Annotated in this window: 102 protein-coding genes, 2 tRNA genes and 1 pseudogene; 47 read left to right on the forward strand and 58 right to left on the reverse strand. The window is 67.3% G+C overall.

Features of this window, described 5'->3' with window-relative positions:
- Nucleotides 1-48: 48 nt before the first annotated feature.
- Nucleotides 49-714, reverse strand: coding sequence for a DUF6538 domain-containing protein (locus AVJ23_RS06055; protein WP_058861277.1), 666 nt, complete (start codon nt 712-714; stop codon nt 49-51).
- Between the two features lie 373 nt (nt 715-1,087).
- On the opposite strand from AVJ23_RS06055, the gene AVJ23_RS06060 reads away from it, so the two are divergent.
- Both AVJ23_RS06060 and AVJ23_RS06065 read left to right on the forward strand, forming a co-directional pair.
- Complete coding sequence (locus AVJ23_RS06060) at nt 1,088-3,451, forward strand: hypothetical protein (protein WP_157772625.1); 2,364 nt, start codon at nt 1,088-1,090, stop codon at nt 3,449-3,451.
- Between the two features lie 82 nt (nt 3,452-3,533).
- Entirely contained in the window at nt 3,534-3,749 is a 216-nt protein-coding gene (locus tag AVJ23_RS06065; RefSeq protein ID WP_058861279.1) for a hypothetical protein, read from the forward strand.
- 95 nt (nt 3,750-3,844) lie between these two features.
- Here AVJ23_RS06065 and AVJ23_RS06070 read toward each other — a convergent pair whose 3' ends face one another.
- From AVJ23_RS06070 to AVJ23_RS06095, 6 genes are all read right to left on the reverse strand, one after another.
- Entirely contained in the window at nt 3,845-4,273 is a 429-nt protein-coding gene (locus tag AVJ23_RS06070; RefSeq protein WP_058861280.1) for a hypothetical protein, read from the reverse strand.
- A 130-nt stretch (nt 4,274-4,403) separates the two neighbouring features.
- Nucleotides 4,404-4,844: a hypothetical protein gene (locus tag AVJ23_RS06075; protein ID WP_058861281.1), complete on the reverse strand. Its 441-nt coding sequence runs from the start codon at nt 4,842-4,844 to the stop codon at nt 4,404-4,406.
- A 61-nt stretch (nt 4,845-4,905) separates the two neighbouring features.
- The gene (locus tag AVJ23_RS06080; RefSeq protein WP_157772626.1) at nt 4,906-5,406 is read right to left on the reverse strand and encodes a hypothetical protein; all 501 of its coding nucleotides are present in this window, start codon (nt 5,404-5,406) and stop codon (nt 4,906-4,908) included.
- Between the two features lie 174 nt (nt 5,407-5,580).
- Nucleotides 5,581-7,275, reverse strand: coding sequence for a hypothetical protein (locus tag AVJ23_RS06085; protein ID WP_058861283.1), 1,695 nt, complete (start codon nt 7,273-7,275; stop codon nt 5,581-5,583).
- Nucleotides 7,276-9,123: a site-specific integrase gene (locus tag AVJ23_RS06090; protein WP_157772627.1), complete on the reverse strand. Its 1,848-nt coding sequence runs from the start codon at nt 9,121-9,123 to the stop codon at nt 7,276-7,278.
- Nucleotides 9,124-9,345: 222 nt separating this feature from the next.
- Nucleotides 9,346-9,810 carry a helix-turn-helix transcriptional regulator gene (locus tag AVJ23_RS06095; RefSeq protein WP_058861285.1) on the reverse strand — a complete coding sequence of 155 codons (465 nt, stop codon included), beginning with the start codon at nt 9,808-9,810 and terminating at the stop codon, nt 9,346-9,348.
- 269 nt (nt 9,811-10,079) lie between these two features.
- Here AVJ23_RS06095 and AVJ23_RS06100 point away from each other — a divergent pair, with 269 nt between their 5' ends.
- The 3 genes and pseudogenes from AVJ23_RS06100 (at nt 10,080) to AVJ23_RS06110 (ending at nt 14,237) form a co-directional block, all read left to right on the forward strand.
- A complete protein-coding gene (locus tag AVJ23_RS06100) occupies nt 10,080-10,967 on the forward strand; it encodes a tyrosine-type recombinase/integrase (protein WP_058861286.1) in 888 nt (295 codons plus the stop codon).
- 12 nt (nt 10,968-10,979) lie between these two features.
- A pseudogene (locus AVJ23_RS06105) lies at nt 10,980-12,172 on the forward strand (IS91 family transposase).
- Between the two features lie 772 nt (nt 12,173-12,944).
- Entirely contained in the window at nt 12,945-14,237 is a 1,293-nt protein-coding gene (locus tag AVJ23_RS06110) for a reverse transcriptase/maturase family protein (protein ID WP_058861287.1), read from the forward strand.
- A 293-nt stretch (nt 14,238-14,530) separates the two neighbouring features.
- Here the strand turns inward: AVJ23_RS06110 and AVJ23_RS06115 are convergent, their stop codons facing one another.
- The 13 genes from AVJ23_RS06115 to AVJ23_RS06175 form a co-directional block, all read right to left on the reverse strand.
- Nucleotides 14,531-15,250: a M48 family metallopeptidase gene (locus AVJ23_RS06115; RefSeq protein ID WP_058861288.1), complete on the reverse strand. Its 720-nt coding sequence runs from the start codon at nt 15,248-15,250 to the stop codon at nt 14,531-14,533.
- On the reverse strand, nt 15,240-18,311 hold the full coding sequence (locus AVJ23_RS06120; protein WP_058861289.1) for a type I restriction endonuclease subunit R: 3,072 nt from the start codon (nt 18,309-18,311) through the stop codon (nt 15,240-15,242). The genes AVJ23_RS06115 and AVJ23_RS06120 overlap by 11 nt, the downstream gene beginning before the upstream one ends.
- A 41-nt stretch (nt 18,312-18,352) precedes the next feature.
- Nucleotides 18,353-19,498, reverse strand: a complete 1,146-nt coding sequence (locus AVJ23_RS06125; protein WP_084794330.1) for a restriction endonuclease subunit S — start codon at nt 19,496-19,498, stop codon at nt 18,353-18,355.
- Nucleotides 19,495-21,930 (reverse strand): type I restriction-modification system subunit M, encoded by a 2,436-nt coding sequence (locus tag AVJ23_RS06130; RefSeq protein ID WP_058861291.1) that lies wholly within the window; start codon nt 21,928-21,930, stop codon nt 19,495-19,497. Before AVJ23_RS06130 ends, AVJ23_RS06125 begins: the two co-directional genes overlap by 4 nt.
- Before the next feature lie 276 nt (nt 21,931-22,206).
- Nucleotides 22,207-22,833: an AAA family ATPase gene (locus AVJ23_RS06135; RefSeq protein WP_058861292.1), complete on the reverse strand. Its 627-nt coding sequence runs from the start codon at nt 22,831-22,833 to the stop codon at nt 22,207-22,209.
- 262 nt (nt 22,834-23,095) lie between these two features.
- Complete coding sequence (locus AVJ23_RS06140; RefSeq protein WP_157772628.1) at nt 23,096-25,105, reverse strand: site-specific integrase; 2,010 nt, start codon at nt 25,103-25,105, stop codon at nt 23,096-23,098.
- A 167-nt stretch (nt 25,106-25,272) separates the two neighbouring features.
- A tRNA-Asn gene (locus tag AVJ23_RS06145) sits at nt 25,273-25,347 on the reverse strand.
- Between the two features lie 116 nt (nt 25,348-25,463).
- A complete protein-coding gene (locus tag AVJ23_RS06150; RefSeq protein ID WP_058861294.1) occupies nt 25,464-26,459 on the reverse strand; it encodes an ABC transporter ATP-binding protein in 996 nt (331 codons plus the stop codon).
- Nucleotides 26,456-27,490, reverse strand: a complete 1,035-nt coding sequence (locus AVJ23_RS06155) for a Gfo/Idh/MocA family protein (RefSeq protein WP_205626833.1) — start codon at nt 27,488-27,490, stop codon at nt 26,456-26,458. The genes AVJ23_RS06150 and AVJ23_RS06155 overlap by 4 nt, the downstream gene beginning before the upstream one ends.
- Before the next feature lie 124 nt (nt 27,491-27,614).
- Entirely contained in the window at nt 27,615-28,454 is an 840-nt protein-coding gene (locus tag AVJ23_RS06160) for a carbohydrate ABC transporter permease (RefSeq protein ID WP_058861295.1), read from the reverse strand.
- Between the two features lie 9 nt (nt 28,455-28,463).
- Nucleotides 28,464-29,381, reverse strand: a complete 918-nt coding sequence (locus AVJ23_RS06165; protein ID WP_058861296.1) for a carbohydrate ABC transporter permease — start codon at nt 29,379-29,381, stop codon at nt 28,464-28,466.
- 333 nt (nt 29,382-29,714) lie between these two features.
- Nucleotides 29,715-30,974 carry an ABC transporter substrate-binding protein gene (locus AVJ23_RS06170; protein ID WP_058861297.1) on the reverse strand — a complete coding sequence of 420 codons (1,260 nt, stop codon included), beginning with the start codon at nt 30,972-30,974 and terminating at the stop codon, nt 29,715-29,717.
- Nucleotides 30,975-31,019: 45 nt separating this feature from the next.
- Nucleotides 31,020-31,907 carry an N-acetylmuramic acid 6-phosphate etherase gene (locus tag AVJ23_RS06175; RefSeq protein ID WP_058861298.1) on the reverse strand — a complete coding sequence of 296 codons (888 nt, stop codon included), beginning with the start codon at nt 31,905-31,907 and terminating at the stop codon, nt 31,020-31,022.
- 168 nt (nt 31,908-32,075) lie between these two features.
- Here AVJ23_RS06175 and AVJ23_RS06180 point away from each other — a divergent pair, with 168 nt between their 5' ends.
- The 6 genes from AVJ23_RS06180 (at nt 32,076) to bchJ (ending at nt 38,176) form a co-directional block, all read left to right on the forward strand.
- Entirely contained in the window at nt 32,076-32,963 is an 888-nt protein-coding gene (locus AVJ23_RS06180; protein ID WP_058861299.1) for a glucosamine kinase nucleotide-binding domain-containing protein, read from the forward strand.
- The gene (locus tag AVJ23_RS06185; RefSeq protein ID WP_058861300.1) at nt 32,950-33,699 is read left to right on the forward strand and encodes a GntR family transcriptional regulator; all 750 of its coding nucleotides are present in this window, start codon (nt 32,950-32,952) and stop codon (nt 33,697-33,699) included. Before AVJ23_RS06180 ends, AVJ23_RS06185 begins: the two co-directional genes overlap by 14 nt.
- Before the next feature lie 21 nt (nt 33,700-33,720).
- Entirely contained in the window at nt 33,721-34,749 is a 1,029-nt protein-coding gene (locus AVJ23_RS06190; protein ID WP_058861301.1) for an SIS domain-containing protein, read from the forward strand.
- Entirely contained in the window at nt 34,746-35,858 is a 1,113-nt protein-coding gene (gene nagA, locus AVJ23_RS06195; RefSeq protein WP_058861302.1) for an N-acetylglucosamine-6-phosphate deacetylase, read from the forward strand. The genes AVJ23_RS06190 and nagA overlap by 4 nt, the downstream gene beginning before the upstream one ends.
- A gap of 76 nt (nt 35,859-35,934) precedes the next feature.
- Nucleotides 35,935-37,599, forward strand: coding sequence for a magnesium-protoporphyrin IX monomethyl ester anaerobic oxidative cyclase (gene bchE, locus AVJ23_RS06200; protein WP_058861619.1), 1,665 nt, complete (start codon nt 35,935-35,937; stop codon nt 37,597-37,599).
- 16 nt (nt 37,600-37,615) lie between these two features.
- Nucleotides 37,616-38,176, forward strand: coding sequence for a bacteriochlorophyll 4-vinyl reductase (gene bchJ, locus AVJ23_RS06205; RefSeq protein WP_058861303.1), 561 nt, complete (start codon nt 37,616-37,618; stop codon nt 38,174-38,176).
- Here the strand turns inward: bchJ and AVJ23_RS06210 are convergent.
- The 5 genes from AVJ23_RS06210 to gabT all read right to left on the reverse strand — a co-directional run bounded on the left by AVJ23_RS06210 (nt 38,173) and on the right by gabT (nt 46,376).
- Nucleotides 38,173-41,610: an ATP-binding protein gene (locus AVJ23_RS06210; RefSeq protein ID WP_058861304.1), complete on the reverse strand. Its 3,438-nt coding sequence runs from the start codon at nt 41,608-41,610 to the stop codon at nt 38,173-38,175. The two genes, bchJ and AVJ23_RS06210, sit on opposite strands and share 4 nt — an antisense overlap.
- On the reverse strand, nt 41,610-42,842 hold the full coding sequence (locus AVJ23_RS06215) for a metallophosphoesterase family protein (RefSeq protein WP_084794334.1): 1,233 nt from the start codon (nt 42,840-42,842) through the stop codon (nt 41,610-41,612). The genes AVJ23_RS06210 and AVJ23_RS06215 overlap by 1 nt, the downstream gene beginning before the upstream one ends.
- A gap of 54 nt (nt 42,843-42,896) precedes the next feature.
- Complete coding sequence (locus AVJ23_RS06220; protein ID WP_058861305.1) at nt 42,897-43,457, reverse strand: carboxymuconolactone decarboxylase family protein; 561 nt, start codon at nt 43,455-43,457, stop codon at nt 42,897-42,899.
- A 39-nt stretch (nt 43,458-43,496) separates the two neighbouring features.
- Nucleotides 43,497-44,816, reverse strand: coding sequence for an aspartate aminotransferase family protein (locus tag AVJ23_RS06225; RefSeq protein WP_058861621.1), 1,320 nt, complete (start codon nt 44,814-44,816; stop codon nt 43,497-43,499).
- Nucleotides 44,817-44,936: 120 nt separating this feature from the next.
- On the reverse strand, nt 44,937-46,376 hold the full coding sequence (gene gabT, locus AVJ23_RS06230; protein WP_084794340.1) for a 4-aminobutyrate--2-oxoglutarate transaminase: 1,440 nt from the start codon (nt 46,374-46,376) through the stop codon (nt 44,937-44,939).
- 217 nt (nt 46,377-46,593) lie between these two features.
- Between gabT and AVJ23_RS06235 the strand changes: the two genes are divergently transcribed.
- The 8 genes from AVJ23_RS06235 to AVJ23_RS06270 all read left to right on the forward strand — a co-directional run bounded on the left by AVJ23_RS06235 (nt 46,594) and on the right by AVJ23_RS06270 (nt 57,931).
- Nucleotides 46,594-47,145 (forward strand): cupin domain-containing protein, encoded by a 552-nt coding sequence (locus tag AVJ23_RS06235; RefSeq protein ID WP_276203209.1) that lies wholly within the window; start codon nt 46,594-46,596, stop codon nt 47,143-47,145.
- Between the two features lie 160 nt (nt 47,146-47,305).
- Nucleotides 47,306-48,277, forward strand: coding sequence for a TAXI family TRAP transporter solute-binding subunit (locus AVJ23_RS06240; protein ID WP_058861307.1), 972 nt, complete (start codon nt 47,306-47,308; stop codon nt 48,275-48,277).
- Between the two features lie 136 nt (nt 48,278-48,413).
- A complete protein-coding gene (locus tag AVJ23_RS06245) occupies nt 48,414-51,176 on the forward strand; it encodes a TRAP transporter permease (RefSeq protein WP_058861308.1) in 2,763 nt (920 codons plus the stop codon).
- 12 nt (nt 51,177-51,188) lie between these two features.
- The gene (locus tag AVJ23_RS06250) at nt 51,189-51,611 is read left to right on the forward strand and encodes a universal stress protein (protein ID WP_058861309.1); all 423 of its coding nucleotides are present in this window, start codon (nt 51,189-51,191) and stop codon (nt 51,609-51,611) included.
- Between the two features lie 91 nt (nt 51,612-51,702).
- Nucleotides 51,703-52,671, forward strand: coding sequence for a carbon-nitrogen hydrolase family protein (locus AVJ23_RS06255; RefSeq protein ID WP_058861310.1), 969 nt, complete (start codon nt 51,703-51,705; stop codon nt 52,669-52,671).
- A gap of 46 nt (nt 52,672-52,717) precedes the next feature.
- Complete coding sequence (locus AVJ23_RS06260) at nt 52,718-55,471, forward strand: aminotransferase class I/II-fold pyridoxal phosphate-dependent enzyme (RefSeq protein ID WP_058861311.1); 2,754 nt, start codon at nt 52,718-52,720, stop codon at nt 55,469-55,471.
- A 15-nt stretch (nt 55,472-55,486) separates the two neighbouring features.
- On the forward strand, nt 55,487-56,938 hold the full coding sequence (locus AVJ23_RS06265; protein ID WP_058861312.1) for a biotin carboxylase: 1,452 nt from the start codon (nt 55,487-55,489) through the stop codon (nt 56,936-56,938).
- Nucleotides 56,939-56,941: 3 nt separating this feature from the next.
- Nucleotides 56,942-57,931, forward strand: coding sequence for a C45 family autoproteolytic acyltransferase/hydrolase (locus AVJ23_RS06270; protein WP_205626834.1), 990 nt, complete (start codon nt 56,942-56,944; stop codon nt 57,929-57,931).
- A gap of 18 nt (nt 57,932-57,949) precedes the next feature.
- Here the strand turns inward: AVJ23_RS06270 and AVJ23_RS06275 are convergent, their stop codons facing one another.
- On the reverse strand, nt 57,950-58,789 hold the full coding sequence (locus AVJ23_RS06275) for an AAA family ATPase (protein ID WP_058861313.1): 840 nt from the start codon (nt 58,787-58,789) through the stop codon (nt 57,950-57,952).
- 291 nt (nt 58,790-59,080) lie between these two features.
- On the opposite strand from AVJ23_RS06275, the gene dksA reads away from it, so the two are divergent.
- From dksA to AVJ23_RS06320, 9 genes are all read left to right on the forward strand, one after another.
- Nucleotides 59,081-59,503: an RNA polymerase-binding protein DksA gene (dksA, locus tag AVJ23_RS06280; protein ID WP_058861314.1), complete on the forward strand. Its 423-nt coding sequence runs from the start codon at nt 59,081-59,083 to the stop codon at nt 59,501-59,503.
- A 68-nt stretch (nt 59,504-59,571) separates the two neighbouring features.
- Nucleotides 59,572-60,747, forward strand: a complete 1,176-nt coding sequence (locus AVJ23_RS06285; RefSeq protein ID WP_058861315.1) for an FAD-dependent monooxygenase — start codon at nt 59,572-59,574, stop codon at nt 60,745-60,747.
- A gap of 61 nt (nt 60,748-60,808) precedes the next feature.
- The gene (locus AVJ23_RS06290; protein ID WP_058861316.1) at nt 60,809-61,777 is read left to right on the forward strand and encodes an XdhC family protein; all 969 of its coding nucleotides are present in this window, start codon (nt 60,809-60,811) and stop codon (nt 61,775-61,777) included.
- A complete protein-coding gene (locus AVJ23_RS06295; protein ID WP_058861317.1) occupies nt 61,774-62,766 on the forward strand; it encodes a molybdopterin-binding protein in 993 nt (330 codons plus the stop codon). Before AVJ23_RS06290 ends, AVJ23_RS06295 begins: the two co-directional genes overlap by 4 nt.
- Before the next feature lie 109 nt (nt 62,767-62,875).
- Nucleotides 62,876-63,622 (forward strand): cytochrome c biogenesis CcdA family protein, encoded by a 747-nt coding sequence (locus tag AVJ23_RS06300; protein ID WP_058861318.1) that lies wholly within the window; start codon nt 62,876-62,878, stop codon nt 63,620-63,622.
- A 352-nt stretch (nt 63,623-63,974) separates the two neighbouring features.
- Nucleotides 63,975-65,237, forward strand: coding sequence for a hypothetical protein (locus AVJ23_RS06305; RefSeq protein WP_058861319.1), 1,263 nt, complete (start codon nt 63,975-63,977; stop codon nt 65,235-65,237).
- A complete protein-coding gene (locus AVJ23_RS06310) occupies nt 65,234-66,580 on the forward strand; it encodes a cytochrome P450 (RefSeq protein ID WP_058861320.1) in 1,347 nt (448 codons plus the stop codon). Before AVJ23_RS06305 ends, AVJ23_RS06310 begins: the two co-directional genes overlap by 4 nt.
- Nucleotides 66,581-66,766: 186 nt before the next feature.
- The gene (locus tag AVJ23_RS06315) at nt 66,767-67,660 is read left to right on the forward strand and encodes a fructose bisphosphate aldolase (RefSeq protein WP_058861321.1); all 894 of its coding nucleotides are present in this window, start codon (nt 66,767-66,769) and stop codon (nt 67,658-67,660) included.
- 255 nt (nt 67,661-67,915) lie between these two features.
- Complete coding sequence (locus AVJ23_RS06320) at nt 67,916-68,281, forward strand: hypothetical protein (protein ID WP_058861322.1); 366 nt, start codon at nt 67,916-67,918, stop codon at nt 68,279-68,281.
- Between the two features lie 70 nt (nt 68,282-68,351).
- On the opposite strand, the gene AVJ23_RS06325 is transcribed toward AVJ23_RS06320, so the two are convergent.
- Nucleotides 68,352-69,017 (reverse strand): helix-turn-helix transcriptional regulator, encoded by a 666-nt coding sequence (locus AVJ23_RS06325; protein ID WP_058861323.1) that lies wholly within the window; start codon nt 69,015-69,017, stop codon nt 68,352-68,354.
- Between the two features lie 232 nt (nt 69,018-69,249).
- Between AVJ23_RS06325 and AVJ23_RS06330 the strand changes: the two genes are divergently transcribed.
- The 4 genes from AVJ23_RS06330 to AVJ23_RS06345 are packed head-to-tail and all read left to right on the forward strand — an operon-like array spanning nt 69,250 to nt 71,788.
- Nucleotides 69,250-69,498: a twin-arginine translocase TatA/TatE family subunit gene (locus tag AVJ23_RS06330; protein ID WP_058861324.1), complete on the forward strand. Its 249-nt coding sequence runs from the start codon at nt 69,250-69,252 to the stop codon at nt 69,496-69,498.
- Between the two features lie 3 nt (nt 69,499-69,501).
- A complete protein-coding gene (gene tatB, locus AVJ23_RS06335) occupies nt 69,502-70,008 on the forward strand; it encodes a Sec-independent protein translocase protein TatB (protein WP_058861325.1) in 507 nt (168 codons plus the stop codon).
- Complete coding sequence (gene tatC / locus AVJ23_RS06340; protein WP_058861326.1) at nt 70,005-70,931, forward strand: twin-arginine translocase subunit TatC; 927 nt, start codon at nt 70,005-70,007, stop codon at nt 70,929-70,931. The genes tatB and tatC overlap by 4 nt, the downstream gene beginning before the upstream one ends.
- Nucleotides 70,931-71,788 carry an ATP-binding protein gene (locus AVJ23_RS06345; RefSeq protein WP_058861327.1) on the forward strand — a complete coding sequence of 286 codons (858 nt, stop codon included), beginning with the start codon at nt 70,931-70,933 and terminating at the stop codon, nt 71,786-71,788. The genes tatC and AVJ23_RS06345 overlap by 1 nt, the downstream gene beginning before the upstream one ends.
- 77 nt (nt 71,789-71,865) lie before the next feature.
- On the opposite strand, the gene AVJ23_RS06350 is transcribed toward AVJ23_RS06345, so the two are convergent.
- From AVJ23_RS06350 to AVJ23_RS22770, 7 genes are all read right to left on the reverse strand, one after another.
- Nucleotides 71,866-73,074, reverse strand: a complete 1,209-nt coding sequence (locus tag AVJ23_RS06350; protein WP_058861328.1) for a LysM peptidoglycan-binding domain-containing M23 family metallopeptidase — start codon at nt 73,072-73,074, stop codon at nt 71,866-71,868.
- Between the two features lie 58 nt (nt 73,075-73,132).
- Entirely contained in the window at nt 73,133-73,774 is a 642-nt protein-coding gene (locus AVJ23_RS06355) for a protein-L-isoaspartate(D-aspartate) O-methyltransferase (protein WP_058861329.1), read from the reverse strand.
- Complete coding sequence (gene surE / locus AVJ23_RS06360; protein ID WP_058861330.1) at nt 73,771-74,556, reverse strand: 5'/3'-nucleotidase SurE; 786 nt, start codon at nt 74,554-74,556, stop codon at nt 73,771-73,773. The genes AVJ23_RS06355 and surE overlap by 4 nt, the downstream gene beginning before the upstream one ends.
- A gap of 129 nt (nt 74,557-74,685) precedes the next feature.
- Nucleotides 74,686-75,327, reverse strand: a complete 642-nt coding sequence (locus AVJ23_RS06365) for an SDR family NAD(P)-dependent oxidoreductase (protein WP_058861331.1) — start codon at nt 75,325-75,327, stop codon at nt 74,686-74,688.
- A 54-nt stretch (nt 75,328-75,381) separates the two neighbouring features.
- Nucleotides 75,382-75,726 carry a hypothetical protein gene (locus tag AVJ23_RS06370; protein WP_058861332.1) on the reverse strand — a complete coding sequence of 115 codons (345 nt, stop codon included), beginning with the start codon at nt 75,724-75,726 and terminating at the stop codon, nt 75,382-75,384.
- A 223-nt stretch (nt 75,727-75,949) separates the two neighbouring features.
- Nucleotides 75,950-77,425 (reverse strand): amidophosphoribosyltransferase, encoded by a 1,476-nt coding sequence (purF, locus tag AVJ23_RS06375; RefSeq protein ID WP_058861624.1) that lies wholly within the window; start codon nt 77,423-77,425, stop codon nt 75,950-75,952.
- A gap of 195 nt (nt 77,426-77,620) precedes the next feature.
- Nucleotides 77,621-77,779 (reverse strand): hypothetical protein, encoded by a 159-nt coding sequence (locus AVJ23_RS22770; RefSeq protein WP_157772629.1) that lies wholly within the window; start codon nt 77,777-77,779, stop codon nt 77,621-77,623.
- A gap of 154 nt (nt 77,780-77,933) precedes the next feature.
- On the opposite strand from AVJ23_RS22770, the gene AVJ23_RS06380 reads away from it, so the two are divergent.
- Nucleotides 77,934-79,121, forward strand: a complete 1,188-nt coding sequence (locus AVJ23_RS06380; RefSeq protein WP_058861333.1) for an alpha/beta hydrolase — start codon at nt 77,934-77,936, stop codon at nt 79,119-79,121.
- A gap of 3 nt (nt 79,122-79,124) precedes the next feature.
- On the opposite strand, the gene AVJ23_RS06385 is transcribed toward AVJ23_RS06380, so the two are convergent.
- From AVJ23_RS06385 to alr, 7 genes are all read right to left on the reverse strand, one after another.
- Nucleotides 79,125-79,700, reverse strand: a complete 576-nt coding sequence (locus AVJ23_RS06385; protein ID WP_058861334.1) for a CvpA family protein — start codon at nt 79,698-79,700, stop codon at nt 79,125-79,127.
- Between the two features lie 31 nt (nt 79,701-79,731).
- Entirely contained in the window at nt 79,732-81,099 is a 1,368-nt protein-coding gene (gene radA, locus AVJ23_RS06390) for a DNA repair protein RadA (protein WP_058861335.1), read from the reverse strand.
- 91 nt (nt 81,100-81,190) lie between these two features.
- The gene (locus tag AVJ23_RS06395) at nt 81,191-81,631 is read right to left on the reverse strand and encodes a paraquat-inducible protein A (protein WP_058861336.1); all 441 of its coding nucleotides are present in this window, start codon (nt 81,629-81,631) and stop codon (nt 81,191-81,193) included.
- Between the two features lie 31 nt (nt 81,632-81,662).
- On the reverse strand, nt 81,663-82,049 hold the full coding sequence (locus AVJ23_RS06400) for a hypothetical protein (protein WP_058861337.1): 387 nt from the start codon (nt 82,047-82,049) through the stop codon (nt 81,663-81,665).
- Nucleotides 82,046-82,792 carry an ABC transporter ATP-binding protein gene (locus AVJ23_RS06405; protein ID WP_058861338.1) on the reverse strand — a complete coding sequence of 249 codons (747 nt, stop codon included), beginning with the start codon at nt 82,790-82,792 and terminating at the stop codon, nt 82,046-82,048. Before AVJ23_RS06405 ends, AVJ23_RS06400 begins: the two co-directional genes overlap by 4 nt.
- 31 nt (nt 82,793-82,823) lie before the next feature.
- Nucleotides 82,824-83,609, reverse strand: coding sequence for an MlaE family ABC transporter permease (locus AVJ23_RS06410; RefSeq protein ID WP_058861339.1), 786 nt, complete (start codon nt 83,607-83,609; stop codon nt 82,824-82,826).
- The gene (gene alr, locus AVJ23_RS06415) at nt 83,606-84,643 is read right to left on the reverse strand and encodes an alanine racemase (protein WP_058861340.1); all 1,038 of its coding nucleotides are present in this window, start codon (nt 84,641-84,643) and stop codon (nt 83,606-83,608) included. The genes AVJ23_RS06410 and alr overlap by 4 nt, the downstream gene beginning before the upstream one ends.
- A 142-nt stretch (nt 84,644-84,785) precedes the next feature.
- Here alr and AVJ23_RS06420 point away from each other — a divergent pair, with 142 nt between their 5' ends.
- Complete coding sequence (locus tag AVJ23_RS06420) at nt 84,786-85,553, forward strand: adenosylcobinamide-GDP ribazoletransferase (RefSeq protein WP_058861341.1); 768 nt, start codon at nt 84,786-84,788, stop codon at nt 85,551-85,553.
- Nucleotides 85,554-85,670: 117 nt separating this feature from the next.
- On the opposite strand, the gene AVJ23_RS06425 is transcribed toward AVJ23_RS06420, so the two are convergent.
- The 12 genes from AVJ23_RS06425 to AVJ23_RS06480 form a co-directional block, all read right to left on the reverse strand.
- Nucleotides 85,671-87,158: a replicative DNA helicase gene (locus AVJ23_RS06425; RefSeq protein WP_058861342.1), complete on the reverse strand. Its 1,488-nt coding sequence runs from the start codon at nt 87,156-87,158 to the stop codon at nt 85,671-85,673.
- Between the two features lie 286 nt (nt 87,159-87,444).
- The gene (locus AVJ23_RS06430) at nt 87,445-88,110 is read right to left on the reverse strand and encodes an orotate phosphoribosyltransferase (RefSeq protein WP_058861343.1); all 666 of its coding nucleotides are present in this window, start codon (nt 88,108-88,110) and stop codon (nt 87,445-87,447) included.
- Nucleotides 88,111-88,252: 142 nt separating this feature from the next.
- Nucleotides 88,253-89,290: a dihydroorotase gene (gene pyrC / locus AVJ23_RS06435; RefSeq protein ID WP_058861344.1), complete on the reverse strand. Its 1,038-nt coding sequence runs from the start codon at nt 89,288-89,290 to the stop codon at nt 88,253-88,255.
- A 138-nt stretch (nt 89,291-89,428) separates the two neighbouring features.
- Nucleotides 89,429-90,355, reverse strand: a complete 927-nt coding sequence (locus AVJ23_RS06440) for a nickel/cobalt transporter (protein ID WP_058861345.1) — start codon at nt 90,353-90,355, stop codon at nt 89,429-89,431.
- Nucleotides 90,346-91,002, reverse strand: coding sequence for a DUF1007 family protein (locus AVJ23_RS06445; RefSeq protein WP_058861346.1), 657 nt, complete (start codon nt 91,000-91,002; stop codon nt 90,346-90,348). The genes AVJ23_RS06440 and AVJ23_RS06445 overlap by 10 nt, the downstream gene beginning before the upstream one ends.
- 55 nt (nt 91,003-91,057) lie before the next feature.
- Nucleotides 91,058-91,348 carry a DUF6525 family protein gene (locus AVJ23_RS06450; RefSeq protein WP_058861347.1) on the reverse strand — a complete coding sequence of 97 codons (291 nt, stop codon included), beginning with the start codon at nt 91,346-91,348 and terminating at the stop codon, nt 91,058-91,060.
- Nucleotides 91,348-91,977: a DUF1826 domain-containing protein gene (locus AVJ23_RS06455; RefSeq protein WP_058861348.1), complete on the reverse strand. Its 630-nt coding sequence runs from the start codon at nt 91,975-91,977 to the stop codon at nt 91,348-91,350. The genes AVJ23_RS06450 and AVJ23_RS06455 overlap by 1 nt, the downstream gene beginning before the upstream one ends.
- A complete protein-coding gene (locus AVJ23_RS06460) occupies nt 91,974-93,188 on the reverse strand; it encodes a GTP-binding protein (RefSeq protein ID WP_058861349.1) in 1,215 nt (404 codons plus the stop codon). The genes AVJ23_RS06455 and AVJ23_RS06460 overlap by 4 nt, the downstream gene beginning before the upstream one ends.
- Entirely contained in the window at nt 93,185-94,282 is a 1,098-nt protein-coding gene (locus AVJ23_RS06465; RefSeq protein WP_058861350.1) for a CobW family GTP-binding protein, read from the reverse strand. Before AVJ23_RS06465 ends, AVJ23_RS06460 begins: the two co-directional genes overlap by 4 nt.
- A 149-nt stretch (nt 94,283-94,431) precedes the next feature.
- Entirely contained in the window at nt 94,432-95,229 is a 798-nt protein-coding gene (locus AVJ23_RS23160; protein WP_205626835.1) for a site-specific integrase, read from the reverse strand.
- A gap of 53 nt (nt 95,230-95,282) precedes the next feature.
- The gene (locus AVJ23_RS23165) at nt 95,283-95,651 is read right to left on the reverse strand and encodes a hypothetical protein (protein ID WP_058861352.1); all 369 of its coding nucleotides are present in this window, start codon (nt 95,649-95,651) and stop codon (nt 95,283-95,285) included.
- 281 nt (nt 95,652-95,932) lie between these two features.
- Nucleotides 95,933-96,022, reverse strand: a tRNA-Ser gene (locus AVJ23_RS06480).
- A 142-nt stretch (nt 96,023-96,164) separates the two neighbouring features.
- Between AVJ23_RS06480 and AVJ23_RS06485 the strand changes: the two genes are divergently transcribed.
- From AVJ23_RS06485 to AVJ23_RS06515, 7 genes are all read left to right on the forward strand, one after another.
- Complete coding sequence (locus AVJ23_RS06485; protein ID WP_058861353.1) at nt 96,165-96,974, forward strand: DUF2059 domain-containing protein; 810 nt, start codon at nt 96,165-96,167, stop codon at nt 96,972-96,974.
- A gap of 202 nt (nt 96,975-97,176) precedes the next feature.
- Nucleotides 97,177-97,914 (forward strand): 50S ribosomal protein L21, encoded by a 738-nt coding sequence (locus tag AVJ23_RS06490; RefSeq protein ID WP_058861354.1) that lies wholly within the window; start codon nt 97,177-97,179, stop codon nt 97,912-97,914.
- A 6-nt stretch (nt 97,915-97,920) separates the two neighbouring features.
- Nucleotides 97,921-98,190, forward strand: coding sequence for a 50S ribosomal protein L27 (gene rpmA / locus AVJ23_RS06495; RefSeq protein WP_058861355.1), 270 nt, complete (start codon nt 97,921-97,923; stop codon nt 98,188-98,190).
- 146 nt (nt 98,191-98,336) lie between these two features.
- Nucleotides 98,337-98,876 (forward strand): GNAT family N-acetyltransferase, encoded by a 540-nt coding sequence (locus AVJ23_RS06500; protein ID WP_058861356.1) that lies wholly within the window; start codon nt 98,337-98,339, stop codon nt 98,874-98,876.
- A gap of 179 nt (nt 98,877-99,055) precedes the next feature.
- Entirely contained in the window at nt 99,056-100,096 is a 1,041-nt protein-coding gene (gene obgE / locus AVJ23_RS06505) for a GTPase ObgE (protein ID WP_058861357.1), read from the forward strand.
- Entirely contained in the window at nt 100,084-101,190 is a 1,107-nt protein-coding gene (gene proB, locus AVJ23_RS06510) for a glutamate 5-kinase (protein WP_058861358.1), read from the forward strand. Before obgE ends, proB begins: the two co-directional genes overlap by 13 nt.
- 66 nt (nt 101,191-101,256) lie before the next feature.
- Nucleotides 101,257-102,522 (forward strand): glutamate-5-semialdehyde dehydrogenase, encoded by a 1,266-nt coding sequence (locus tag AVJ23_RS06515; protein ID WP_058861359.1) that lies wholly within the window; start codon nt 101,257-101,259, stop codon nt 102,520-102,522.
- An 8-nt stretch (nt 102,523-102,530) separates the two neighbouring features.
- Here AVJ23_RS06515 and AVJ23_RS06520 read toward each other — a convergent pair whose 3' ends face one another.
- Entirely contained in the window at nt 102,531-103,142 is a 612-nt protein-coding gene (locus AVJ23_RS06520) for a histidine phosphotransferase family protein (RefSeq protein WP_058861360.1), read from the reverse strand.
- Nucleotides 103,143-103,168: 26 nt separating this feature from the next.
- Between AVJ23_RS06520 and AVJ23_RS06525 the strand changes: the two genes are divergently transcribed.
- From AVJ23_RS06525 to olsA, 3 genes are all read left to right on the forward strand, one after another.
- A complete protein-coding gene (locus AVJ23_RS06525) occupies nt 103,169-103,351 on the forward strand; it encodes a DUF3553 domain-containing protein (RefSeq protein ID WP_058861361.1) in 183 nt (60 codons plus the stop codon).
- A gap of 113 nt (nt 103,352-103,464) precedes the next feature.
- Nucleotides 103,465-104,226 carry an L-ornithine N(alpha)-acyltransferase gene (gene olsB, locus AVJ23_RS06530; protein WP_058861362.1) on the forward strand — a complete coding sequence of 254 codons (762 nt, stop codon included), beginning with the start codon at nt 103,465-103,467 and terminating at the stop codon, nt 104,224-104,226.
- On the forward strand, nt 104,223-105,077 hold the full coding sequence (gene olsA / locus AVJ23_RS06535) for a lyso-ornithine lipid O-acyltransferase (RefSeq protein WP_058861363.1): 855 nt from the start codon (nt 104,223-104,225) through the stop codon (nt 105,075-105,077). Before olsB ends, olsA begins: the two co-directional genes overlap by 4 nt.
- Before the next feature lie 3 nt (nt 105,078-105,080).
- Here the strand turns inward: olsA and AVJ23_RS06540 are convergent, their stop codons facing one another.
- Together AVJ23_RS06540 and tpiA are read right to left on the reverse strand one after the other, a co-directional pair.
- A complete protein-coding gene (locus AVJ23_RS06540) occupies nt 105,081-105,698 on the reverse strand; it encodes a thiamine phosphate synthase (protein ID WP_058861364.1) in 618 nt (205 codons plus the stop codon).
- A 124-nt stretch (nt 105,699-105,822) separates the two neighbouring features.
- A complete protein-coding gene (gene tpiA, locus AVJ23_RS06545) occupies nt 105,823-106,569 on the reverse strand; it encodes a triose-phosphate isomerase (protein WP_058861365.1) in 747 nt (248 codons plus the stop codon).
- Between the two features lie 118 nt (nt 106,570-106,687).
- Between tpiA and AVJ23_RS06550 the strand changes: the two genes are divergently transcribed.
- The 3 genes from AVJ23_RS06550 (at nt 106,688) to AVJ23_RS06560 (ending at nt 109,566) form a co-directional block, all read left to right on the forward strand.
- Entirely contained in the window at nt 106,688-107,581 is an 894-nt protein-coding gene (locus AVJ23_RS06550; protein ID WP_058861366.1) for an isopenicillin N synthase family dioxygenase, read from the forward strand.
- 134 nt (nt 107,582-107,715) lie between these two features.
- Nucleotides 107,716-109,041 carry a trigger factor gene (tig, locus tag AVJ23_RS06555; RefSeq protein ID WP_058861367.1) on the forward strand — a complete coding sequence of 442 codons (1,326 nt, stop codon included), beginning with the start codon at nt 107,716-107,718 and terminating at the stop codon, nt 109,039-109,041.
- A 207-nt stretch (nt 109,042-109,248) separates the two neighbouring features.
- Complete coding sequence (locus AVJ23_RS06560) at nt 109,249-109,566, forward strand: DMT family transporter (RefSeq protein ID WP_058861368.1); 318 nt, start codon at nt 109,249-109,251, stop codon at nt 109,564-109,566.
- A 37-nt stretch (nt 109,567-109,603) separates the two neighbouring features.
- On the opposite strand, the gene AVJ23_RS06565 is transcribed toward AVJ23_RS06560, so the two are convergent.
- Together AVJ23_RS06565 and AVJ23_RS06570 are read right to left on the reverse strand one after the other, a co-directional pair.
- Nucleotides 109,604-110,869, reverse strand: a complete 1,266-nt coding sequence (locus tag AVJ23_RS06565) for a GAF domain-containing sensor histidine kinase (RefSeq protein WP_058861369.1) — start codon at nt 110,867-110,869, stop codon at nt 109,604-109,606.
- Nucleotides 110,870-111,140: 271 nt separating this feature from the next.
- Nucleotides 111,141-112,157, reverse strand: a complete 1,017-nt coding sequence (locus AVJ23_RS06570) for a methyltransferase (protein ID WP_058861370.1) — start codon at nt 112,155-112,157, stop codon at nt 111,141-111,143.
- Nucleotides 112,158-112,242 lie beyond the last annotated feature (85 nt).

The raw sequence follows: 112,242 nt of genomic DNA on the forward strand, positions 1-112,242 counted from the left end.
TGGCTCATCTTCGCTCCTTGGTGCCTGCGATGATCCAGAAATCCTCCGTTACGAAAACCTCAAATCTGTCCCACAGGTGCTGACGTCAGACAGCAGGGCGGTGGCCGGGGAGGACGAGCGGCTTGCCATGACAGACCGGAAGACCGGGGTCGCTTCCTCGTAGGTTCCGACCTCGCGCCGTTCCCGCTCGCGTGACACGTCGAGCATGACTCGCAGAGCCTCGAAGGCCAGCGCCCGCCAATCGGCGGTGCTCTCGTCGAGCGTCACGCCCATCCGGCGCGCCATCTCGCGCAGGGGTTCCGTGACCGGTCCCCGGTCGCCGAGCGCCAGGGCCCGGCGCAGCATGTCCTGGGTCGCGCGCTCGGTCTGCGCCGCGAAATTCGCCGCCGCCTCCGAACGCGGCTCCGCAGACGCCCGCAGGGCCTCGTGGGCGGCGATCTGGCAGCGCGCCAATTCGGTCAGCAATGTCACGTGTTCGGGGCTCAGGTGGTCCACCGGTCTCTCCGTCGTCAGCGCGACGGCCAGGTCCGTGAGCGCCGTGAGGGCGCGGACGCGGCATGTCGCTTCGGAGAGGACGTCGGTCCTAAGCGAGAGACAGATGGCCGAACTTTGTCCAGGGTTCGATATCTCGACCCAGGCCTTCGGCAGACGGCGCCGGAAGAAGAAGCCCGAGGGGCGTTTTTCGAGGTGGGGTGTGTGTGCGACTCCGGCCATGGCAGGTGCTCCGAAACGGTTCCAGGGCATCCGGGAGTCGCGATCCGTGCACCGGTTCGGGCATGCGTTTGTGCACCAATTTGTGCACGTGCACGCGTGGCTCCGACTCCGGTCGGGGCACATCCAATGAAATCAACCACTTAGGGAATTTTGGCTCCGGCGGTAGGGACCGGAGATTTGCCAAGAAAATCCAGCAATATCAACAGCGCGGCCTCTGCGAACGCACTGGGTCTATAAAAACGTGCACATTCGTAGGCTGCATGCAAGTGCGATCTGGATTGCCACGGAAAGACAGTTCGAATCTTAGACAATAACTGCTTTGAGTTAGGCTGAAACTCGTCTATGCGCGCCCGCGCGATCCGAAATTATGTGCATGACACATCATGCACACCCCACCCCCGCCTCAATCGCCGAAGCCGACACTGGTTCGGCTCCCACAATCCGCAACGCCCGGGGCCAGTTCGCCGGCACGGATGTTGTGCCTTGGCTGAATCCGACACCCGTCACGCGTTTCGCCAGCCTCGATGAGGTCGGGCGGACGATTGACGAAACGGTCCACACCATCCTCGCGGACGCTGCCGCCCACGATCTCGAAGACGACCAGCGGGCCCCAGCGCTCGCGCTCGCACCGAGCCCGGGCAGCGGCAAGACGACTCGAACGCAGGCGATCCTCGCCAGCCAGCCGCGCGACCTGATCGGCGGAGACGCACTCTTCCTTTCGCCAACCGCGGACCTGTCCGCTGAAGCCTGCGACAGGGCGCTGGCGATCCATGGGAACACAACCCCGGCAACCCAGATTCGCGGTCGATCGGCGATCGACCCCCTGAATCCGGGGGAGCGGATGTGCCAGAAATGGGAGCTCGCGGAGCAAGTGGCTCGCGCCGGTCTGAAAGTTGGCGACACGCTGTGCCAGTTGCGCGAGGGCGAGGGCGCAGATGAAACCGTGCGCCGTTGCCCGTTTTTCGACGACTGCGCCTATCAGCGCCAGAGCCGCGAATTGCCTGAGGAGAGCGCGGTCGACCGCTATGCCGCACACAACTTCGTATATCTCCCGACGCCCACCGGCCGCAACAAGGCACTCCGTGTGATCGACGAGAAGTTCTGGCCCAAGATGCTTCGCCAGACCGTCGCGCCGGTGCACGCCTTTACTCGACAAGAGCGTTTTCCCCGGCCGGCAGAGGAGCCGATCGAATGCCATTTCATTCACCGGGCCGCGCATGAAGTGGTCGATGCCCTGCGCGTTGGACGCGATGTGTCGGCGCTTCCGTATCACGCGGACCTCTATCGCAACTTTGCAAAGAACGAGCGGGAGAACATCGACCGGTTGCCGGTGATCAAACCGGACATGACTGAGGAAGAGCAGACTGAAACGCTCGCCCGGATCCAGGCTTGCAAGTCTGCCGCCCATCGCTATGCCGCGATCTGGGAAGCCCTCGCGGATGCCTGGGACCTCGGTCGCGCGACACCGGATCGCCTGACACTGCAAACCCGCACCTACACCTCTGCTGACGGCGGCACTGTCGAAGTCGAGGAGATCGTCTGTCACGGTTCCCGGAAGGTCCTCGGCAACATCCCGACCCTGATACTCGACGCGGATGCCAGCGAGACCATCCTCGGCACCTTCTTTCCCAAGATCGAGGTCTGCACCCAACGGCTGAAGCCCAACGCAGAGATCACCCAAGTCTCGAACCTTCGAATGAGCACGACGCGCTTGCTCGGCTCGGCCAGCCTGCGCAGGAAGTGCAGGATGCTGATCGAGACCGAGGTCGCGCGCGACCGGAACGACCATGCCGGCGGTGTCCTCGTTGGCTGCACGAAGAAGGTGGCTCGCAGGTTCTTCGAGGAGGCCGGCCTGGTATCTCCGACCACGCCCGACCGCGAGGCCGTGTCGATCATGCTCAACGAGAAGCTCTTCGGCGCGAGCTGGCTGTGGTTCGGGGATCGGGCGCTCGGCTCGAACCGCTACGAGGACTACGCCACCGTCATCGTTCTGGGCCGGAACGAGCTGCCGGTGGAAGCCCTTGAGGACCAGGGCCGCAGCCTCTTCGGTGACAAGGACGACCAGCCGCTGGAGTTTGTCGAGGCCGACAAGAATGGGCGCCGCCAGATGCCCGAGGTGCTTATCCCCTACGAGATGACCTCAGGGGCGAGTGTAGCGGCGCCGGTGCGCATGCATCCCGACGAGCGGATTCGTGAAATCCAGATGCAGCATCGCGAATGCTGCACCCGCCAGTTGGTGGAACGCCTGCGCCTCGCCCGGGCGCGCTATCGCAAGCGGGTGATCCTGGTCTGCAATATCCCTATTCCCGGGCTTCCGGTGGACAACCTGGTGCGTTTCGATGATCTCCTGCCGCGGACTGACCGTCTCGGTTCCGCGCTTCGGGAGGCCACGCGTGGACACCGATCTCTGATCCTCACCGCCAAGGAACTGCCAAAATGCGCCCCCGACACCTTCTCAAACGAGAAGGCAGCGGAACAATGGCTGGCCCGCATCCGAAAAAACCCTCGCCCCGCTATGAATGATATCAATAGCGGTGTGAGGGGTTTTGGCCTGCACGCCGCCCGGATCCGCCGGGACGTGCCGCGCGCGCGGCTCGAGATCTGTCTCGTCCTCGTCCAGCCCGGCGAGTGCCCGCGTGCGGTGATCGAAGCCGCGCATGGCCCGCTGCGCGACTACGCGCCCATCCCGACGCCGGATGCCACGAGCGTCTTCGGGAGCAAGGGGAGTAACCGGTGAGTGTCACAACAACCCGCTCGAATGAGCTGGACGATGTGCCATGGTCCCTGTCAGGACGGGCTGAGCAGTCTCAACAGGATGCGTGCCTCGTGGTCCTGACCGCCGAAGAACACGGCCAACCGCGGAGGATGCGATCACCGCCATCGCTGATGACGACAGGGACCTCGCACCGTTCTCGACCCTGCCGGCCAGCGTGGCGCTGATCGCGGATTTCGAGGAAACCGGTCCCGGCGGGCCGACCTGGCTCACGATTTCGACTGATCTGGGCGAGGTAGCCTGTCTCGAGGATGAGAGCTGAGGGGATAACGATGGCCATTCGTGCATGTCTGCCAAAGACGTTTCGACGGCGATGGAATGCACCCGCGCGTGGTCGATACACGGGTGCCTCCTCGCTCAGGTTCCTTGCGACTCGCTTTCCTGCGTGGCCGCATCCGCCATGGTGTGCAGCGCCGCATGGTAGCTCTCCTCGAACTCCCTGAGGCGGTCACCATCCGAGATTGCCTGCAACATGAGGCGGGTCAGGTGGCAAGGACGATCTTCGGTGTCGCCGACCAGCCAACCGCGGTCCAGGCACTCTGTCAGCGCGTGCTTCAGCAATTCGTGGATTTTTTCGATGTCAGGCGGGGTCTCCGACGTCGCGATCGAGAGATCTCGCGCGGTCGCCTCGAGGTCGTCTCCATCTCCATTGTCCGGGTCGATGAATGTCACCATCAGGCGCGCGGCGAGGTCGATCCCATCTTCGAGGGTTTCCAGTTTCTCCTCGATGTCGATCGTGTCGGAGATGCGGTCGAAGCCATTGGCCTGGCCGGGGTGTGGGGGCATTTTGCGTGTCCTTGTATGTGGTAGGCGTCCGCGATGCGGACGCATGTGTGGATGGGCGCGCCGGCATCGGTAGCAGCCGGAGGGTCGCCGGCGCGCCCTGGCGCGGGTGTTCCAGGCCCGCGCGTTCGGGTCAGGACGCCGCGCGCAGCTCCCGGAGGACCTGCTCGGCCCGCAGCAGGTCATGGACTGACGACAGCGTCGCGTAGAGCTCGATGAGCACGGCGAGCGCGTTCGACAGGCGATCCGCTTCTGGCGTCAGCCGTTCCTTGCCCCAGCACTTGTCACTCGAGACATTCTCCGGGCTGTGGTCGTAACGGGTCTCGATCCAGGTGCCTTCGGCGATCTCGGCGTCGAGCACGCCGACGATCTCGTGCAGCATCGCCAGGATGCCCTTGTCGAAGATCTTGCCGGCCCGCAGGAGCGCGGCCAGCTTCCTGGCCTCCTGCTTGGGTTTTGGCGCGACGAGGTCGAGCACGTCCTGGTCGATGCCCGTCGCGGCGGCGCGGGCGAGCGGGAAGCACGAGGCGGCCATGGCGGTGATCTCGGCGGGTGATTTGAATGGCATGTTCATGAGGTTGAGTCCTTTGGGTTGGTTGGTCGAAGTGGGGAAGCAGCGGCGAGAGCGCGGTTCCTTACCGGAAACCGCGGTCTTTGCGCGCCTGCTTCGCCCTGCGTCTCTCTTCGCGGTCGTGCGCGGCAATGTCGGCTTCGGCCTGGATGCGCGCCCGGACGGCGTTCATCCTGTTCAGGAGCGCTTCGTCCAGCCGACCGATGATGGTTGGGCCATCTGTCGGGCCGTTGAAGCCGCTGTTGCCGATGTGCACGGTGATCCTGCGGGCGCCCACGAAGCGTGTCGGTTTGTTAAGCCCCGCGACGGCGCGGGAGGCCGGCTGCTTGACCATGACTTCGTAGCCCCGGTTCGCCCTCGTGCTGACGGAGGTCCCATAGGCGAGCTCGACATAGCGCTCACCGCCACGTTCGAAGGTGTCGAGCACCAGGCAGGGCCGCCGTTTGGGCGCCCCGGGCTCGGCGTCTTCTTCGGTGACCGGGAAGCGGAACAGCACGACATCGCCGCGCACGGGGTGACCAGCATTGGTCATGTCAGGGAGAATTGGGTGGGATTGGTGATACATGGAAGGATCCTCTTGGCGTGTGAAACGACGCCAGCGAAACACCCTTCGAGACCAGGGATCTCCGTTCCGCCGCGCGTCACAGGCGACCGCGCGGCGGAACGGAGATCTCTTGTCTCCCATTTATTCAGTCTGCCTAACCGTCACCATCGGCTTGATCGCAGGGATCAGACTTCGTTACTCGAAACACTCCTCGAGCAGGGCGTCGACCATGTCCTGCCCCCTGCGGCGTCGGGCGGCAGTCACGGCGTTGCCGTGGTAGTGCGCGGCCGTGCGCGGGTCTCGCTGTGCATTTAGCGCCAATGCGGTTTCCACACCCTCCGGTCCAAGCTGGCCCAACTCGGTATGCGCGCGGCTGCGCGAGATATGCGCGCCGGTCCCGAAATGCGTCCGCCAGACGGTCGAGGGGTAGCTGGCCGCGAGTTGGCGGCCATTCACGGCACGGAAGAGCGGCAGTTCCTCTGCCATCGCCCTGTCCCGCATCTCATCGAGCCAAACAGGATCGAGCCCGCGCAGAACCAGCGCGTCGAGGAACGGGGTCAGCACGGCATGCAATGCCCCGCGCAGGGGCTCATCTTCCTTCGCCGTGATAATGTCGACCCGGTAACGCGTGCCGTCAAACCGGACATCCCGGCCCCAGAGGATCTGCCCGTCACGCAGGCGCAGCGGAAGCAGGGTCCAGAGCGCCACAACCGCCGCCTCGTTGATCAGACGCAGCCGGGTCTGGCGCCGTTGCGAATCGACGCTCTCGGCCAGCAGGTGCGCGGCCGTCCCCCAGGTGGCTTTGAGACTGGGTAGCTTGTCGAGCCTGGCGAACTTCAGCGGCACCACCGTGCCGATGTCCCGCCTGAGCAGGGCCTCATGTTTGCGCAGCGCGGCCAGGAGGAGCGGCTCGAGCCCGAGGGCAGCGCCGAACTGGCGCAGGCGCATCACGGCCGTGTGCCGCGTCGCTGGGCGGTTGCCGTGGTCGAGATACTTCGGGTCCTTGCGTGCCGCCGCATGCGCCGCACGCGACGTCTCCATTCGGCGCACGCCTTCGACGGTAATCTCGACGGGCGCACCAGACTCCCGCTGCACCTTCGCATATTCACGCAGCACGTCTTCCATGCTGTCGATCACGGACTCCGCCGGGGTGGCCATGTGCATCGGCAGCGCCCCGAGGCGCATCCTGGCGAGCAGCGTCCGCCATGCTTCTGGAAGTTCCGAGGCATCGACTCGTCGCGTCGCCACGGCCCGGGGGGTTACAGCGCCTTGGCTCGAACGCGCGGGGCTTTTCGTCTCTATCGCCGCTGCCAGCACGACATGGACCGCCGGATTGCCCGGCAGGAGGCGGTCAAGCGCGGACTTCAGGCTGCGCAAGCGCCGGCTCGACCCGGTATCGGTCGTGAACTCGAGGTAGTCCGCCACGGTCGGCACGGTGATGCCGCGCGCTTGGGCGAAGGCCAGAAACCGCGCGAGCACGCGCAGATCCTCGAGCGACACGTCGTCGAAGGCGGGCAGGTCCCGGTAGGGCGCCATGAGAGGGTCATCGCGCAGCATCTCGCGGCTCCGACGATCGCAGGACCGGCTTCGCGGACGCTTCGCCCGGATCGCCTCCCGGACGGTCTCCCGCACGGGCGTCCCGTCTGGCAGGAATCGGTCGAACGCTGTGCGCAGATCGTCGAGCCGCCGGGTCGAGCCGTCGTCCGCGACGAAGGCCAGGAAGTCGGTAACGGCGGGCACGGCAATGCCACGTTCGGCGGCGAATGCGAAGAACCGGTCGAGCGTGCGCAGTTCGCGCAGCCCGACCTCGCCCAGTCCTTCGGTCTCCCGGAAGGCGTCGAAATGGGGCGCTGCGAGGATCTCCTCGCGGGGTCTCGTGTCGTAAGTCATTCAGTCCTCCATGAGTCCGATCAGCAGATCCTGCCCGCGCTCGACGAGCTTCATCGAGTTCAGCCAGCCGTAGAATTGGCGCAGCGTGCCGGGCGTGTCGTCGATGCGCTTCGCGATCACCTCGATCTCGTTTGGGTGCCGGTCGAGCAGCAGCGAGGTCTGCCCGTGCCGCATCTGGTGCGGCGTCATGGGCAGGTTCACCACCGTGCGCATGAGGCCTGCGAACTCTGCCCCGAAGAAGTCGGGGTTGAGATGCGCGCCCGGTGTCTTAACGGCCGGAAAGAGGAACGGGCTCGTCGCGGCGTGCGGGAACATCGGCCGAATGACCCGCAGATACCACTGGATCGTGTCGTGGCATCCATGCCTGTTGGCGCGGATCGGGAACTCGATTTCGGCTCCGTTCTTGGTCAGTTCCGCTGGGATGAGCACCTTGATCGCCTTCTTGCCGGTCTTGGGAGCACGGATCTGCGCGTCCTCGCCGACACAGGTCAGGCTCATGGCGTTCTCCACACGGATCGGGGCGCCGCCGATCTCGATCGCCGCGAAACAGGCCGCGGTCCCGAGCATGCGCACGCGCGAGATCTCCGCCGGTGTGAGCGTGCGCTTCTCCGCGGCGATCTGCGCCAGGATGGTCTCGGCAGTCTCGCGCAGTTTCTTGAACGAGCCGAGAAACCGCCGGCGCGGCACGGGTTTTTCCACCAGGCTTTCACAGAACTTGCGGTTTGCCGGCGTCATGCATCGGTCGGCCTTCTTGCCCATCCGGGACACCGCGTTGTTGGCAAGAACCTGTTGCATGATGTGCGTGTCGATGCCGAGATGGGCGCGGACCTGGTTCAGCGCCTTGAGATATTTGCGGGATGTCCGGGGCTCGAGATGGCTATCCTTGCGGCTCCGTGTCCGCCGCGCAAACATCTCGCCGGCGATGGCGCAAAGGATCTCATCGTCGGCGAGGACGATCTTGAGATCGGCTGCATCCGGGCTGATCCCGCCGATCTCCACCCCGATCCGTAGGACGGTGCGGAACGCGGACCGCATGACATGCGCGTGTCCCGCGTGCTCGTCCGCGAACCCCTGCTCGACCGGGTCCCAGTTGGTCTTCGTGACCGCGTCGATCCAGGGCAGGAACTGGGCCTCCCAAGCGGGTTCGATCGCTGCCAGCCGTGGCACGCGCCGCTCGGCCGAAAACCCGATCGGACGGGGTGGCAGCAGGGGCAGGAGCTGCGGGAACTTCCGCAGATCGTCGAGCCGCCGGAGCGCGCGGGCGTTGGCATCGCGCTTGTTGCCTCGGAAATCGGCGTCTATGCGCTGCGCCTCGACAAGCCTTAGGTCCTGCGGCTGCCAGCCGTAGGATCGGGCGACAAGTGCGAAGGTCTTGAGCGCCGAAAGCTTCATGGGATGCCATTTTGCGGTCTTCCCGACCCGGCCTTCAGTGAGCGGCTTGATCGCGGCAAAAAGCCGGGTCCAGTCGTCCTGCTGTGCCCGCAGCGCCGCCTGCGCCGCATGCACGCCCAAAAACTCGCGCAACGGTGCCTGTAGGCGGCGCCGAAAGAGACGGTAGGCCTCGTTCGTCGACCAGTGTTCGGGATCGAACCCGTCCAGCGGAAACCGCTCCTCGACGAGCGACAGCTCGGCCGGGACCGCGGGGAGTGGCCGGTTCATGATGTCCCCCACCTGGTCGATCGCGCCCAGATACCGCGCCTTCACCGATGGCGTGATGTCGTTGCGGGTCGACACATGGGCGCGGAGATCGGCGAGAGTGAGGCGGGCTTCCTTCCTTGCCATGGGCGCGGAGCCGACGGCCGCGAGGGCGCGTTCGGAGGTCTGTGGGCGGCTGGTTAGATCAAGCATGGGTCATTCCGTTCATGTTGTTTGTATGGATCGTTCGATGAGGGCCGTGCGGGTCGCTTGCGTGCACGCTCGGTCGCTTGGATGCGCCCGGGACACACACGCCTGCGAGGTTGCCACCGGTGAAACCGAGCGGGTGTTTATGTCCCGGTCGCTTGCGTGCATGCCGGGTCGTCAGGGTGCAGATCGCCGTGTCCCGGGCGGTGGAAAGCATGGGGCTGGACCTCATTTCGTTGGGGTGAGCGCGCCGAAGGCCGGTGCCGCCTTGGCGTATCGGGGGAGCGGGCGGCCTTGATGCCAGGCCAGGACCTCGGCCTTGCGCCAGCGCTTCGCGCGGGCGTGCTTCCGCCCGTTCGAGAGGTCGATCGAGGGCGGAAACGGCGGCGTATCCGCCGGCAGCTTTCCTTTCTCCCAGCGATAGATGATCGAGGGGTCCTTGGCGCCGATTAGCGTGGCGACGTCGTTCGCGGTGAGCAGGGGCGCGGTCAGGTCAGCCCAGTGTCTGGGATCTTGGGTTTCGGACAGATCGAGTGCGCGCAAAATGAGCGACCAGCGCGCGGTGCCGCCCCTCAGCCGGATGCCGAGCGCGCGCAACACCTTGGCCAGCGCGCGCCGGTCAGCGGATCCCGTTTTCTTGCGGATACAGAAAAAGACTTCGAGATCGTCGCGGGTGAGGGCTTGGTCCAGCATGGCCCAAGGCAATTAGGTCCGGGTTTGTCGACCCCGAAAACTTGAGCAGCGCGGGAGACCGATTCTTTGTGCATCACGAAGAAAACTACCGAACTCGTGACGGCAGCGCGGGCCGCTGTTGCGTTTGCAAGCCGGCCCTTGGACGAAGCCGCTCGCGCGGCAGGGGCGCTGTTGGGAATCGACACGCACTGATCTGACCCGTGTGCATTTGGGGATGTGGGCACTTGCCTGACGATTGGGACCTCTCAATCGACAGACAGGAGGTTCCCATGACGGAGGAGAGAACGACCCCGCTGCGTGAGCGGATGATCGAGGACATGCGGATCCGGGGTATTGGCGACAAGGCCCAGAAGGCGCACATCCGGGCGATCAGGGACTTCGCCGCATTCCTTGGACGATCCCCGGACACGGCCACGCCGGAGGATCTGCGCGCCTGCCAGCTTCACATGACGAACACCGAGGTCACGCCCTCGACCCTCAACACGCGCATCGTCGCGCTGCGGTTCTTCTTCGGCATGACCTGCGGGCGCGAGGAGATGAAGCGCTACATGCAGTTCCGCACCCAGCCGCGGAAGCTTCCGGGCGTGTTCAGCGTCGAGGAGGTGTCCGACATCCTGATGGCGGCGCCGGGGCCGGGCCTGAAGTATCGTGCCGCGCTCAGCATTTCCTACGGTGCCGGGCTCCGGGCAGCGGAGGTCTGCAACCTCAAGATCGGCGACATCGACAGTGACCGGATGCTGATCCATGTCGAGCAGGGCAAGGGACGGAAGGATCGCAAGGTGATGCTGTCGCCGGGGCTGCTCGATCTGTTGCGCGACTGGTGGCTGGAGGCACGGCCGGAAGGCTGGCTGTTTCCCGGCAAGCCCAAGATCAACCCGATCTCGCCGCGCCAGCTGAACCGGGCCTTCACCTCGGCAAAGCACATGGCCGGTATCAGCAAGCCGGCGACGCTCCACACGCTCCGCCACAGCTTCGCCACGCATCTGCTCGAGGCCAACACCGACGTGCGGGTCATCCAGGTCCTGCTCGGCCATGCCAAGCTGACCACCACGGCGCAATACACGCACGTCGCCACCAAGACGATCCGAGACACCGTCAGCCCTTACGAGATGCTGGCGAAGTTGCAGGACCAGACGCTGAAGCGAAGTCTGGAGTGACCGGACGCCGGGGTGTCCCGGCCGAAGCTGGAGATCGCTGACATCTTCCGCGCCCATGGTCCCGCGTGGCGGCGGGCCCATGCCGGGCATGTCAGCCTCTGCCGGCTGAAGGTCATGTCGGCGATCGAAACCTGCCGGACCGAAGCGCTCGGTGGACATGTGGCGGCCTGCACGAAGTGCGCGCATCAGCACATCGCCTACAACAGCTGCAAGAACCGGCATTGCCCCAAGTGCCAGGGACCGGCGGCGCGCGACTGGATGGCCGAGCGCGCCGAGGATCTGCTGCCGGTGGGGTATTTCCACGTGGTCATCACCCTGCCGGCCGAGATCGCCCGGATCGCCTGCTGGAACAAGAAGGCGGTCTACGGCCTGCTGTTCAGGGCGTCGGCCGAAACGGTCATGACCATCGCGGCCGATCCGAAGCGCATGGGCGCGCGGGTGGGCATGACCAGCGTGTTGCACACCTGGGGGTCGGCGCTGGCCCATCACCCGCACATCCACATGATCGTCCCCGGCGGCGGGCTGTCACTGGATGCCACCCGGTGGGTCGCCTGCAAGCCGGGGTTCTTCCTGCATGTGCGGGTGCTGTCGCGACTGTTCCGGCGGCTGTTTCTGGACAGGCTGATGGTTCTGCATCGCGCCGGACGACTTGCCTTCTTCGGCGATCTCGAAGGGCTGGTGCAGGCGGATGCGTTCGCTGCCTGGCTCGCTCCCTTCCGCAATTCCGAATGGGTGGTCTACGCCAAGCAACCCTTCGGTGCCTGGAGGCCGTGCTCGCCTATCTGAGCCGCTACACCCACCGCGTGGCGATCTCGAACCATCGCCTGATCAGCGCCGACGCCGATACCGTGGCCTTTCGCTGGAAGGACTATCGTATCAAGCACGGAAACCGGCAAAAGGTGATGCGCCTCGCCACGGACGAGTTCATCCGCCGGTTCCTGGCCCACGTCCTCCCGGACGGCTTCCACCGCATCCGGCACTACGGCCTGCTCGCCGCCGCGCAGCGCAAGGCCAACATCGCCAGGATCCGGGATCTGCTCGGACAGGCGCGGCCGGAACCGGAGCCGCAACTCGGTGCAGAGATCGTTCCGCTCACCCTGCGCGAGCCGTGCCCCTCCTGCGGCGGCCAGATGCGCATCATCGAAATCTTCCGCCAGGGACAAAGGCCGACGTCCCGGGCACCGCCGAGGGAGCAGGCCGCATGACGAGATGCCTGTCTTTCCGAAACTGTCGTCCACGGATGTCCGCATGCACCCGCCGGCAATTCCCTGCGCCCGCCGCATCGGAGCACGAAATCACCACTCCCGAGCAATCGCCATCGTCGGAAGATATCGCAACTCCGTGCATCCCGGCGCACGCGGAGTGGGCCGGATATCACTCTGGCACGGCGCCGCTCGAACCCGCAGACACATCCGCCAGCGCGCTTTCCCCATAGACACCGCTCGGCCCCCGCGGCTTCCACCTTGGGAGGATTCCCAACGCGGGCCGACAACGCACCGAGCCCCGCCATCTCACCGCGGCCCGCATCGGAAATCCTTCACCTGAGCCGTCATTCGGCCTTCGCCCACGTCATGTCCGGAGAAGGCTCGTCTTACTCATGCTGTCCACGTTCAAAAAAAGGGCCTCCCGGCCTTGAATAGCAGAAATCCGCTCACTAACTCGTGAGGGCCCGTGGGAATTGGCTTACGGGTTTGGCCGTTGAACTTGTCAACCTCTTTATGGTGACCTGGCAGCACGATGCCGAACAGCATCGCCGCGACCAGAGCCAGACTGAATGAGACACTGAGCATAGCTCGGACCTCCACGGTTACATTATACCACCTCGCGTTTCGAGACCCGTGTCTGCGAGGCGTTCGGAGAAGACACGCTGGACGTATCCGCTGACAGAAGGTGGCGTGCGTTCGGGGGACGCCCGGCCTTAAAACCGGAGCCCAGGGTCAGGGCCAGTCCTCCGAACTCTGCGACAAAGGGGGATTCATGTCGCTCGATTGGTTTAAGACCAGAAGCTACCGTCATTTCGATCTTCCTGTCGGGGAGAAATTCGCCAGAAAGGTGATGAACCCGGACTTTGTGCTCAAGCACTCTTTCCTCCCTCTTCTCCACTACACGAAATCTGAAAAGCGCTATAAGAAATGTCCGAAGACCGGGACGCGGACCATCACCTCGAAGGACCGCCCTATCAAGTATGCATCGCACCGAGATGCCTGCATACTCTCGTTCTACGCCAGCAAGATGAATACGTTGCTCGATGCTCACTATAACGACAAGGGCCTGTCTGATAGCGTTCTGGCCTATCGTGCCCTCGGACGCGGCAACTACGATTTCTCTGCGGAGGTGCTTGCGTTTGCCAAGACCAATGCCCCCGTGGCGATACTGGCGTTCGACGTCAGCAGCTTCTTCGATAACCTTGACCACAGGCTCCTGAAGCGCCGTCTAAAATCCATTCTGGGTGTGACGTCGCTCCCCGATCATTGGATGCGCGTGTTTCGGGCAATTTCCGCTTTCCACTACGTCGACATGGAAGAGCTCAAGGCGAACTCCACGTTTTCTGCCCGGCTCAAGGAGAACAGCCGGGACCGGATCGCCAGCGTCGAAGAGTTGAAAGCCCATGGCATCAAGTTCCACCCGAACCCCGAACTGGCAAAGGGGCATCGGCGTGGCATACCTCAGGGCACTCCCATTAGTGCGGCCGCGTCGAACCTTTACATGGTTGATTTCGACGCGGCTGCACGTGCCTACTGCGACAGCGTCGGCGCAATGTATCGTCGGTATTCGGACGACATCCTGGTGCTTTGCGACCCCGCCCACGCTACAGCGGCCGAAGCTAAGATCATGGACCTCATAAAGGCAGAGAGGCTGGAAATATCGCCCCACAAAACCGAAAGGACCCAATTCACTGGCAAGGGCACTGTGGCGGGGAAAGCCGCACAATACCTCGGCTTCGCGTTACACGAGACGGGACCAGCGATTCGAGAAAGCTCACTCGCTCGCCAGTGGCGGAAGATGCGAAGGGCGATGGCCCGGACTCGAAAGATCGCGGAGCGAAACATCGCTTCCGGAAAGTCGACCAAGGCGCATACCAAGCGCCTGTATCGCCGCTTTACCCACCTGAAGGTGCGAGACGAAGAGGGTCTTCGTGTCGTCAGGAACTTTTCCTCCTATGGCCGGCGCAGCGCCGCCGCATTTGGAGGAGACGAAAAAATTTCTCAGCAAATCAAACGTTTTGAACGTGCTGCACTTCGCGAAATTGAGAAACTCAAGAAACTATAGTTAGTTGGCGACATACCCGACATTCTCAGACCCATACCAGTCATTCGTTTAGGCCGCAGAGAATGACAGCTCTCCGCCCGTTCTCCTAAAAATTCTACACCCAATGCGGAAATTGAGGTATAGTTGAGAATGACAAGAAACAAGAATAATGCGCAGGCAAAACCGACGAACCAGGTCCGGTCTGGAGGCATTTCAAAGTGATCCGAAACCGGATTCGCGGTTGCAGAATACTTCGCGAAAATCGAAAAGCGAACCAAATAGGTTGATTTGCGGTAAACGCTATCTCGACAAAATCAATCCACCCATTCCGACAACGGAAGGGCGTTGAGTTCTTGGCGGATCTGTCGCCATCGCGGGAACTCGCGGTCCAGAACTGCCATGAAGCGTTCGTCATGCTTGGGCGATAGGAGGTGCGCGAGCTCGTGAACGATGACGTAGTCGATCATCCGCTCCGGCTTCTTCGCAAGCTCGGAGTTCAGCCAGACGATGCCCTTATCAGGATTGCAGCTTCCCCACTTGGTCTTCATCGGCCGGATGCCCCACTTATTGGGCTCAACGCCCATGCGCGCTGACCAACATTCGATGCGCGGCGCGGCCAGTTTTCGGAGTTCTGCCTTCAACCACGAGTCCATCCATCGGGACAGCTGCTCTGGTTCGCTGTCCACGGGGGCATTCAAAACGAGCTTGTCGTTGGCCCTCCGGGCGATCTTGTGGATCTTCTTGTCCCAGTGCTGAACTTCAAGCCGCAGCGGTCTACCGAAAAGGAAATGCGTTTCTCCAGAGATGTAGCGACGCGTGGGCTGGCGCTCCTGATTGGCGAATTGCGCTTGTTTCCGCCGGATCCAAGGCATCCTTGTTAGAACGGCGAGCCGGATTGCTTCTTCGCTCACGTGATCCGGGGCGGCGACTCTGACCCGTCCCGCTGGCGGGTAGCAGCCGATGTGCAGATTCTTGATCTTTTTGCGCACGATCTCGACGTCGACACCGCCGATTTGCGAAATCTCAGTATTCACTCTGGTTTTTCAGGATCTCGAAGATCCGCTCCACTGTGTCCGGTTCATCCAGGATTTGCTGAAGACGGCGCCGGACCTTTCTTTCCTTCATCGCGTTGCCGCGCCATGCGAAGGGCGCTGTCTCCCGCACAGCGCCATCAACTTTCAAGGTCAAGGATTCGTCGTTGTCGAGGTTGTCGAACAGCGCCTTTTGGCCAGAGCTCTCGATCGAGGCCGGATACTTCTTGCCGTGTCCCGCTTTCGCATCCCTGACCAGCGCCGCAATCCGCTCAAGATATTCCGCGTATTCAATAGCTTCTTCCCGCCGTTGGCGAACAAGATCGGTGAGCAGTTCGGACATTTTCTCGTAAAAGCGCGGATTGACGGGGGTTTCTTCGATGATCAGCTTTCGAACGTTGTTCTCGATCGCCTCGGCCACGTTTTCCCGCTTCCGTTTCGATGCCGGCGGCAGGTCGTTCTCTGCATCGGCCCCCTTGCTTTCGACCAAGTCGATCAGGCTGATATCGTCAAGATGCGAGATGACTTCCGAGTCGTCGGCGCGGATGTAGTTGTCGATCAAGTGACGCATCGCCGGCTCATAGAGCTTCATGTCAACTGCGTCGCCGCTGTGCAGTCGAACGGCGTCCCTGACCCCGATGGCTTCTTCGACCTCTCGGCGGATTTCGCCGAGTTCGAGATCGTTGAATCCCGAGTCCACGGGCTCGGCAGCAATATTCGCGTAGGCGCGGGCGTAACGTCCGGCGATCTTGTAAAGCGCTTGGCGGCGCCGCGCTTTCTCCTCGGCATCAGGGTCGATGTCGATGCCCTGCGGGCTTGAAAAGTAGGCGAAGATCTCGTCATCGGACTTCGGCTGCTCCACGCCATCCATGAGGCCCAGCCAAGCGTCGCGTGCTGTCCGAAGATCCTGATCTGCCTGTTCAGCGCGATCGGTGATCAGCCCCTCCACATCCTCCTTGTCAAAGGCATCGAAGGCTTCGGATGTGTAATCATCCACCGCGCTCTCGATGTTCCGGAACAGGTCCTTGTAATCGACGATGTAGCCGAAGTCCTTGTCGTCCCCGTCCAGCCGGTTCACGCGGCAGATCGCTTGGAACAGCCCGTGGTCGCGCATCTGCTTGTCAATGTAGATGTAGGTCGCGGTTGGCGCATCGAAGCCGGTGAGGAGGCGGCTGACCACGATCAGCAGCTTCATTCGCCCCGGCTCTTTCTTGAACAGCCGAAGCGCCTCTTCCTCGTAATCCTCCTCCGAAGTCTCGCCCAGGAGGTCCGTGTAGACGCGGTGCACATACTGCTTTTCGGTCTCGCCCATGCCGGTCTCTTCCCCGGTGATCTCGGGCGCCGCGCGCTTGTAAGAGGTCACGATGGCGCATTTGTCGGCCAACACGGACCCGGATCTTCGGAAGATCTCGAAAAACTTGCAGGCCTCAGGAATCGAACCAGCCACCAGCATGGCGTTGCCCATGCCAGCATTCAGGCGGGGCTTCATCTCCATGTCCATGATGATGTCATTGGCGATCTGCTCCAGCCTGTCGCGGCTCGACAGCACGCGCTGCAAAGTGCCCCACCGCTGTTTCAGCGTCGCCTTGGCGATGGGCGTCAGCCCCTTGGTCTTCGCTTCGAACCAGGCGTCGATCTTGCCGGGGGCGCTGATCCGCTGGTCGATGTCACGGGCCTCGTAACGCAGGTCCAGCACCACGCCATCCTCGACCGCCTCGTCAAACCGGTAGGGTTTGCCGATATAGGGACCGAAGGTCTCCAATGATGTTTCCTTGTCGGACTTCAGGAGCGGCGTGCCGGTGAAACCGATGAACATGGCCTCGGGCAGCACCTGCCGCATGGCGCGCGCCAGCTTGCCCGACTGCGTGCGGTGCGCTTCGTCGATGAAGACGTAGAAATCACCGACAGGCGCACCGATTTTCGCGCTCTGGATGTCCGAGATCAGCTCGGCCATCTCTGTCTCCTCGCGCTTGCCGAACTTGTGGACCAGCGAGCAGACCACGCGGTCGGTCGGATCGGCGAGGGCGGCCATCAGGTCGGTGCCGCTCTTCGCACGGCGCACCTTGTCGCCGGTGCCGCCAAACACATCCTCGGAGATCTGCCGGTCCAGCTCTTTGCGGTCCGTCACCACGAGAATGCGCGCATCCGGCTGCGCTTCCCTGATCCAGCGCGCAAGCATCACCATGATCAGGCTTTTGCCCGAGCCTTGGGTCTGCCAGATGATCCCGCTCTCGTGCGCCACCACGCGTTCCTGCGCGGCCTTCACGGCGAAATACTGGTTCGGGCGGGCGATCTTCTTGATGCCGGCATCGAACAAGGTGAAGTCGTGGATCAACTCCAGGAACCGCTGCGGCGCCATCATCTGTGTCACGTCGCGGTCGAGGCGGGCGGTGATCCCGCTCTCTTCCTTCCAGGCCAGCCAGTAGGGCTGCGGCGTCTGGATCGGGGCGTAGCGCAGTCCTTCGCTGTCATTGCCGGCGAAGGCGATCTGCACCGTGGTGAAGAAGTGCCGGATGAACTCGGGCCGCTGGTTGTCGAGCGTCTGGCGAATGCCTTCGCCCACGCCCACAGTGGATTTCTTCAGCTCGACCGTGCCGAGGGCGATGCCGTTAACGTAGAGCACCAGATCGGGGCGCTTGTTCCAAGCCTTGATGTCCTTGCCCTTGATGGCGACCTCTTCGGCGACGCCCATGTCGTTGGCGGCGGGGTCGCCCCAGTCGATGAAGCGAACGGTGACGGGGGCCTCGCTTGGGCCGGGGGCGACAGCCACGCCGTAGCGGAGCATCTCGTAGAAGCTCTGGTTGGCCTCGTAGAGCTTCGCGCCCTCCATCCTGGCCTCGCGCTTCAGGAGGGTGATGGCCTGGGTGGCGATCTCGGGCGGATAGCCGCGGGAGAGGAGCCAGGGGCGCAGCAGGTCCTCCTCGATATTGGCGTTGCCCTCGCGTTTCTGCCAGTCGCCAAGGTAGCGCCAGCCGAGGCCGCCGGGCGCATCGGTCTGGTGGCCACTCAGCAAGTCGATAACCCGGTTCTGGGCCTTGCGTTCCGCCTCGCCGATCTTGCTCATGGGGCACTCCGTTCTGGAAAAGTCACTTTTGGGAAATGTCGTCAGACCAGCCTGATCCGTCCGGTCAAAAGGTTCTGCATCATGCCCTCCTTCACAGCCCGAGCCTTTTCGAGGCGGGTTTCGAGGGCTTGGATTTCGGCGTCCATGTCGGTCAATACCGAAGCGACGGCTTGCTGTTCATCTATCGTTTCTGGGACCGCAAATGTCATTTCCTTTAAGAACTTGAAGTGCCGGTTGTATCCAGTGTTGGGAATATCTTTGCTCTGCAACGAGAGCGACAAAAAACTTGTGTGATAGCCGTCCCTGGCTCCAATCGGTTGAGTTCCATCCGCTCCCAAAGCGAAATCAAAATCCACAAACTTCACAATTCTGGTATGATCGCCGAAGATGATCAAGCCGCCGCTCGGCGGCGAAAAACGTCGCGCCTCGACATTGGTGTATCCTGCGATAAGGCTCTTGCCTTGGTCGACAATTGGGATGTTACCGTCGGTTGCGTATTCGGATGCCTGCACCTGAAACTTCTTGGCATTGATCCGCTTGAACGCAGCTTCAAAGGGCACTTCCTCCCACTCCCCCGAGAACCCCGGAAGGCGGCGCTTGGCGGTCAGGAGGTCCTGCATCGCGCCCTGCTTGATGAGCCGCTTCTTGGCGATCAGCCGCTCCAGCCCCTCGATCAGCGCATCCGCATCCGAAAGCGCCTCGGCGATGGCTTCCTGTTCCTGAGGATCATCGGGTAGCGGGATCCTAAATCGCTTAAGAGTTGCATTGGTGATCTGATTGATGGTCGCGCCGAGGTTCTCTTCTATTTGCTCTTGGATGATCTGCGACTGAAAAAGCCAAATCAGATACGGATTCAAGTCAGAGCGGAATACACTCATGAAGGCGCCAAAGGCCATGCCATGTGCATTTTGATCGATCATTGCCGTCTTGCCGATCAATCGGCGACTACCGTTTCGCACGCAGATCAATAGGTCGCCTGAATGAACCGTAGCGCCTTCGCCGACCGGAATATCCACGAAAACATTATCTTGAAAAGCAAGCCGATCATTTTGAATGTTGGAAGAGCGCAGAACAAGCGTCCCGAACTCTGATACGTTTTCAGGCTTGTAGGTCAAGCCAACTTTCACCTGGCCCAGATCGCCGAGCGACTTGACGCTCCAACCAGTTGGCAAGTTTGTCTCGCTCATGCTCGGAAACCCATCGCTGCGAGATGAGCTTCGACAAGGACAGAGAGTTCGTTCATTTCCGATGTGATTTCCGGCAACGTATGCCCATACCGCTCCGTCAGCACCCGCACCCGGGCGGTCAGCTGCTCCGTCCGCGCCTCGATCTCGGCCTCGATCAGATCGGCGATGTCGGTCAGCCATTTGTCATCCACGACCAGCGTGCGGATCTCTTCCTCGGTCAGCTCGGGGTATTTCTTCAGCGTGGCCTCGGTCAGCGCTTCCTCGGCTTCCTTGACCGCCTTCTTCGCTGCCGTCTCGGCTGTCATCAGTTTGGACACTTTGTTCAGCAGCGGGGTTTCTTCAGTGTCGGCTTCCCCGGACTTGATCCGCGCTTTAACCGAGGCCGCGGTCAGCTTGCCCGCCTCGGTCAGAGCCTCTGCCAGCAGCCCGCCCTCGGCGCCATGTTCCTCGACCATCTCCTCGATCTCGCGGCCCAGTTCTTCGGCCTTCGTCTGCGCGTCATCGACGGCCTGCTGCATCTCAGGGAAGAAGCGCGCAACGATCAGCCGGGGCGGGATGACATCGGCCACAAGGCGCACCTTGTTCACGGTCAGGTCGGCCTCTTCCAGCCATTTGACCTTTTTGCCATCGACCTCCTTGCGTGCCTCGCGCAACTCCTTTGCCGCCTCCCAGCCGTCGTGGGTGATGATGAAGACATCGTCCTGCATCACCTCGGCCCAGTAGGACATGAGCCGCTGATAGGCCTCATACTGGTCGATCAGCGGCGCCTCGGCGAAGCGGGCCAGCATGTCCTCGGCGATGGTGTGGATCAGGTTCTTGGGCTTGTCGCCCACCTTCAAGCCATCCATAAAATCGGCGCTCGGACCGGCCCAACCGTCGAGGATGGCGTGGACGCGGTCACGGAAAGCGCCGAACTCGGGGTGGTTGCGGATCGTTGTGCGGACCTCCTCCGGCTCGACCAAGGGATCGGAATAGCCCGGGCGCGGGTTCGGCCCGAAGAGCGTGGCGCGGATGCCGGGCATGACGTCCCAGAACTCGGCCAGCAGGTCGATGTCGCGGTTGGGCACGCCGCCCTTGAGGTGCGCCTCTATGTCCTGAAGATCCTCGGGATCCGAGCCGTCGATGTAGCGCGGGATGTTTAGGTTGAAGTCGTTGCGCGTGATCTCGGCGTAGGGGACCAGGCGGGAGTAGCCCTTGATCTCGGCCTGCCGGGTGTAGGCGTCGGTGATCTTGTGGATGTCGCGCTCGCGCAGGCGGTTCTTGTTGCCATCCTTGGTGAAGCCGCGAGAGGCGTCGATCATGAAGACCGGTCGATCGGCACAAGCGCCGGACTTGTCGAGCACGATGATCGAGGCGGGGATGCCGGTGCCGTAGAAGAGGTTCGCCGGCAGGCCGATGATCGCCTTGATGTAGCCGCGCTTGAGGATCTTTTCGCGCAGCTCGGCCTCCTTGTTGCCGCGGAAGAGCACGCCATGGGGCAGGATCACCGCGCCGGAGCCGGTGGCCTTCATGGAGCCCAGAATGTGCAGCAGAAAGGCGAAATCGCCGTTCTTGTCGGGCGGCATGCCAAGGTCGAAGCGCCCGAACTTGGTATCACTGGTCAGGCCCGATCCCCAGGCCTTGGCCGAAAAGGGCGGGTTGGCGACCACGAAATCGAAGGTCTGAAGTTCCGTTTCCGACGCCTTGAACTGCGGCTCGCCGATCACGTCGCCCTGCACGATCTCGGCATCCTCGCGCCCGTGCATGATCATGTTCATCTTGGCCAGGCCGCGGGTGGTGATGTCCATTTCCTGACCGTAGACGGTGAGGGTGACCTTCGCGGCGTCGGCGGCCTTCAGAAGCAGGGAGCCAGACCCGCAGGTGGGATCGTAGACGGTCTGCTTCACGCTCGTGGCGCGGTCCACGCCGGCCACAGCGGCCACGACGCGCGAGACCTCGGCGGGCGTATAGAACTGCCCCTTGCTCTTGCCGGATTCGGTGGCGAAGTTCCGCATCAAGTATTCGTAAGCGTCGCCGAGGATGTCATCGCCATCCGCCCGGTTGCGGCTGAAGTTCAATTCCTCCCGGCTGAAGATGTTGATCAGCGCGGTGAGCGTTGTGACCATCTTGGCGCCGCGCCCGAACTTCTCGGTGTCGTTGAAATAGGCCCGGTCGATGATGTTCTTGAGGTCGTTCGCCTCGGCAATCCCGGCGATCGCCATGTCGATGCCTTCGCCGATGTCCTTGGTGCCGCGCAGTTTCCGGATATCCTCGAAGGAGCAGCCTCCAGGCACCTCGATCAGCGCGTCCGGCTGACCGGCCCGGTCCGAGACGTATTTCAGGAAGAGAAGGGTGAGGATGTAGTCCTTGTAGAGCGAGGCATCCATCCCTCCCCGCAGCTGGTCGCAGCTGTCCCACAGGGATCTGTAGATGTCGGATTTCTTGATTGCCATGCTGCGCCTCGTGTCTGCAGGGGCTGAACGCCGTTTACAGCCCCTCGTAACTTTCGCCGCAATATGAACGGAATAGCGGGATGTCTTCAAGGCAACGTTGATGGGTGCCCGATGCCGATTTCGGCGGACCAAGGGGGCCGCTCAATGCGCGCTTCGCGGATCTGACCTGTCATGTCCTGTCAAGAATCGGAATCCTCATGGTCGGCAACCGGGAGGATTGAACAACGCCGATTCGACGACATGTGATTCTGTGGCGACAATCGCTGCAATCAGTGATCACGCACGAACAGGTGGCGATTTCTCGTCAGAGGTCGCGTGGTATCGCAGCGTTTCCTTCATTACCTCGATCATCCTGGCTCGAAAGTCCTCGTCCCGTTCGAGCTCGGACAATCGTGCTTTCAGGGTTGCAACCTCGGTATCTCTTGCATCCAGTCTCTGCTTGAGATCGTGGTTCTTTCCTTCAAGGTCCGCAATCTCGGCGTCCTTGCTGTCGATCCTGTTGAGAAGCTCACGGATCTGCTCGCGCTGGTTGCCGAGGTCGGTTTTCAGCTCGGCGACCATTTTGCCCGAAAGCACCGTCAGCGAGCCGTATTGCTCGCCCAGATGGCCGAGGACCGCGGCCTCGACAAGTGCGCCGATCTCCTTCACGGCATCCCGCGCATCCGCAGGCAAAGCCCCGATCAGGTTTTCGCGGCGCTGCTGTTCACGCTGTTCGAGGAGCCGTTGGACCTCCTTGTCGAGGCTTTGTGCGTTGATGCCGCCAGCCACGTCAAGTTGCGTGCACATGGCCCTCTTGACGGTATCCCCGGTCGGCGTCTCGCCGTTGCGCTCGACGATCTCGATTCCCGCGAGCACCTGCGCTTCGGTGTATTTCGGCGGGCGGCCAGCCCTCTTCTCGGTCATGGTATCTCCTTCGTGGATTTCGCAAAAGGTTTGCGAAATCGAGTTTGTCAAAGTTGCGGCCAGTGCCGCCGAGGAGGAGGTGGGTCCGGAACACGCGCACCAAAAACGATTTCCCGCGCGACCGGGCTAAGTCGGTGGAAAAGTTCCGCTACGAGGCGATCAAGATCTAAAACGCTTGGCCCGCATTCGCCAAGAGGAGGTGGTCGAGGAACGCGCGCGGCCGAGGCCGCGGGCATTTTATAGCAGACCCCTTGCATGCCGTTCATCGAATGGCGGAAAGCCGATGAACATTCGCCTCATCCGGAGACCCGAAGGGCCGCAGGATCCGTGAACAATCCACGTCGATCCGGTTGACGAAGTCCAGCATCATTTCGATGGTATCGCCTTCGGGGTAGTAGTGCTTGTGGGTCACGTCGGAAAGCTCATGGCCTATCAGCAACTTTCGCGAGTGATAGGGCACGCCCGCCCGTGTCAGCTTGGTTTGGAAATCTTTCCTGAGCGAGTGGAAGTCACGCACCGGATCGTAGATTCCACATCGCTTCCGGTAGTTTGTGAACCGCTTCGAGAAGACCTCCGTGAAGTTTTTCTTGGTCTGCCCACGCTCGAGATGTGGGAACAGGCGTGTCTGGTTGGACGCTTGTCGCAGCTCGACCAACTGAAGGATTCCGAGATCAAGCAGCGTCCGGTGAATCGGAACGTCGCGTTTCGCTGCCTTGGATTTTCTGCCCTGGATGCGGCCGACGATCTGGACCTTGACGACGGGCACACCTTCGATCGTGTCGAAATCATCCGTTCGGAGCTGCAGCGCTTCTTCCATGCGGAAGCCTGCGAAAAGACCCAGGAGGGGCGCCCAGAAGACGGGATCCCCGGGTTCCTCGAGCGGCGCACGATAGATTGGAGAGCTGAGAAGGCCAGGCAGACGATCGCCCCATGGCAGGCGATCTCTGTCCTCTTCGTGGGCAAGACGACGCTTTATTTCCTTTGAGGTCCACTTGACCGGTTTGACCGGATTGTCGGTCCGCAATCCTTCGAACTGCGCGAACGCCATGATCTGATCCATGGCATCCATGTGGCGCTTGCAGGTGTTTGTCCGAAGCCGGTCGACATGCAATGTGTCGAGGATCTCCTCGATCTCTGCCGCGCTCAGGCGGTCTCGCTCCATCTCGGCCTTGCGACGCGCGATCGTGTTCCGCTCTTCCCGATCCGTTTCCTCGATCACCTGGCGAATGGGACGCCGATCCTTCGACGATTTGCCATGGTTGGCTGGTATTCGGTCGAGCAGTGAGAAGAAATCGACGAGCAAGTCTTCGTCGATGTTCTCAACAAAGATATCACCATGGGCTTCGAGAAACAGGCGCACCGTGCCTTCGAAGTTGCCGCGGCTGGTCTTGGTAAAGCGCCCTCCCGACCCGGCGTCGGGCGTCTCGTGACGGCGCTTGAGGTCATATCCCTCCGAACGGAGATCGAGGAACCGCCGGGCGTGCTCGGAGAAGCGGCGCCCATCCTTGCTTTTCCGGCGACGGGACGCATTGTTTGCGTCGACAATATCGCCGCGCGACCGTTCCGGTTCCTCTGGCCTTGCCTCGATTGGAGCACTTGCCTGAATGTCTGTGGTGACCGATGAGAGCGTCTTTCCGAGCCCCGCCAGTGAGGGCAGGGCGGCCGCAGGGTCGAGGTTTTTGCGCACGCAATAACGCAGGTATTCCTCCTGGAGGGCAAAGAGGCCGACAAGCATCATGTCGAACTGCGCGACGATCTCGTCCGGATCCTCGTGCCACCAGCCTTCGCGGTCGGCCATCTCGAGAAGCGCGTTCTCGAACTCCGGGTCGTCGATCCGGCTTTTGGCCCGGATGCCCGTCTTGGCGACCGGCGCTGGGGCTGGTGTCGCCACCATGTCGGGAGCAGCGACCGGGTTCTGCGGCTGCGCCACCGTGGGCGCGGATGTGGGAGATGCCATCTGGCGGGCCATCATCTCCGCCTGCGCGCGCAATGTCGCTGCCATGTCCGCCATTGCGCGGTCAATATAGCTCTGGTCACTCATCCTGTCGCCCCTCGACATGACGGCTTCGATACTGCGCCGTTTCTCCTCGAACAGGAGGTTCATCCTTGCCGCGCGTCGGCCGGCTTCCTTTGGGCAGGTGGTGCGTAGGCTGACGGCGAAATGCCCGGGTGCCCCGGAACTGGTGCCTTCGGTGTCCGCGCAAGTCTTCTCTGTGTCATGGAAAGGTTGCGGAATAATGAAAACGGGTTTGCGACGGCGCCACCAGAACATGTGGCCGCGTTTTGCGAGGTAAGGGATCTTCGGCATATCCGAGGTCTCCGGGCACAGGCCCGGGTCACAGCCGCGGGCACAGGTATGGGCACAGAGGACGGATAAAGTTGTCTGGAGTCGCAGCGACTCCGGGCAAGTCTATGAGATCGCTGGATTTTCTTAGATTATGGCTCCGGCGGTAGGGATCGAACCTACGACCAATTGATTAACAGTCAACTGCTCTACCGCTGAGCTACGCCGGAACTGTGCCGCGTATAACAATGGGTGAAACGGGCGTCCAGAGGCTTTCTCAAAAAATGTCTCACTTTTCGGCAGTCGGAGTGAGGGTTTGTCTGCCTTCCATCTCGGCGCCCCTTTTCTAGCCCAGCCGCGCGCCGGTCTCGTCGAAATGGTAGGCGCGGGCGGGGTCGTAGCCGAGGCGGAGGCGGGTGCCCTCGGTGATGGCGTGCTGGCCGAAGAGGCGGGCGGTGATCTGGTGGTCCTGCATCTGCGCGATCACGTTGGTGTCCCCGCCCAGCTGTTCGACATGGCTCACCTGCACCTCGAGCGGGCCGTCTGGATCGACATGCAGCGCCTCGGGACGCAGGCCGGTGATGCGGCGGTCGCCCGGGCTCAGCAGGCCGGCGGGGAAGAAGTTCATCGCCGGCGCGCCGAGGAAGCCCGCGACAAACCGGTTCACCGGTTCGTTGTAGAGGTCCATCGGGCTGCCGATCTGCTCGACCCGGCCGTCGCGCAGCACCACGATCTTGTCGGCCAGCGTCATTGCCTCGGTCTGGTCATGGGTGACATAGACCATCGAGCCGCCGAGCGCGCGATGCAGGTTGGCGATCTCGAGCCGGGTGTTCATGCGCAACGCCGCGTCGAGATTGGAGAGCGGCTCATCGAAGAGGAACAGCTTGGGCTCGCGTACGATGGCCCGGGCGATGGCCACGCGCTGGCGCTGCCCGCCCGACAGTTCGGACGGGTAGCGGTCGAGATAGTCCTCGAGGTTCAGCATCGCCGCCGCCTTTGCCACGCGCGCGGCGATCACGTCGCGGGGCTGGCGCTCCTGCTTCAGCGCGAGGGTCATGTTGCCACGCACGTTCAGATGCGGGTAGAGCGCGTAGCTCTGGAAGACCATGGCGATGCCGCGCTTCGCGGGCGGGGTGGTGTTGACCACCTCTCCGGCGATGCGGATCTCGCCCGAGGAGGCCTCTTCCAGCCCGGCGATCACGCGCAGCAGGGTGGACTTGCCGCAGCCCGAGGGGCCGACGAAGACGACAAATTCGCCCTCCTCGACGGAGAGCTCGATATCCTTCAGCACATGGACATCGCCGAAGGACTTGTTGACGGAACTCAGCGACAGCGCAGTCATGATAGGGTCTCCTGCAGCGAAACGGGCTGGCCGGTGCGGATGCTCTCGTCGGCGGCAAGGCAGATGGCCAGCGAGCGCACCGCGTCGTCCATGTGGCGGGAGAGGTCGATATCCTCGGCGATGGCGTGCAGCATGTAGGCCTGCTCGGCCGCGCAGAGCGCGTGGTGGCCGGGCTCGTCGGGCAGGGCGATGTGGCGATCGTCCCCGGGGCGATGCACCAGAAGCCCGCCCACCTTCGTGTGCCCGTCGATATCGGCCGAGGCGCCGGTATTGCCGTCGGTGATCGAGACCGCGCCGCCCGGGCTGACGATATCCTTCACGAAAAAGGCGGTCTCGGACATCATGGGGCCCCAGCCGGCCTCGTACCAGCCGACCGAGCCGTCTTCGAAGATCACCTGGAACTGGCCGTAATTGTACATGTCGGACGCGATCTCGTCGCTCAGTCGCAAACCCATGCCATGCACCCGCAGCGGTCGGGCATCGGTGACCTGGCACATCACGTCCACGTAGTGCACGCCACAATCGACCAGCGGCGAGGTGGTCTGCATCAGCGCCTTGTGGGTCTCCCATTCGGCGCCGGAGGATTGCTGGTTGAGGTTCAGGCGGAAGACGTAAGGTCCACCCAGGGCGCGCGCCTCGGCGATCAGGCGCTGCCACGAGGGGTGATGGCGCAGGATGTAGCCGACCACCAGCTTGCGGCCCAGCCGGGTGGCGGTGTCAACCACCGCCTGCGCCTCGGGCGCGGTCAGGGCCAGCGGCTTTTCCACGAAGACATGCGCGCCGGCCTGCATCGCGGCGATCGCATAGGCGGCGTGAGTGTCGGTATAGGTGGCGATCACGACGAGATCGGGCGTGGTCTGGGCGAGGGCGGCCTGGAAATCGGTGAAGATCGGGTAGTCCAACAGCGCATCATGCGTCACTTGGCCCGACCGGTTCACCAGCCCGACGATCCGGGCGCCCGGATGGTGGTGATGGGCCAGCGCGTGGGACAGCCCCATGTTGCCAAGCCCGGCGATCAGCACGCGGATCATGATGTCGCTCCTTTCCTGTCTGCGGCGAAGGGCTTTCGAAAGTCCTTCGAAAAGCCGCTTGCAAGCGGCTTGCAAGCGGGTTGCAACCCGCTTGAAGCAAGGCCCTTCGAAGGGCCTTGCCGCCTCACTTGACCGCCCCGCTGGTGATGCCGCGGATCAACTGGCGCGAGAAGATGACATAGAGCACCAGCACCGGCAGGATCGCCATCGACAGCGCCGAAAGCACCGCGTTCCAGTCGGTCACGAATTGCCCGATGAAGACCTGGCTGCCCAGCGTCAGGGTCTTGGTCTCTTCCGCGGGCGCCAGGATCAACGGGAACCACAGGTCGTTCCAGATCGGGATCATGTTGAACACCGCCACCGTCGCCATGGCCGGGCGCACCAGTGGCAGCACGAGGCGGAAGAAGATCGTGTATTCGCTCAGCCCGTCGATCCGCCCGGCATTCTTGAGATCGTCCGACACCTGCCGCATGAATTCCGACAGGATGAACACCGCCAGCGGCAGGCCCTGCGCGGTATAGACGAGGATCAGCGCCCAGAGCGTGTTCACCAGCCCCGTGGCCACCATCATCTCGAGGATGGCCACCGTGCCGATGCGGATCGGGATCATGATCCCGAGCGCGAGGTAGAGCGCCATCAACGTGTTGCCGCGAAAGCGGTACTCGCTCAGCGCATAGGCCGCCATGGCCCCGAACAGAAGGATGAAGAAGAGCGACCCCACCGTGACGATCATAGAGTTCTGGAAATACAGGAGGAAATCGCCTTGTTTCAGCACCGTCTGGTAGCCGATCAGCGAAAAGCTCTCGGCATCGGGCAGGGCCATCGGCTCGCGGAAGATCGCGCGGCGCGACTTGAAGCTGTTGATCAGGATGATGAAGACCGGGAACAGCGCGATCAGCGTGTAGAGGATCAGCGCGCCATGCATGGCCAGCGCGTTGACCGGTTTGGAGCGGGCCTTGTTCATCACGTTCCCTCAGAGCTGGTAGCGCCGCATCCGGGTCTGGATGCCGAAGAGATAGAGACACACCCCCACCAGGATGATCGCGAACATCGCCCCGGCGATGGCCGAGCCCATATGCGGATCGCCCAGCTGCAACTGGAAGCCGAAGAAGGTGCGGTACATGAAGGTGCCCAGGATGTCGGTCGCGAAATCCGGTCCAGCCAACGCGCCCTGCGCCGCGTAGATCAGGTCGAAGGCGTTGAAATTGCCCACGAAGGTCAGGATCGAGATGATCCCGATCGAGGGCAGGATCAGCGGCAGCTTGATCTTCCAGAACGCCGCCGTGCCGGTGATTCCGTCAACCTCGCCCGCCTCGAGGATCTCCTCCGGGATCGACAGCAAGGCAGCATAGATCAGCATCATCGGGATGCCCACAAATTGCCAGACCGAGACCAGCGCCAGCGTGGTCAGCGCGCTCCCCTCGCGCCCCAGCCACGGGGCAAACAGCGATTTCAGACCCACCGCGTCCAGCATCGAGGGCGCGATGCCCCAGATCGGCGACAGGATCAGCTTCCACGCGAAGCCCACGATGACGAAGGACAGGATGGTGGGGATGAAGATGGCCGAGCGGTAGAGCGCGGCAAAGCGCAGCCGCTTGTGGCTGAGCAGCGCGGCCAGCGCGATCCCGATGGGGTTCTGCACGGCCATGTGGATCAGGAAGAACCAGAAATTGTTGCCCAGCGCATTCCAGAACTGCTCGGCCCAGACCGGGTCGAAGAACAGCGTGCGGAAGTTCTCGAGCCCGACAAAGACCCGTTCACGTTCGACCTCTGTGTAAAGAGCCAGCCGCAAGGTATTGAAAAGCGGAAAGATCATCACCGCGCTGTAGACCAGCACCGCGGGTGCGAGGAACACGAGGATGTGCCAGCGGATGCGCGGGCGGTCAGCCATGGTCCGAACTCTCCGGCGCAGCCGCCGTTTCCGGGTTCCGCACCGGAGAGCCATCTTTGGTCACGGTCATCGGCGTCCCCGCCTGTACCGTGCCCCAAGTCTTGCCGCAGAATGGTTTACAAATCATGAGCGCTGCTCCGGCTGAGAGGGTGCGCCGCCTCCGGCGGGGATATTTGACGACCAAAGATGCAAGCCGTGCCCACCCATGGCCAACCTCGGTCGAGGCCGGTAACGCCGCTGTCATCTTTGGTCCCGAAAATATCCCCGCCGGAGGCATCCGACATCGGCAAGGGGCGGCGCGGGTCGATCCTTTGCGCGCCGCCGCCAAGGGGCTTATTGCTGCGGCTCGTACCAGCTGGCCAACCCGTCCTGCAGCTCTTCGCCCAGCTCCTCGGGCGTCTTGGTGCCCTTGATCGCCGCGACCGAGGCGCCCCAGGTCTCGTTCTCGAGGTTGGGCGTGCCGCGTGACAGGATCTGGTAGGTTGAGCGGATCGTGCTTTCGCACTCGCCCCGCCAGCTGGCGAATTCCTGCGCCAGCGGGTCTTCCAGCTCGACCGGGGTCGAGGAAAGCGGGAAGAAGCCGGGCAGGGCATTGCCGAAGATCTCGGCAAACTCCGGGCTGGCCACCCAGGCGAGGAAGGTGCGCGCGGCCTCGGGATGTTCGGTGTCGGCATTCATGCCGATGCCGATATCGGTGTGGTCGGAGATGTAGCAGGTGTCGCCCGCGTTGCGCACCGGCGGCTTGAAGGCGCCCATCTCGAAGAAGGCCTGCTGGTTGAAGCCCGCGATCTCCCAGGAGCCGGCCGGGTAGATCGCCGCGCGGCCCAGCGTGAAGAGGTTCTGGCTGTCGGGATAGGTCTGTGCCTCGTAGCCGTCGCCGAGATAGGGCGCCCAGCGGTTCAGCGTGGCATAGGGCGCGGTCCATTGCGGATCGGTGAGCTTCTGCTCGCCCGCGATCAGCGCCAGCCGGCCATCCTCGCCCTTCCAGTAGTTGGGGCCGATATTGTTGTAGCCCATGGTGGCGGCTTCCCACTGATCATTGGTGCCCATGGCCATGGGGATGTAGCTGCCATCCTCCTTGATCGCGTCCAGCACGGCGAAGAACTCGGCCTCGGTCTCGGGCACCGCGAGATCCAGCTCCTCGAAGGCCTCCTTGTTGTAGATGAAGCCGTGGATCACCGAGGCCATGGGCACGCAGAACGTCGCCGAGCCGTCATCGGTTTGCCAGGCCGACTTGGCCACGTCCGAGAAATTGTCCATCGCGTCGAGATCGCTGAGATCGGTCAGGTGCCCGTCCTCGTAAAGCGCGAGCGAGGCGTCGAAGGGGCGGCAGGTGATCAGGTCGCCGGCCGAGCCCGCGTCCAGCTTGGAATTTAGCACCGCGTTGTACTCGGCCGGGGCCGAGGGGGTAAAGCGGATCGAGATGTCCGGGTGCTCGGCCTCGAAGGCCGGGATGATCTTGTCCTGCCAGAGCGTCAGGTCGTCATTGCGCCAGCTCTCGATCGTCAGGGTGACGTCCTGCGCCGCGGCACCGGTGGCGACCAGCGCCGTCGTGGCCAGCGCCATCCCCAGGGTGGTTGTCTTGCGTGTCATCTGTGACCTCCCGTTTTGGTCTTTTTGTGATCGTTATGTCCTGGCTCAGCCCAGCTGTGCGAGGGCGGGCCGCAGCCGGCCGCCATGGCGGTCCAGCAGCGTCTCGGCCGTTTCGCGGTCGGGCGCGCCCGAGGCGATCAGTACGGCCGGCTTGACGCGCGCGCCGGCCGCCTCCAGGGCACCGGCGGCGCGCGCCTCGTCGACCCCGGCGATGCGCTCGACGATGCCGCGGGCGCGGGCGCGCAGCTTGGCATTGTCGGCGGTCAGGTTGACCATCATCCCGTCATGCACATGGCCCAGCTCGACCGCCATCAGCGTCGAGAGCATGTTCAGCGCGATCTTCTGCGCCGTGCCCGCGCCCATCCGGGTCGAGCCGGAGAGGATCTCGGGCGGGGTGTCCAGGCAGATCGCGTGATCGGCGCCCTCGAACAGCTTCGCGTCCGGGTTGTTGGCGATGGCGATGATCGTGGCGCCGCTTCGGCGCGCGATGCTGCAGGCGGCCAGCGTGTAGGGCGTGCTGCCGCTGGCCGAGACGGCGATCAGCGTGTCGGCGGAGGTGAGCCCGGCAAGCGCCGCGTCGAGCCCCGCCGTATCATCCTCGGTCGCGCCCGGCATCTCGACCCCGGAGGGCAGGCCGCCGGCCATGTGGATGCGCAGCTGCCCGGCGGGGATCGAGAAGGTGCCGCCCAACTCCTGCGCATCGGCGGCCGCCATCAGCCCCGAGGATCCGGCCGCGGCATAGTGCAGGCAGGCGCCGGTGCGGATCGTGCGCGCCATGTCCGCGGCGGCCGCCGCGATGGCGGGGCAGGCGGCGCGCAGCGCGGTCGCGGCGGTGATCTGCGCCTCGGCCAGAAGCCTGGCCACCTCGGCCAGCGGGCGTGCGTCCAGCCCGGACGCCGCGTCGTGCAGCGCCTCCGTCCGTCTCGGGTCCATGCGAATCCTCCCAGTTCCCGATCAAGATACCTATTGCATACCTATAGTCTACCATTTTCTGTCGCCGGGCAGCTATTGCCGATTTGGCACGCTCTGACAGTGGGGACACGCGCCATTCCGGACGATTGTGACTTCCCGGCATGGCAGAGGTATTATAAAGGTATCTATATGAGTGATTCAGGAAACCCTCCGGTCCTGGCCGTGGATGGTGGCGGCACGCGCTGCCGGGTGGCCTTCGATGACGGGCGCCAGCGGCATGTGGTCGAGACCGGACCGGCCAATGTCTCGACCGATTTCGAGGCCGCGGTGGCGCAGGTCATGGCGGGGCTGGCGGAGCTGTCAAAGCGGCTGGGCCAGCCTGTCGGGGACCTCGTGCGGCACCCGGCCTATCTGGGGCTGGCCGGGATCACCGGGCCCGAGATCGCCGATCGCCTGCGCGCCGCACTGCCCTTTGCGCGGCTTCGGATCGAGGATGACCGCCCCGCGGCAGTCCGCGGTGCGCTGAGCGTCGCCGACGGCGTGATCGCGCATTGCGGCACGGGGTCCTTCTATGCCGGACAGCACGGCGGGGCGATCCAACTGGCCGGTGGCTGGGGCTCTGTCCTGGGGGACGAGGCCTCGGCCCAATGGATCGCGCGCAAGGCGCTGGGGCTGACGCTGGAGGCGGTGGACGGGCGGCGCGCCCTCTCGGCCCTCGCGCAAGCCTTCCTTGACGAGATGGGCGGCGCGGCCGGCATCGTGCGCTTTGCCGGGCAGGCCCGCCCGGACGCGTTCGGCGCGCTGGCCCCACAGGTTACGCGGGCGGCGGAGGCGGGCGATGCGTTGGCCGTTTGCGTCATGCAGCAGGGGGCTGACGAGATCGCGCGCGCTCTGCCGCATGTGGGGTGGCGTCCGGGTCTGCGGCTCTGCCTGACCGGCGGGATCGGGCCGCATTTTGCGCCCTTTCTGCCGGAGACGATGAGCGCAGGGCTGGCCGCGCCCGAGGCCGAGCCGATGGCCGGCGCGCTGTCGCTGGCGCGGCAACTGGCCGGGGAGTTCGCCGATGAGCGCGGTTGAGTTCCTGCGCCCCGATGGTTGGCTGGGGCAGGGCGGCGGGCCGCGCTACGTGCAGCTGCGCCGGCGGCTGGAGGAGGGGATCGAAACCGGGATCCTGCCGCCCGACAGCTCGCTGCCGCCCGAGCGCGAGATTGCCGAGATCACCGACCTGTCGCGGGTCACCGTGCGCAAGGCGATCCAGGAGCTGGTGCGCGAGGGGCTGATCGAGCAGCGGCAGGGCTCGGGCTCCTTCATCCGCGCGCCGGTCACCCGGATGGAGCAGTCGCTGTCCCACCTGACCTCGTTCACCGAGGACATGGCTCGGCGCGGGATGGACACGACCTCGCGCTGGCTGGAGCGCGGCCTGTTCCAGGCCACGCGCGACGAGGTGGCGGCGCTGGACCTGGCCGATGGCGCGCAGGTGGCGCGCATCTACCGGCTGCGCGAGGCCGGTGGCCGGCCCATGGCGCTGGAGCGTGCGGCGCTGCCGCTGGACGTGCTGCCCAACCCGACCGAGGTGACCAGTTCGCTCTACGAGGTGCTGGACCGGTCAGGCCATCGCCCGGTGCGCGCGGTGCAGAAGATCTCGGCGATCAACATCGCCGCGCGCGAGGCCGAACTTCTGGGCGTGGCCGAGGGCGCCGCCGGGCTCAGCATCGAGCGCTCCTCCTATCTTCCGACCGGGCGGGTGGCCGAGCTCACCCGCTCGCTCTATCGCGGCGACGCCTATGATTTCGTGGCCGAACTGCGCCTCTGACCCTTCAGGAAAGGTTCCCCCATGCCCCCGAGCCAGACGCGGATGCGCGAGGAAATCACCGAGATCCCCCAGGCGGTCGACCGGCTGCTGACACAGGGCGGCGCGGCGGTGCGCGAGGCGGCCGACCGCGCCCGGGCGCTTGATCCACGCTATTTCATCTCGGTGGCGCGGGGGTCCTCGGACCATGCCTGCACCTACCTGAAATATGCCGCCGAGCTGATCCTCGGCCGGCCCATGGCCTCGGTCGGGCCCTCGGTGACCTCGATCTACGGGGCGCCGCTGCAGGCGGAGGGCGCGGTCTGCCTGTCGGTCTCGCAATCGGGCCAGAGCCCCGATATCGTCGCGATGACCGAGGCGCTGCGCGCCGGCGGCGCGCTGACCGTGGCGCTGACCAATGATGCGGGCGCGCGGCTGGCGGGCGTGGCCGATGCCACCCTGCCGATCCATGCCGGCCCCGAGCTGAGCGTGGCGGCCACCAAGACCTTCGTCAGCTCGCTGGTGGCCGGGCTCTGGTTCCTGGCCGAGCTCAAGGGCGACGCGGCACTGGTCGAGGCGATCCACGCGCTGCCGAAACATCTGGACCGCGCGACGGAATGTGACTGGTCGCAGGCGGCGGCCGCGATGGACGGGCGCTCGCTCTACTGTCTCGGGCGCGGGCCGTCCTGGGCGATCTCGAACGAGGCGGCGCTGAAGTTCAAGGAGACCTGCCTGATCCACGCCGAGAGCTATTCCTCGGCCGAGGTGTTGCATGGCCCGGTCTCGATCGTGGGCGAGGATTTCCCAGTGATCGCCTTCGCCGCCGGCGACGCGGCCGAGGACAGCGTGGCCGAAACGGCCGACGCGCTGGTGGGCAAGGGGGCGCGGGTCTTTGCCATGACCGACCGGGTCCAGCGGGCCGTGCGGCTGCCGCATGTGCGCACCGATCACTGGCTGACCGACCCGGTGGCGGCGATCGTGTCCTTTTACGGCATGGTGGAATCGGTGGCCGTGCGCCGTGGCATCGACCCTGACACGCCGCGCCACCTCAAGAAGGTGACGGAAACGGTATGACGGGCGTGATCTATCGCAACGGGCGGATCTTCGACGGCACCACGCTCTGGACCGGTCACGCGCTGCGCTGCGGGACGGGCGGGGGCATGGAGCTGATCCCGGACGAAGGCGGGGCGGGCGTGGATCTTGGCGGCGACATCCTCTCGCCCGGCTACGTGGACCTGCAGGTGAATGGCGGCGGCGGCGTGATGTTCAACGACGCGCCCGAGGTCGAGACCCTGCGGCGCATGGCGCAGGCGCATCGCGCGCTGGGGGTCGCGGCGCTGCTGCCCACGCTGATCACCGACACGCCCGAGGTGACGCGCGCCGCCATCGCCGCCGCGACCGAGGCCGTGCGGCAGGGCGTGCCGGGCATCGCCGGGCTGCATCTTGAGGGGCCGCACCTGTCGGTGGCGCGCAAGGGCGCGCATGACGGCGCCCTGATCCGGCCGATGAGCGAGGCGGATCTGAACGCGCTTCTGCAGGCGGCCGCCGCGCTGCCCGTGCTCAAGATCACACTGGCCCCGGAAAACGCGACCGAGGCACAGGTCTCGGCATTGGCGCGGGCGGGCGTGCTGGTCTCGCTGGGCCACAGCGATGCCGATTATGACACCTGCCTGCGCTACATCGCGGCCGGCGCGCGCTGCGTCACGCATCTGTTCAACGCGATGAGCCAGCTGGGCAACCGTGCCCCGGGGCTGGTGGGGGCGGCGCTGGACAGCGGCGCGGTCCATGCCGGGCTGATCGCCGACGCGGTGCATGTGCATCCCGCCACGATGCGCGCCGCCCGTGCCGCCAAGACCGGGCCGGGGCGGCTCTTCCTCGTCAGCGATGCCATGGCCGTGGCGGGCACGGACCGCACCGCCTTCACGTTGAACGACCGGACCATCCGCCGCGACCGCGGGATCCTGACGCTGGAGGATGGCACGCTGGCGGGAGCGGATCTGGACCTGACCACCGCGATCCGCGTGATGGTCGACCAGGTGGGCGCCCCGCTGGAGGAGGCCTTGCGCGCGGCGATCACGATCCCCGCGGGACTGATCGGGCGCCGGACCGGCTTGCCCGACCGCTCCGGGCTGATCCGCATCGCGGCCGATCTTACCTCGGTGCGCTGGCTCGATCCCGAGTGACCGGGCGCGTTTGATCCATGTCAATCCAGATTGACAGCTTGTGTGTCACCTTTGGCGGACGCTGCTGGAGGTCGACATGCGCATTCTCTTCGTTCACCCCAATTACCGTTCCGGCGGGGCCGAGATCGCCGGCACCTGGCCGCCCGCCTGGGTCGCCTACCTGACCGGCCACCTGCGGCGCGACGGGTTCGACGACATCCATTTCATCGACGCCATGACCGACAACCTGTCGGATGCCGAGCTGGCCCGCAGGATGGAGGCGCTGCAACCCGACGTGGTGGGGGTGACGGCGATCACGCCTTCGATCTACCGCGCCGAGGATGTGCTGAAACTGGCGCAACAGGTGGTGCCCGAGGCGGTGCGCGTACTGGGCGGCGTGCATGCCACCTTCATGTTCCGGCAGGTGCTGAGCGAGGCGCCCTGGGTCGACGTGATCGTGCGCGGCGAGGGCGAGGAGATCTGCTCCGAGCTGATGTGCACCATCGCCGACGGGCGCTGGCCCGAGGACCGGCACCGCATCAAGGGGCTGGCCTATCTCGACGGCGGCGAGATCCGCACCACGCCGGCCGCCTCGACCGTCAAGGACCTCTCGGCGATCAAGCCCGACTGGACGGTGCTGGACTGGGAGAAATACATCTACATCCCGCTCGGCACCCGCGTGGCGATCCCCAACCTCGCGCGCGGCTGCCCGTTCACCTGTTCCTTCTGCAGCCAGTGGAAGTTCTGGCGCGACTACCGCGTGCGCGACCCGCGCGACGTGGTCGACGAGATCGAGGACCTGGTGGACAATCACGGGGTGGGCTTCTTCATCCTCGCCGACGAGGAACCCACCATCAACAAGAAGAAATTCGTGGCCTTCTGCCAGGAGCTGATCGACCGCGGCCTGCCGAAACGGGTCAAGTGGGGCATCAATACGCGCGTCACCGACATCTACCGCGACCGCGACCTGCTGAAATTCTACCGCAAGGCAGGGCTGGTGCATGTCAGCCTGGGCACCGAGGCGGCAGCGCAGATGAAGCTGGACCAGTTCAACAAGGAAACCCGCGTCGACGAGAACAAGACCGCCATCCGGCTCCTGCGCGAGGCCGACATCCTGGTCGAGGCGCAGTTCATCGTCGGGCTGGACAACGAGACGCCCGAGACGCTGGAAGAGACCTATCGCATGGCCTGGGACTGGCAGCCGGACCTGGCCAACTGGTCGATGTACACGCCCTGGCCCTTCACGCCGCTCTTCCAGGAACTCAAGGACCAGGTCGAGATCCACGATTTCTCGAAATACAACTTCGTGACGCCGATCATGAAGCCCGCCGCGATGGAGCGGGGCGAACTCTTGGACGGTGTGATGAACAACTATCGCCGCTTCTACTCGAAAAAGGCGCTGTTCCACTACCCGTGGCGCGGCACGGGCTTCCGCCGGCGCTACCTGCTGGGCTGTCTCTACGCCTTCCTCAAGGCAGGGTTTCAGCGCACCTTCTACGATCTGGGTAAGGCGGGCTACTGGGGGCCACAGACCAAGACGACGGTGGATTTCCATTTCGACGAGACCCGCCAGCTGGCCGAGGCGCAGCTGGAGGACTGGGAGGCCGCCGCCGACCGGGCCGCCCGCGCGGCCGAACGGCGCGAGGCGGTGCGCGCCCAGATGAAGGACCGCGCGACAGACCGGGCGCAGGGGTTCCGGATGCCCGACGGCGCGCAGGTGCGGGCCTGCGGCGGGGGCGACCAGCAGATGGAGGACGCCTGAGGATGTCGCGTCCGGCCTGATCGGGCCCAATGCCGTCCTGCAATTGCTGCCGCAGATCGAGCGGGTCGCCGGGGCGGGGCAGGTGGACGCCTTGCTGGCGCAGGCCGGGATCGGGCAGGTGCCGGATGGCAGCGCCATGATCCCCGAGGCCGAGGCACGGCGCCTGCACGCCATGGTGCGCATGACCCTGCCGGGGGCCGAGGATGTTCTGCGCGCCGCCGGGGCGGCCACCGGCGCCTATATCCTCGCCCATCGCATTCCGAAACCGGCGCAGGCCGTGCTGCGCGCGCTGCCGGCCCCCCTGGCCGCGCGGGCGCTGTCGCGGGCCATCACGCGCCATGCATGGACCTTCGCAGGCTCGGGCCGCTTCGCGGCGCTCACACCGTGGCGTTTCGAGATCGCCGACAACCCGGTGATCCGCGGCGCCGTTTCGCCCGTGCCGCTCTGCGCCTGGCACGCGGCGGTGTTCCAGCATCTCTATGCCGCGCTGGTCCACCCGGACTGTCGCTGCCGTGAGTGCCGGTGCGGGGCGCAGCCCGGCCAGCTCGCTTGTGTCTTCGAGATCTCGATGGCCTAGGCCCGGCCCAGCTGGTGCACGCGCGGCGGCGTCTCGCAGACCTCCTGCGCGATCTCGACCACGTGGCGGTGATGGGTCAGGTAGATCGCCTGCCCGCTGCGCCCGATCTGCTCCATCAGGCGGCAGGCGGCGCGGGTGCGCTCTTCGTCGAAGGTCTCGAAGATGTCATCGCAGAAGAAGGGCAGGCGGATCCCCTCGGCCACCAGCTGCTGGTAGGCCGCGGCCCGCAAGGCGAGATACAGCTGGAAGCGCGTGCCCTTGGACAGGTCCTGCACGCCCTTCGCGACCCCCGCCGCATCCACCGCCACCAGCCGTTCGCTCGCGCCGTCGGGCTCGCTTCGCAGCGTGGCATAGGCGCCCTGCGTCAGCTCGGCAAAGGCGCGCTCGGTTGCCTGCATCATGCCGCTGCGATGCGCGTCGCGGTAGCGCCGGATCGCGTCCTCGGCCAGGCTCAGCCCGATGGCGCGGTCGAGGTAGTCCAGCGCGACCTGCTCCATCTGCAATTCCAGCGTGGCGCGCTGTTCGACCAGAAGCGCGATCTCGGCATCGCCCGAGATGGCGTCAAGGTCGCGCGCGGCGGTGGCGCGGGTCGCGGTGGCCTCGGAGAGACGCGTCTCGGCCGCCTCGAGGTCGCTGGTCAGTGTCGCGGCCTCGGCCTCCAGCGCGGCGGTGCTGCTCTCGGACAGCCGGTCGCGCGCTGTGTCCAGATCAGGCGCGTCCAGCTCGGCCAGCAGGCGCAACTCCAGCCGGCGCAGCTCGGCGCGGCGGGCCAGCGTGTCGCTGGCCTGCATCACGGCCTGCCGGATCTCGTCCAGCGTCTCGTTGCCGGTCATGTCGGGCAGGGTGGCGGCCAGTGCACGGGCCTGCCGGGCGATCTCGTCCTGCCGGTGCCGCGCGGCGTCGCGCGCCTCCTGCATGGTCGCGATGCGCCGGCCCAGGGTGTCATGCTCGGAAGCGGCTGTCTGCGCGGCCTGCGCCAGATGCTGCAACTGATCGCAGCAGGCCATCGGATCGTCGCAGGGCAGCCCGAGCGGGTCGGCCAGCGCGGCGATCTCGCGCGCGAACTGGGCCTGGTCGGCCTGCATGGCCTCGACGCGGCGCGCGGCCTCGGCCCGGGCCGTGTTCTTCTCGCGCAGGTCCCGCAGCAGCGACAGGGCAGGGCCCAGCCGGTCAGGCGTCACCGCCTGCCCGAGGGCATCGGCAACACGGTTCTCCCAACCCTGCTGCGCATGGCACCGCGCGGTCGTCAGCGTGTCCAGCCGGGCCTGCCGCGTGGCCAGCTCGCGCCGCCGCTCGATCACCGCGCGGGTCGCGTCGCGCAGCGCGTCTTCGCGCGCCTGCTCCTGGCGCGCCAGGGCCCGTGCCGCGCCAAGCGCCGAGGCAAAGCCCGGATCCTCGCGGTCGAGATGCGGGCGCAGCGCCGCCAGCAGCGCCTCGGCCCGCGCCAGAACCGGGGCCTGCGCCGCGCGCGTCCGGTCCAGACGGCGTCGGGCCTCGGCGGCCTCGGCATGGCGGTCGAGCCAGCGCGCGAAATCGCCGGGCGTGAGCGAGGCAAGGCCCAACGGCTCGACGGCCTCGGCGATGCGCGCCTCGATCGCCGTGATCTCCTCGGTCAGCGCGGTGACGCGCGCCGCGGCGCGGTCGGCCAGCGCGCCTTCCTCGGCCGCGTCCTGCGCGCGCTGGCGCAGCTGAGCCAGGTCCTGCGCCCGTCCCAGGCGCAGCTCGCCGGTTTCGTCCAGACGGGTCTGCGCCTCCCAGTAGGTCTCGGCGCTGTCGCCGGTCAGCGCGGCCCGATGCGCCGACCAGAGGGCATCCCGACGGTCCCGGGCCGCCTCGGCCTCGGCATCGCTGGCCTGGCCCAGCGCGTGTTCCAGCGCCGCGATCCGGGCGGTTTGCGCGTCGCGGCGCTCCAGATGCGTGTCGCGCTGCTGCGCGGCCTCGCGCCGCGCCTCGGACAGCGCTGCATGTGTCTCGGCCAGTTGATGGGCGGTGTCGGCCTCCATGGCCGGATCGGGCAGGGTGTCGAAGACGCGGGCGCCGCGGGCCAGCGCGTCCAGTGCCTCGACCAGCCGTTCCTTTGCGGCGGCGATGGCCTGCTGCGCGGCGGCCTCCTCGGGGCCCAGCGTGTCGGCGTCGAAGCGCGTCAGGATCTGCGCGATGCCGGTGGTAGCGGGGGCCTCCTCGGTCCGGGCCTCGAGCGCAGCGGTATCGCGCGCGATGCGTTCGGTCAGCGCGGCGATCTCGCGGGCCTCGGCAGCCTGCGCCTCCTCGGCCCGGCGCAGGTCCTCGCGCGCGGCCTCCAGCGCGGCAATGTCGGATGGCGGCAGGACCAGCGCCGTGGGATCGACGTCCGGCGCCACGTGCAGCTGCGCGGCCAGGGTCGCCATGTCGGCCTGCGCCTCGGCCAGTTCGCGGCGCCGCTTGGGCAGGTCGAGCGCGGCGGTGCGCATGCGGCTGCGCAAATCGTCCAGCGCGGCCAAAGGCTCGGCCAGCGCGGCATGGGCGGGGTCGAGCGCCAGCGCCTCGCGCGCCTCGGTTGCCGCCGTGATCTCGCGATCCAGCCGGTCGAGATCGGCGGCGGCGGTGGCGGCGGCGCTTTGCAGCTGCACGAGATCCTCGGGCGAGACGTCCAGCTGCTCGGGGCAGGCGGGGCGCTCGGCCAGTTCCAATGCGCGCGCGTCGTGTTCCTGCAGCAGGGGCAGGGCGCGGGGCAGGGCGGCCAGCGCGGCCTCGCGCAGGCGCAGCCTGTCCCGCTCGGACCGGGCGGCGGCCTCGTCGGTCTCGGCCTGGTCGAGCGCCTCTTTCAGGCGACGCCATGCCGGCACCGAGGTGTCATGGTCGCGGATCGCGGCCTCGACCTCCTTCAGCTGCGCCTTGAGCTGGGCCATCTCGGTCTTGCTGGCGCGCTTGCGATAGAGCGCCTCGGCCTCGGCGCGCGTCTGTTCCAGCACCGCGGTCAGGTCGCCGATCCCGGCGGCGGCGGAGAACAGCAGCCGCCCGATATCGCCCTCGGCATTGGCAATGGCCTCGCCGCCGCGCTCGATCGTCTCGTCGTCGAGGCAGAGCAGGCTGCGGTAGTCGTCGAGCGACAGCCCGCCCAGGCAGGCTGCGATGGCCTGTTCGGGCAGGGCGCGGCCGGCCTCGTCCAGCAGGTTGCCGCTGCGCTGCGGCAGCCGGGTGAAGCTGCGCGGCCCGCCGTCGAGCTCCAGCACGCCCGAGACCCGCAGGTTCTTGCGCTGGTGACGGAAATCATAGGGTTCACGATGCGGGAAGCCGTAGAGAAGGCGCAGGAACCCCTCCATCGTGGTGGTCTTGCCCGCCTCGTTCGAGCCATGCACGATATGGAAATCGGGCGCATCCCCGGGTTTGCCGAAATCGAAGCCCTGGCCGCTGAAATGGCCGAAATACTCCAGAGACAGCGCACGGACCCGCATCAGCTGCCCGTGCCTTTCATGCGGGCGACCATCGCCTCGGCGCCGCGCGTGGCGATCTCCTGCGCGAGCCGGTCGAGCGCGTCGCTGTCTGGCATCAGCGCGGCGCGGCGCGCCTGCGGCAGCTCGGCCAGCACCGTCTCGACCTCGGCACGGGCAGTGGCGTGAAAGCCCGGCTCGGCGCGGATTTCCTGCATCAGCCGGGCCAGCGCGTCGGTGGCGCCGGCCCCCTCGGGCGCGTTCTCGGCAAGGTCGAGTTCCAGCCGGTCGAGCCAGAGCCGCCCGGTGTCGCGGGCCATGTCGGCCACCTGTTCGGCCAGCACGTCGCGGTCGCGCAGGATCTGCCAGCGCCGCGCGGGGGCGCCGGTCAGGCGCAGGCGCAGCACCCCGGTGTCGGAGACGAGACCCGTGGCCAGATCGTGCAGCGCGGCGCGCAGGGTCTGGCGCAGCGCGGCGTCATCCTCGGCCGCCTCGCCGCCGATATCGATCGCGTGGGTCAGGAACTCCACCGCCGAGGTCGGGATCTCCGAGACCGCGATCCCGTCACCGATCTCGATCAGGGTGGCGGTCTTGGGGCCGGCCTCGCCGATGTCGCGGCCCTGCGGCATGCCGGGCATGACGATCCACGGATCGGTGCGGTGGACCTGGCGCGCATGCACATGCCCCAGCGCCCAGTAATCGAACCCCATCGCCGTCAGCTCGCCCACGGTGCAGGGGGCATAGACGTCATGCCCGGCCGCCCCGGCCAGCGAGCTGTGCAGCAGGGCCACGTTGACCGCGCCGGGCACGGGGGCGGGGAACTTGGGCAGCAGGCTGTCGGGGGCGTGGCGCTGTGCAAAGCTGACCCCGTGGATCCAGATCCCCTCTGCCAGCGCCACCTTGCCGCCGCGCCCGTCGAAGACATGCACGTTGCCGGGCAGGGCAATCTCGCCGGTGATCGGGTTCTCGGCGTCGTGGTTGCCCTTGATGTAGAAGACCCGGATCCCGGCGCGGTCCAGCCGGTCCAGCGCCTGCGTCAGGAAGGCGGCGGTGCGCGCGCTGCGCTCGGTCCCGTCGAAGAGATCGCCCGCGATCAGCACCGCGGCCACGTCATGGTCCAGCGCCGCGTCGACGATGCGGGTCAGCGCGGTGCGGGTGGCCGATTGCAGCCGCTCGCGCAACTCGGGGTCGCGCAGCGCCAGCGATTTCAGCGGCGAATCCAGATGGATATCGGCAGTGTGCAGCAGTTTGACCAAGGCGATGCTCCTGATGGGATACGCATCGCGCGAATCCCGCGCGCCCGCAAGGGGTCAGTCCGGGGGGTCCAGCGGGGCGGCCTCCAGCTCGGATGCGACGGCCGCGTCCAAGGGCGTGTCGAAGGAGTTCACCATGTAGCCCAGCACCGAGTAGAAGCCGACCGTGGCGATCACGTCGAAAAGGCCCGGCGGGCCCACCAGCGCCAGCAGCGCGGCCTGCGTGTCCTCCGACAGGCGCTTGTCGGCAAAGAGCTCGTCCACCGCGCGGCAGAGCGTGGCATCCTCGGGGCACATGCCGGAGAGCGGGCCGCGCATGGCGGCGATGCGGGCATCGTCCATGCCAAGCGCGCGGGCGCGGCTGACATGGTGGCCCCATTCATAGGCCGAGCCGAGATTCCTCCCGGTGCGCAGGATCACCACCTCGGAGCGTTCGGGCCCCAGCGAAGGGCGCGCCACCACGTGCTCGCGCAGCGGCGCCCAGGCGCGCAGCAGGTCGGGGTGATGCGCCATCGTGCGATAGACATCGAGCCTCCCGGCAAAGCCGTCGCGCAGGTCGTCCAGCGCGGCGGGCCAGTCCTGCGGCGGCAGGGGCGGGAAACGGGGCGGGCCGCTCATGGCCCGGCCCCGCGCAGGTCGTTCCGGCAGGACAAGGGCTCAGACCGCCGCCGCGATGGCGGTGTCCAGCTTGTCGACCAGCTCGTCGATCTGGGCATCCTCGATGATGAAGGGCGGTGCCAGCAGCACGTGGTCGCCGGTCTTGCCGTCGATCGTGCCCGACATCGGGTAGCAGATCAGCCCGGCTTCGAAGGCGGCCTTCTTGATCTTGCCGGCCACGCCGCGCGCCGGGTCGAAGGGCGCCTTGGTGTCGCGGTCGGCCACCAGCTCGATGCCGCGGAACAGCCCGCGCCCGCGCAGGTCGCCCACATGCGGGTGCTGGCCGAAGCGCTCGGTCAGCCGCGCGGCCAGTTTGTCGCCCTGTTCGCGGACCCGCGGCACCAGCCCGCGTTCGAGGATAGCCGAGACCACCGCATGGCCGGCCGCCGCCGCGGTGGGGTGGCCGATATAGGTGTGGCCGTGCTGGAAGAAGCCCGAGCCCGCCTCGATCGCGGCATAGATCTCGGCGGTGCAGAGCATGGCGCCGATCGGCTGGTAGCCGGCGCCCAGCCCCTTGGCGATGCAGGCGATGTCGGGCGCGATGCCGTCCTGCTCGCAGGCAAAGAGCGAGCCGGTGCGGCCCATGCCGCACATCACCTCGTCGAGGATCAGCAGCACGTCGTACTTGTCGCAGATCTCGCGGATGCGCTTGAAATAGCCCGGCGCGGGCGTCAGCGCGCCGGCGGTGGCGCCGACCACCGGCTCGGCCATGAAGGCCATGACCGTGTCGGGGCCGAGGCGCAGGATCTCGTCCTCGAGCGCCTGCGCGGCGCGCAGCCCGTACTCCTCGGCCGTCTCGGTCTCGGCGCGCTCGCGGTATTCGTAGCAGGGCGCGATATGGCTGACATCCAGCAAAAGCGGGCCGAACTGGGCGCGGCGCCATTCATTGCCGCCGGCCGACAGCGCGCCGATCGTGTTGCCGTGATAGCTCTGCTTGCGGGCGATCAGGCGGCCCTTCTCGGGGCGGCCCTTCTCGACCCAGTACTGCCGGGCCAGCTTGATCGCGGCCTCGGTCGCCTCGGAGCCGCCGGAAACGAGATAGACCCGGTCCAGCCCGTCGGGCGCATTGGCGACCAGCAGGTCGGCCAGCTTCTCGGCGGGCTCGGAGGTGAAAAAACCGGTATGCGCGAAGGCGAGGCTGTCGACCTGCGTCTTGATCGCCTCGATGATCGCGGAATCGCTATGGCCAAGGCAGGACACCGCCGCGCCGCCCGAGCCGTCCAGGTAGCGCTTGCCGCTGGCATCGATCAGGTAGCAGCCATCGCCGGCGACGGCCACGGGGGGCGCCTGGCGGGTGTGGCGCGGAAAGACATGTGACATCGAGATCTCCCAGATGCCGCGCCCGAAGAGGGGCGCGGGTCCCTGCAAGATGCCGCGCCGCCGGGCGGAAAGGCAAGCCGGGGCGGCAATCCGCCCCGGCAGCTTGTTGCCGGTCGCCGGTCAGAGGACCGGGGCGGCCTCGCGCTCGGCCACGGCCGCGGCCAGCGCCTCTTCGAAGATCGCCATGCCCTCGTCGATGATCGCGTCCGAGGCGGTCAGCGGCACCATGATGCGCAGCGCGTTGCCGTGCATGCCGCAGGGCAGCAGGATCAGGCCGCGCTCCAGCGCATGGGCGACGACCGCCTTGGTCAGCGCCGCATCGGGGGTGGCAGTGTCGAAATCGGTGACGAACTCGACCGCCAGCATGGCGCCCAGGCCCCGGATGTCCCACATCCGGTAGGGGGCGACGCGGGCGCCCATGTCGGCGAAGCGCGCGCGCATGGCCTCGCCCATCGCGGTGGAGCGCGCCAGCAGCCCCTCGGACTGGATCGCCTCGATGGCGGCCAGCGCGGCGGCGCAGGCCACCGGGTTGCCGCCATAGGTGCCGCCCAGCCCGCCGGGGCCCATGGCATCCATCACCTCGGCGCGGCCCACCACGCCGGCGATCGGGTAGCCACCCGCCATGCTCTTGGCCACGGTGATCAGGTCGGGGGCGACGCCGGAATGCTCGACGGCGAACCACGTGCCGGTGCGGCCGAACCCGGCCTGGATCTCGTCGGAGATCAGCAGGATGCCCTCGCGGTCGCAGATCTCGCGCAGTGCCTGCCACAGCTCGGTCGGCACCGGGTGATAGCCGCCTTCGCCCAGCACCGGCTCCAGGATGATCGCCGCGACCCGGTCGGGCTGGGCATCGGTCAGGAACAGGGTCTCCAGCGCGCGGATCGAATCGGCCACGCTGATGCCATCACGCACGCTGGGGAAGGGCACGCGGAACAGGTCGGTGGGGAAGGGGCCCACATCCTTCTTGTAGGGCGCGATCTTGCCGGTCATGCCCAGCGTCAGCAGGGTGCGGCCGTGATAGCCGGCGGTGAAGGCGATCACGCCGGGACGGCCGGTGGCCACGCGGGCGATCTTGACGGCGTTCTCGACCGCCTCGGCGCCGGTGGTGACCAGCAGCGACTTCTTGGCGAAATCGCCCGGGGCCAGCGCGTTCAGCTTCTCGGCCAGCGCCACGTAGGGCTCGTAGGGCACGACCTGGAAGGAGGTGTGGGTAAAGCGGTCTTCCTGCGCCTTGGCGGCCTCGACCACCTTGGGGTGGCGGTGGCCGGTGTTCAGCACGGCGATGCCGCCGGCGAAGTCGATGAAGCGGCGCCCCTCGACATCCCAGAGCTCGGCATTCTCGGCGCGGTCGGCAAAGACCGGCGCGGCCGAGGCGACGCCGCGCGCCACGGCGGCCTCGCGCCGGGCGATCAGCGCGGCGTTGCTGGTGCCGATCGGCGCGGCCGAGGTCTCGGCGGCCAGCGTCGCGCTTTCGGCCTTGGGGGCGGGCTTGCTGGTCCGGCGGCGCGTGGTGGTCGCGGTCTTGCTGCGGGACCGGGTGGTCTTGGTCGCGGTGGTCATGCGGTCTCTCCCGACGCTCGTTGCGTTCAGTATATTTGACGACCGGCCACTTTATTTGTCAATCGAATTGCAGGCTGCCGCGAATTTCAGCCGACTTCGCCCTGCAACCGCATGTAATCATTGAGCGCCGTTTTCCTGTTGACCCTCCGGAGATCTCTGCGCTTAATAAAATTGACATGCATCATGGGAGGCGCAGCACTTGGATATCGGCGGCAGATTGCGGGCGGTGCGCGAGTCCCGCGGCATGTCGCAGCGCGACCTGGCCGGCCGCGCGGGCCTGACCAGCAGCGCCATTTCCCTGATCGAGCAGAACAAGTCCAGCCCCTCCGTGGCGTCGCTCAAGCGGTTGCTCGACGCGATCCCGATGAACCTGTCGGAATTCTTCTCGGTCGTCGAGCAGGACGTGGTGCCCAAGTATTTCTACGCCCCCGATGAGTATATCGAGCTGTCGCCGCAGGACGCAGGCATGGGGGACGGCGCGGCACGGGTGTCGTTGCGTCAGCTTGGCGATGCCTCGCGCCACGCGCTGCAGGTGCTGCACGAGTCCTATCCGCCGGGCGCCGATACCGGGCCCGAGCTGCTCAGCCATGACGGCGAAGAGGCGGGCATCGTCGTCTCGGGCGTGATCGAGGTGACGGTGGCGGATCAGGTTCGCGTTCTAAACCCCGGGGATGGCTATCTTTTCAACAGCCAGCTGCCCCACAGGTTCCGCAATATCGGCGATGTGCCCTGCGTGGTGATCAGCGCATGCACACCGCCCACGTTTTGATCGGCATGACGCGCATTGCCGGTCTCACGAAGTCGTTTTCGACACATGAAGTGTCGTTTTCGGCTTTGGGTTGGTCAGGATGGCAAACGCTGCTAGCCTGATTCATTGTGTAGGCCGCACAGGACGTTATCGTGCGGTTTCAACAAACAGGGAGTACGACATGAAATTCACTGGTATTGCAGGTCTGACGGCAGCGTTCGCCGTCTGCGGCTCGTTTGCCGCCGCGCAGGAGCGCTTCATCACCATCGGCACCGGTGGCCAGACGGGCGTCTACTACGTGGTGGGCCAGTCGGTCTGCCGTCTCGTGAACCGTGGCTCGGCCGATCACGGCCTGAAATGCACCGCGCCGTCGACCGGTGGCTCGATCGCCAACATCAACGCGATCAAGGCCGGCGACATGGACATGGGCGTGGCCCAGTCCGACTGGCAGTTCCATGCCTATAACGGCTCCTCGCAGTTCGAAGGCGATGCCTTCGGCGACCTGCGCGCGGTCTTCTCGGTGCATGGCGAGCCGTTCAACGTGGTCGCCCGTGCCGACAGCGGCATCGAGACCTTCACCGACCTTCTGGGCAAGCGCATCAACGTCGGCAACCCGGGCTCCGGCCAGCGCGCCACCATGGACGTGGTGATGGACGCGATGGGCTGGACCGAGGATGATTTCGCGCTCACCTCCGAGCTGAAATCGGCCGAGCAGTCCGCTGCCCTCGGCGACAACAATGTCGACGCCATCATCTTCACCGTGGGTCACCCCGCCGGCTCCATCCAGGAAGCCACGACCACGGTCGACGCCAAGGTGATCCCGGTCGAGACGCCCGAGATCGAGCAGCTGGTCGACGAGAACCCGTATTACGCCTGGGCCACCGTGCCGGGTGGCATGTACAAGGGCAATGACGAAGACGTCCGCACCTTCGGTGTGAAGGCCACCTTCGTGACCTCGGCCAGCGTCGAGGAAGACGTGGTCTACGAGGTCGTCAAGGCGGTGTTCGAGAACTTCGATCGCTTCAAGGGCCTGCACCCGGCCTTCGAGAACCTGACCGAAGAGGACATGATCTCGACCGGCCTGTCCGCGCCGCTGCATGCCGGCGCCAAGAAGTACTATGTCGAGCGCGGCTGGATGGAAGCCGACTCCTGATCGCGCCTGCGCGCTCGCGGGGGGCCTGACGGCCCTCCGCCCTTGCCGGACCCGTGCCCGGGTTCCGGTCATGACGGCACAAAGACGCGCATGAACACGAAATGCGCCGGACCGGACGGGACGAAAGGGACATGGCATGAGCGACGACAAGCAGTTTCAATCCGCCGCGGTTGAACAGGAGGCGTCCGGGAAGGGCGGCCTGTCGCAGGAAGAACTGGACGAACTGGTTGCCTCCACGGATACCGGCGGGCGCAGCCCTTCCGGCCCGATCGGCACCTTCCTGCTGCTGACCGCCCTCGCATGGTCGTTGTTCCAGCTCTGGGTCGCCTCGCCGCTGCCCTTCATGCTGAATTTCGGGGTGTTCAACCAGGCCGACACGCGCGCCGTGCACCTGGCCTTTGCCCTGTTCCTCGCCTTTCTCGCCTATCCCTCGCAGCGCACGCCCGCGCAGATGGGACTGGCGCTAGTCGTGCCGGCGCTGCTGACGGTGTTCTTCATGGTGGGCGCCAAGGAGGGCACGCCGATCTGGTGGATCCCGGTGATCGGCATCGGCGTCATCGCCGCGATCCTGCTGGGCTCGCCCAAGGACAGGATCCCGGCCTGGGAATGGGCGCTGGCCATCCTGGGCGCCGTCGCCTCGCTCTACACGCTGTTCTTCTCGGACCAGATCGCCACGCGAGTCGGGGCGCCGATCCTGCAGGATTTCGTGATCGCGGTGATCGGCCTGCTGCTGCTGCTCGAGGCGACGCGCCGCTCGCTCGGGCCGGCGCTGATGATCGTGGCGACCGTGTTCCTCGCCTATACCTTCCTCGGCCCGTACATGCCGGGGATCATCGCGCACAAGGGCAACTCGCTGTCGGAAGTGGTGAACCACCAATGGATCACCACCGAGGGCGTGTTCGGCATCGCGCTGGGGGTCTCGGCCTCCTTCGTGTTCCTCTTCGTGCTGTTCGGCTCGCTGCTGGATAAGGCCGGCGCGGGCAACTATTTCATCCAGGTGGCCTTCTCGCTGATGGGTCACATGCGTGGCGGCCCGGCCAAGGCGGCGGTCGTCTCCTCGGCGATGACCGGCCTGATCTCGGGCTCCTCCATCGCTAACGTGGTGACCACGGGCACCTTCACCATCCCGCTGATGAAGCGCGTGGGCTTTTCCTCCGAGAAGGCCGGCGCGGTCGAGGTGGCCAGCTCGGTCAACGGCCAGATCATGCCGCCGGTCATGGGGGCCGCGGCCTTCCTGATGGTCGAATACGTGGGCATTCCCTATTTCGACGTGGTCAAGCACGCCTTCGTGCCGGCCGTGATCAGCTATATCGCGCTGGTCTACATCGTGCACCTCGAGGCCATGAAGGCCAACATGCAGGGCCTGCCGCGCGCGGTCGAGCCCAAGCCTCTGGTGGCCTGGCTGATCTCGACCTCGTTCATCATCGCCTCGATCTGCGCGCTGTCCTTCGCGGTCTACTACCTGATGGGCTGGATCCGTCCCGCCTTCCCCGAGACCGCGGGCTACATCGTCTTCGTGCTGCTGGTCGTGGTCTATATCGGCCTGCTCTACATCGCCTCCAAGCAGCCGCCGCTGAAGATGGAAGACCCCAACAAGCCGGTCGAGAAGCTGCCGCTGCCGGGGCCCACGGTGAAATCCGGCCTGCACTTCATCCTGCCCGTCGTGGTGCTGGTCTGGGCGCTGATGGTCGACCGCCTGTCGCCGGGCCTCTCGGCCTTCTGGGCGGCCTCCTTCATGATCTTCATCCTGATCACGCAGCGCCCGATCCTGGCGGTGATGCGCAATGCCGGTGACATTGCGGGCGCCACGCGGGCCGGTTTCATCGACCTGCTCGAAGGCCTCGTCGCGGGCGCGCGCAACATGATCGGCATCGGCATCGCCACCGCGACCGCCGGCATCATCGTGGGCGCGGTCAGCCAGACCGGGGTCGGCTCGGCGCTGGCCGACGTGGTCGAGGTGCTGTCGGGCGGCAACATCATGGCGATCCTCGCGCTGACGGCGATCCTGTCGCTGATCCTCGGCATGGGCCTGCCCACCACGGCCAACTACATCGTGGTCTCGGCCCTGCTGGCGCCCGTCATCGTGACGCTGGGCCAGCAGAACGGGCTGATCGTGCCGCTGATCGCGGTGCACCTCTTCGTGTTCTACTTCGGCATCATGGCGGACGTGACGCCGCCGGTGGGGCTCGCCTCCTTCGCGGCCGCGGCCGTGTCGGGGGGCGACCCGATCAAGACCGGGGTGGTCGCCTTCTTCTACAGCCTGCGCACCGCGGCGCTGCCCTTCCTGTTCATCTTCAACACCGACCTGTTGCTGATCGACGTGGGCTGGGTGCAGGGCATCTTCGTCTTCGTGATGTCGACGATCGCCATGCTGCTCTTCGCGGCGGCGACACAGGGCTGGTTCCTGACGCGCAACCAGATCCACGAGACGGTGCTGCTGCTGCTGATCGCCTTCACCTTCTTCCGTCCGGGCTTCTGGATGGACATGGTGGTGTCGCCCTTCGAATCCGTGCCGCCGGCACAGATCGAGCAGGCCTTCGGCGACACGCCACCGGGGCAGGACCTGCGCCTGACGGTGGACGGGCTGAACGCGGTGGGCGACCCGGTGACCTTCACCGCGCTGCTGACCGTGCCCGAGGGCGAGACCGGCGCCGACCGCATCGCTGCGGCGGGGATCGAGTACCTGAACAATGACGGCACGATCATGATCGACAATGTCAGCTTCGGCAGCCCGGCACAGGATGCCGGTCTCGACTGGGACCAGGAGATCGTCGAGGTGCTGGCGCCCGCGCCGCAACCGACGAAATACCTGATGTACCTGCCGGCGCTGGCCCTGCTGGCCCTGGTCGTGTTCATGCAGCGCGGCCGTGCGCAGCGCAGATCCGCCGTTGCGGCCTGAGGAGGGTGACAGATGTTCCACAACGTGCTCTTGCCGATCGACCCGAACCACCCCGCAAGCTGGGAGAAGGCGCTGCCCATGGCGGTCAAGCTCTGCGGCGGGACGGGAACGCTGCACCTGCTGGGGATCGTGCATGATCTCGGCTCGGTGCTGGTGGCCAGTTACCTGCCCAGCGGCTTCGAGAAGAAGGCGCTGGAGGCGATGAAGACACAGCTGGGCGAATTCGCCGCCGAGAAGCTTGCCGGCGTCAGCGTCGAGACCCATGTGGGTCACGGGCATGTGCCCGAGGAGATTCTGCGCGCCGCCAAGGCCTCGTCGGCCGACATGATCGTGATGGCCTCGCACCCGCCGTCGGAACTCAGGACCTTCCTCGTCGGTTCGAATGCCGACAAGGTCGTGCACCACGCCGACAGACCGGTGCTCGTGGTCCGGTGATCGTGCCGGGCCGTGCCCCATACTTTTTCACAGACCGGGTGCGCCGCGGGACCGATGGCGGCGCATCCACCTTACCGGAGACGTCCCCCCAATGACCCCTTTCGCCATTGCCGGCGTGCAGATGCACGTTGCGGCCCTGCATTCCAATGTCGAAGCCATGCGCCACAGGATCGATGTCCTGATGGCCCGCTTCCCCTGGACGCAGATGGTTCTGTTTTCCGAGCTGGCGCCCTTCGGGCCGCTCGACCGGTTCGCCCAGAGCTTTCCCAACGACGCGTTGCAGCAGTTCCAGGTCGATGCGCGCCGCTACGGGATCTGGCTGATCCCCGGCTCGATGTTCGAGCGCACCGAGGACGGCCGCATCCTGAACACCTCCGTCGTGATCAACCCCGACGGCGAGATCGTCAAGAAATACTCCAAGATGTTCCCGTTCCGGCCCTACGAGCAGGGCATTTCGGCGGGGACCGAGTTCTGCGTCTTCGACGTGCCCGAGGTGGGCCGGTTCGGCCTGTCGATCTGCTATGACATCTGGTTCCCCGAGACCACGCGCCAGCTGACCAGCCAGGGGGTCGAGGTGCTGCTGCACCCGGTGCTGACCGGCACCACCGACCGCGACGCCGAGCTGGCCATCGCCCGCGCCACCGCCGCGCAGTTCCAGTGCTACGTCTTCGACGTGAACGGGCTGGCCGCGGGCGGGGTGGGCCGGTCGCTGGTGGTCGATCCCGCAGCCACGGTGCTGCACCAGTCCGCCGGGCAGGAGGACATGTTCCCCATCGAGGTCGATCTCGACCAGGTCCGCCGCCAGCGCGAGACCGGGCTGAAGGGGCTGGGGCAGGTGCTCAAGAGCTTCCGCGACCGCGAGGCGGATTTCACCGTCTACGATCGCGCCAGCGGGGCCGATGCCTATCTGAACACGCTGGGCCCGCTCGAGACGCCGAAGCAGGGCTCGACCCGCGGGCTGCGGACCTCGGACCCGCGCACGGCGCTCGGCTACACGGAAGAGGCGGACATCCCGGTGCACAACCTGTCGGTGTTCCACGGCAAGACCGGCTCGAGCTGAGCCAGGCGACAGGCGGGCAGCCGTCGAACGAAGGAGGAGCTTTGCGATGAACTCTCATCACGGTGACGCACCGATGCCGTCGATCCGGGACTATTACAGCGCAACGCAGCTTCGCTCCGATCGCTGGAGCGCGCTGCGCGAGGCGGCCGAAGGGCTGATGCGCTACGGCTCGGAAGGGCGCAAAGGGCAGCAGCTGCTGAAGACCGCGCAGAACCTCTTCGACGTGCTGGCCCCGATCGAGGCCTACTGGGCCTTTCCCGGGGGCAGCAGCTTTGCCCATCTGCGCCGCTTCCTCGATCACGCCAATTACGAGGATCTGCTGATCTCGGTGCGGCGGGTCGCGCGGGCGCTGTCCTCCGGCGCCTATCGCCGCCGCACCATCCCGCTGTCCTCGGACGAGGCCGATAACGAGGATTACGAGGACGAGGCCTCGCTCGCCCCCGAGGCGCGCGCGCTGGGGCGGCCCTATTTCGAGGTGCTGATCGTCGACGAGGTCAACGAGCACCAGGAACGCTTCCTGCGCAACAGCTTGCTGCGCATGCGCCGGTCCGAGGATCCGTTCATCTACGAGCCGGTGATCGTGCCCTCGCTCGAGGACGCGCTGATCGGCATCCTGTTCAATCACAACGTGCAGGCGGTGGTGGTGCGGCCGGGGCTGACGCTCAAGTCGCACAACGCGCTGCCGATCCTCAACCAGTACCTGCGCTGGTTCGGCGATGACGACATCTTCGAGTCCATCCAGCCCTATGAGTACGGGCCCGAGACCTGCCGCCTGATCGCGCAGATCCGCCCCGAGCTGGACGCCTACCTGATCACCGACCGCTCGGCCGAGGATATCGCCGCGCTGGACCTGGGCCGCTGCCGCCGGGTCTTCTACAACCAGGAGGACTTCCAGGAACTGCACCTGAACATCCTGCGCGGGGTGGGGCGGCGCTACAAGACGCCCTTCTTCACCGCGCTCAAGGAATATTCGCGCCAGCCCACGGGCGTCTTCCACGCCATGCCGATCAGCCGCGGCAAGTCGATCTCGCGCTCGCACTGGATCCAGGACATGGGGGCCTTCTACGGGCCGAACATCTTCCTGGCCGAAACCTCGGCCACCTCGGGCGGGCTGGACAGCCTGCTGGAGCCGCGCGGGCCCATCAAGGAAGCGCAGGACATGGCGGCGCGGGCCTTCGGCTCGAAACACACCTATTTCGCCACCAACGGCACCTCGACCTGCAACAAGATCGTGGTGCAGGCGGTCGTGCAGCCGGGCGATATCGTGCTGGTCGACCGCGACTGCCACAAGTCGCACCATTACGGCATGGTGCTGGCGGGCGCGAACGTGGTCTACATGGACAGCTACCCGCTGCACAAATACTCCATGTACGGCGCGGTGCCGGTCAACGAGATCAAGCATCACCTGCTCAAGCTGAAGGCGGCGGGCAAGCTCGACCGGGTGCGCATGGTGCTGCTGACCAACTGCACCTTCGACGGCGTGGTCTACAACGTCGAACGGGTGATGGAGGAATGCCTCGCCATCAAGCCCGACCTCGTCTTTCTCTGGGACGAGGCATGGTTCGCCTTCGCGCGGTTCGAGCCGATGTATTCCAAGCGCACCGCCATGACCACGGCGAACATGCTGCGCGACAAGCTCAAGCAGCCCGAGACCGCGGCGGCCTGGGAAGCGCAGCAGGCCAAGCTGGCCGACGCCACCGAGGAGGAATGGCTGAACACGCGGCTGGTGCCGCCGCCGCATGCCCGCGTGCGGGTCTATGCCACGCAATCCACGCACAAGACCCTGACATCGCTGCGGCAGGGCTCGATGATCCATGTCAACGACCAGGACTTCAAGGGCGAGGTGGAGCAGGCCTTCCACGAGGCCTTCATGACCCATACCTCGACCTCGCCCAACTACCAGATCATCGCCTCGCTGGACGTGGGCCGCCGTCAGGTGGAGCTGGAAGGGTTCGAGTTCGTCCAGCGGCAGGTGGAAAGCGCCATGGCGATCCGCCGGGCCGTGTCCTCGCATCCGCTTCTGCAGAAATACTTCAAGGTGCTGACGGTCGCCGACCTCATCCCGCAGGAATACCGGGCCGAGGAATCCACCCATTACTACGATGCCAAGCAGGGCTGGACCGACAAGTGGGCGATGTGGGCCGAGGACGAGTTCGTGCTGGACCCCACGCGCATCACGCTGGCCGTGGGCGGCACGGGCTGGGACGGCGACACGTTCAAGACCAAGATCCTGATGGACAAGTACGGGATCCAGATCAACAAGACCTCGCGCAACACCGTGCTGTTCATGACCAATATCGGCACGACGCGGTCCTCGGTCGCCTACCTGATCGAGGTGCTGGTCGAGATCGCCAACGAGTTGGAGGACCTGCTCGACGACGCCTCCAAGATGGAGCGCCGCTCCTTCGACAACCGCGTCTCGGCGCTGATCGAACATGTCCCGCCACTGCCCGATTTCAGTCGTTTCCACGAGGCGTTCCGCGCCGATGGCGAGACCTCGGAAGGCGATATCCGCACGGCTTATTTCCTCGCCTACAACGAGGACAATTGCGACTATCTGCCGTTCGACGACACGCTTCTGAAGCGGCTCGAACAGGGCGAGGAGCTGGTCTCGACCAGTTTCATCATCCCCTATCCGCCGGGGTTCCCGATCCTCGTGCCGGGGCAGGTGATCAGCCGCGAAATCCTGCAATTCATGCGCGCCCTCGACGTGAGCGAGATCCACGGCTACCGGGCCGACCTTGGATTGCGCGTGTTCACCAAGGACTCGCTGGAAGCCCTGACGAGCAAGAAATCCTGAGGGAGGGACAAGACTATGCCCAAGAAGACGCTCAAGAACATCTCGGAGATCCGCCGGTACTTCCATACCAACAAGGACCCGATCTATTTCGTCTCGGCGACCAATTTCAACCTGCTCGGGCTCGACGAGTGGGTGAAGAACTTCAAGTATATCTGCTACATGGACTGTTTCGACGGCCGGCACCCCAACGTGCTGTGCCCCTCCGAGCTGCCCCATGACGAGTTCCAGTCCATCGAGGACATCAACAACTACCTGCTGCAGCACAAGGAGGTGGTCGATTTCGTCAAGGCGCGTGGCGGCAAGCCGAAATTCGTTTTCCTGATGTTCGACGAGAAGACCGAGGCGCTGGTCAAGGAGCTGGGCGGCGAGGTCTGGTTCCCCAAGGCCAAGCTGCGCCAGTCCATGGACAACAAGATCGAGACGGTGCGCGTTGGCAACAAGGCCAATGTCCCCTCGGTGCCCAACACGCTGTCCGAGGTCAAGGATTACGCCCATCTGCAGCAGCTCTGCGAGAAGGCCGGGCTGGGCAATGACCTGGTGCTGCAATCGGCCTTCGGCGACAGCGGGCACACCACCTTCTTCATCAAGTCCGAGGCCGATTTCCGCAAGCATGAGCACGAGATCGTCGGCGAGGGCGAGATCAAGATCATGAAGCGGATCAACTGCCGCGGCTCGGCGATCGAGGCCTGCGCCACCAACCAGGGCACGATCGTGGGCCCGCTGATGACCGAACTGGTCGGCTTCAACGAGCTGACGCCCTATCGCGGCGGCTGGTGCGGCAACGAGATCTTCTCGACCGCCTTCTCGCCCCGGCAGCGCCAGAAGGCGCGCGAGCTGACCTTCCAGTTCGGCGAGCAGCTGCGCAAGGAAGGCTATCGCGGCTATTTCGAGCTGGATTTCCTGATCGACAAGAAGAGCGACGACATCTGGCTGGGCGAGCTGAACCCGCGCATCACCGGCGCCTCGTCCATGACCAACCATGCCGCCTTTGCCCATGCCGACGCGCCGCTCTTCCTGTTCCACCTGCTGGAATTCTCGAAGAAGCCGTTCAACCTCGACGTGGACGAGCTGAACGCCCGCTGGGCCGATCCCGACATGATCGACTCGTGGAGCCAGATGGTCATCAAGCATACCGAGGATTCGGTCGACGTGATCACCGAGGCGCCGCAATCGGGCATCTACCGCATGCAGGAGGACGGGTCGGTGGTCTTCGACCGCTTCGACTATCACCGCCGCGCGGTCGAGACCGAGAACGAGGCCTTCTTCCTGCGCATCTCGAACACCGGCGATTACCGCTACGAGGGCGCCGATCTGGGCATCCTGGTGACCCGCGGCCGGTCGATGACCCCGGGCTTCCGGCTGACCGACAAGTCCAAGGCCTGGATCGACGGCATCAAGGCGGCCTACAAGGCCCGGCCGCTCTCGGCGCCCAAGACCTTCGAAGATCCCGCCTTCAAGATCATGTAAGGCATGGGTCTGGTCTTCCGCGCCGTCGAGGAGGAGGAGCCCGGCCCGAAATGGGCGGGGCTCTTCGCCGAATACCGTGCGTCCTACCTTGGCTGGTGGGCGCGCGAAGGCGTGGCCGTGCGACCGACCTACCTGGAATGCCTGCGCGCCTTGCGCACGCACATGCCCGAGATCCTGCCGCTCTGGGAAGAGCTGGTGGAGCTGGCCGGCGGCGGCGACCGCGAGGCGCGCTTTCTCAGCTTCTACTGCCCGCCGCGCTACCTGTCGGGCTGCAGCCAGGCGATCTGGCCGGGCGACGCGCCGCTGATGGTGCGCAACTACGACTACAACCCGCGCGCCTTCGACGCGGTGCTGCTCAAGACCGGCTGGCAGGGGCGGCAGGTGATCGGCATGTCCGACGGGCTGTTCGGGCTGGTGGACGGCATGAACGAGGACGGGCTGGCGGTGTCACTGACTTTCGGCGGCCGGCGCGAGGTCGGGACCGGCTTCGGCGTGCCGCTGATCCTGCGCTACATCCTGCAGACCTGCCAGACCGCCGAGGAGGCCGCGGCGGTCATGACCCGCGTGCCCTGCCACATGAGCTACAACGTCACCGTGCTGGATGCGCAGCGCAACTTCGTGACCGCCTACCTCGCGCCCGACCGGCCGACCCAGATCACCCATGTGCCGGTGGCCACCAATCACCAGGAACGGGTCGAGTGGACCAGCCATGCCCGGCTGACCGCCACCGTGGAGCGCGAGCGCTACCTGCTGCAGCGCCTGACCCTGCATGCCGAGCCGGAGGACAAGTTCATCCGGACCTTCCTCCGCCCGCCGCTCTACTCGCTGGCCTTCGACCGGGGGTTCGGCACGCTCTACACCGCCAGCTACCGCCCGCGCGCCGGGCGGGTCGAGATCTACTGGCCGGGCTATCACTGGGCCAAGAGCTTCTCGGCCTTCGGCGAGGACCGCCTGCCCATCGTCTATCCCGAGGCCAGCCCCAGCGCGGTCTGAGCGCCGGGGCCAGTGGCCCTAGCGCTGGCGTCGCGCCATGAAGGCCAGCCGCTCGAACAGGTGCACGTCCTGCTCGTTCTTCAGCAGCGCGCCATGCAGGCGGGGCAGGGCGTCGGCGCCGTCGCGGCGCAGGTCCTCGGCCTCCAGATCCTCGGCCAGAAGCAGCTTGAGCCAGTCCAGCACTTCCGAGGTCGAGGGCTTCTTCTTCAGCCCCGGCTGCTCGCGCAGCTCGTAGAACTGGGTCAGCGCGGTGGTCAGCAGCGCGTCCTTGATGCCGGGGTGATGCACCTCGACGATGCGGCGCAGCGTGTCGGGATCGGGGAACTTGATGTAATGGAAGAAGCAGCGGCGCAGGAAAGCGTCGGGCAGTTCCTTCTCGTTGTTCGAGGTGATGATGACGATCGGCCGGTTGGCGGCCTGCACGGTCTGCCCGGTCTCGTAGACGTGGAATTCCATCCGGTCGAGCTCTTGCAGCAGGTCGTTGGGGAACTCGATATCGGCCTTGTCGATCTCGTCGATCAGCAGCACCACCTTGCCCGGCGCCTCGAAGGCCTGCCACAGCTTGCCCTTGCGGATGTAGTTGGCCACGTCATGCACGCGTTCGTCGCCCAGCTGGCTGTCGCGCAGCCGCGAGACGGCATCGTACTCGTACAGGCCCTGCTGCGCCTTGGTGGTCGACTTGACGCTCCACTCGATCATCGGCAGGCCCAGCGACTTGGCCACCTGGCGGGCCAGCTCGGTCTTGCCGGTGCCCGGCTCGCCCTTGACCAGAAGCGGCCGTTCCAGCGTTACCGCGGCATTGACCGCCATGGTCAGGTCATCGGTGGAAATGTACTCGTCGGTGCCGTCAAAGCGCATGCGCTCCCCCCGGGATCATATGGTTGCAAGACGGGTATCGCCGCGGGCAGGCCATTGCAAGCGCGGGGCCGGGACTGGGGACGGGGCGCCGGGGAGCCGCCCGCGAAACGGGCGCGGGCGCGCGGCACGGCATGGGGGTGCGGGCACCCGCCGGAGGGGTTGTGACACGCCGCGCATTTACCGATTGTTTAGTGACAATGCGGCCCCTTTCGTTTAACTGCTCGCCGCAGGGGTGCCAGATATCTAGGGAAATTCTGTATGGCGGATATTGGCGTTGACGAGGGAGCGGATATGAAACCTGAAACATTTCTTCCCGAGGACTATCGCCCGGCGGAGGACGAACCTTTCATGAACGAGCGGCAGCTGGAATACTTCCGGCGCAAGCTTCTGGCGTGGAAGGCGGACCTGCTGGCCGACAGCCGCGACACGATCGAGGCGCTGCAGGAGGGCACGCGGAACATCCCCGACGTGACCGACCGCGCCAGCGAGGAGACCGACCGCGCGATCGAGCTGCGCACGCGCGACCGGCAGCGCAAGCTGGTCTCGAAGATCGAGCAGGCGCTGCGCCGCATCGAGGAGGGCGAGTACGGCTATTGCGAGGTGACCGGCGAGCCGATCTCGCTCAAGCGGCTGGACGCGCGACCCATCGCGACGATGAGCCTCGAGGCGCAGGAGCGCCACGAGCGCCGCGAGAAGGTCCACCGCGACGACTGAGCCCCGCGCGGGAGGAGACCAACCAGACGCCGGGGCCCGCGCCCCGGCGTTTTTCTTGGCAGGGAGGCATGGGCATGGCGGTCGAGAAGGCGGTGATCCTTGGTGGCGGGATCGGCGGGCTGGCCGTGGCGCTGGCGCTCCGGACACGCGGCCTGTCGGTGCGGGTGCTGGAACAGGCCGAGGCGATCCGCGAAGTGGGCGCCGGCATCCAGGTCAGCCCGAACGGGCTGCGGGTGATCGAGGCGCTGGGGCTGGGTGCTGCGTTCCGCGCGCGCTCGGTCGAAGGGCAGGCGGTGTCGCTGCGCGACCATCGCCGCGGCCGCGAGGTGCTGCGGCTGGACCTGTCCCGCCTGCCCGAGGGGCAGAGCTATCGCTTCGTGCATCGCGCCGACCTGATCGACCTTCTGGCCGAGGCCGCCCGCGTCGCGGGCGTCGAGATCCGGCTGCTGCAGCGCGCTCGGACCGTGCATCCCGGCACGCCCCCCGTGGTCGAGCTGTGCAATGGCGACCGGGTCGAGGGCGACCTGGTGATCGGCGCGGACGGGCTGAACTCGGTCCTGCGCCCGGTGCTGAACGGCGCGGCCGAGCCCTTCTTCACCGGGCAGGTGGCCTGGCGCGCCACGGTGCCCAACGTGACCGGCCACCCCGCCGAGGCGCGGGTGCACATGGGCCCGGGCCGCCACCTCGTGACCTATCCGCTGCGCGGCGGCGAACGGGTCAACATGGTCGCTGTCGAGGAACGGCGCGACTGGGTGGCCGAGGGTTGGTCGCATCGCGACGATGCCGCGCATCTGCGCGCGGCCTTCGCCGGGTTCGGCGGTGATGTGCCCGAGCTGATGGCGCAGGTCTGCGATCCCGGGCTCTGGGGCCTCTTCCGTCACCCGGTGGCGCGGGCCTGGCACGGGCCGGGCGTGGCGCTTCTGGGCGATGCCGCGCATCCCACGCTGCCCTTCCTCGCGCAGGGCGCCAACATGGCGCTGGAGGATGCCTGGGTGCTGGCCGATGCGCTGGCCGGGGCTGGGAGCCTCGACGCGGGGCTTGCCCGCTACCAGGCCCGGCGGCGCGACCGCGTGATGCGCGTGATCGCCGCGGCCAATGGCAATGCGTGGAAATACCACTTGCGCAACCCGCTGGTCCGCGGCGTGGCGCATCTGGGCATGGGCGCGCTTGGCCGGCTCTCGCCCGGCGGCATGCTGCGCCAGTTCGACTGGCTCTATGCCCATGACGTGACCGCGCCCCTTTAACCTTGGCCCGCGCGCTGCCACTTTGAGACTCAGGCACGCATCGACGAGGACGGGGGGCAAGATGGACAGGTTCGACGGCATACCGGAACAGGCGCTGGACTGGCACAGGGGCGGCAAGGGCGCCGTTCTGGCCACCGTGACGCAGACCTGGGGCTCGGCCCCGCGCCGCGTGGGCAGCCAGCTTGCCGTCTCCGGCGAGGGCGAGATCGAGGGCTCGGTCTCGGGCGGCTGCGTCGAGGGCGCGGTGATCGTCGAGGCGCTCGAGGCGCTGGAGGATGGCAAGCGGCGCGAGCTGGAATTCGGCGTCTCGGACGAGGACGCCTTTGCCGTGGGTCTCGCCTGCGGCGGCACGATCCGCATCCTGGTGGAGCCGGTGGGCGCAGCTCTGCCCGAGGACGTGCTGGCCGCGCTGGTCACCGCCCGCGCCGACCGGCAGGCGGTGGCCTATGTGGTGGATCTCGACAGCGGCGCCTGCCGGCTGGAGCGCGACGGGTACGAGACGCGCTTCCGCATGGACCGCTCGGGCTTCGAGGAGGACGGGCGCACCTTCGTCGCGATCCACAACCCGCCGCTGCGCCTTGTCGTCGTGGGGGCGGTGCATATCGCGCAGGCCCTGCTGCCCATGGCGCGGATCGCGGGCTATGACCCGGTGCTGATCGACCCGCGCGAGGCTTTCGGCTCCGAGGCGCGCTTCCCCGGCGAGCGGATCCTGCATGACTGGCCCGATGAGGCGGTGGAGGCGCTGGGGCTCGACGGGCGCACCGCGCTGGTGCTGCTGACCCACGACCCCAAGCTGGACGATCCCGCGCTGGAGCGTAGCCTGCGCGCCGGGGTCTTCTATATCGGTGCGCTCGGCTCCACCCGCACCCATGCCAAGCGGGTCGACCGCCTGACGCAGGCGGGTTTCACCGAGGCCGAGATCGCGCGCATCCACGGACCCATCGGGCTGGATATCGGCGCCGCCGGCCCGGCCGAGATCGCCGTGTCGATCCTGGCCGAGATGACGCGCGTGCTGAGGCAGGGGGCATGAGGTTCGGCCCGGTCCCGCTGGAACAGGCGACCGGCGCGGTGCTGGCCCATTCCATCGCGCTGCCCGATGGCCGGCTGAAGAAGGGCCACGTGGTCACAGCCGACGATCTCGGCCCGCTCGAGGCCGCCGGCCTGTCCGAGGTGCTCGTCGCGCGGCTCGATCCCGGGGACCTGGGCGAGGATGCCGCTGCCGCCCGGCTGGCCGCCGCGCTGGTGCCCGATCCCGACCGCGCGGGCCTGCGCATCGGCACGGCCGCGACCGGCCGCGTGAACATCTTCGCCACCGCCCCCGGTGTGGCCGAGGTGCTGGCCGAGCGCATCCACGCGCTGAACGCGCTGCACCCGATGATCACCGTGGCCACCGTGCCGCCCTTCGCCCGGATGGCGGCGCGGGGCATGGTGGCGACGGTCAAGATCATCTCCTACGCCGTGCCCGAAGCCGCGCTCGAGGCCGCCTGCCTGGCCGGGCAGGGCGCGCTGCGCCTGCGGCCGGTGACCTGCGCCAGTGCCGACCTGATCCAGACCGCGGTGGAGGCGGGCGAGACCGGCGAGAAGGGCGACCGCGTCACCCGTGCCCGGCTCGACCGGCTGGGTGTGGAGCTGGGCCCGATCCAAGTCGTCCCCCACGCGCAGGACCCGCTCGAGGCCGCGCTGCGCGCCAGCACGGCGCAGGCGATCCTGATCCTGACCGGCTCGGCCACCTCCGATCTGCATGACGTGGCCCCCGAGGCGCTGCGCGCCGCCGGCGGCACGGTCACCCATTTCGGCATGCCGGTGGACCCCGGCAACCTGCTCTTCTTTGGCGCGCTGGACGGCCGGCCGGTGATCGGCCTGCCGGGCTGCGCCCGCTCGCCCGCGCTGAACGGCGCCGACTGGGTGATGGAGCGGTTGCTCTGCGGGGTCGAGGTCACGCCCTCCGACATCGCCGCCATGGGCGTGGGCGGGCTGCTCAAGGAGATCCCGGTGCGCGGCCGCCTGCGCGAGGCCTGAGCCCCCCCGCCGCGCGCAGCCGGCCTCACGCGCGATGTTTCAGCCGCGCCACGGGGATGTGACAGCACGTGCCGGTGACGCGGCCCCGGTTTGCGCGTATCTCCTCCCCATGTTCGGAATCGAAATCATCGACGCATCGCTCCTGCCGGCCATGTTCGTGGCGCTGCTGGCGGGGATCATCTCGTTTCTCAGCCCCTGCGTGCTCCCCGTGGTGCCGCCCTATCTCGCCTACATGAGCGGGGTGTCGATGCAGGACCTGAACGAGAAGGGGCAGGGCCGCGCGGTGACCTCGGCGCTGTTCTTCGTGCTGGGCCTGTCGACGGTCTTCGTTTTCCTCGGCTTCACCGCCTCGATGATCGGGCAGATCTTCCTGCAATACCAGGGCTGGTTCAACACGGCCGCCGGGCTGATCGTGATGGTTTTCGGGGCGCATTTCGTCGGCGTCTACCGGATCGGCTTCCTCGACCGCGAGGCCCGGCTCGACGCGGGTGATCGCGGCGGATCAGCCTTCGGCGCCTACGTGCTGGGGCTGGCCTTCGCCTTCGGCTGGACCCCCTGCATCGGCCCGCAGCTGGGCGCGATCCTGTCGCTCGCCGCCTCCGAGGCCAACGTGGCCAAGGGCACGACCCTGCTGGCGGTCTACGCGCTGGGGCTGGGCGTGCCCTTCCTGCTGGTGGCGCTCTACCTGCCGCGGCTGGGCGGCGTGATGGGCTGGATGAAACGCCACATGGAACGGATCGAGCGCGCCATGGGCCTGCTGCTCTGGACCATCGGCCTGCTGATGCTGACGGGCGGTTTCTCGGCCATGGCCTTCTGGCTGCTCGAGACCTTCCCGGTGCTCGGCCGCCTCGGCTGACCCGCCAACGTTCTTGCAGAAAAGGTGCCGCAGGCTGCTCCAACGCGGCCTCGGCCACGTTCGGCGCGTTCACACCTCCGGCATCCAAGCCACCGCGCGACCGATCCTAAGTCAAGCCCCACCTTTCATCTTTCCCAAAATACTCGATCCCCCAGCGCCACGCGCGGCCCCGCAGGGCAGGTGCCCCCCCGTCGCAGCCGCATAGTCCAACCCAAACCTTTCATCTTTCCAAAAATACTCATTCCGCCCGAACCAACCGCGCCCCGGCCGGGCCATCCCGCACCACGCCCCCAAACCCGCCATAGTCTTGCCGGAAAGACCGTGTAGGCTGGGGCAAAACGAGGTGTTGCGCATGGCCCCCGAGAAACCCGCCGACCAGATCCAGGACCCGACCGCGCAGCGCGATGTCCGCACGCGGCGGGTCTTCTACATCCCGGGTTACGACCCGATCCATCCGCGCCGCTACCGCGAGCTCTACCGCAAGGAGGGCGCGGCCCAGGCGGACATCTCGGGCTATGAGATCGGGCTGAAACCCAAGCGAACCGGCGGGCTTTATGGCTGGCAGGTCGAAAGCCGCATCGACGGGGCCGAGACGCGTGCCGATATCGAGGTGCTGGTCTGGTCCGACATCGTGCGCGACAGCATGTCCGGCTCGATCCCCGCCACCTATGGCCAGCTCATACGGACCGCCTGGGAATACATCGCCACGGGCGCGCTCTGGCGGCTGATGAAACTGCGCAAGGGGCCGGTCATCGCGGCGCTCTACCCGATCGGGATGCTGCTGGTGCAGCTTGCCATCGCGCTGGCGCTTGGCGGGGCGGTCTTCGCTCTGGCGGGGTTGGCGCAGCCCTGGCTGGGCTGGGGCGCGGCGGCCCTGGGCGTGCTGGCCTGGGGGTGCGTCACGCTGGCCGTGCTGCGCTGGTTCCAGAAGAAGGATGGCAAGCTTTTTGCCTATTACCTGATGCATGACTATGCCTATTCGGCGCGCTATCGCGGCGCCAACCCGCCCGAGCTCGAGGCGCGCATGGCCGCGTTCGGAGAGGTCATCGCGGCCGCGCTGACCAGCGATGCCGACGAGGTTCTGGTGGTGGGTCATTCCTCGGGCGCGCATCTGGCGGTCTCGATCCTGGCCGATCTCGTGCGCGCCGGGCGCGTGCCGGCCAACGGGCCGAAACTGGCCTTCCTGAGCCTTGGCCAGGTGGTGCCCATGGTCTCGTTCCTGCGCGATGCGCACCGGCTGCGGGCCGATCTGGGCTATCTCAGCGCGCGTGACGAGCTGACCTGGGTCGATGTCACCGCGCCGGGCGATGGCTGTGCCTTCGCGCTTTGCGACCCGGTCAGTGTCTCGGGCGTTGCGCCACCGGACAAGCGCTGGCCGCTGGTCTTCTCGGCCGCCTTCACCCGGTCGCTGAGCCCCGAGCGCTGGAAGGCGCTGCGCTGGCGCTTCTTCCGGCTGCATTTCCAGTATCTCTGCGCCTTCGACCGGCCGCGCGACTACGACTACTTCCAGATCACCGCCGGGCCGGTCAGCCTGTCGGCGCGCTATGCCGGGCGCCCGCCCTCGGCCAGCCGCATCGACCGCGCGGTGTCGAAATACACGAGCATCGCGGCATGACCCCACCCAAGCCCGCGGCGCGCCCCGACCGCGTGTCGCTCTGGCGCTATCTGAGGCTCTTCCGGCAGGACATTCTCTCGGCCCAGCCGGCGCGGCTCTACCGCGCCTGGATGGCCGAGTTCCGCACGCCCTTCTTCCGCTCCTACCTGGTAAACCAGCCGGCGCTGGTGACCGAGGTGCTCAAGGCGCGGCCCATGGATTTTCCGAAATCCGACCGGATCGGCGAGGGGCTGCGCCCGCTGCTGGGCGACTCCGTCTTCCTGACCAATGGCGCGCAGTGGCAGCGCCAGCGCCGCATCATCGACCCCGCCTTCGAGGGCGGGCGCCTGCGCGAGACCTATCCCGCCATGTGGGAAGCCGCCTGCGCCGCGCGCGACCGGCTGGCGGCCCATGCCGGCGGCACGGTCGAGATCGAGGCGCAAACCAGCCACGCCGCGGCCGACGTGATCTTCCGCACGCTCTTCTCGATCCCCATCGAGGACGAGATCGCGCAGGACGTGTTCCACGAGTTCCGCGCCTATCAGCGCACCCAGCCGATCCTGAACCTGGCCGCCTTCGTGCCGGTGCCGCGCTGGATGCCGCGCTTCTTCCGCCGCGACACGCGCGCTGCGGCGGCCCGCATCCGCGCGCTGATCACGCGGCTGACCGAGGCGCGGCGCGATGCCATCGCGCGCGGGGACGCCCCGGATGACCTGGCCACCAAGATCATGACCACCCGTGACCCCGAGACGGGCGAGACCTTCGATGCGGCCGAGATGGTCGACCAGGTGGCGATCTTCTTCCTTGCCGGCCACGAGACCAGTGCCTCGGCCCTGGCCTGGGCGCTCTACCTGCTGGCGTGCCATCCTGAATGGCAGGACCGGGTCGCAGAAGAGGCGCAGGGGCTGACCGGTGAGTTCTCCGAGATCTCGCGGCTGAAGGTCACGCGTGACGTTTTCCGCGAGGCGTTGCGCCTCTACCCGCCGGTGCCCATGATGGTGCGCGAGGCCACGCAGGACGAGCGCTTCCGCGACCGGACCCTGCGCAAGGGGTCGCAGATCGTGCTCAGCCCGTGGCACCTGCACCGCCATGAACGGCTGTGGGAGTGGCCCGACGCCTTCGACCCGGCGCGCTGGCAGACCGAGAACGGCCGCAGTTGCGCGCGCGAGGCCTACATGCCGTTCTCGGCCGGGGCGCGGGTCTGCACCGGGGCGGGCTTTGCCATGGTCGAGGGCGTGCTGCTCCTGGCCCTGCTGCTGCGCGACTTGCGCGTGACGCCGGTCGACGGGCGCACGCCCGTGCCCGAGGCACACCTGACCGTGCGCGCCCGCGACGGGATCTGGCTGCAGGTCACGCCCCGCTGACCGCGCGCGATTCGCCCGCCGGAAGGACCGGGAGCTCCGCCGCCGCGGGCTGCGCCGACCCATCTCGCCTCTGCCACATCGGGCCGCGTGAAGGTTTAGCGATAACAGTCGCATGCCCCACTATATCGGCCCGACGTTCCGCTGTAAGACGACCTCAAACATCGCGTGGAAAGACGAGGGCACGACATGGCGACCGATTTCGAGAAGATGGCCGAGCAGATGGCCAGCGGGCAGGGCTTCATTGCCGCGCTGGACCAGTCCGGCGGCTCCACCCCCAAGGCGCTGCGCCTCTACGGGGTGACCGAGGACATGTATGATGGCGAAGAGGCCATGTTCGACGAGATCCACGCCATGCGGTCGCGGATCATCACCGCGCCCGATTTCACCAGCGACAAGGTGATCGGCGCGATCCTGTTCGAGCGCACCATGCGCGGCACGATCGACGGCACGCCGGTGGCGCAGGTGCTGTGGCAGGACCGCGGCATCGTGCCCTTCCTGAAGATCGACAAGGGGCTGATGGACAAGGAAAACGGCGTGCAGCTGATGAAGCCGATCCCGGGCCTGTCCGAGACGCTGGCCGATGCCAAGGGCTTCGGCATCTTCGGCACCAAGGAACGTTCGGTCATCCATTCGGCCGACGAGACCGGCATCAAGGCGATCGTCGCGCAGCAGTTCGAGCTGGGCCGCGAAGTGCTGGAGGCCGGTCTGGTGCCGATCCTGGAACCCGAGGTGGACATCAACGCGCCCGACAAAGCCGAGGCCGAGGCCATCCTCAAGCGCGAGATCCTGACCCATCTGGACACGCTGGAGGCCGGGCAGGAGATCATGCTCAAGCTGACCATCCCGACCGAGGACAACCTTTATGACGCGCTGGCCGACCATCCGCGCGTGATCCGCGTCGTGGCGCTGTCGGGCGGCTATTCCACCGACGAGGCCTGCGAGCGACTGGCGCGGCAGGGCAAGATGATCGCCTCGTTCAGCCGCGCGCTGGCCGAAGGGCTGACCAAGCAGCTCTCGGATTCCGAGTTCAACGCGGCGCTCGGCTCCAATATCGACAAGATCTACCGCGCCTCGGCCTGACACGCCCGGGCCCGCCGCGATCCGAGCCCCCGGTCCCGCAAGGGCCGGGGGTTTTTTTATGCGCGCGGGGTGCCGATCTTGGAAAAAGAATCCCTTTTCGACAGCGGGTTAAGTGGAGCAGAGCGATTTTTTCGCGCGCCCCGCCAAGGACACCGGATCCGGCCACGTCCCAGTTTCGAAGCCCGGGACAGGGACGCCCAGAACGGCCCTCCATCCTGGGCTTGCATGGAAACGTTTGACCCAAAGGACACAGAGATGACCCGTTTTGCCAAGACCGCCCTCACCGCCCTTGCCCTGATCGCCGGCGCCTCGGCCGCCATGGCCACGCAGGGCGACAAGATCACTGCGCTCGGCTATGGCCACACCCAGCAGCACGCCAAGCTGGTCACCGTCGACACGTGGCAGAAGGCGGCGCAGGACTCTTACGGCTATGCCGACTGGAACACGGCCTATATCGGCCACATGGAATGTTTCGAGAAATCCTACCAGGCGCCGTCGCAGCAGTTCTCGACCCTCTCGCGCGAGATCATCCGCACTGGCGGCGACAGCAACGCGCCGTGGTCCTGCATCGTCAGCGGCTACCAGGAGGTCCGGCAGGGCAATACGAGCTACAAGTACTGAGCCCAGCCTGTCCGGCGCGCGCGAGGGCCCGTCCCGCCCCCGCGCGCGTCCATGCAACGGCCTGCGCCGGTCATCCCCGACTGCTGCGGGCCCGGTAATCGGCCAGGGTCTTGCCCGGCTCGTCGACGAACAGGCCGGGCAGAGGAGAGAGATGGGTGATCCGGTCGATCCGGAAGCTCAGGAAATCGCCCTCTGTCTCGCTCCAGGCCACGCAGGACCAGATACGCCCCCAGTAATCCAGATGCAGCGGGCGGATCTCGTGGCTGCGCTCCCCAAGACCCACCCGCAGCTTCTGATGCGAGCGGATGGCCGCGCGGATGGCCGGCATGTGCACGAAGCCGCGCGCCGCCTCCGAGAAGGCATCGGTGGCAAAGCCGAACCGGGCGGGGACCGCGCCGGCATCCTCGGGCAGCACCGCGTCGATCTTGGCCGAGAGGCTCTGCGCTGCCTCGGCCACCTCGCCCATGGCGCTCGCCCCCAGTGCGGCAAGGGCGAGGTGCAGCGCCTCCAGCTCGGCCTGCGTCAGGTTCAGCGGTGGCAGCGTGACGGCGGCCTGCGCGGTATAGCCATAGCCGCGTGCGCCCTCGACCGGCACACCCGAGGCAGCCAGCGTTTCCATGTCGCGATAGATCGTGCGCACCGAGACGCCGAGGTCCTGCGCCATGGCCTCGGCCGTGTGCAGCCTGCCGTCGCGCAGCCGCTGCATCAGCGCGTAGAGCCGGTCCTTTCTCTGCATCTCCGCCCCCGTGCCGTCCAAATTTCGTGAACGAAATTTGCAAAAGTTTTCGGAAAACTTTTGCGCCCAGCGGGACCCATACTGCCATAATCCTGACAACTGACAAGCTCATGACACACGCGCTCCGGACGGCGGGCGCTTTGCCGCTTTCCACACCGTCGCGATGGCTTTACACGGGCGCTGTGGCATGTATCGCCGGCGGCGCCGCGCCCCGGCCTGAGAGGAGAACGTCATGGGACTTGGGAATATCGGCCTTCCGGGCCTTCTGCTGATCGCCGTCGTCGTGCTGGTCCTGTTCGGCCGCGGCAAGATCTCGAGCCTGATGGGCGAGGTCGGCAAGGGCATCACGGCCTTCAAGAAAGGTGTCAGCGAGGGCGGGCAGGAGCTCGAGGACCAGAAGGCCGACGAGGCCCGCGACATCACGCCCGACAGCGACACCGCGCGCAGCGAGGCGGAGCGCGACGGGAAGGACAAGGCGTAATCCATGTTCGACCTGGGCTGGAGCGAGCTTCTGATCATCGGGATCGTGGCGCTGATAGTGGTTGGCCCCAAGGATCTGCCGGTGCTGTTCCGCAATGTCGGCCGTTTCATGGGCAAGGCCCGCGGCATGGCGCGCGAGTTCAGCCGCGCCATGAACGATGCCGCCGATGAAAGCGGCGTGCGGGACGTGGCCAAGACCTTCAAGTCCGCGACCAACCCGGTGGGCAGCGCGATGGACGGCGTCAAGGATGCCGCGAAATCCATGACCAGCCTGGATCCGGACAGCGAGACCGGCAAGCTGTCCAAGGAGCGCGCCGAGGCCAAGCGCAAGATCGAGGCCAATGCCGCGCGCGCCGCGGCCGAGCGAAAGAAGCGCGAAGCCGAGGAGGCCGCGCGCCGCGCCGAGAAGCTGGAGGCGGAGCTGGCCCGCGAGGCCGAGGCCGAGCCTGCGGCGACTGAAACGGGCGCGGCCGAAACCACCGCGACCAAGGGCAAAGAGGGCGATGCATGAGCGCGACCGATGACGAGATCGAGGACAGCTCGGCCCCGCTGATCGAGCACCTGGCCGAATTGCGCACGCGGCTGATCCGCTCGGTGATCGCGCTGATGGTGGGGGTGATCCTCGCCTTTGTCGTGGCCGAGCCGATCCTGCAATTCCTGCTGACCCCGATCGAGGCGACGCTGCGGGATCTGGGGGACCCGTCGCCCACGCTGCAATATACCAGCCCGCAGGAATACCTGTTCACGCTGTTCCGCATCTCGATGGTGTTCGGCTTCGCGCTGGCCTTTCCGGTGATCGGCCACCAGATGTGGCGCTTCGTGGCGCCGGGGCTCTACCGGAACGAGAAATCCGCCTTCCTGCCCTTCCTGATCGCCTCGCCGGTGATGTTCCTGCTGGGGGCGAGCTTTGCGCATTTCGTGGTCACGCCGCTGGCCATGAGCTTCTTCCTGGGCTTTGCCGATGTCAGCTCGATCTTCGCCAACCTGCTGGCGAGCGCGGTCGAGGGCGTGCCGGCCGAGCCGGGGCTCGTCGTTCCCGAGACCGACGAGGGCGTCAAGATCACCTTCTTCGGCAAGGTCAACGAGAGCCTGCACATCACGCTGGTCTTCATCATGGCGTTCGGCCTGTGTTTCCAGCTGCCGGTTCTGCTGACGCTGATGGGCAAGGCGGGGCTCGTGTCGGCCGCGGGGCTGGGCGCGGTACGCAAATATGCCGTGGTCGCCATCCTCGTGCTGGCCGCGCTGGTCACGCCCCCCGACATCATCACGCAGGTCATCCTGTTCACCGTCGTCTACGGGCTCTACGAGATCTCGATCTTCCTTGTCGGACGCGTCGAGAAGAAGCGCGAGAAGGAGCTGCGCGAACAGGGCCTGTGGTTCGAGGAGGATGACGACCCGATGATGGCCGAGTTCGACGAGGACGAGGACAAGTGATGCCCAAGGATCAGGCAGAGACCGCCGCGCTCGACCGGATCGCGGCGGCCTTGGAAAGACTGGCCCCGGCGCCGCTGGAGGCGCCGGATTTCGCCGCGGCCGAGGCCTTTGTCTGGCACGTGGCGCCCGACCGGCTGGTGCCGGTGCCGCAGGTCAACCGCGTCGCGCTGGACCTGCTTCTGGGGATCGAGCGGTCGCGTGACACGCTGCTGGCCAACACTCTGCAATTCGCCCGCGGCCTGCCGGCCAACAACGCGCTGCTCTGGGGCGCGCGGGGCATGGGCAAGTCGAGCGTGGTCAAGGCGGTGCATGCCGCCGTGCGCGACGAGGGCCATGATCTGAAACTGGTCGAGCTCCAGCGCGAGGACCTGCCCTCGGTCGGGCGTCTGCTGGGGCTTCTGCGCGACGCGCCATACCGTTTCGTGCTGTTCTGCGATGACCTGTCCTTTTCCCATGACGACCAGCACTACAAGAGCCTCAAGGCCGTGCTGGATGGCGGGGTCGAGGGGCGGCCGGACAACGTGGTCTTCTACGCCACCTCGAACCGGCGCCACCTGATGCCGCGCGACATGATCGAGAATGAGCGGTCGACCGCGATCAACCCGTCCGAGTCGGTCGAGGAGAAGGTCTCGCTGTCGGATCGCTTCGGGCTCTGGCTGGGTTTCCACCCCTGTTCGCAGGACGAGTACCTGGAAATGATCCGCGGCTATTGCGCGGCCTACGGGGTCGAGATCGCCGAGGAGGAACTGCGCGCCGAGGCGGTGGAATGGCAGGCCACGCGCGGCGCCCGCTCGGGGCGTGTGGCGTGGCAGTTCTTCACCGACCTCGCCGGGCGCAAGGGTGTGGCCCTCGGCTGAGCGCCGCTTTGGCGAAACGAAACCGCCCCGGACCGTGATGGCCGGGGCGGTTTCGTTTCGGACGATGCCCGCGCGGGTCAGCGCAGGTAGGCCATGGGATCGGTGCTCTCGAAGCCCTGGCGCACCTCGAAATGCAGGAAGCTGGGATCGCCCGGGCGCACCTTGCCCAGGGTCTGGCCGCGGCTGACCGCGTCGCCCTTCTCGACGGTGATGTTGTCGAGATGGGTGTAGACGGTGATCAGGTCGCCCGGATGGCGGATCAGCAGGAACTTGACCCCCTCGGCCGTGGTGCTGACCGAGGCGACGCTGCCCGAGGCCGCGGCCTTGACCGGCGTGCCCGCGGGGGCCGAGATGTCGATCCCCTCGTTCCGGCCCTTGGCATAGTCGCGGATGATCGCGCCCTCGACGGGCTTGATCATGGCCGCGTCGCGGGCGGGCTCGGCCGCCTCTTGCCCGATATCGGCAACGGGCTCCTCTGGGTCCGGCTCGGGCGCGGTGGCCTGGTCCTGCGCGCTCGGGGCGGGCGTGTTGGCGGCGGGCGGCGTCTCCTGCGGCAGCGGGCGCGAGGCCGAGGGCGGCGGCGGCGTGGGCGAGCCGTCGCCGGGATCGGTCACCGCCTCGGTCGCGCTCTCGCCGCTGTCCTGCACCACGGGGATCAGCAGGAACTGCCCCTCGCGCAGGGTATAGTCGCTGTCCAGCCCGTTCCACTGCGCCAGCGAGCGCGGCGTCACGCCGTAGAGCCGCGCGATGGTGAAGGCGGTCTCGCCCCGGGTCACCTGGTGGCGCACCGGTTCCTCGCCCGTCTGCGGCTGCGGCTGCGACGCGCTGCGGCGCTGCGAGGTGTCGGGCGCGTTGTCCAGCGCATTGCCGGCCAGCGTGGCCACGTCGACCTCGGCCGCAGGGCGGATCGGGCCGGTGGTGGGGGCGCCGGTCGCGGGCGAGGGCTCGGCCACGCGGCGGGGCAGGGCGATGATCTCGCCGCGCCGCAGCGGGTCGTCCACCTGCACGCCGTTGTAGCGGGCCAGCTCGCCCGGGCTGAGCCCGATCCGGTTGGCCAGCGAGGTCACGGTATCGCCGCGCCGTGCCACCGCCACCTGGTAGTTCGGATATGAGATGATGCCGCGGTCATCGGGGTCGGGCCGGTCGGCCACCGCCTGCCGGGCGGCATCGGACGTGTCGAACCGGCTGCCGATCTTGCCGCGCAGGTCGAGGTCCAGACCGTCGGCACAGGCGCCGAGCGTCAGGACAAGGGCAAGGGCCGTAGCCGTACGGGGGGCTGCTGTCATCGCATCGTCCTCAATTCGCGCCCCTTGTTGGCCGGGACGTCCTTGGTTGCGGGCCGGGTCAATCCTTGCCCAGACCCTCGACCAGCGGCACGAAGCGCACCGGCCTGAGCTCGTCATACTCGAACCCGCTTTCCGTCCGGGTGACGCGGATCAACCGCTGCACCGCGTCGGACTGGCCCACGGGCACCACCATGATACCGCCGATCTTCAACTGGGCCAAGAGCGGGCCGGGCGGATCCTCGGCTGCGGCGGTCACGAGTATGCGGTCGAAGGGCGCCTGGTCGGGCAGCCCGAAGGAGCCGTCGGCGGTGAACACGGTGATGTTCGCCAGCCCCAGCCGGTCGAACACCTCGCGCGCGGCGATCACCAGCCGGCGGTGCCGGTCCACCGTGTAGACCCGCCGTGCCAGAAGGCTGAGGATCGCGGCCTGGTAGCCCGAGCCCGTGCCGACCTCGAGCACCTTGTCGCGCGGCCCCACGCGCAGCGCCTGCGTCATCAGCGCCACCACCGAGGGCTGCGAGATGGTCTGCCCGCAGGCGATGGGCAGAGGCATGTCCTCGTAGGCGCGATCGCGGAAATAGCCCTGGATGAAGGCGCCGCGGTCGATCTTCTCCATCGTCGACAGGATCGCCTTGTCGGTCACGCCCTTCGAGCGCAGGGCGAAGAGGAACTGCATCTTGGCTTCGGCGTCGAAGCTCATGAAAAGGCGTCTCCCAGCGCGGCCAGCGCGTCATGGGCGGTCAGGTCGGCGCGCATCGGGGTGACGCTGACATAGCCTTGCAGGTTCACATCCGCGTCCGAACCGGCGCTGGCGGCCGCGCGCTGGTCGCCGCCCCGCACCCAGAGAAAGCGCCGCCCCGAAGGCGACAGGTGCGGCTCGACGGCAAAGCGCGTGCCCTGCCGGATGCCCTGCGGCACGACGCGCGTGCCGGCCACGTGGCTCGCGGGGACGGGGGGGAAGTTGACGTTGTAGAACAGCCGGTAGCCGTCGCCCGCGCCGGGATCGGCGGCGATGATGCGGCGCAGCACCTCGGCGCCATGCGCCTCGGCCGCCTCGAACGGGTTTTCAAGGTCCCGCGTGTCGGGGCCCAGGTATTGCGACAGGGCGATGGACAGCAGCCCCTGCAGCGCGCCCTCCAGCGCACCGCCCAGCGTGCCGGAATAGAGCGCGTTCTCGGCCGAGTTGTTGCCCCGGTTCACCCCCGACAGGACCAAGTCCGGCGGGCTGTCGCGCAGCACGTCGTGCAGGCCCGCCAGCACGCAATCCGCCGGGCTGCCCTCGGCGGCAAAGCGGCGCTCGCCCATCTGCGCGATCATCGTGGGATGGGTGTAGGAGATGCAATGCGCCACGCCCGATTGCTCGAAGGCGGGGGCCACGGTCCAGACCTCGCCCTCGGGCCCGGCCAGCTCATGGGCGATCCGCTCCAGCGCGGCCAGTCCCGGCGCGTTGATGCCGTCGTCATTGGTGATGAGAATGCGCATGTCAGAGTGCCTGTCTTGCTCTGAACCGTCCTTAGAGGACAGGGGTGCGCAGGGCAAGCGGCCGAGGGCGGGGCGCATGGCCCCGGTGCCGTCATCGGCGCACCGTACCGCCGCGAGGCGGTTGTCCGGTCAGTCGCGGATCTCGGCCAGCAGGCGCGCGGCCTCCTCGGCCGGGCGGGCCAGCGGGGCGCGGTCCTCGCCGGGATGGAAGCGCGCGCGGGTATGCGTCTCCATCGGGCGCGGGGTCAGGATGCGGATGGCGGGGCCGAACCTCTCGTGCTCGGCCGCCCAGCTGCGCGCCAGCGCGATCTGCGCCGACTTGGTGGTGCCGTAATGGCCATAGAACTTCTCGCCGCCATGCGGGTCGTCGAAGAACAGCGCCGTGCCCATGTCTCCCAGCAGCGGCGCCACGAAGGGGACCAAGTGGCCCATCGCGTCGATATTGGTGCTGACCGATTTCTTCCAGTCCTTGGCATCCAGATGCGCCGCCGGGGTCAGCGGCGCGGCATGGATCGCCGTATGGGCCCAGAGCGTGATGCCGCCCCAGCGGTCATGGATCGAGCGGCACATATGCGCCATCGCGTCGCGGTCGCAGATGTCAAGCGGCGCCAGCGTGGCCGACCCGCCCTTGGCCTTGATCCGGTCGTCCAGCTCTTCCAGCCCGCCGACGGTGCGGGCCACGGCGATGACGTGATAATCCGGCGCGAGCGCTTCGCCCAGGGCAAAGCCAAGCCCGCGCGAGGCACCGGTGATGAGGGCGATCTGGGTCATCTGCGCTGTCTCACCCGAGCGGCGGCAAAGGTCAAGCGGCCAGTCACGCGCCGCTCAGGCCGCGGGCATGGCCAGGGTCTGCGACCGACCGCGTGCCTGCAGGATGACCCGTGCGTCCGAGATGCCCAGCACGCGATGCCCGCCGACCTTGTCGCCGCGAGCCACCTTGTGCATCTGCCCGTCGGGCAGGCGGATCAGCGCGCTCATCGAGGCCTCGGTGCCGAACGTGCCCAGCAGCATCATCCCGTCGCGCGCCAGCGGCGCCTCGGTCGTGGCCAGTTCCCGGGCCTTGGTCATCTGGCCGTCCTCGGCCGCTTCGGTCCGGGCCGCCTGGGCGCGGGCAACAGTTTTCTCGAACCCGGCCGGCCGAGGCCGGGGGCGCAGGGAGCTTTCCAGCATGGATAGACACACCTTCTTGTCTGGCGTTGCGCACCGGGAGTGATCCGGTGCGATCCGCCATCTAGGCCCGATGCTGCAGCTGCGAAAGAGGGGGTGCCGGCCATGCGCCGGAAGGCGCCGTTTGCGCTATCCGCGATCGGCGGAAGCTTGCAGGGCGGTCATCATGCCGCGCCGCACAGTGGGCGCGGCGGCTTTTGGGGCAGGGGCAGAGGCGGCGTTCCGCCTATTCCGCCGCCTTCATCTGGAAGCCCTTCTCGATCATGTCGGCGGGCTCCACCGGGTATTCGCCCGAGAAACAGGCATCGCAATATTGCGGCTGGTCCGGATCGCGGCCGCCGGCCTCGCCCACCGCGCGGTAGAGACCGTCAAGCGAGATGAAGCGCAGGGAATCGACCCCCAGATGGGCGCACATCTCGTCCTCGGACATGGTGGCGGCCAGCAGCTTTTCGCGCTGCGGCGTGTCCACCCCGTAGAAACAGGGCCAGGCGGTGGGCGGCGAGGCGATGCGGAAATGCACCTCCTTGGCGCCGGCATCGAGGATCATCTCCTTGATCTTGCGGCTGGTCGTGCCGCGCACCACCGAGTCGTCGACAAGGATCACCTTCTTGCCGCGGATCAGCGCGCGATTGACGTTCAGCTTGAGCCGGACGCCCATGTTGCGGATCTGCTCGGTGGGCTCGATGAAGGTGCGGCCCATATACTGGTTGCGCACGATGCCCATGCCGTAGGGGATGCCCGATTCATGGGCAAAGCCGATCGCGGCCGGCGTGCCGCTGTCGGGCACGGGGCAGACAAGATCCGCGTCCACCGCGGCCTCGCGCGCCAGCTCGACCCCGATCTGGCGCCGCGTCTCGTAGACCGAGCGCCCGCCGATGATCGAATCGGGGCGCGAGAAATAGACATGTTCGAAGATGCAGAAGCGCGGCCGCGCGGGGCGGAAGGGGTGATGGCTCTCGACGCCCTTCTCGGCGGTGATGACGACCATCTCGCCCGGCTCGATCTCGCGCACGTATTCCGCGCCGATGATGTCCAGCGCGCAGGTCTCGGAGGACAGGCACCAGCCATCGCCGATCCGGCCCAGCACCAGCGGGCGCACGCCCAGCGGGTCGCGCACGCCGATCAGCTTGGTGCGTGTCATGGCCACCACCGAGAACGCCCCCTCGACCCGGCGCAGCGCATCCTCCATCCTGGCGGGGATGTCGCGTTGCAGCGAGCGGGCCATCAGGTGGATGATGCATTCGCTGTCGCTGGAGCTCTGGAAGATCGACCCGCGGTCGATCATCTCGCGCCGCAGCGCGTCGGCATTGGTGATGTTGCCATTATGCGCGATCGCCGCGCCGCCCATCGAGAACTCGCCGAAGAAGGGCTGCACGTCGCGGATCGCGGTCGGCCCTTTCGATCCGGCGGTGGAGTAGCGGACATGCCCGATGGCCAGCTGGCCGGGCAGGGTCTCCATCAGCGACTGCTTGGTGAAGTTGTCGCGCACATAGCCGAAGCGGCGCGCCGAGTTGAAGCCCTGGTCGGGCTGGTACGAGACGATGCCGCCCGCCTCCTGCCCGCGATGCTGCAGGGCATGCAGGCCGAGGGCGACGAAATTGGCGGCATCACTGAGACCCACCACGCCGAAAATGCCGCATTCCTCGCGCAGCTTGTCGCCGTCGGAAGAGCCGTCATAGTCGAAAGGGTGGGCCGGGGGCATGTGGGCGTCGGACAAGGCGCGCTCCGAATCCAGATGGGCTTACCCGCCTTCCTTAATCGCTCCGGCCGCCCGTGTCACGAAACGATCACATATGGTGCCGTCGCGCAACGGGACCTGCCCAATCCCCGGTCACCGCAGAAACGGCCCGCGCCGCTTTTCGGTGACCGGGGCCCCGGGCCGGCCCGGATCCGCGTCTCAGACCAGTGGCGCGCGGGGCGTGGCGTGGCGCGGGCGGCGCTCGTCCCGGCCCATCAGCCGGTGGGCGGCTTCGCTGCGCATCCGGCGGCCGCGGGCCATGTAGAAGGCGGTGTCGATCGAGCCGTCGGGGCGGGTGTGAATGCGGGGCGGTGTCATGGCGTGTCTCCTTGTCTGTCGTGACACCAGAGTGCCCGGCGCAGGCGGCGCGCGCTTGAAGGCCGCCTTGTGCTTTGCTTGCCGAACCCTTCTGATTTGCCGAAGGCATCCCGTCGCGCTTTGTGGACGGGCGCGCGGCGGTTAGGATGGGGCGATGAGATACCGCTTCGCAGATGTCACGCTCGACCTCGCCCGGCACGAGCTGCGGCGCGACGGCGCGCCCGTGCATGTAGAGCCGCAGGTCTTCGCGCTGCTGGCCCTGCTGGCCCGGCGGGCGGGCGAGGTGGTCAGCCGCGACGCGCTGATCGCCGAGGTCTGGAAGGGGCAGATCGTCTCGGATGCGACGGTGGCGGCCCGGATCAGCGCCGCGCGCGCCGCGGTGGGCGATACCGGCCGCGATCAGGCGATCATCCGGACAGTGCCGCGCGTGGGCGTGCAGCTGGTGGCCGAGATCCTGCCGGAGGACGGCCCGCCGCCGGGGCCGGAGAGCCCCGACAACGCGATGCCGCCGCTCGACGTGCGCATGGCCACGTCGCCGGACGGCGCGGGGCTGGCCTGGAGCGCGCTGGGGCAGGGGCCGCCACTGCTGCGCGCGGGGCATTGGATGACGCATCAGGAGATGGACCTGACCAGCCCGGTCTGGCGGCCCTGGATCGATCGGCTGGCGCGCGGGCGGCGGCTGGTGCGCTACGATCCGCGCGGCACGGGCATGTCCGAGCGGGGCTGCCCCGACGTGTCCTTCGACAAGCTGGTCGAGGATCTGGGCGCCGTGGCAGATGCGGCGGGGCTTGAGCGGTTCTCGATCTTTGCCGCCTCGCAGAGCGCCTCGGTCGCCTGCGCCTATGCCGCGCGCCATCCCGAGCGGATCGACCGGCTGATCCTCTACGGCGCCTTCGCGCAGGGCAGCAGCGTGCGCGACGGAGAGGTGGGCGCAGCCATGACCCGGGCGCTGAGCGAAATGATCCTGAAGGGCTGGGGCAAGCCGCAGGTGGGCGCGATGCGCTGCTTCTCCTCGCTGTTCCTGCCGCAGGCCAGCGATGCGCAGCTGCAGAGCTTCATCGACCTGCAGGTGGCCTCGGCCAGCCCGGAATGGGCCGCGACCCTGCGCGAGGTCTGTTCAAACGTGGACGTGACCGGGCTGCTGCCGCAGGTCCGCGCGCCGGTGCTGGTCTGCCACGCGCTGCACGACTCGCTGCAACCCTTCTCGCAGGCCCAGCTGTTCGCCCGGCTGCTGCCCGATGCCAGCCTGCTCAGCATCGACAGCGGCAATCATATCCTGGTGCCGGACGAGCCGGGCTTTACCCGGCTGATGGACGCGGTGGACGCCTTCCTGGCGCGTTAGGGTTCAGCCCTCGTCGACGGGGGCCGGGGCGTCGCAGACGCCGACAAGCTGCTCGTATTGCGCGGTGATCCAGCCCAGGGCCTGCTCGGGGTTCTGCTGCTCGATCCGGTCGGTGAAGCGCGAGAAGACGGCGGCCGAGCGGCTGTCGTCGATCATCGCGATATCCTGCGCGGTAATCACGGTCTGGTAAACGAAGAAGGCGATCGCCACCAGCAGAATGCCGCGTGCGACGCCGAAGAAGAAGCCGAGCGCCTGGTCGATCCCGCCCAGGGCGGATTTCTGCACGATCGACGAGAAGAGGGGCGTGAACAGCGACACTACGACCAGCGCCACGGTGAAGACCGCGGCAAAGGCGGCGATGATCGACAATTCGCAGCTGTCGGACAGGAACTCGCCGATCACCGGCACTTCCTTGATCAGCGGCTGCGCCTGGTCGGCGAACATGAAGGCGAGGATTGCTGCGAACACCCATCCCAGGATGGCCATGATCTCTCGCACCACGCCCCGTGAATAGGCGAGAAGCGCCGAGAGCACGATCACGACGCCCACGACCCCGTCGACTACGGTAAAGCCTTCCATCTGCTCAACGCCCCTTTGTTGCCCGCGTCGTTCAACCGGCGCCGAACACGTCGCCCACGAAACCTGTCAGGTCGGCCATGCGCGACAGCTGCATGCCGCCCGTTCCGCCCGCCTTGCCGCCCTGCGGCAGGATCGCGGAGGAAAAACCAAGTTTGCGGGCCTCTTTCAACCTGTTTTCGGTCTGGCTGACCGGCCTCAGGGCTCCTGATAGGCTGATTTCGCCGAAAACGACAGTCTCGGCGGGCAGGGCGCTGTCCTCGCGCGCGGAAAGTAGCGCAGCCGCCACAGCCAGATCGGCCGCCGGTTCGCCCACGCGCATGCCGCCGGCCACGTTCAGGTAGACGTCGAGCCCGGCAAAGGGGATGCCGCAGCGCGATTCGAGCACGGCGAGGATCATCGACAGGCGCGAGCCGTCCCAGCCCACCACCGACCGGCGCGGCTGCGAGGTGGGCGAGGGTGCGACCAGCGCCTGGAACTCGACCAGCACCGGGCGCGTGCCCTCGATCCCCGAGAACACCACCGACCCGGTCGAGGGCGCGCCGCGCTCTGACAGGAACAGCGCCGAGGGGTTGGGCACCTCGGCCAGCCCGGCGCCGGTCATCTCGAAGACGCCGATCTCGTCGGCCGGCCCGAAGCGGTTCTTGACCGAGCGCAGGATGCGGAACTGGTGGCCGCGCTCGCCCTCGAAGTACAGCACCGTGTCGACCATGTGCTCGACCACGCGCGGGCCGGCGATCTGGCCGTCCTTGGTGACGTGGCCGACCATGACCACGGCCGAGCCGCGCCGCTTGGCGAAGGTGGTCAGCTCATGCGCGGCGGCGCGCACCTGGCTGACGCTGCCCGGCGCGCTGTCGACATTGTCGGCCCACATGGTCTGCACCGAATCCACGATGGCCAGGTCGGGGCGCGCCTCGTCCAGCGTGGTCAGGATGTCGCGCAGGTTGGTCTCGGTCGCCAGCTTGACCTGTGCATCGGCCAGCCCCAGCCGCTGCGCGCGCAGCCGGACCTGGGCGCTGGCCTCCTCGCCCGAGATATAGACCACCGACAGCCCCGCATTGGCAAAGGCCGCCGCGGCCTGCAGCAGCAGGGTCGACTTGCCGATGCCTGGATCGCCGCCCACCAGCACTGCCGAGGCCGGCACCAGCCCGCCGCCCAGCACGCGGTCGAGCTCGTCCAGACCGCAGGCGGTGCGCGGCGGCGGCGCCTCGCGGCTGGACAGGTCGGACAGCGGGATCGACTTGCCGCGCACCGTGCCCAGCGACTTGCCCGCCGGGCCCTGGCTCAGCGGTTTCTCCTCGACGATGGTGTTCCACTCGCCGCAGGCCTCGCAGCGCCCGGCCCATTTCGAGCTGGTGGCGCCACAGGACTGGCAGACGAAGGCGGGGGCGGCTTTGGCCATGAGAGCTCCTGTCTTCCCGGGCAGGGTGCCTTATGCCGCAAAGCGCGCGGCACGCCAATGGGCCACGCGGCGGCATGGCGGGCCCGGCGCCCTAGGCGCTCTGCGGGGCCGCCCGGCGCCCCTCGGCAATGGTCAGCGCGATCGAGGCCAGCACGCAGCCGGTGAACAGGTAGAGCCCCCAGGCGGTCTCGATCCGGCCGACGCCCATGCCCTTGGCCAGCGTCACGTATAGCGCGATCAGGAAGATGTCGGCCATGGCGCATTTGCCCAGCACCCCGATCGCGGGCAGGGCGCGGCGGTCCAGCAGGCCGAACTGCACCAGCGCCAGCCCCAGCGTCTTGAGCATAGGGGCGAAGAGCGCAAAGGCCGTCACCACCAGCGCCAGCGCGATATCGGTGCCCCAGAGCGCCTGCAGCCCCGAGATCACGCTGATCTCGCTCATCCCGAAGAGCGGCAGCAGCCCCGCCTTCATGAGCGGCGCGAACCACGACACGGGGTAGAGCAGCACAAGGAGCAGGTTCAGCCAGCGCATCGCGCTCAGATGGGCGCGGCGGGCGGCGGCGTCAACCGATCCACCACCAGGCCAGCAGCAGCCCGGCCAGCATCAGCAGGTGCAGGATGTCCAGCCAGCGCCAGCGCGCGCGCGGGGTGATCGTGCTGATCAGGAACACCGCCGAGGGCACCAGCAGCGCCGCCATGCCGCCGCTCTGGCCCATGAAGCGCGCCGCCGAGACATAAAGCGGCCCCTCGTTCAGCCCGGCGGCCGGCGCCAGCACCGTGGCCACGCCACCCAGCGCCATCAGCAGCGCGACCAGCGCCGGCCAGCGCGCGATGCCCTGGCCCACCGCCAGGCGCAGCGCGGCAAGCACGGCCAGCACCTCGAGATAGACGAATTTCTTGAAGAAGAAGAAGCCGAGGACCACCGGGTCCGGCTCGGGCAGGAAATTCATCGCACCGCCTCGATCGGGCCCTCGGCCGAGCCGGTGATGAATTGCCGCACATGGGCGTCGCCGCTGCGGTCCAGCTCGCTCGCGGGGCCGGTCCACTTGATGACCCCGTCATGCAGCATGGCCACGTTGTCGGCGATGGCGCGCACGCTGGTCATGTCATGGGTGATGGTCATGGCGGTGACGCCCATCTCGGTCACGATCTCGCGGATCAGGTCGTTGATGACCCCGGCCATGATCGGGTCGAGCCCGGTGGTGGGTTCGTCGAAGAAGATGATCTCGGGCTCGGCGGCGATGGCGCGGGCGAGGCCCACGCGCTTCTGCATGCCGCCCGAGAGCTCGGCGGGGAAAAGGTCGGCCACCTCGGATTTCAACCCGACGCGGCGCAGCTTCTCGATGGCGCGGTCGCGCGCGGCCTCGGCCGGCATGCGGTCGCGCCCCTGCAGCAGGCGGAAGGCGACGTTCTGCCAGACCGGCAGGCTGTCGAACAGCGCCGCGCCCTGGAACAGCATCCCGAACCGGGCGAGGAAGGCGTCGCGCTCGGTGCGGGTCACGTCCTCGTCGTCCAGCGTGATCTGGCCCGCGTCCGGGGTGACGAGGCCGAGGATGCATTTCAGCAGTACCGACTTGCCGGTGCCCGAGCCGCCGATGATCACCATCGACGTGCCCTGCGGAATGTCCAGATCGACCCCGCGCAGCACGTGGTTGTCGTCAAAGGACTTGCAGACCGAGCGCAGGCGGATCATGCCGCGCCTCCGGGATGTCCAGGCGCAGAGCTCATAGCGAGAAGAAGACCCCCGTCAGCAGAAAGTTCGCGGCCAGGATCAGCACGGCCGCCGCCTCGACCGCGTATTTGGTGGCCCGGCCCACGCCCTGCGCGCCGCGGCCCGAATGCATGCCGAAATAGCAGCCCATCAGCGCCGCGAGCCCGCCGAAGGCGCAGCCCTTGACCAGCGACGAGATGATGTCGGTCGCCTCGAGGAAATTGATCGTGTTGTTTAGATAGGCCGCCGCGTTGAAGCCCAGCGACCCGGTGGCCAGCGCGTAGCCACCGAAGATGCCGATCAGGTCGCCCACCGCGACCAGCACGGGCACGACCAGAAGCGCGGCCAGCACGCGCGGCGCGACAAGGTATTTCAGCGGATCGGTGGACAGGGTCACCAGCGCGTCGATCTGCTCGGTCACCTTCATGGTGGCGATCTCGGCCGCGATGGAGGAGGTCACGCGCGCCGCGATCATCAGCCCGACCAGCACCGGGCCCAACTCGCGCACCATGCCCACGGCGACGATCTGCGGCACAACCGCCTCGGCGTTGAAGCGCGCGCCGCCGGCATAGATCTGCAGCGCCAGCGCGCCGCCGGTGAAGATGGCGGTCAGCCCGACCACGGGCAGCGACAGCCAGCCGATATTCACCAGCGCTTGGCCGAATTCGCGGGCGTAGAAGGGCGGGCGCAGCACATGGCTCAGCGCGGCCAGCGCGAACAGCGTCACGCGCCCGACAAAGCCGAGCCCGCCAAGGCTGGCGCGCCCCAGCGCGCCGAGAGGGGCGGTCAGGCTGCTCATGTCGTCAGGTAGGTCCGGGCATAGCGTGCGCCCAGCGAGGTCAGGATCTCGTAGCCGATCGTGCCCGCCCAGTCGGCCAGCGTGTCGACGCTCTGGTGCTGGCCCAACAGTTCCATCGCCTCGGGCGTGTCCCCGACCTCGGTCACGTCGACTCCGATCAGGTCCATCGAGATGCGCCCCAGCACCTTGCAGCGTGTCTCGCCGGCCCAGAGCCAGGCGCCGCGGCTCATGGTGCGCAGGATGCCGTCGGCATAGCCCGCGGCCACCGTGGCCACGCGGGTCGGGCGCTCGGCGGTCCAGGTGTTGCCATAGCCCACCGTCTCGCCCGGCAGCACGTCGCGAACCTGGATCACCGGGATGCGCACCGTGACCACGGGCTGCGCCTCGATGAAGGGCAGCCCGCCATACAGGCCGATGCCCGGGCGGGTCAGGTCGAAATGATAATCCGGCCCCATCAGGATCCCGCCCGTGGCCGAGAGCGAGCGCGGCGCGTCGATCCCGTCGGTCATCTCGGTGAAGCTGCGCAGTTGGTGGGCGTTCATCGGGTGGTCGGGCTCGTCCGCGCAGGCGAGATGGCTCATCACCAGCGACGGGCGCTGCGCCAGCGCGATCTCGCGCAGCGCGGCCCATTCGGCCGGCTCCATCCCCAGCCGGTTCATGCCCGAATCGAGCTGGATGCCGAACGGGTGCCCCGGCAGCCCCTCGACATGGCGCAGCATCTGGTCGATGGAATTGATCATCGGGGTCAGCTGCGCGTCGCGCAGCAGCGCGGCATCGCCCGCCATGTGCCCCGAGAAGACGCTGATCTCGGGCCCGGGGCCGAGGATGCGGCGCAGCTCGGCCCCTTCCTCGGCGATCGCCACGAAGAAGCGGCGCGCCCCGGCCGCGGCCAGCGCCGGCGCCACCTTGTCGAGGCCCAGCCCGTAGGCATCGGCCTTGACCACGGCGGCGGCCTCGCCCTGCGTCAGGTCGGAAAGGGTCCGCCAGTTGGCGCAGAGGGCGGGCAGGTCGATGGTCAGATGAGCTTGGGCCATGCGCGATGTGTTTGGCATGGAACGGGCGAGGGTCAAGTGCGAAATGGCCGCGGAGGGGGCGACTTGTGGCCGGGGCGGGCTGCGGCATAGGCTGCACGCAGGGTGCGGCAGGAGCGCCGCGCCGGGCAAGAGCAGGACGGGCATGCGCGACGCGATCCACCTGGAATGGCAGCTGTTCCTGCTGGCACTGCGCTACCTGACGCGCGTGCCGGTGCCCGCCGGGCTGCCCAGCTCGGACGACCTGATGATCCGCGCCACCAAGTATCACCCGGTGGTGGGCGTGGTGGTGGGGGCCGTCGGCGCGGCGGTGCTGTGGCTGGCCGCGCTGGTCCTGCCCTGGGGTGCGGCGGTGATCCTGTCACTGGCCGCGACCCTGATCGTGACCGGCGCCTTCCACGAGGACGGGCTGGCCGATGCGGTGGACGGGCTGGCCGGCGGGTCCGATCGCGACACGGTGCTGCGCATCATGGCCGATGCGCGTCTGGGCAAGCATGGCGGCATGGCGCTGGGGCTTGTGCTGGCGCTCAAGCTGGTGCTGCTGGCCTCGCTGAACCTGCCGGACGCCATGGCCGCGCTGGTGGCCGGGCACGCGATGGGGCGCATGGGCGCGGTGCATATCATCGCCACGACACGCTATGCGCGCTCGGAGGGGATGCAGGCGATCATCACCGCGATCACGCCCGATGGCTACCGCGTGGCGCTGGCCATGCTGGCGGTGCTGCTGGCGGGGATGATGCTGTGGTTCGGCTGGGTGGCCACCGGCTATGCGCTGGTCCTGTCCATCCTGCTGGGACAGCTCTTCCGCGCCTGGTTCCAGCGCAAGCTGGGCGGCTATACGGGCGATTGCCTGGGCGGGGTGCAGCAGCTCTGCGAGCTGGGCGTGTACCTGGGGCTGGCCATCGTGTTGTGAGGCGCGTTGCGCCGCGAGTGTGCCCCGTCCCGACCCGCCTCATTCCGGGGCAGGTCGGTGAAGAACCCGCCCACGTCAGCCCGATCCGGGCAGACCGGGCCGCGCGGGGGAAGGTGCTCAGAAGCCCGCGCCCTCGCCGTTCTGCCAGGGCTTCACGAGGTTGCCGAAACGCGTGAACTGGCTCTCGAAGCTCAGCTCCACCGTGCCGATCGGGCCGTGACGCTGCTTGCCGATGATGACCTCGGCCTTGCCGTGCAGCCGGGCCATGCGCTCCTGCCAGGCGACCATCTCGTCCAGCCGGTCATCCGAGGGCTTTTCGCGCTCGACGTAGTATTCCTCGCGGAAGACGAACATGACCACGTCGGCATCCTGCTCGATCGAGCCCGATTCGCGCAGGTCCGACAGCTGTGGGCGCTTGTCGTCGCGGCTCTCCACCTGGCGCGAGAGCTGCGACAGGGCGATGACGGGGATGTTGAGCTCTTTCGCGATCGCCTTGAGCCCCATCGAGATCTCGGCGATCTCCTGCACCCGGTTGTCCGAGGTGCCGCGCAGCAGCTGCAGGTAGTCGACGATCAGCAGGTCCAGCCCGTGCGTCCGCTTCAGCCGCCGCGCCCGCGCCGCGACCTGGCTGATCGGCAGGGCGGGGGTGTCGTCGATGAAGAGCGGGCAGGCCTCGAGATCCTTGGCCGCCTGCACGAAGCGGCGGAACTCGCGCTCGTCCATGTCGCCCTGGCGGATCTTGTGGCTGGAGATCTCCGAAGCCTCGGCAAGGATCCGGCTGGCCAGCTGCTCGGCGCTCATCTCGAGGCTGAAGAAGCCGACCACGCCACCCTCGACCGCGCCCTGCGAGCCGTCGGGCAGCACGCCCTTGCGATAGGCCCGCGCGATGTTGAAGGCGAGGTTGGTGGCCAGCGAGGTCTTGCCCATCGAGGGGCGCCCGGCGAGGATCAACAGGTCGGACTTGTGCAGCCCGCCCAGCTTCTTGTCCATGTCCACCAGCCCGGTGCCGAGGCCCGCCAGCCCGCCATCGCGCTGGTAGGCGGCATTGGCGACGTTGACCGCCTCGGTCGCGGCGCGCAGGAAGGACTGGAAGCCGCGCTCGGTCTGGCCCTGCTCGGCCAGCTTGTAGAGCGCCTGCTCGGCATCGACGATCTGCTCGGAGGGTTCGGATTTCACGTCGACCTTGGCGGCGCGGTCGGCAATGTCGCGGCCCAGCCGGATCAGGTCGCGGCGCACGGCCAACTCGTAGATCATCTGCGCGTAATCGCGCACCGCGAAGGTCGAGACGGCGCAGCCCGCCAGCCGCAGCAGGTAGGCGCCCCCGCCCAGGCTCTGCAGCCCCTCGTCATCCTCCATGAAGGCCTTGAGCGTGACCGGGCTGGCCAGCGTGTTGCGCGAGATCCGCGCCGCGGCGACCTCGAAGATGCGCTGGTGGACGGGGTCGAAGAAATGCTGCGGCTTGATGATCGCGGCGATCCGGTCGAAGATCTCGTTCTCGGTCAGGATCGCGCCCAGCAGCTGCTGTTCGGCCTCGATCGAGTGCGGCAGGCTGTCCGGCGCGTCGACCTGCACGCCGGTCGGATTGATTGCGGTCACTTCGTTCATCTGCTGCCCCTGTCTGCCCCTGGTGTCTGCCGGTCCGGCCCCTTTGCCGGAAAAGCGCAGGCCGGGATAGGGGGACAGGTCTGTGGGAAAGCCTGTTCAAAACCCCTGCTGACCTAGGGTTAGGCGCCTGTGGCGCGCAGCCGCGTCAGCTTATCCTGTGTGCCCTTGCCTGCGACCTACAAGATACAGAAGGCGGTGCGATTCTGTAAAGCCTTGTCCACAGCTTGTCCCGGGCCCGAATTTTTCGGGGGATAAGTCCCGGGCTGCCTGCGCGGGCGGCAGCGGCCTAGGCGCGGGCGGCCCGCCAGCCGTGCGGGTCCTCGAGAAAGGCGCGCACGTCGCCCAGCACCGCCTCGTGGCGTGCAGGGGCCTCGTCCAGCACCTCCCACCAGGTGCACAGGTGGTGCAGCGCAACCCCGTGATCGCCCAGCGTCTTCACCGTCTCGGGGAAGATGCCGTAATAGAAGATCACCGCGGTGTGGGCGCAGCTGGCGCCGGTCTCGCGGATCGCGTCGACGAAGGACAGCTTGGAGCCGCCATCCGTGGTCAGGTCCTCGACCAGCAGCACGCGGTCGTCCTCGCCCATGACCCCCTCGATCCGGGCGTTGCGCCCGTAGCCCTTGGGCTTCTTGCGCACATAGGTCATCGGCAGCCCCATCCGCTCGGCCACCAGCGCGGCAAAGGGGATGCCCGCCGTCTCGCCACCCGCGATATTGTCGAAGGCCTCGAAGCCTGCCTGCCGCATGACGGTCACGGTGAGGAAGTCCATCAATGTGGCGCGGATGCGCGGGTAGGAGATCAGCTTGCGGCAGTCGATATAGACCGGGCTGAGCTGGCCCGAGGCAAGCTTGAACGGCGTGTCGGTCATGAAGTTCACCGCCTCGATCTCCCACAGCATGCGCGCGGTCAGCCGGGCCATCTCTTCGGCGGTGGGGTAGGTCGAGGGGATCATGTCGGGTGTCCTTTGGGCGGTTGGGGCAGGGGGCAAGGCCCTTCGAAGGGCCTTGGTCAACGCTCTTGCAAGAGCGTTGGGGAACGCCTTTGCAAAGGCGTTCCCGGAAGGCGCGTCGACGCGCCTTGCCGCGGGGCTGCAGTCACGGGACGACGCGCCACTGCAATTCCATCTGCGGATCGAACAGCGTGATCGGCCCGTCCTCGGTGTCGATCTTCTCCGGGTAGGTAACCGTGGCGCCCTTCTGCAGCGTGATCCGCGTCTCGTTGGGCGGCAGGCCGTAGAAGGCCGGCCCGTTGAGGGAGGTGAAGGCCTCCAGCCGGTCCAGTGCGCCTTCCTGCTCGAACACCTGTGCCAGGATCGACAGCGTGTTGGTCGCCGTGAAACAGCCCGCGCAGCCGCAGGCGCTTTCCTTCAGCGGATCGAGATGCGGCGCGCTGTCAGTGCCCAGGAAGAATGTCGCCTCGCCCGAGGTGGCGGCGGCGCGCAGGGCCTGGCGGTGCTCTTCGCGTTTGGCCACGGGCAGGCAGTAGTAATGCGGGCGGATGCCGCCGGCGAGGATCGCGTTGCGGTTGATCACGAGGTGATGCGTGGTGATCGTCGCGCCGAGATCCGGGCCACCGGCGCGGGCATAGTCCACACCCTGGCGCGTGGTGATATGCTCCATGATCACGCGCAGACCCGGCGTCGCGCGGCGCAGCGGATCGAGCACCCGGTCGATGAACACCGCCTCGCGGTCGAAGATGTCGATCTCGGCATCGACCACCTCGCCATGCACGCAGAGCGGGCAGCCGATCTCGGCCATGCGCTCCAGCACGGCGCGCACGCGGTCGATCTCCTTCACGCCCGAGGCCGAGTTGGTCGTCGCGCCCGCCGGGTAGAGCTTGACCGCGGTGATCAGCCCCTCGGCATGGGCACGGGCCACGTCCTCGGGATCGGTCTCCTCGGTCAGGTAGAGCGTCATCAGCGGGGTGAAGCCGCTGCCCGGGGGCAGGGCGGCGCGGATCCGGTCGCGATAGGCCGCCGCATCGGCCCCGGTGACCACCGGCGGCACGAGGTTCGGCATGATGATGGCACGGCCGAAATGGCGCGCGGTTTCCGGGGCCACGGCACGCAGCACCGCACCGTCGCGCAGGTGAAGATGCCAGTCATCGGGCTGTCGAAGCGTGATCTGATCCATGCGCCATCCGTTAGCATGGCCGCGCCGCAAACCGCCAGAGGCATTGCGCCGGGCAGTGCGGACAGCGGCGTTTTGGCGAGGGCGCACAGTCTTGCGGCGGTCGATGACGGGATCGCCGCAGGACGGTGCCAAAGGCCGTCAGATCACGGCCAGTCCCAACAGCACCAGGCTCATCCAGACGATCACGAGGCCGGCCAGCATCTGGAGGGCGGGCAGGACCACGGTGATGGCGCCGGCGCGGTCGGCGGAGGCCCAGGTGAGGCCGCGGGCGGCGGTGCTGGAGAGAGCGACGAGGCTCGTCAGGAGCGCCGTGCCCATGCCCATCACCGCGACGGCGGCGGCGCCGGCGGCGAGGATTTCCATCTGCCAGGCGATCACCAGCAGGAAGATCGCCCCGGTACAGGGCCGGATCGCGATGCTGGCAATGAGCGCCAGCGCCTCGCGCCAGGACGAGACCCGGGCCACCGCCTCGGGCGAGGGGCCGTGGGCATGGCAGCCGCAGGCGCCGTGATCGTGGTCGTGATGATGATGCGCATGTTCATGAGCGTGGGCATGGGCTTTTGCCGGGGCCGGGCGCAGGCGCGGGGCCAGGCTGCGCAGGCCGCGCCAGGCCAGCACCAGCCCCACGCAGGCGATGGCCAGAAAGCTTGCCGGGGCCAGCAGGTCCTCGGCCAGCGCGGTCATCCGCCGGGCCGACAGGGCCAGCAGGGCGAAGCCGCCATAGACCAGCACGATCGCCCAGAGCGCCTGCGCGAGGCTCGAGGCCAGCGCGAGGCCCAGCAGCCGGCGGGCCGAGACCGAGGTGCCCATGCCGACACCGCCGATCACGAACTTGCCGTGCCCCGGCCCCAGCGCATGGACGAAGCCATAGGCCCCGGCGGCGGCCAGCAGCGCCGTCCATGCGCCGGGCTGGCCGGTTTGCAGGGCACGCACGGCGCGCGCCATGTCGGTCTGGAAGGCGCGCTGCTGCGCCGCCGCCCAGGCCGAAACGCCATCGGTATCGACCAGCAGCACGAGAGCGGCCAGCGCCGCCGCGACAAGGCCCAACACGAGGATCAGTCGCATGTCACCACGATCCTGTCGGCAAAGAGCGCGCCCACGTTCTCGGTCTCGGGCGTCTCCTCGCGGTCGAGCGCCGCGAGCTTGGTCAAGAGGCCCGGCGGGGCGCTGTCGGGGTCGAACGGGATCACCTCGCCGGTGCAATCCGCGCCCTCGGGCCGGATCTGCGGCGGTTGCGTGATCGAGAAGGCGAAGAAATAGGTGGATTCGTAGAAGGCCACCTCGGCCGCGCGCCCGGCCAGCGGCGCGGGGGTGGCAAGCTGTCGGGTGAAGGTCATCTGCAATCGTCCGTCGATGATGCGGGCATCCACGTTCTCCGGCCAGTCCAGCGGCACGGCCGCGCCGCCGATGGCCAGATGCGCGGAGCCGTCGAAATCCGCGGGAAACTCGCTGAGCTGCGCCACGAGCGCCTCGCGGTCGGGCGCGTCCAGCACGCCCTCGGCGTTCAGGCCCATGCCGGCCTCGGCCAGCATGTAGAGCGTCTCGAACTCGTCATAAAGCCAGGTGACATGCAGCGCCTCGAGCTGGCCCCCGGGGCCGAGCGCGAAATCGACGCCGCCGTCGATCCAGACATGCGGGTGCGCCGCGACGGGGCCCGCCGCGACATGCGCCGCGACCAGCGCCGTGGCCAGTTGCCTGGATCGTCTCCGCACGCGCCCTCCGCTTCTGCGTGACCTGTTCGGGCGGTGGGCCGGGGCAGATCCCCGGTCACCGTTTCGCGCCCTGACTAGCATGCGGGTGCGCCGGCCCCCAGACCGCAGATGCGTCCTTGGCAACAAGCCGCTCTTGCAGCCGGTCGAGCTCGGCCAGCGCCTGCACGGGATCCCCCGTCCGCGCGCGGGCGCGGTCATAGGCCTGCCGGACCGAGCCCGGCCGCCACGGCAGCACCGCGGTGGAAAGCCAGGCCCGCAATTCCGCCGGCAGGCGGTCATAGTCGCGCATGGCCCCCGACCGGTGCCGCTTGCGGCGCAGGGTGGTGGTGCCGAGATTCGCGGGCATCACACGGCCTCCGCGGGGTCGTCCACCGGGTCGAGCACCAGCAGCAGCCGCGTCTCGCCGCTGCCTTCGATCGGGGGCGAGCGGTGGCGCAGCGCCGAGACGGGCCGGGTGGGCCAATGCGTGCCGCGCAGCAGGATGGGGCTGCCGGCGGGCACCGTCATGATCGGGTCGGGGTCGCCGCCATCGGTCGCGATCCCGTATTGCGTGCCGGTGCCGCGATAGGTGCAGACCAGCCGGGCGGTGACGGCATCGACATGGAATTTCCGGCAGGCATTCGTGGTCACCACGTCCAGCCGCAGGCGCAGCCAGCGGGCATGCATCAGCGCGGCAAAGCGCTCGGCCAGCGCCGAGATGTCCTGCAGCATCCAGTCGCGATGCGCGCCTTCGGGCAGGCCGGCCGCGTCACAGGCCTCTGCAGCGGCCGCGGGCACGGCCTCGGGGCGCAGGATCACCCGGGCCTGCGGCAGGCGGTCGGCCTCCAGCGCGTCGATCCAGGGCGCAAAGCCCGGCCGGGCCGGGCGCTGCCAGATCGCCGCGGCACAGTCCGGCGCGCGCAGCGCGACCAGACCTTCGGGGGTCTCGACGGTGGCAACGCCCGTATCGGGCGCGATCCTTGGCACCATGTTCATGCCGCTTCCTCCGCGCGACGCCAGAGCGGGAACGGGTCGGGCAGGTCGGGCAGGCTGTCGGGCCCGCTGGCCTGGTCTTCCGGCAGCAGCGCGGCGTCGAGCCGTGCCTTTAGCGCGGGCCAGTCGATGCCCGTGCCGATGAAGACGATCTCCTGCCGCCGGTCGCCCCACGGCTCCTGCCAATGCGCCTGCATGTAGGCGCGCGCGCTGGGGTGATCGGGGCGGCGATGCTCGGGCACGGTGGCCCACCAGATGCCCAGCGGGGTGACCGAGGACAGCGCGCCGGCCAGCGAGAACTCGGCCACCCAGTCGGGGCGCGTGGCGATCCAGAAATGGCCCTTGGCGCGGATCACGCCGGGCAGGTCGCCATTCAGCACGGCCATGATCGCCTCGGGGATGAAGGGGCGCCGCGCCCGGTACACGAAGGAGGTGACGCCGTATTCCTCGGTTTCGGGCACGTGATCGGCAAAGCCGTAGAGCTCCTTGGCCCACATCGGGTGCTCATGCGCCTTCTCGAAATCGAACAGCCCGGTGTCGAGGATCGCCCCGGCCGGCACGTCGGAGTGGTCGGTCTCGATGATCCGCGCATCGGCGTTCAGGCTGCGGATGATCTTGCGCGCCGCATCCGTGCGTTCGGGGCCGGCATCGGTGACCTTGTTCAGCACCACCACGTCGGCGAACTCGATCTGGTCGGTCAGCAGGTGGACCAGCGTGCGCTCGTCCTCCTCGCCCAGCGTCTCGCCGCGGTCGCGCAGGAAATCATGGCTGGAATAGTCGGTCAGCAGGTTCACCGCGTCGACCACGGTGACCATCGTGTCCAGCCGGGAGACGTCCGACAGGCTCTGGCCGTCCGCGTCGCGGAAGTCGAAGGTCGCGGCGACGGGCAGTGGCTCGGAGATGCCGGTCGACTCGATCAGCAGGTAGTCGAAGCGCCCCTGCTGTGCCAGCCGGCGCACCTCGTCCAGCAGGTCGTCGCGCAGCGTGCAGCAGATGCAGCCATTCGACATCTCGACGAGCGTCTCGTCGGTCTGGCTGAGGTTCGCGCCGCCCTCGCGGACGAGGTCGGCATCGATGTTCACCTCGGACATGTCGTTGACGATGACCGCGACGCGGCGCCCCTCGCGGTTGTTCAGCACGCGGTTGAGCAGCGTCGTCTTGCCGGCGCCGAGAAAGCCGGACAGGACGGTGACGGGGAGGCGGGTATCTGTCATGAAAGTTCTGCCTTCTGTTCGAGTGCGGGGTCCTGCGCGCCCGGCAGGCGGGCGCGCAGCAGGTCGAGATTGCGCTGCAGGGCGGGGCGCGTGATGTCGCGCGCGATGACCACGATGCGCGTGCGGCGGTCGCCGCCCGGCCAGTCCTGCAGCGGCACCGGCGGGTCGAAGACATGCTGCACGCCGTGGAACACGAAGGGCGTCTCGATCCCTTCGAGAAAGACGATGCCCTTGACGCGCAGGATGTCCGGCCCGCGCAGCGCGATCAGCGTGTCGAGCCAGAGATCGAACACCGCGTCGGGCACCGGGTCGTCGAGGATGACCGAGGCCGTCCCGATGCGGCTGTCATGCGGCGACAGGGTCTGCGCGGGCGGCGTGGCGCGGGCGAGGCCCGACAGGTTGGCCAGCGGATCGGCGGCGGGCTCGGGCGCGCGCGTCCAGGCCAGCACGTCGGCCGCCGCGGCGCCCTGGCGCAGGCCGCTCAGCCCCCAGACCTGTCCGGCTATGCCTGCGCCGCGCACCGCGTGCAGGATGCGGATGTCGGGGTTGATCGCCCGCAGCCGCTCCTCGAACATCACCACCCGGTCGGGTTGCACGAGATCGGTCTTGCTGAGCACCACGAGATCGGCCATGGCGACCTGCGAAACCGCCTCGAACTGCGCATCCAGCGTGGCCGGCCCGTTCGCGGCATCGGCGACCGTCACGATCCCGTCCATCCGCGTGCGCCGGGCCAGGAAGGGATCGACCAAAAGGGTCTGCAGGATCGGCCCGGGATCGGCCAGCCCCGTGGTCTCGATCACCACGCGGTCGAATGCCAGTGCGCCGTCCTCGCGCCGGGCCAGCAGATCCGCCATGGTGCGCGACAGGTCGCCCCGTACCGAGCAGCACAGACAGCCCGACTGCATCAGCACGACCTCTTCGCCCACATGTTCGATCAGGTCATGATCGAGCCCCGCCTCGCCGAACTCGTTGACGATCACCGCAATCCGCCCCGCCGCGCCATCCGACAGAAGCGCGTTGAGCAGCGTGGTCTTGCCGGCCCCGAGAAAGCCGGTCAGGAGCGTGACGGGGAGGCGGGGATCGGCGGTGTTCATCGGTCTCTCGCTTGTATGTTATAGCATAACAACTACTCCGAAGAATCGGCGCCTGCAACCCTCCGAAACCGGTCGATCCCATCGCTCACCGGCAAAAGGCGCGGCGCGAGTTGACAGGATTGATCAAGGCTTTGGCAGGCTCTGCGGGATCACATCCGGACAATGGCAGTGTGGCGCAGGCTGTGGAAGACAAGACCGTCTTCCTTCATGCCGATCTTGATGAGGAACGTACCGACCCAGCGGCCCAGATTGCGGCCATACGCTTCCTTCTCATTGTACGAGAGAGACATAAACAGGTGTGGCTGCTTCGCGCAGGCTTCGACCGATTCAAGGAAGCCAAGGCGGATCAACTCCGAATGCACGGACACCCGGCGCTTGGCGGCAGGCGACTTGAGGCTTTTCTTCTCACCATCCGCGTTGATGTCGATGTACCAGATGCCGCCTTCGCTTCGAATGTCAGACGGCACCAGTTGCGCGACTTCCCGCAACCGTGCCCCGGTGAACATCGCCAGAAGCGTTCCCCACTTGTGATCGTCTTTCTTGACCAGTCCAGAGCGGTCTTCCGTCAACTCAACGTAAAGGCGTGAAAGCTGTTCCTTGCTGTACGCCTTGCGCTTCTCTGCGGCTTGCTTGGCCTTCGCAACCTTCATGCCGTCGCACAGCTTATGAGGCGCGCGCCCATGGCGTTCTGCCCAGTCCCAGAAGCGGCGGAACATGTCGATGTAACTGTTGACCGTCTTCACGCCCATCTTGGGCAAGCCGGGAACGGCGATGGCGTCCTGCAAACTCAGATCGCGGGTTTCGGGCTTGGTCTTGCGGTTGGCGGGCAGGGTTTGCACCAGCTTCTTCATGTCAGCGGCGTCTTGGCGGCTGACCTGGTCCATCGGGCGATCCGGTCCGAAATGCTCCACAAGCAGAGCAAGGTAAGCATTGGCCTTGTTCCGCATCTCCTTAGACCATTGCGGCCCATGCTCGGCTTTGAAGTCCGCGATGGCCGCGCTCAGAGACGCTGAGCGGGCCAGTGGTGGCCTCGGTGCTGTCTGGGCGTTTCGGTGAAGGAGTAGCCTTCAAGGCTCTCAGCGGCGCTCAGAATGGCTTTGATCTGGTCCCGGCGGGCCTTGCGCATCTCTTGGCGCAGGGATGGTCCATTTTCGGCCCATTGAGCGTCTGTGAGGCCCGCTGATGCGCGAAACGCGTCTGGGTCAAGGAACATGTCCGACAGATCGTCATGGCCCTCTGAGGCGTCCGCGTGGGCGGCTAGCTCTTGGCGCAGGGCGTCAAGGGACCGATCCGGCAGGCCGGTATCGTTCAGCTTCTCAACATAAGCATCCAGCGAAGCCGCGAAGTAGCTTCGCACCATCTCGCGCATCTCGTCTTGCCTGAGCCTTGCCAATGCCTTGTTATCCCGAACCAATCGCCCGCATGATGCAAGATGGCGGGCAAGATCACCAGCCCGACCCGGGCACTTGGTGCGAAGGGAAATCCTAACGGTTCTGCGGCTATTGCGGTCGGGGGAAGGCAAGGGCCAGCGGAAACAGTAGACCCCGTGGCGCGAAGGCGAAATAAAGGCGGACAGTTTCATGGGCGTGGTGCTCCACTTTGTGTCGCACTTGCCTGCCCAACTCTTAAGTCGCTGGTTTAGAAAGAAAATGGCGGAGAGACAGGGATTCGAACCCTGGGACCCCGTGAAGGGTCAACGGTTTTCGAGACCGCCCCGTTCGACCACTCCGGCACCTCTCCGCGGGGGTCTGGGTGGGGTGCGTTTAGCTTCTGTCCGAGGGGCGTGCAACCGGAAAATGCGACTTTCTGCGCCGCGCCGTTGGGCCTTGGAAACGGGGCGCTTCGACACTACCCTCTGGGGGCATCGGAGAAAGGATGTTCCATGCTCGCACGCTGTCTTGCCGCGCTGATGCTGGCGCTTGTCGCCTTGCCCCTGCGGGCCGACCCGGTCGACGACCTGATGGAGGCGCTGCAGATCGACGAGATGATCGTCGTGATGCGCGAGGAGGGGCTGGCCTACGGGGCCGAGCTGGGCGCGGACATGTTCCCGGGCACCGCCGGCGCGCGCTGGCAATCCGTCCTCGAGGACATCTATGACACCGACAAGATGAAGGCCGTGGTCGAGGCGGGCTTCACCGAGGTCATGGAGGGCACCGAAACCGCGCCGCTCACCGCCTATTTCGCCTCCGAGACCGGCACGCGCGTGGTCTCGCTGGAACTCGACGCGCGCCGCGCGATGATCGAGGACACGGTCGAGCAGGCCGCGCGCGAACGCTACCGCGATCTCGAAGGGGGCGACTCGGCCCGGCTGGAGCAGATCACCGAGTTCGTCGCGGCCAATGACCTCGTGGACAGCAACGTGGCCGGCGCGCTCAACGCCTCGTTCAATTTCTACCGCGGCCTTGTCGAGGGCGGCGGGCTCGAGATGAGCGAATCCGAGATCCTCGCCGATGTCTGGTCGCAGGAGCAGGAGACGCGGGCGGACACGCGCGAGTGGCTCTACGGGTTCCTGCTGCTCGCCTACGAGCCGCTCTCGGACGCGGTGCTGGACGAATACGTGGCGCTGTCGGGCTCGGAGGACGGGCGGCGGCTGAACCGCGCGCTCTTTGCTGGGTTCAACGCCATGTATGACGAGATCTCCTACGCGCTGGGGCTGGCCGCGGCGCAGGAGATGCAGGGCCAGGACCTGTGATGCGAGGCGCCGGGAGTTCTTGACAGCGCGGCGCCGATCTCGCATACACCGCGACACGACAAGGACGGGGCTTCGGCCCCGCCTTTCGTTTTTGGAGAAACGAACGCCCCGAGGGGCGCGCCGTTCGAGGCAGGCGGGCTGATCCGCCGCAACACCCGGGGACCCGGGGGCCGAAGGACGCGGTCAAGGAAGGAAGACGCGCATGTTCGCGGTGATGAAGACCGGCGGCAAGCAATACAAGGTCCAGGCGGGCGATACGCTCCGCGTGGAGAAGCTGGCCGCCGATGCGGGTGAAACCGTCCAGTTCAACGACGTGCTGATGATCGGTGGCGAGACCACCAAGCTGGGCACGCCCTTCGTGGCAGGTGCCGCGGTGCAGGCCGAGATCGTCGACCAGATCAAGGGTGACAAGGTCATCCATTTCGTCAAGCGCCGCCGCAAGCACAGCTCGCAGCGCACCAAGGGCCATCGCCAGCAGCTGACCCTGCTGCGCGTGACCGAGATCCTGGCCGAGGGCGGCGATGCAACCGGCGTCAAGGCGGCTGTCGGCGCGGGCGCGCTGGCCGCGGGGCTGGGCGCCGAGCGCTATACTCAGAACAAGACCGAGCAGGCCGAGATGTCCGCTCGTGTCGCCACCGCCGGCGAGGCGGAGGAAAAGCCCATGTCCGAGGCGACGGATCCGGTGGTTGACGGCACCCGCCCGTCCAACCTGCTGACCGAGGCGCGGAACGGCCAGCCGGACGATCTCAAGAAGATCTCGGGCGTCGGACCCAAGCTCGAAGGGCTGCTGCACGAAAACGGCGTGTTCCATTTCGACCAGATCGCCGCTTGGAGTGCCGAAGAGATCGCCTATATGGATGACAAGCTGTCGTTCAAGGGCCGGATCGAACGCGACAACTGGATCGAGCAAGCCGCAGGGTTTGCCAAAGAACAGGAGTAACACCTCATGGCACACAAGAAAGCAGGCGGTTCCTCCCGCAACGGTCGCGATTCCGCCGGACGCCGTCTTGGCGTGAAACTCTATGGCGGCCAGTCGGCCATCCCGGGCAACATCATCGTGCGGCAGCGCGGCACGCGCTTCTGGCCGGGTGAAGGCGTGGGCATGGGCAAGGATCACACGATCTTCGCCACCGCCGAAGGCGCCGTGCAGTTCCACAAGGGCCTCAAGGGCCGCACCTTCATTTCGGTGCTGCCAGTGGCGGAGGCTGCCGAGTAAGCCGACCTTCAGGTCCGAGAGACAACAGGGGGATCGGCGCGATGCCGGTCCCCTTTCGCGTTTCCGGATGCCCGGAACGGGCCGGGCCCGTCCGGGCGCGGATCCGGGGGACAGCAGGGCTGACATTGCACAGGAGGAGAGTGCAGATGGGGCTTGATACCGCGATGAACCAACCCTCGGTGCAGACCGAGCGGTTCGACCTGCGCCCGCTGCGGCGCTCGGACATGGGTCTTCTCGCACATTACGCCGGGGATGAGCGCGTGGCGCGCATGACCACCTCGATCCCGCACCCGCTGCCGCCCGGCGCCTCCGAGGCCTTTGTCGACCGCGCGCTGGCGCCCGACCGGGTCGAGGATATCTGGGCGATGGACGGCACCAAGGTGGGCGGTTCCGAGCTGATGGGCGTGATCGCGCTCAAGCGGATGGACCGCAACCAGTCCGAGGTCGGATTCTGGGTAGCGCCGCCGCACTGGAACACCGGGCTCGCCTCCGAGGCGGTGCGCGCGCTGGTCGAGGCCAACCCGATGGGCAATGCCACGATGTTTGCCAGCGTCTTCCAGGATAACCCGGCCTCGGCGCGCGTGCTGGTGAATTGCGGCTTCGAGTATATCGGCGATGCCGAGAGCTTCTCGGTCGCGCGCCACGCCAAGGTGCCGACCTGGACCTACCTGAACAAGCTCGCCTGAGGACGGGGTCCGCCCCCGGGGAGGACAGGCGCGCCAGCGCCGGCGCGGGCCGTGCGGACCCTCCGCAGCGGCCGCGCCGGCCGACATGACCGGGCAGGGGTCGCCGCCGCGGCGCCGCCTTGAGCCTGACCGAAATCGCGGCTAGATCTCGGCCGTCCAACGCAGAAAGCCTGCCTCCCATGAAGTTTCTCGATCTCTGCAAGGTCTACGTCCGCTCCGGCGCGGGCGGCAATGGCTGCATCTCGTTCCGCCGCGAGAAATATGTCGAGTTCGGCGGCCCAGATGGCGGCGATGGTGGCACCGGCGGCTCGGTCTGGGCCGAGGCGGTGGACGGGCTGAACACGCTGATCGATTTCCGCTACCAGCAGCACTGGTTCGCGCAGAACGGGCAGGGCGGCATGGGCCGCGCCCGCACCGGCAAGGATGGCAGCGACATCGTGCTGCGCGTGCCCGTGGGCACCGAGATCCTCGACGAAGACCAGGAAACCGTGCTGGCCGACCTGACCACGCTGGGCGAGCGCGTGCTGCTGGCCAAGGGCGGCAATGGCGGCTGGGGCAACCTGCATTTCAAGACCTCCACCAACCAGGCCCCGCGCCGCGCCAACCCGGGGCAGGAGGGGGTGGAGCGCACGCTCTGGCTGCGCCTCAAGCTGATCGCCGATGTGGGGCTGGTCGGGCTGCCCAATGCCGGCAAGTCCACCTTCCTTGCCGCCACTTCGAACGCCCGGCCGAAGATCGCCGATTACCCCTTCACCACGCTGCACCCGAACCTCGGTGTGGTCGCCGTCGACAATACCGAGTTCGTCGTGGCCGACATTCCCGGCCTGATCGAAGGCGCGCATGAAGGCCGCGGGCTGGGCGACATCTTCCTCGGCCACGTGGAACGCTCGGCCGTGCTGCTGCACCTTGTCGACGGCACCTCCGGCACGTTGATCGAGGATTGGCAGACCATCTGCGACGAGCTCTCCGCCTATGGCGAGGGGCTGGCCGAGAAGCCGCGCGTCACCGTGCTGAACAAGATCGACGCGCTGGATGCCGAGGAACGCGCCTTCCTGCGCGACGAGCTTCAGGCGGCCGGTGCGCGCGACGTGCTGTTCATGTCCGGCGCCTCGGGCGAGGGCGTCACCGAGGTGCTGCGCGCGCTGCGCCCCCATGTCGAGGCCCGCCGCGCCGCCGACCGTGCCACCGGCGAGGAGGAGGACAGCGCGTGGCAGCCCTGAGCGAGGCCAGCCGCGTCGTCGTCAAGATCGGCTCGGCCCTGCTGGTCGATCGCGCCACGGGTGATCTGCGCCGCGCCTGGCTGCATGCCATCGCCGAGGATATCGCCGCGCTCAAGGCCCGCGGCGCCGATGTGGTGCTGGTCTCTTCGGGCTCCATCGCGCTGGGGCGCGGCGTGCTGGGCCTGCCGCATGACACGCTGGCGCTGGAACAGGCACAGGCCGCCGCCGCGGTGGGCCAGATCCGGCTGGCCCGCGCCTGGGAAGAGGCGCTGGCGCCGCACGGGCTGACCACCGCACAGGTGCTTGTCACGCTCGAGGACAGCGCCGATCGCCGCCGCTACCTCAACTCGCGCGCCACGCTGGCGGCGCTTCTGGGCTTCGGCGCGGTGCCCATCGTGAACGAGAACGACACCGTCGCCACGGACGAGATCCGCTACGGCGACAATGACCGGCTGGCCGCGCAGGTCGCCGTGACCGTGGGCGCCGACCTGCTGGTGCTGCTTTCGGACGTGGACGGGCTCTATACCGCCAACCCCGCCGCCGACCCGGCAGCGCGGCGGCTGGACGTGATCGACCGCATCACCCCCGAGATCGAGGCCATGGCCGGTGACGCGGGCTCTGGCCTGTCCAAGGGCGGCATGAAGACCAAGGTGATGGCCGCCAAGACCGCCACCGCCTCGGGCTGTGCCATGGTGATCACCCATGGCGCCGCGCCGCACCCGCTCCGCGGCCTCGCCGAGGGCGCGCCCGCCACGCTCTTCACACCCCAGACCGACCCTCTGACCGCGCGGCGCCGCTGGATCGCGGCGATGAAGCCGCAGGGCACGCTGGTCGTGGATGCCGGCGCCGCGCAGGCGCTGTCGGCGGGCCGCTCGCTCCTGCCCGTGGGGCTCAGCGCGGTCGAGGGCACGTTCGGCCGGGGCGAGCCGGTGATCTTGCGCGCCCCCACCGGCGAGACGCTGGGCCAGGGCCTGACCCGCTACACCGGCGCCGAGGCGCGCGCCATCGCCGGGCGTCACAGCTCCGAGATCGAGGCGATCCTCGGCTACCCGGGCCGCGCCGTCCTGATCCACCGCGATGACATGGCGCTCTAGCCGCGCTATGCTGCTTCTTCTCTTCCAGAAATACTCATGCCCACGCCAGCCAAGACGAGACACGCCATGAAGGATCTCACCGACATCCCCGCCCTGATGGCCGAGATGGGCCGGCGCGCCCGCGCCGCCGCGGCCGAGCTGGCCTTCGCCCCGTCCGAGGCGCGGCGCCGCGCGCTCGAGGCCGCCGCCGACGCGGTCTGGGCCCGCCGGGCCGAGATCGTCGCCGCCAATGCGCAGGATCTCGATTACGGCCGCGAAAAGGGGCTCTCGGACGCGATGATGGACCGGCTGATGCTGGACGAGGCCCGCATCCAGGGCATTGTCGACGGGCTGCGCGCGGTCGCGGCGCAGGACGATCCCGTGGGCGCCACGCTGGCCGAGTGGGAGCAGCCCAACGGGCTGACCATCCGCCGCGTGCGCACGCCGCTGGGCGTGATCGGGGTGATCTACGAATCGCGGCCCAACGTGACAGCCGATGCCGGTGCGCTCTGCCTCAAGGCGGGCAACGCGGTGATCCTGCGCGGCGGCTCGGAAAGCTTCCATTCCTCGGGGCTGATCCATGACTGCTTGGTCGAGGGGCTGCGCGTGGCCGGCCTGCCCGAGGACGCGATCCAGCGCGTGCCCACCCGTGACCGCGCCGCGGTGCGCGAATTGCTGACCATGACCGACAGTGTCGACGTGATCGTGCCGCGCGGCGGCAAGGGGCTGGTCGGGCTGGTCCAGCAGGAGGCCCGCGTGCCGGTCTTCGCCCATCTTGAAGGGATCGTGCATGTCTATGTCGATGCCGCCGCCGACCCGGTCAAGGCGCTGCGCGTCGTGCTGAACGCCAAGACGCGCCGCACCGGGATCTGCGGTGCCGCCGAATGCCTGCTGATCCATCGCGACGCGCTGGACACGGTGGGGCAGGGGCTGGTCAGGGCACTGCTCGAGGCCGGGGTCGAAGTACGCGGCGACGAGACGCTGCAGGCCATCGAGGGGGTGCAGGCCGCCACGGAGGAGGATTGGGGGCGCGAATATCTCGACAGCATCATCGCCGCCCGGGTGGTCGAGGATATCGACGCAGCCATCGCCCATATCCGGCGCTACGGCTCGGGCCATACCGATTGCATCCTGACCGAGGATGACGCTGCCGCCGCGCGCTTCTTCGAGCGGCTGGACAGCGCGATCCTGATGCGCAACGCCTCGACCCAGTTTGCCGATGGCGGAGAGTTCGGCATGGGCGCCGAGATCGGCATCGCCACCGGCAAGCTGCACGCGCGCGGCCCCGTCGGGGCCGAGCAGCTGACCAGCTTCAAGTACCTGGTCACCGGCGACGGCGCGGTGCGCGGCTGAGCCCGCGCTCAGGCGATGGTCAGGGTCAGCCCGGTGTCATCCGGCGCGGCCAAGAGCTTGTGGCCGCGCTCTTCGGCCAGCAGCACCAGCATGGCGAACTGCACCCGGTCGGGCGTCAGCTCAAAGGGCGCATCGACGCCGTTCACGTGATCCCAGAGCTCGGGGCGGATGGTCAGCCGCCGCCCCTCGGCGCGGATGCGCCAGCCGGCCGCGTCGCGGCCCAGCTGCACCACGCCACCCTGCGGCAGCGCCGCCTCGCAGCACAGGTAGGCGAGGAAGGCCAGCTGCACCTCGGCGCGGGGCAGGTCCTCGGTCGGTTGCCAATTGGCCGAGAGCCGGCCGCCACGGCCCAGATCGTCGAAGATCGCCAGCACGTCGCGCCGCGCCATCAACTGGCCGTCCCCGGCGCTGCCGAAGGCCACGCGGAAGAAGCGGATCCGCGCCGCGGCGCTTTCGCAGCTGTCCTGGATCAGCTCCATCTCCGGGGCCAGCTTGCCGCTGCCGCTGCCCGACAGCGACAAAAGCTCCAGCCCGTTCTGGATCGCACCGATGGGGCTGATTAGATCGTGGCACAGGCGCGAGCCCACGAGAGCGGCGAGCGCGGCACTGGAATGGGGCATGTCAGGCTCCGGCAAGGGGATAGGTCATGAACGATCTCAACTCACTACTCGAACCGGGGCAGCTGGTCCGCCACCCGGACCGCCCGGATTGGGGCACCGGACAGGTGCAATCAAATATCGGCGGGCGCATCACGGTCAACTTCCGCGAAGAGGGAAAGGTGGTCGTGGATGGCACCCGCGTCGCCCTGCTGCCCGTGTTCGATGGTTAACGTAATCCGCCAAGTCTTTCGGATTGGTTAAAAGCACGGCGCCGCCTCGGGCAGTTGCCATTTTGCCGGGCGCATCCTAGAACCGGGCCCATGTCCGGATCCGGGATCGCGCAATGACCACAGAACAGGAGCGGCTCTCGGTCCGGCTGGCCCGCGACCCGTCCGAGATCGCGGCGGCGCAGCGCCTGCGCTACGAGGTCTTCGTCGAGGAGCTGGGCGGCGATGGCGCGATGGTCGATCATGGCGCGCGGCTGGAGCGCGACCGGTTCGATCCCTATTTCGACCACCTGATCGCCACCGACCGCGCCGCGGATGACCGCGTGATCGGTGTCTACCGCGTGCTGCGCGATGACCAGGCCGCGCAGGCCGGGCAGTTCTATTCCGAGGACGAGTATGACCTGACGCCGCTGCGCCAGAGCGGGCGGCGCCTGCTGGAGCTGGGCCGGTCCTGCCTGCATCCCGATTATCGCGGCGGCGCGGCCATGTTCCAGCTCTGGCAGGGGCTGGCCGATTACGTCACGCGCCACGGGATCGAGGTGCTGTTCGGCGTGGCCAGCTTTCACGGCACCGACGTGACGCGGCTGGCGCAGCCGCTGTCCTTCCTGCATCACCGCCACCTTGCGCCGCCCGACCTGCGGGTGCGGGCGCGGGTGCACCAGGACATGAACCTGATGCCCGAGGCGGTGATCGACAGGCGCGCCGCCATGCGCGAGATCCCGGCCCTGATCAAGGCCTACCTGCGGCTGGGCGGCACGATCGGCGACGGCGCCTTCATCGACCATGCCTTCAACACCACCGATGTCTGCCTCGTGATGGACACCGCGCGAATGAGCGCCAGCCAGAAGAGCCTCTACACGCGGGAGCGCGGCGCGTGAGCCAGACCTGGACCGGGTCGGAGCCGCCGCCCGAGGCGCCGCCGATCGGGCTTGCCGGCGGGCTGCGCATCGCCTGGCGCGCCCCGGTGATCGCGGTGGTGGTCTTCGGCGGGCTGGCGCTGCTGCTGCTGGTGCGGCTTCTCGAGCGGCCGCTCTGCGGCATGGACCGCCCGGTCACGCCCTGGATCACGCAAGGGGTCTGCCGGACCGTGCTGCGGGTGATGGGGCTGCGGCTGCGGATCTCGGGGCCGGTCATGAAGGGGCCGGGCGCCATCGTGGCCAACCATACCTCGTGGCTGGACATTTTCGTGCTCAACAGCCGCAAGAACATCTATTTCGTCTCCAAGGCCGAGGTGGCGGGCTGGCCCGGCATCGGCTGGCTGGCCCGCGCCACCGGCACGCTGTTTATCCAGCGCGACCGGCGCGAGCCGCGCGCGCAGGCGCAGCTGTTCGAAGAGCGGCTGCTGCACGGGCACCGGCTGCTCTTCTTTCCCGAGGGCACCTCGACCGATGGCAGGCGCGTGCTGTCCTTCAAGACCACGCTTTTCGCGGCCTTCTTTGCCGATGCGCTGAAGCATCGCGTGCAGGTCCAGCCGGTGGCGGTGGTCTATGCCGCGCCACCAGGTGCCGATCCGCGGTTCTACGGCTGGTGGGGCGACATGGGCTTCGGCCCGTCGCTGTTGCAGGTGCTGGCGCGGGGGCGGCAGGGGCATGTGCGGCTGGCCTACCTGCCGCCGGTGCGGGTCGATGCCTTCCCCAACCGCAAGTCGCTGGCCCAGCATCTCGAGGACCAGATCCGCCGCCAGCACAGTGCCGCGCTGGCCGACGAGGCCTTCGAGACGGCGGGCTGAGGCTCAGACCATCGCGGCGCGCAGACGGTTCAGCGCGGCCAGCGGATCTTCTTCGCGCCAGATCTCTTCGCCCACGGCGAAGAAATCGGTGACCGGGGCAAGGGCGCGCACTGCCTCCTCGGTCAGCCCGCCCTCGGCGACGACCGGAAGCTCGATCATCTCGGACCACCATGCAAAGAGGTCGCGCTCGGCCAGCTCGCCATCCCCCAGCGCGCCCGAGACCGGCCCGAACGAGATGTAATCGGCGCCGTGCTCGCCGGCGCCCATGCCGTCATGGCGCGACTGGCCGCAATAGGCGCCGACGATGGCATCGGCGCCCAGCGTCTTGCGCGCCGCCCGGACCGAGCGGGCGCCGTCCAGCAGGTGCACCCCGTCCAGCCCCAGCCGCTCGGCCAGCACCACATGCGTGTCGATCACCAGCGCCACGTCGGCCTTGTGGGCGACCTCGCGGATCGCGTCCGCCGCGCGGGTCAGGCGGTCCTCGTCGCGGGTGGCAAGGCTCAGGCGCAGGCAGGCGATCTCGGCCCCGTCCAGCACCCGGGCAAGCGTGTCGGGATAGCGGCCCAGCTCGAACTCCGGAGGGGTCACGAGATAGATCTGCGGGGCGTCATCCATGGCCATGGGGGGCTCCTTCTTGCGTCAGGACGCGGTCTTACTGCGACCCGGGCGCAAGGGAAACCCCCGCAACGGGGCAAGGCGCCCGCCCGGGCCGGGGCCGGACGGGCAGGGCGCCCGTTCGCAGTGCTCAGTGCGAGACGGCGTTCAGCGCGTCCACGATCGGCACGAAATCGGCCGCCTTGAGCGAGGCGCCGCCGACCAGCGCACCGTCCACGTTCGAGACATGGAAGATGTCGGAGGCGTTGGAGGCCTTGACCGACCCGCCATAGAGCAGCCGGACCGAGCGGCCGACACCCGGGCCGAAGCGGCGCTCGAGGCTGGCACGCATGAAATCATGCACTTCGCCGATCTGGTCGGTTGTGGGCACCTTGCCGGTGCCGATGGCCCAGACGGGTTCATAGGCCACCACGAGGTTGTGCCCGGTCGCCCCGTCGGGGATCGAGCCGGCCAGCTGCCCGGCGATGATGTCCAGCGTGTTCGAGGCCTCGCGCTCGTCCAGTGTTTCGCCGACGCAGACCACCGCGACCAGCCCCGCTTCCCAGGCGGCGCCGCACTTGTCGCGAACGTCCTCGTCATGCTCGTCATGATCGGCGCGGCGCTCGGAATGGCCCAGGATCACGTGGGAGGCGCCGGCATCCTTCAGCATCGCGGCCGAGATGTCACCGGTATGGGCACCCGAGGCGCGGGCGTGGCAATCCTGCCCGCCGATCGCCAGGCCGGGCGCGCGCGACGCGGCGGCGCCGATCAGCGTGGCGGGCGGGCAGACCAGGATCTCGGCGCCGTTCGAGGCCGCCTTGGCCATCTCGTCCAGCTCGGCCAGGGCCGCGCCCGAGCCGTTCATCTTCCAGTTTCCTGCGGCCAGTTTGCGTCGCATGATGTCTCCCCTTGTCGGTTCGCGCGCATTGACGCCACCGCGGGCAGCGACGTCAAGCCCGGTTGCATGCCTGCGCCCGACATGACATGCGCTGTGCCCGGATGACCCGGAGGCAGGCATGATCCCCAGACTGGACTTCACGCAGATCGTGGCGCGCGAGCCCGAGACGCTGGCCGCGCTTGGCCGGGCCGCCCACGAGACCGGTTTCCTGACCGTGCACAACACGCCCGTGACGCCCGCGCGGATGCGCTTCGTGCTGGCCGCCTACCGCGCCTTCTTCGACCGGCCCGAGGCCGAGAAGGCGCAGGTCGACATGTCGGTGACCGGTGCCAATCGCGGCTGGGGCGCCTCGCAATCCGAACAGGTCGACCCTGACTCCAACCCCGATTACAAGCAGGTCTTCGATTGCGGCTTCGAAGCGCCCGAGACCGGGCTGCCGGTCTATGCGCCCAATCTATGGCCAGCGCGCCCGGCGGGCTTCCGCGAGGTGATCGAGGCCTATTACGACGATGCCCGCGCCGTCGCCCTGCAGATCCTGCGCGGCATCGCCGAGGCGATCGGCGAGGACCGGGCCTATTTCGACGACCGGTTCGCGCGGCCCATGGCGCTTCTGCGCGGCAACTACTACCCGCCGCGCCCCGACTGGGCGGGCGAGAAGGATTTCGGCATCGCCGCGCATACCGATTACGGCTGCCTGACGCTTCTGGGGGCGGACGGGGTGCCGGGGCTCGAGGTGCTGGGCCGCGACGGCGACTGGCACGCGGTCACCGCCGCCCCGGGCAGCTTCGTGATCAATTTCGGCGAGATGCTGGAGTCCTGGACCGCCGGGCGGGTCAAGGCCACGCTGCACCGGGTGCGCGGCTCCTCCGAGGAACGCATCTCGGTGCCGCTCTTCTTCAATCCCGATTTCGACACCAATGTCGCGCCGATCGGCTCGGGCCGGGTGATCCGGGCGGGCGATCACCTGTCGCGCCGCTTCAACGAGACCTACCTGCACCTGAAGACCGGCTAGCGGCGCGCCTGCGCATGGGAATGCCCGCGCAGGGCCAGAAATCGCCTTGCGAAGCGCGGACCCCGTGCTTAGAAGAGCCCAGATTTGGAACCGGGGCGCCCGCGTGCAGGCGGGCCCGAACTGACGAGGAACACATGCAGGTCACCGAGACGCTGAACGACGGCCTCAAGCGCGGCTACGCCATCACCGTGACGGCGGCCGAGCTGGACGAGAAGGTCAACGCCAAGCTGGCCGAGGCCCAGCCCGAGATCGAGATGAAGGGCTTCCGCAAGGGCAAGGTCCCCATGCCGCTGCTCAAGAAGCAGTTCGGCCAGCGTCTGCTCGGCGAGTCGATGCAGGAAGCCATCGACGGTGCCATGAACCAGCATTTCGAGGAAACCGGCGACCGGCCCGCGCTTCAGCCCGAGGTCAAGATGACCAATGACGACTGGAAGGAAGGCGACGACATCCAGGTCGAGATGAGCTACGAGAAGCTCCCCGAGGTGCCCGAGGTCGACGTCTCCTCGCTCGAGGTCGAGCGGCTGGTGGTCAAGGCCGACGAGTCCGCCGTGGACGAGGCGCTGGCCTCGCTCGCCGAGACGGCGCAGGATTTCGAGGACAAGGACGGCGCGGCCGAGGATGGCGACCAGGTCGTGATCGATTTCGTCGGCAAGGTCGACGGCGAGCCCTTCGAGGGTGGCGCGGCCGAGGATTATCCGCTGACGCTGGGCTCGGGCAGCTTCATCCCCGGCTTCGAGGAGCAGCTGACCGGTGTCAGCGCCGGCGACGAGAAGGCGGTCGAGGTCACCTTTCCCGAGGAATACGGCGCCGAGCATCTGGCCGGCAAGGCCGCGGTCTTCGACGTGACCGTCAAGGCCGTGAAGTCGCCCAAGGCGGCCGAGGTGAATGACGAGCTGGCGCAGAAATTCGGTGCCGAGGATCTCGACGCGCTCAAGGGCCAGATCCGCGAGCGGCTGGAGGCAGAATATGCCGGCGCGGCGCGTCAGGTCATGAAGCGCAACATGCTCGACAAGCTGGACGAGATGGTCACCTTCGACCTGCCGCCCTCGCTGGTCGATGCTGAGGCCAAGCAGATCGCGCACCAGCTGTGGCACGAGGAAAACCCCGACGTGCAGGGTCATGACCACCCCGAGATCGAGCCCACCGACGAGCACAAGGAGCTGGCCGAGCGCCGCGTGCGTCTTGGCCTGCTGCTGGCCGAGCTGGGCCAGAAGGCCGAGGTCGAGGTCTCCGAGGCCGAGATGACCCAGGCGATCATGAACCAGGCCCGCCAGTACCCGGGCCAGGAACGCGCCTTCTTCGACTATGTCCGCCAGAACCCGGGCATGCAGCAGCAGCTGCGCGCGCCGATCTTCGAGGACAAGGTCATCGACCACATCGCCGAGCAGGCCACGGTCACCGAGACCGAGGTCACCAAGGAAGAGCTGGAAAAGGCGGTCGAGTCGCTCGACGACGAGTGATCGCCCGGGGCGGCGCCAGGCCGCCCGCTCAAGGAGACACTGACGCCGGGGCCCGTGCCCCGGCGTTTCGCGTTCTCAGAGGGGCATGTCGCCCCGCGCGCTTGACCGCGGGCGCGGGCCTTCATAGCTCACGCGTATCTGCCCGCCGGGACGACCCGGCCCAGCACGGGCCTTGCCAGGACGACCTGCACGCGAAACGGGGGTCACATGGCTTGGATCTATCTACTCATCGCCGGCGGGCTGGAGGTGGCCTGGGCGGCCGGCCTCAAGAAACTGGGGCAGGCGCCGTCCTGGACGCTGGGCGCGCTGACGCTTGTCACGATGGCCGCGGGGCTGCTGGCGCTCTACGCCGCCATGGCCCGGCTGCCACTGGGCATCGCCTATCCGATCTGGACCGGGATCGGCTCTGTCGGCTCGGTCCTCGTCAGCGTGATCCTGTTCAACCAGACGCTCAGCTGGTCCGGCATTGCCGGTCTGGTCCTGCTGATCGCCGGAATGGTGCTGCTGGGCGCTGACGCGTCCTGAGCGCGAAGGGCGCGCCGTACACGCACCCTCGCTTGTGTCAGGCCAGCGCCATGCTGCAACGCCAGCTGGGCAGCTCCATTTCGACCCAGGCACTCAGGCTGTCGCGCCCGGCCTGCAGGCGCCCGCCATGCAGCTCGGCGATCTTCCGGGCCAGCGGCAGGCCAAGCCCCAGCCCGCCGGCCTGCCGCCGGATCACGTCCTCGCCAACCGCGAAGGGGCGGTCCGCACGCGCGATCTGCGCCTCGGAACAGCCGGGCCCCTCGTCACGGCATTGCAGCCGCAGGGCATTGTCGTCGCCGCGCGTTGCGACCAGCGCGATATCGCCCGCACCGTGGGTCAAGGCGTTGGACGCCAACGCAGACAGGGCGACGGCCAGCTGCTCGCCATCCCCGCGGATCGCGGACAGGGTCTCGTCGCAGCGTGTGGTGACCTGCCGCGCCTCCACGCTGACGATCGGCTCGATCGGGTCGACGACAGAGCGCAGGAAGGGCGCGCAGGGCAGGGTCTCTTCGGCGAGGAACAGCTCTCCGTTCTGCAGGTTGGTGAAATGGATCACCCGCTCGATCAACCGATGCAGATGCTCGCCCGAGGCCACGATCCCCGACAGGGCCCGCCGCGTGAAATCGTCACTATGCGGGGGCTGGCCCTCCGCGCTCTCATGCCTGTGCTGCAGCAGTCTTGCATTGCCCAGAAGCACGGTCAGCGGTGAGCGGAACTCGTGCCCGATCAGGGACAGAAATTCCTGCTGCGCATCCGCGGCGATCTGGGCACGCCGGTCCTGGTTGCCGTCGGTCCGCCGGGCGTGATGCTCTTCAAGATGCGCCACGGTCAGCGCGGCCAGATCCTGAAGGGCGTCGATCTCGTTTTGTGATGGTGCGCCATGGGCGACAACATCAATCGCGCAGAGCGTGCCCACCCGGAAGCCCGAACTCAGCACAAGGGGCGCGCCGACATAGAACCGCACCTTGGGGTCGAGCACGACCGCAGGGTGGTTGGAGAACTCGCGATGCTCCAGCGTGTCGGGCAGGATCAGCGGCTGGTCCGACATGATTGCGCGCGAACAGATCGCGTAGTCGCGCGGCGTCGAGTCCAGATCGATCCCCGTCTTGGCCAGGAACCACTGGTGATCGCTCTCCACCACCGAAACCAGCGCCGCCGGCACGCCAAAGAGACGCGAGACGTCGCGGGTGATGTCCTGCAGGACGGGGTCGGCCTGAAGATCACGCCCGACCACCTCGCGCACCTCGCGCAGGCGGGCATGTTCGTTGGAGGCAAAAGGAAAGGTGATTTGCGCGCGCGTCATGTGTCAGGTCCTCCGCCATGAGTAATGCCATGGAAATCGACCATGCGTCCGTGTGAGCGGCACCGAAGCTCCCATCAGATGTGTCTGCCCGTTGCGGGCCAATTGAAGAAACGTCCGACCCGGCCCGCAGGTTCCGTCAGGCTGCCGGATTGAGGTTCTTCGCCCGGCCCGGCGACTCGCGGTCGACCGGGGCATCCGGCGCGGTACGGGAGATCGGCCCGCTGCGCAAGCGGGTCCATCGCGGCTCACCGGCGTTGCGATGCGCGCGTATTCAGGCCGGGCGCAGCGCCTGGGCCAGCTTGGTCATGCCCGGGATCATCGGCGCGACCGAGACCTCGGCAAAGCCCGCATCGCTCAGCGCCGCGCTCAGCCAGCCATCGTCGAGCGAGCGCGCCTCCGGCGTGAAGGCGGTATGCTGCAGCTGCCACAGCGCCGTGTTCTTGGGCCCGCGCATGTCCGCATCGACGATGAAATCGTGCAGCAGCAGCCGCCCGCCGGGGGCCAGGTGATCGAAGGCCCGCGCCAGCAGGGTCTCGTGGAACCGGTCCGGCACGCCCGAGAACAGGTAGGACATCAGGATCACGTCCTGCGCCTCCGGCCAGTCCCCCTCGATCGCGTTGCCGCGGCGATAGGTGATCCGGTCCGACAGGCCCGCATCGGCGACATAGGCCTCGCCCAGATCGGCCACGTTGGGGAAGTCGAGGATCGTGGCGTGCAGCCCGGGGAAGGCCGTGCACAGCGTGATCGACATCGCCCCCGTGCCGCCGCCCACGTCCAGCAGAGCGCGCGCGCCGGTCAGGTCGATCTGCCGCGCCAGCGAGCGCGCGGGCCCCAGTGAGCCGGCGTGCTGGCTTTCGGAGTAAAGCCGCGCCTCCTCGGGATCGGCGAACCAGGTGGCATAGCTGTCGGTCGCGCCCGCGGGCAGGGTACCGCCCAGCGCGTCTTCGATCTGGTCCATCAGCGGGTACATCTGCCGGCCCACCTGCAGCCGCAGGTAATCCGAGAAGTCGTATTTCGCCCCCTTGACCAGGAAGGCCTGCGCGGCGGGCGCATTGGCATAGCGCCCCTCGTCATCGCGCAGCACCAGCCCCAGCCCGGTCAGCGCGGTCAGCAGCGTCTTGCAGCGCGCCTGCGCCAGCCCGGTCGCGCGCGCCAAGGCCGTCAGGTCGAGCGGTGCCGGGGCGAGCGCCGTGAACAGGTTGAATTCCAGCGCCGCGAACAGGGCCCTGGAGCCCATGTAGCCGAACGCGATATCCGAGATCTCCTCGGCTTCGGTGAGACCTGCCATCCTTCTCCGCCTGCTCTGCCCCTGATGCCGCGCAGCCTATGCAGCCCCGCCCCGAAGCTCAACCCGAAGCGTCCGGTGGCGACCG

The sequence above is a fragment of the Pseudoponticoccus marisrubri genome (assembly GCF_001482405.1).
GTDB lineage: Bacteria > Pseudomonadota > Alphaproteobacteria > Rhodobacterales > Rhodobacteraceae > Pseudoponticoccus > Pseudoponticoccus marisrubri.

What these genes read in the sequence shown, in the direction of transcription:
- AVJ23_RS06240 (WP_058861307.1), top strand. Translation starts at nt 47,306, where the DNA reads ATGAAATTCACTGGTATTGCAGGTCTGACGGCAGCGTTCGCCGTCTGC.
- AVJ23_RS06275 (WP_058861313.1), bottom strand. Translation starts at nt 58,789, where the DNA reads ATGCGCTTTGACGGCACCGACGAGTACATTTCCACCGATGACCTGACC.
- AVJ23_RS06270 (WP_205626834.1), top strand. Translation starts at nt 56,942, where the DNA reads ATGGGTCTGGTCTTCCGCGCCGTCGAGGAGGAGGAGCCCGGCCCGAAA.
- AVJ23_RS06560 (WP_058861368.1), top strand. Translation starts at nt 109,249, where the DNA reads ATGGCTTGGATCTATCTACTCATCGCCGGCGGGCTGGAGGTGGCCTGG.
- AVJ23_RS06170 (WP_058861297.1), bottom strand. Translation starts at nt 30,974, where the DNA reads ATGACACGCAAGACAACCACCCTGGGGATGGCGCTGGCCACGACGGCG.
- AVJ23_RS06245 (WP_058861308.1), top strand. Translation starts at nt 48,414, where the DNA reads ATGAGCGACGACAAGCAGTTTCAATCCGCCGCGGTTGAACAGGAGGCG.
- AVJ23_RS06540 (WP_058861364.1), bottom strand. Translation starts at nt 105,698, where the DNA reads ATGGCCATGGATGACGCCCCGCAGATCTATCTCGTGACCCCTCCGGAG.
- AVJ23_RS06085 (WP_058861283.1), bottom strand. Translation starts at nt 7,275, where the DNA reads ATGACTTACGACACGAGACCCCGCGAGGAGATCCTCGCAGCGCCCCAT.
- AVJ23_RS06265 (WP_058861312.1), top strand. Translation starts at nt 55,487, where the DNA reads ATGCCCAAGAAGACGCTCAAGAACATCTCGGAGATCCGCCGGTACTTC.
- AVJ23_RS06440 (WP_058861345.1), bottom strand. Translation starts at nt 90,355, where the DNA reads ATGCGACTGATCCTCGTGTTGGGCCTTGTCGCGGCGGCGCTGGCCGCT.
- pyrC (WP_058861344.1), bottom strand. Translation starts at nt 89,290, where the DNA reads ATGGATCAGATCACGCTTCGACAGCCCGATGACTGGCATCTTCACCTG.
- AVJ23_RS06055 (WP_058861277.1), bottom strand. Translation starts at nt 714, where the DNA reads ATGGCCGGAGTCGCACACACACCCCACCTCGAAAAACGCCCCTCGGGC.
- AVJ23_RS06260 (WP_058861311.1), top strand. Translation starts at nt 52,718, where the DNA reads ATGAACTCTCATCACGGTGACGCACCGATGCCGTCGATCCGGGACTAT.
- surE (WP_058861330.1), bottom strand. Translation starts at nt 74,556, where the DNA reads ATGCGCATTCTCATCACCAATGACGACGGCATCAACGCGCCGGGACTG.
- olsB (WP_058861362.1), top strand. Translation starts at nt 103,465, where the DNA reads ATGACCACAGAACAGGAGCGGCTCTCGGTCCGGCTGGCCCGCGACCCG.
- AVJ23_RS06455 (WP_058861348.1), bottom strand. Translation starts at nt 91,977, where the DNA reads ATGAACATGGTGCCAAGGATCGCGCCCGATACGGGCGTTGCCACCGTC.
- AVJ23_RS06315 (WP_058861321.1), top strand. Translation starts at nt 66,767, where the DNA reads ATGGCGACCGATTTCGAGAAGATGGCCGAGCAGATGGCCAGCGGGCAG.
- tatB (WP_058861325.1), top strand. Translation starts at nt 69,502, where the DNA reads ATGTTCGACCTGGGCTGGAGCGAGCTTCTGATCATCGGGATCGTGGCG.
- AVJ23_RS06160 (WP_058861295.1), bottom strand. Translation starts at nt 28,454, where the DNA reads ATGAACAAGGCCCGCTCCAAACCGGTCAACGCGCTGGCCATGCATGGC.
- AVJ23_RS06135 (WP_058861292.1), bottom strand. Translation starts at nt 22,833, where the DNA reads ATGACCGAGAAGAGGGCTGGCCGCCCGCCGAAATACACCGAAGCGCAG.
- AVJ23_RS06520 (WP_058861360.1), bottom strand. Translation starts at nt 103,142, where the DNA reads ATGCCCCATTCCAGTGCCGCGCTCGCCGCTCTCGTGGGCTCGCGCCTG.
- AVJ23_RS06060 (WP_157772625.1), top strand. Translation starts at nt 1,088, where the DNA reads ATGACACATCATGCACACCCCACCCCCGCCTCAATCGCCGAAGCCGAC.
- purF (WP_058861624.1), bottom strand. Translation starts at nt 77,425, where the DNA reads ATGCCCCCGGCCCACCCTTTCGACTATGACGGCTCTTCCGACGGCGAC.
- AVJ23_RS06110 (WP_058861287.1), top strand. Translation starts at nt 12,945, where the DNA reads ATGTCGCTCGATTGGTTTAAGACCAGAAGCTACCGTCATTTCGATCTT.
- AVJ23_RS06425 (WP_058861342.1), bottom strand. Translation starts at nt 87,158, where the DNA reads ATGAACGAAGTGACCGCAATCAATCCGACCGGCGTGCAGGTCGACGCG.
- AVJ23_RS06305 (WP_058861319.1), top strand. Translation starts at nt 63,975, where the DNA reads ATGGCCCCCGAGAAACCCGCCGACCAGATCCAGGACCCGACCGCGCAG.
- rpmA (WP_058861355.1), top strand. Translation starts at nt 97,921, where the DNA reads ATGGCACACAAGAAAGCAGGCGGTTCCTCCCGCAACGGTCGCGATTCC.
- AVJ23_RS06320 (WP_058861322.1), top strand. Translation starts at nt 67,916, where the DNA reads ATGACCCGTTTTGCCAAGACCGCCCTCACCGCCCTTGCCCTGATCGCC.
- AVJ23_RS06155 (WP_205626833.1), bottom strand. Translation starts at nt 27,490, where the DNA reads ATGATCCGCGTGCTGATCGCCGGGCTTGGCAACATGGGGCTGTCCCAC.
- AVJ23_RS06140 (WP_157772628.1), bottom strand. Translation starts at nt 25,105, where the DNA reads ATGTTCTGGTGGCGCCGTCGCAAACCCGTTTTCATTATTCCGCAACCT.
- AVJ23_RS06460 (WP_058861349.1), bottom strand. Translation starts at nt 93,188, where the DNA reads ATGACAGATACCCGCCTCCCCGTCACCGTCCTGTCCGGCTTTCTCGGC.
- bchE (WP_058861619.1), top strand. Translation starts at nt 35,935, where the DNA reads ATGCGCATTCTCTTCGTTCACCCCAATTACCGTTCCGGCGGGGCCGAG.
- radA (WP_058861335.1), bottom strand. Translation starts at nt 81,099, where the DNA reads ATGGCCAAAGCCGCCCCCGCCTTCGTCTGCCAGTCCTGTGGCGCCACC.
- AVJ23_RS06185 (WP_058861300.1), top strand. Translation starts at nt 32,950, where the DNA reads ATGAGCGCGGTTGAGTTCCTGCGCCCCGATGGTTGGCTGGGGCAGGGC.
- AVJ23_RS06285 (WP_058861315.1), top strand. Translation starts at nt 59,572, where the DNA reads ATGGGCATGGCGGTCGAGAAGGCGGTGATCCTTGGTGGCGGGATCGGC.
- AVJ23_RS06330 (WP_058861324.1), top strand. Translation starts at nt 69,250, where the DNA reads ATGGGACTTGGGAATATCGGCCTTCCGGGCCTTCTGCTGATCGCCGTC.
- AVJ23_RS06080 (WP_157772626.1), bottom strand. Translation starts at nt 5,406, where the DNA reads ATGTATCACCAATCCCACCCAATTCTCCCTGACATGACCAATGCTGGT.
- nagA (WP_058861302.1), top strand. Translation starts at nt 34,746, where the DNA reads ATGACGGGCGTGATCTATCGCAACGGGCGGATCTTCGACGGCACCACG.
- AVJ23_RS06565 (WP_058861369.1), bottom strand. Translation starts at nt 110,869, where the DNA reads ATGACGCGCGCGCAAATCACCTTTCCTTTTGCCTCCAACGAACATGCC.
- AVJ23_RS22770 (WP_157772629.1), bottom strand. Translation starts at nt 77,779, where the DNA reads ATGACACCGCCCCGCATTCACACCCGCCCCGACGGCTCGATCGACACC.
- AVJ23_RS06150 (WP_058861294.1), bottom strand. Translation starts at nt 26,459, where the DNA reads ATGACTGCGCTGTCGCTGAGTTCCGTCAACAAGTCCTTCGGCGATGTC.
- AVJ23_RS23165 (WP_058861352.1), bottom strand. Translation starts at nt 95,651, where the DNA reads ATGCGCGAGATGGTGCGAAGCTACTTCGCGGCTTCGCTGGATGCTTAT.
- AVJ23_RS06380 (WP_058861333.1), top strand. Translation starts at nt 77,934, where the DNA reads ATGAGATACCGCTTCGCAGATGTCACGCTCGACCTCGCCCGGCACGAG.
- AVJ23_RS06175 (WP_058861298.1), bottom strand. Translation starts at nt 31,907, where the DNA reads ATGGACCCGAGACGGACGGAGGCGCTGCACGACGCGGCGTCCGGGCTG.
- AVJ23_RS23160 (WP_205626835.1), bottom strand. Translation starts at nt 95,229, where the DNA reads ATGCGGAACAAGGCCAATGCTTACCTTGCTCTGCTTGTGGAGCATTTC.
- AVJ23_RS06130 (WP_058861291.1), bottom strand. Translation starts at nt 21,930, where the DNA reads ATGGCAATCAAGAAATCCGACATCTACAGATCCCTGTGGGACAGCTGC.
- AVJ23_RS06385 (WP_058861334.1), bottom strand. Translation starts at nt 79,700, where the DNA reads ATGGAAGGCTTTACCGTAGTCGACGGGGTCGTGGGCGTCGTGATCGTG.
- AVJ23_RS06345 (WP_058861327.1), top strand. Translation starts at nt 70,931, where the DNA reads ATGCCCAAGGATCAGGCAGAGACCGCCGCGCTCGACCGGATCGCGGCG.
- AVJ23_RS06120 (WP_058861289.1), bottom strand. Translation starts at nt 18,311, where the DNA reads ATGAGCAAGATCGGCGAGGCGGAACGCAAGGCCCAGAACCGGGTTATC.
- AVJ23_RS06395 (WP_058861336.1), bottom strand. Translation starts at nt 81,631, where the DNA reads ATGCGCTGGCTGAACCTGCTCCTTGTGCTGCTCTACCCCGTGTCGTGG.
- AVJ23_RS06525 (WP_058861361.1), top strand. Translation starts at nt 103,169, where the DNA reads ATGAACGATCTCAACTCACTACTCGAACCGGGGCAGCTGGTCCGCCAC.
- AVJ23_RS06370 (WP_058861332.1), bottom strand. Translation starts at nt 75,726, where the DNA reads ATGCTGGAAAGCTCCCTGCGCCCCCGGCCTCGGCCGGCCGGGTTCGAG.
- AVJ23_RS06465 (WP_058861350.1), bottom strand. Translation starts at nt 94,282, where the DNA reads ATGAACACCGCCGATCCCCGCCTCCCCGTCACGCTCCTGACCGGCTTT.
- AVJ23_RS06290 (WP_058861316.1), top strand. Translation starts at nt 60,809, where the DNA reads ATGGACAGGTTCGACGGCATACCGGAACAGGCGCTGGACTGGCACAGG.
- AVJ23_RS06550 (WP_058861366.1), top strand. Translation starts at nt 106,688, where the DNA reads ATGATCCCCAGACTGGACTTCACGCAGATCGTGGCGCGCGAGCCCGAG.
- AVJ23_RS06400 (WP_058861337.1), bottom strand. Translation starts at nt 82,049, where the DNA reads ATGAATTTCCTGCCCGAGCCGGACCCGGTGGTCCTCGGCTTCTTCTTC.
- AVJ23_RS06570 (WP_058861370.1), bottom strand. Translation starts at nt 112,157, where the DNA reads ATGGCAGGTCTCACCGAAGCCGAGGAGATCTCGGATATCGCGTTCGGC.
- AVJ23_RS06365 (WP_058861331.1), bottom strand. Translation starts at nt 75,327, where the DNA reads ATGACCCAGATCGCCCTCATCACCGGTGCCTCGCGCGGGCTTGGCTTT.
- AVJ23_RS06210 (WP_058861304.1), bottom strand. Translation starts at nt 41,610, where the DNA reads ATGCGGGTCCGTGCGCTGTCTCTGGAGTATTTCGGCCATTTCAGCGGC.
- AVJ23_RS06310 (WP_058861320.1), top strand. Translation starts at nt 65,234, where the DNA reads ATGACCCCACCCAAGCCCGCGGCGCGCCCCGACCGCGTGTCGCTCTGG.
- AVJ23_RS06350 (WP_058861328.1), bottom strand. Translation starts at nt 73,074, where the DNA reads ATGACAGCAGCCCCCCGTACGGCTACGGCCCTTGCCCTTGTCCTGACG.
- AVJ23_RS06225 (WP_058861621.1), bottom strand. Translation starts at nt 44,816, where the DNA reads ATGTCACATGTCTTTCCGCGCCACACCCGCCAGGCGCCCCCCGTGGCC.
- AVJ23_RS06410 (WP_058861339.1), bottom strand. Translation starts at nt 83,609, where the DNA reads ATGAGCAGCCTGACCGCCCCTCTCGGCGCGCTGGGGCGCGCCAGCCTT.
- AVJ23_RS06500 (WP_058861356.1), top strand. Translation starts at nt 98,337, where the DNA reads ATGGGGCTTGATACCGCGATGAACCAACCCTCGGTGCAGACCGAGCGG.
- dksA (WP_058861314.1), top strand. Translation starts at nt 59,081, where the DNA reads ATGAAACCTGAAACATTTCTTCCCGAGGACTATCGCCCGGCGGAGGAC.
- AVJ23_RS06450 (WP_058861347.1), bottom strand. Translation starts at nt 91,348, where the DNA reads ATGCCCGCGAATCTCGGCACCACCACCCTGCGCCGCAAGCGGCACCGG.
- AVJ23_RS06075 (WP_058861281.1), bottom strand. Translation starts at nt 4,844, where the DNA reads ATGAACATGCCATTCAAATCACCCGCCGAGATCACCGCCATGGCCGCC.
- AVJ23_RS06300 (WP_058861318.1), top strand. Translation starts at nt 62,876, where the DNA reads ATGTTCGGAATCGAAATCATCGACGCATCGCTCCTGCCGGCCATGTTC.
- AVJ23_RS06190 (WP_058861301.1), top strand. Translation starts at nt 33,721, where the DNA reads ATGCCCCCGAGCCAGACGCGGATGCGCGAGGAAATCACCGAGATCCCC.
- tpiA (WP_058861365.1), bottom strand. Translation starts at nt 106,569, where the DNA reads ATGCGACGCAAACTGGCCGCAGGAAACTGGAAGATGAACGGCTCGGGC.
- gabT (WP_084794340.1), bottom strand. Translation starts at nt 46,376, where the DNA reads ATGACCACCGCGACCAAGACCACCCGGTCCCGCAGCAAGACCGCGACC.
- AVJ23_RS06485 (WP_058861353.1), top strand. Translation starts at nt 96,165, where the DNA reads ATGCTCGCACGCTGTCTTGCCGCGCTGATGCTGGCGCTTGTCGCCTTG.
- AVJ23_RS06070 (WP_058861280.1), bottom strand. Translation starts at nt 4,273, where the DNA reads ATGCCCCCACACCCCGGCCAGGCCAATGGCTTCGACCGCATCTCCGAC.
- AVJ23_RS06405 (WP_058861338.1), bottom strand. Translation starts at nt 82,792, where the DNA reads ATGATCCGCCTGCGCTCGGTCTGCAAGTCCTTTGACGACAACCACGTG.
- AVJ23_RS06220 (WP_058861305.1), bottom strand. Translation starts at nt 43,457, where the DNA reads ATGAGCGGCCCGCCCCGTTTCCCGCCCCTGCCGCCGCAGGACTGGCCC.
- AVJ23_RS06325 (WP_058861323.1), bottom strand. Translation starts at nt 69,017, where the DNA reads ATGCAGAGAAAGGACCGGCTCTACGCGCTGATGCAGCGGCTGCGCGAC.
- tig (WP_058861367.1), top strand. Translation starts at nt 107,716, where the DNA reads ATGCAGGTCACCGAGACGCTGAACGACGGCCTCAAGCGCGGCTACGCC.
- obgE (WP_058861357.1), top strand. Translation starts at nt 99,056, where the DNA reads ATGAAGTTTCTCGATCTCTGCAAGGTCTACGTCCGCTCCGGCGCGGGC.
- AVJ23_RS06515 (WP_058861359.1), top strand. Translation starts at nt 101,257, where the DNA reads ATGAAGGATCTCACCGACATCCCCGCCCTGATGGCCGAGATGGGCCGG.
- AVJ23_RS06420 (WP_058861341.1), top strand. Translation starts at nt 84,786, where the DNA reads ATGCGCGACGCGATCCACCTGGAATGGCAGCTGTTCCTGCTGGCACTG.
- AVJ23_RS06490 (WP_058861354.1), top strand. Translation starts at nt 97,177, where the DNA reads ATGTTCGCGGTGATGAAGACCGGCGGCAAGCAATACAAGGTCCAGGCG.
- AVJ23_RS06295 (WP_058861317.1), top strand. Translation starts at nt 61,774, where the DNA reads ATGAGGTTCGGCCCGGTCCCGCTGGAACAGGCGACCGGCGCGGTGCTG.
- AVJ23_RS06090 (WP_157772627.1), bottom strand. Translation starts at nt 9,123, where the DNA reads ATGCTTGATCTAACCAGCCGCCCACAGACCTCCGAACGCGCCCTCGCG.
- AVJ23_RS06095 (WP_058861285.1), bottom strand. Translation starts at nt 9,810, where the DNA reads ATGCTGGACCAAGCCCTCACCCGCGACGATCTCGAAGTCTTTTTCTGT.
- AVJ23_RS06165 (WP_058861296.1), bottom strand. Translation starts at nt 29,381, where the DNA reads ATGGCTGACCGCCCGCGCATCCGCTGGCACATCCTCGTGTTCCTCGCA.
- AVJ23_RS06250 (WP_058861309.1), top strand. Translation starts at nt 51,189, where the DNA reads ATGTTCCACAACGTGCTCTTGCCGATCGACCCGAACCACCCCGCAAGC.
- AVJ23_RS06355 (WP_058861329.1), bottom strand. Translation starts at nt 73,774, where the DNA reads ATGAGCTTCGACGCCGAAGCCAAGATGCAGTTCCTCTTCGCCCTGCGC.
- AVJ23_RS06430 (WP_058861343.1), bottom strand. Translation starts at nt 88,110, where the DNA reads ATGATCCCCTCGACCTACCCCACCGCCGAAGAGATGGCCCGGCTGACC.
- AVJ23_RS06125 (WP_084794330.1), bottom strand. Translation starts at nt 19,498, where the DNA reads ATGAGCGAGACAAACTTGCCAACTGGTTGGAGCGTCAAGTCGCTCGGC.
- alr (WP_058861340.1), bottom strand. Translation starts at nt 84,643, where the DNA reads ATGGCCCAAGCTCATCTGACCATCGACCTGCCCGCCCTCTGCGCCAAC.
- tatC (WP_058861326.1), top strand. Translation starts at nt 70,005, where the DNA reads ATGAGCGCGACCGATGACGAGATCGAGGACAGCTCGGCCCCGCTGATC.
- AVJ23_RS06100 (WP_058861286.1), top strand. Translation starts at nt 10,080, where the DNA reads ATGACGGAGGAGAGAACGACCCCGCTGCGTGAGCGGATGATCGAGGAC.
- AVJ23_RS06180 (WP_058861299.1), top strand. Translation starts at nt 32,076, where the DNA reads ATGAGTGATTCAGGAAACCCTCCGGTCCTGGCCGTGGATGGTGGCGGC.
- AVJ23_RS06255 (WP_058861310.1), top strand. Translation starts at nt 51,703, where the DNA reads ATGACCCCTTTCGCCATTGCCGGCGTGCAGATGCACGTTGCGGCCCTG.